The following is a 114,835-nucleotide window of genomic DNA, read 5'->3' as shown; positions in this document are numbered from 1 at the left end:
TCACCACCGGCTCCAGGCCACGCGACAGTTTGTGCTCGCCCTGCGCGCCGCCCTCGAAACGCTGCAGCCCCTGGGCGATGGCGTACGCGATGGGCGCGTAGTAGCAGGCCTCGAAGTGCAGGCAGCTCACCTGCTCCAGCGCGCCCCAGTAGCGGCCGTACAGGACTTCGTCGTCACGCAGCAGCAGGCTGGCGCCGATGTCGTTACCATCGCGGCTGGCGACGAGCATCACGCAGTGCCGCGGCATCTCGCGCCCCAGGCGCAGGAAGAACTCCCGGTTCAGGTAGGGCGTGGAGTGATGCAGCGCATAGGTGTGGGCATAGCAACGCTCGAAGAACAGCCAGTCCACCTCGCGGATCGCAGGCCCTTCCAGCACCCGCAAGCTCACGCCGGCATCGGCCACGCGGCGACGCTCCTGGCGGATCTTCTTGCGCTTGTCGTGCGACATGGCGGACAGGAAATCGTCGAAGTCCCGCCAGCCACGGTTGTGCCAGTGGAACTGCACGCTCTCCCGCCGCATGAAGCCGGCGGCCTCGCCCCAACGGCATTCGTCCTCGTCGGCAAACAGGATGTGCAGCGAGGACAGGCCGCTCTGCGCGGCCGCGTCCTGCACGGCGGCAAGCAGGGTCCGGCGCGCTGCGTCGTCCCGCCCCAGCAGGCGGGGGCCGGGGATGGGACTGAACGGCACCGCCGCCAGCCACTTGGGGTAGTAGTCCAGCCCGTTGCGGTGATAGGCATCCGCCCAGGCCCAGTCGAAGACGAACTCACCGTAGGAGTGGTGCTTCAGGTACAGCGGCATCGCGGCGAGCAACCGCGGGGCGTGGTCGCCCTCCTCCTCCCCCTCCTCCCACAGCGCCGCATGAGCCGGCACCCAGCCGGCCTCGCGGCTGACACAGCCGGTCGCCTCCAGCAGCGACAGGAAAGCATGGCGCAGGAAGGGCTGCCCCGGCGCCAGGGCGTCCCAGTCGGCAGCGGGAATCTCGTCGATGGCGGCGTGGAGGCTGAAGCGGGCAGCGGAAGGGGCGGCAGGCATGGCGGTAGACCGTAGCACGCAGCGTCCCCGCGCCTGACGACGTCGGCGCAGCCGCCAGCGGCTGTTCCAGCCATTCCGGCCGGGCCTTCAGGCGCGGTACAATGCGCGGTTTTCGTTTTCCGCCCGAGAAAGTCCCCCGTGGCTGCAACCATTCTCCAGAAGATTCCCGCCGGCGAACGCGTCGGCATCGCCTTTTCCGGCGGCCTCGATACCAGTGCCGCCGTGCACTGGATGCGCGGCAAGGGTGCCATCCCCTGCGCCTACACCGCCAACCTCGGCCAGCCGGACGAGAGCGACTACGAGGAAATCCCGCGCAAGGCCCTCGCCTACGGTGCCGAGATCGCCCGCCTGATCGACTGCCGCCCGCAGCTCGTGGCCGAGGGCATCGCTGCCATCCAGTGCGGCGCCTTCCACATCAAGAGCGGCGGCGCGACCTACTTCAACACCACCCCGCTGGGCCGTGCCGTGACCGGCACCGCGCTGGTGGTGGCGATGAAGGAAGACGGCGTCAACATCTGGGGCGACGGTTCGACCTACAAGGGCAACGACATTGAGCGCTTCTACCGCTACGGCCTGCTCGCCAACCCGGCGTTGAAGATCTACAAGCCCTGGCTGGACCAGCAGTTCATCGACGAGCTGGGCGGCCGCAAGGAGATGAGCGAATACCTCATCGCCAACGGCTTCGACTACAAGATGAGCGTGGAGAAGGCCTACTCGACCGACTCCAACATGCTGGGCGCCACGCACGAAGCGAAGGACCTGGAGTTCCTGAACGCCGGCATCAACATCGTGAACCCGATCATGGGCGTCGCCTTCTGGAAGGATGACGTCGTGGTGAAGGCCGAGACCGTCACCGTGCGCTTCGAGGAAGGCGTGCCGGTCGCCATCAATGGTCGCAGCTTCGCCAGCGCGGTGGACCTCTTCGCCGAGGCCAACATCATCGGCGGCCGTCACGGCCTGGGCATGTGCGACCAGATCGAGAACCGCATCATCGAAGCCAAGAGCCGCGGCATCTACGAAGCCCCGGGCATGGCCCTGCTGCACATCGCCTACGAGCGCCTGGTCACCGGCATCCACAACGAGGACACCATCGAGCAGTACCGCATGAACGGCATGAAGCTGGGCCGCCTGCTGTACCAGGGCCGCTGGTTCGACCCGCAATGCCTGATGCTGCGCGAGACCGCCCAGCGCTGGGTGGCGCGCGCCATCACCGGCGAAGTGACGCTGGAGCTGCGCCGCGGCAACGACTACTCGATCCTCAACACCGAGAGCCCGAACCTCACCTACGCGCCCGAGCGCCTGTCGATGGAAAAGGTGGAAGACGCCGCCTTCACCCCGGCCGACCGCATCGGCCAGCTGACGATGCGCAACCTGGACATCAGCGACACGCGCCAGAAGCTGGGCATCTACGCCGGTACCGGCCTGCTCGGCAGCGATTCGGGGGGCAGCATTCCCCTGCTGACCGGCGACGGCAAGTAAGCCTTCGGCACATCCGCACGAACAAAAAGCCCGCTTGATGGCGGGCTTTTTTTGTTTATGCGGATGTTGTGACGGCCTGCTATGACGGTCCACTGACCTCGCGTCGCGCCATGGGAATCTCCGCGTAGCCATATGGCCATTCGGTCAGTGAGCGGCCGCAACGGGGAGAAGTCACAAGGGCCTACCTATACTGGGGCTCCCCCGATCGCCCGAGGTCCTGTCCATGTTCCGTCGTGCCCTGTTGTGCCTTCTGCTCGCCCCCCTCCTTGCGAGCACCGCCCACGCTGACGTCCTCGCCCGCGTGAAAAAGAGCAAGAGCATCGCCATCGCATACCGCACGGACGCCGTGCCCTTCTCTTTCCTCGACGAGGGCAAGCAGCCCACGGGCTACAGCATCGACCTGTGTCGCAGCGTCGTCGGCCAGATCAGCGAACAGCTGCGCATCGATCGCATCGACATCAAGTGGGTGCCGGTGACGGTGCAGAACCGTTTCGATGTCATCGCCAAGGGCCAGGCCGACATCGAGTGCGGCGCGAGCTCGGTCACGCTGTCACGCATGAAGCAAGTCAGCTTCTCGAGCTTCACCTTTGCCGATGGCATCGAGGTGCTGGTCAAGAGCAGTTCGGGGGCGAAGCGGCTCACCGATCTGGGTGGCAAGAAGATCGGCGTGCTGGGTGGCACCACCAATGAGTCCATCCTGCGCGCGTCGCTCCGCGGTGGCGCGATCAATGCCGACACGGTGGTCGTGGCCTCGCGTGAAGAAGGCTTCGCCCGCTTCGAGAAAGGCGAACTCGATGCGTTCGTGGGCGACCAGCTTCTGCTGCTCGGCTTGCTGGCCAAGTCCCAGGATCCACGCGCGATCGCCATGCTGGACGAACCGCTCGCGATCGAACCCTATGCACTGGTCCTGCCGCGCAACGACGACGATTTCCGCCTGTCGGTGAACACCGCGCTGGCCCACATCTATCGCGATGGCACCATCTCCGGGATATTCGGCCGCTGGTTCGGCAAGCTTGGACAACCCAGTCCGATCGTGCGGATGAGCTATACGTTCGGAGCGCTCCCGGAATAAACGGGCGCCTGGTACTCCCACGATGTCAGGGTCCGCTCACGGGCCCTGGCAACCGGTACCGACTGCTGTGCCCGGCGCTGACAACACCGTGGCCTGCTCCGTACCCGGCCAGCCTCGGTGACTGCGCCTTGTCGATCATCGAACGGCGCAGGCAGGGCCTCGCCGTTCCCGCTCAACGATTCGAATCCCGTTCGTCCCGGTAGGGATTCGTGTACGTACGGCGCGGCTGCTCCGTTTCACGGGGGATGACAGCAATGCGCGGACGCTGCTCGCGCTCGATGGCCCTCAGCTGTGCCTTGTCCCGGGCCAGCCTGCGTTCGGCGTCGTAGCGTTCCTGCTGCCGCTTCAGTTCGGCTTCACGCGAGGCATCGCGGGTGTCGCGCTGGGTGGCGTAGCTGTCTTGCCGGGCATCGCGCTCACGCTGCGATTCGAGGCGACGCATGTCGGCATCCGCGCGGGCGAAAGCCCGCTCCGCTTCGTAGCGCTGTTGCTCGGCAAGTCGTTCCGCCTCGGCACGCGCCTGCTCTTCGCGCCGCATGGCGTCCCGCTCGGCAGCTTCTTCCTCGCGCTGCCGCGCGGCAGCTACCCGCTGCGCCTCTAGTTCAGCCCCCAGGCGTTCCTGTTCGCGCTGATGCGCCTCGTTCTGGACCGTCTTGAAATAGAAAATGGCCAGACCGATCACGCCCAGCACGAGGAGCCAACGCCCCGGCGCGAAGCCCATCGCTGACACCTCACCACGCGCAGGCGGAGACGCCTCGGCACGCTCCAGCCGCGTGTCGTACTGCGCTCTCAGCGTGGGATGGGCAAGTGTCGAGTAGGCATCCTGGATCTGCTGGAAATACGTGTCCGGGTCCATCCTGGGATGGCTGAGCGTGCCCGCTCGCTTGCGTTCGCCGAGCCGCTCGTAGGCAGCCTGGATCATTTCGGGAGTTGCGTGCCGGCTGATTCCGAGCAGGTCGTAGAGCGTGGTTCGGGCCATGGGAGGGTTCAGGTCTCTTCGGGTCTCTGGTACTGCGTACGCGCCGCAGCTTACCCGATCGGCATTCGACCACCGATGATGGATTGCTCAGGTTTTGGGCGGTTGGACGCTCGATGCCCGATAGTCCATCCCGGTGCGCCTCAGACGGAAACCCGTGTCGATGGAAACCGCGGCCGCAGTCGGACAGACAAGGAGCGACAGCATGACTCCCGGCTTCGGGGCAGGCCCATTCGATTTCATTGCAGGAACAGAAACGGCATGCCGCGCATGACGCGCAGCCTGTTTGCGGCTCATCCGCCAGGGAGTGGCGGGAGATGAAAAACGGCGCCGCAAAAAAAACGAGAGGAGGGAGCTTGCGCACCCTCCTCCACTAATCGGACTGGCTCAAGGCCAGTCCCTCCCCCATAGCCTTCTCGCACGAGATGCGATCAAGCACGGACGAAGCATCTCGCGTTGCCACTATCGTGGACAATATGGGCATACCCTGATGGTCCTGCGTAGCGCGTGGTGAGTGTGGATTCCATCACGGAAGAAGCGGGTCGTCAGGCGCTTTGCTTGAGCTGTTCAAGGATCGCCGGATTCTCAAGCGTCGAGACATCCTGCGTGATTTCCTCGCCTTTTGCCAAGGCGCGCAACAGGCGACGCATGATCTTGCCGGAGCGCGTCTTGGGCAGGTTGTCGCCGAAGCGGATGTCCTTGGGCTTGGCGATCGCACCGATCTCCTTCGCTACCCAGTCCTGCAACTGCTTGACGATCTTCTTCGCCTCGTCGCCGGTGGGACGCGCACGCTTGAGCACCACGAAGGCGACGATGGCCTCGCCGGTGAGGTCGTCCGGCCGACCGACCACGGCGGCCTCGGCCACCAGCTCGGTGCAGGACACCAGCGCGGATTCGATCTCCATGGTGCCCATGCGGTGGCCGGACACGTTCAGCACGTCGTCGATGCGGCCCATGATGGTGAAGTAGCCGGTCTTCGCATCGCGCACGGCACCGTCACCTGCAAGGTACAGGCTGCCGCCGAGATCGGTCGGGAAGTAGCTCTTGCGGAAGCGCTCCGGATCGCCCCAGATGGTGCGGATCATCGACGGCCAGGGTCGCTTGATGACCAGGAAGCCGCCCTTTCCCCACTCAACATCGTTGCCGGTCTCATCCACGACGGCCGCCTGGATGCCCGGGAAGGGCAGCGTGCAGGAACCCGGCACCAGCGGCGTGACGCCAGGCAGCGGCGTGATGACATGGCCACCGGTTTCTGTTTGCCAGAAGGTGTCCATGATCGGGCAACGGCCACCGCCCACCTGCTCGTGGTACCACATCCAGGCTTCGGGGTTGATCGGCTCTCCCACCGAGCCGAGCAGACGGAGGCTGGACAGGTCGTAGTTCTTCGGGGCTGCAGCCGGATTGATTTCAGAGGCCTTGATCAGCGAACGGATCGCCGTCGGGGCGGTGTAGAAGATGCTGACCTTGTGATCCTGGATGGTCTTCCAGAAGCGGCCTGCGTCCGGGTAGGTCGGCACGCCTTCGAAGACGATCTCGGTGGCGCCGCAGGCGAGCGGCCCGTAGGTGATGTAGCTGTGCCCCGTCACCCAGCCGATGTCCGCGGTGCACCAGAAGATGTCGTCGGGCTTGATGTCGAAGGTCCACTTGGTGGTCAGCATCGCGTGCAGCAGGTAGCCGCCGCTGGAGTGCTGCACGCCCTTGGGCTTACCGGTGGAGCCAGAGGTGTACAGCAGGAACAAGGGGTGTTCCGCCTCCACCCATTCCGGCTCGCAGGTATCGGCCTGGCCGGACACCAACTCATGCAGCCACACGTCACGACCGGCCTGCATGGTGCTCGGGTTGCCGGTGCGCTGGTACACCACCACGCTGTGGATGGCATCGCAGCCGCCCATGGCCAGCGCCTCGTCCACCACCGCCTTCAACGGAATGTTCTTGCCGCCGCGACATTGCTCGTCCGCGGTCAACACGGCCACGGCGCCGGCATCGACGATGCGCTCCTGCACGCTCTTGGCGGAGAAGCCACCGAACACCACCGAGTGGATGGCGCCGATGCGCGCGCAGGCCTGCATGGCCGCCACGCCTTCGACCGACATCGGCATGTAGATGATGACGCGGTCGCCCTTCTTGATGCCGCGCGATCTCAGGCCGTTGGCGAACCTGCACACCAGCGTGTGCAACTGGCGGTAGGTCGTGCGGGTGACCTTGCCGTCATCCGCCTCGAAGATCAATGCCACCTTGTCGCCCAGGCCCGCATCGATGTTGCGGTCCAGGCAGTTGTAGCTGACGTTCAGCGTGCCATCCTCGAACCACTTGTAGAACGGCGCCTCGGCTTCGTTCAGCACCTTGGTGAACGGCGTCTTCCAGCTCAGGTTCTCGCGGGCCAGCCGCGCCCAGTAGCCGGCGTAGTCCTGCTCGGCTTCCCGGCACAGCGCCTCGTAGGCAGGCATGCCGGAAACGGTGGCCTTGGCGACGACCGCAGCGGGCGGCGGAAAGACACGGGTTTCCTGCAGGACGGAATCAATCGTGGACATGCTGTTCTCCTCCTCGGGCCTGACCAGCGCTGGCGGCCTCTCTATTTCAAGTACGGCGTATTCAATGTGCGGGAGCTTACAACGCACTTACGCACACGGGATGAAGACCCCTACGCCAGCGCACGTCCGCGGTCTTCCTCAACCGGTAGAAATCCCTAGCCTCGCGGACGGGTGGCGCTGGTAGCATGGCCGTGTTCCGTCGCGGTTCACGCCATGCCGATCCAGCAGGACATCGTCGCCGAGATTCCCCGTCTGCGCCGCTTCGCACGCGCGCTGACCGGTGACGCCTACCGCGCCGACGACCTGGTGCAGGATACGCTGGAGCGCGCACTCAACAAGTGGATGCTGTGGCGCCCCGGCAACCTGCGCGCATGGTTGCTGACCATCATGCATCACGTCTTCATCAGCCAGACGCGCAGCCACAAGGCTGTCGAGTACTACCCCGAGGAGATGCTGCCCGAACTGCCGGCCCGCGCCGCGCAGGACGAAGGCCTGGCACTGCGTGACCTGGACCGCGCCCTGGCGCGCCTGTCGCTGGATCAACGCCAGGTCCTGCTGCTCGTCACGCTGGAAGAACTGAGCTACGAAGAAACCGCCCGCGTGCTGAACATTCCCGTCGGCACGGTGATGTCGCGCCTGTACCGTGCGCGCGAGCGCTTGCGGGCGCTGCTCGCCAGCCAGGATGGCAATGCGCACCTGAGGGTCGTGAAATGAGTGGCAAGCCGAACGCCACTCCTTCGGTCGGCGAGCGCGAGGCGCTGCTGTCCCGCTATGTCGACGACCGCCTGGACGTCGAGGAAAGAGCGAGCTTCGAGCGCTGGCTGCACGACAATCCGGAGGACCTGGAGCGGGTGCGCAACTGGCAGCACCACGACCGCCTACTGCGCCAGCGCTACGATGCGCTGGCCCACACGGCGGTGCCCGAACGCCTGCTCAAGGCCGCCAAGCGGGCCTCGCGGCGCTCGCCGGTGCGCTACGCCGTCGCGGCAGCCTGGCTGCTGGTCGGCGGCGTACTGGGCTACCTGTGCGCCCTGATGGTCGAGCACAACGCTCCCGACCTGCCGGAAATCACCTTCTGGCGCGAAGCCGCCTATGCACATGCGGTCTACGTACCGGAGGTGCGCCATCCGGTGGAGGTCGGCGCCGACCAGGAGGCGCATCTCGTCGCCTGGTTGTCGAAACGCCTCGGCACCAAGCTGCGCGCGCCACATCTCGCCGGCTTCGGCTACACCATGGTCGGGGGCCGCCTGCTGCCGGGCAGCGATGGCAGCCCCGTCGCCCAGTTCATGTACCAGGACGGGGCAGGCCATCGCCTCACCCTGTACGTACGTCGTGACATGGCCGGCACGCGCGAGACCGCCTTCCGCTTCGCACAGGAGGGCAAGATCAGCGTCTTCTACTGGCTGGACGGCCCCTTGAGTTTTGCGCTGTCCGGCGAACTCGACCGCGCCCTGTTGCTGGACATTGCACAGAAGACCTACCAGCAGCTCAACCCGTGAGCATCCGTCGCGGGCCGGCGGTGGCTGGCAGCTGACCGCCTGCAGTGCGACAATGCCGGCCACGCAACGACGCGGCCCGCCGCCCTGCCATGATCCGGTTCCGCCCCTCCCGGCCTGTCCTGTCCCTCCTGCTGCTTGCGCTGGCGCTGAGCTTCGGCCACGCCGGCCCGGCGAGCGCCGCGACGAAGGACGGCAAGACGAGCCCCCAGAAGAAGGCATCGAGCAACAAGGCGCAGGCCAAAAAGCCTGCTGCACGCAAGAGCAGCGCGGCCAAACCAGCCAAAGCGGCCAAGGCCGCGAAACCGGCAAGCCAGTGCCGCACCGTCAAGGTGAAGACCGCGCAGGGCACCCGCAATCGCAAGGTGTGCGGTTCGGCGCCGGCCGCAGCCGCGGCTGCGGCCGCGGCGCCACTGGCCAGCCCGATCACCGCCAATGCACTGGACAAGGGCCCCGACAGCCAGCCTGAATCCCGGGCGCGCAGCGCACCGGACCGCGCCTACGCAGTGGACGGAACATCTTTCTTCCATCAAGGTCGCAAGTTCCGCGTGCAAGGCCTGGAAAACCTGCCGGGGGACGTCGCGACACAGCGCCTGCAGATGGCACTCGACAGTGGCGCGATGACGCTTGAACCGGTGTCGGTGGACGACGCCGGCGTAACGACAGCGGTCGTCCGCGTTGGCGGGCAGAATCTCGCCGACAAGCTGCGCCCGCATTAGAACCAGACCCACACCCACAACACGGAGAAAACTCATGGAATGGCTGTCGGACCCCAACGCCTGGGTCGCGCTTCTGACGCTCACCGCGCTGGAAATCGTGCTGGGCATCGACAACATCATCTTCATCTCCATCCTGGTCGGCCGGCTGCCGGAGGCACAACGCAATTCGGCCCGTCGCCTGGGCCTGATGCTGGCCATGGGCTCGCGCATCGCGCTGCTGGCAACGCTGTCCTGGATCATGCAGCTCACCGCCCCGCTGTTCAGCGCCTTCGGCCAGGAGATCTCCGGCCGCGACATCATCCTGATCGGCGGCGGCCTGTTCCTGTTGTGGAAGAGCGTCCACGAGATCCACCACTCGCTGGAGATGCCGGGACCGGACGACCACAAGACCACCAAGGTCGCCAGCTACGCCAGTGTCCTGGCGCAGATCGCGGTGATCGACATCGTGTTCTCGCTGGATTCGGTCATCACCGCAGTCGGCCTGGCCGATCAGCTGAGCGTGATGGTGATTGCCATCGTCGTGTCGGTGGGCGTGATGATGGTGGCCGCGCGGCCGATCGGCGAATTCGTCGACGCCAATCCAACCATCAAGATGCTGGCCCTGTCCTTCCTGGTGCTGGTCGGCGTCACGCTGGTTGCCGAAGGCTTCGACACGCACGTGCCCAAGGGTTACATCTACTTCGCGATGGCGTTCTCGATCGTCGTGGAACTGATCAACATCCGCCTGCGCAAGCGTCACGAGGCAATCCGGCTCAACAAGGACGCGCCATGAAAAAGATACCGCTACTACTGGCGGCGGCGGGCGCAGGCCTCTTTGGGCAAGCGGTGCGTGCCGACGGTCTCACTCTTTACGCCTACGGTAGTTACCGTAGCGCCTCCAGCGTTGAAACCGCGAGCAGCGGCAGCAGCAGCATCACTGGCATCAAGCCGGCGCCCGGACTCGACCTGCTTCTCTCGATCCCGGAAGGTCAGGACACTCGCCTGGAGTTCATGTTGTCGGGGAGCGAGCACGAATTCGAACCCAGTGGACAGGGCAAGCTGCGCGCGCGTCATCTCCAGTTCGGTGGCGTCAAGTACGTCGAGTACGACCAGAGCAAAGGCAGCATGTATGTGGGCCTGATGGTCGGCGGCAGCCAAGTGGAAACGCCAGGGACGCGCGACTTCCAGCCCTCCGCGAGTCTGTACGGCGGTTACGAATGGCGTCCCACAGCAAACCTTGGCCTGCGGCTTGAAGCCCGCTTGCTGGGGGTGTTTTTCGACACGGACAGCTATATCGTCTGCGATGGTGGCTGTCGCGCCCGCATACGGAGCGGTGTCTGGTCGCAAGGCAGCCTGGGGCTGGGGGTGGGCTGGCGGTTCTGATTCCGCAGGCAGCAGGCTTACGATCCACCAACGGCGCATGAGCGCCGTTGTCATTTCCGGCGCGTCATGTGTGCAAGGCCTGCAAAGCACTCCAGCGCCACAGATTCGATGAACGAAAAAAAAGCGGGTGTCATGGACACCCGCTTGAGCGCTGAAACGCTGTCGCTCAGGACGGACGCGAACCCGTCGGGAACGGCCAGGCAGCAGTCGGATTCAGCGACGACTTCAGGCCCGGCGTAGCAGCGGTTGAAGGCTTGGCTTCCGGTGCGGGAGCAGGGGCAGCCGGTGCGGCCGGTGCAGCAGCAGGCGCGGGGGCCGGTGCAGCAGCGGGCTTGGCAGCTTCCTTCTTCTCGACGGGCTTGGCCTTCGGAGCAGCTTTCTTGGCCGGCGCCTTCTTGGCAACCGGCTTGGCCGCGGGAGCCGCAACCGCAGCAGGTGCTGCAGCAGCGGCAGGCTTCGCGGCCGGTTTCTTAGCTACCGACTTTTTTTTTGCCGGGGCCTTTTTCGCAGCGGGCTTCGCAGCCGCAGGCTTCTTCGCAGCGACCGGCTTCTTGGCAGGTGCAGCCTTCTTCGCAGCCGGCTTGGCGGCAGCCTTGGCCGGAGCCTTCTTGGCAGCCGGCTTGGCCTTCGGTGCAGCAGCCTTCTTGGCGACCGGCTTGGCAGCAGCCTTCTTCACTGCGGGCTTGGCGGCAACCTTCTTGGCGGCCGGCTTAGCAGCAACCTTCTTCGCTGCGGGCTTAGCAGCAACCTTCTTGGCGGCCGGCTTAGCAGCAACCTTCTTCGCTGCGGGCTTGGCAGCAACCTTCTTGGCGGCCGGCTTGGCGGCAACCTTCTTCACTGCGGGCTTGGCGACAGCCTTCTTGGCGGCCGGCTTGGCAGCAACCTTCTTCGCTGCGGGCTTGGCGGCAACCTTCTTGGCGGCCGGCTTGGCAGCGGCCTTGGCCGGAGCCTTCTTCACTGCAGGCTTGGCAGCTGCCTTCTTGGCGGCCGGCTTGGCGGCAACCTTCTTGGCAGCGGGCTTAGCAGCGGCTTTCTTCGCCGGAGCAGCTTTCTTCGCGGCCGGCTTAGCAGCGGCCTTCTTCACGGGTTTGGCAGCAGTTGCCATGGTTACACCTCCTTCAGTTAGCAGTACAGGTTGGTCAGCCTACAAAAAAGCACCGCCCCGCCTGTGACAGCACGGTTGGTGCAACACCGTGCTCATGCACGGCAGATACAGCCGCGACATGCGCGGCATTCTTGAATTCGACATGGAAAAACGCACCGCCCTGTCCTGCGGAGAAATCGCAGGACAGGCGCGGTGCGTCGGAGAAGCTGTGGTGATGGCTCGTCATCAATCCCAACTTAAGGCCCCACCCGTCTGATACTCGATCACACGGGTTTCGAAGAAGTTGCGTTCCTTCTTGAGGTCGAGCATTTCGCTCATCCACGGGAAGGGGTTCTCTGCGCCCGGGTAGATCGCATCGAGGCCGATCTGCTGGCAACGGCGGTTGGCGATGAAGCGCAGGTATTCCTTGAACATCGAAGCGTTGAGACCCAGCACGCCACGCGGCATGGTGTCCTCGGCGTAGCGGTACTCCAGTTCGACGCCCTGCTGGAACAGGCCACGGATCTCTTCACGGAATTCCGGGGTCCAGAGTTGAGGGTTCTCGAGCTTGATCGTGTTGATCAGGTCGATGCCGAAATTGCAGTGCATCGACTCGTCGCGCAGGATGTACTGGTACTGCTCGGCCGCGCCGGTCATCTTGTTCTGGCGACCCAGCGCCAGGATCTGCGCGAAGCCGACGTAGAAGAACAGGCCTTCCATGATGCAGGCGAAGACGATCAGCGAGCGCAGCAGTTGCTGGTCGGTCTCCAGCGTGCCGGTCTTGAAGTTCGGGTCGGTCAGGATGTCGATGAAGGGCACCAGGAACTCGTCCTTGGCGCGGATCACGTCGACCTCGTGGTAGGCGTTGAAGATCTCGCCTTCGTCCAGGCCCAGCGACTCGACGATGTACTGGTAGGCGTGGGTGTGGATCGCCTCTTCGAAGGCCTGGCGCAGCAGGAACTGGCGGCACTCCGGCGCCGTGATGTGGCGGTAGGTACCCAGCACGATGTTGTTGGCGGCCAGCGAATCGGCGGTGACGAAGAAGCCGAGGTTGCGCTTGACGATGCGGCGCTCGTCCTCGGTCAGGCCGTTCGGGTCCTTCCACAGCGCGATGTCGCGCGCCATGTTGATCTCCTGCGGCATCCAGTGGTTGGCACAGGTGGCGAGGTACTTCTCCCAGGCCCACTTGTACTTGAACGGCACCAGCTGGTTGACGTCGGTCGCGCCATTGATCACGCGCTTGTCAGCGACGTTGATGCGGCGGTCGTCAGGCTTGGATTCGGAAACTGCGGAAGCGGTGGAGGACAACGAAGCTTGGGAGGCAAAAGAGGAAGCGAGTCCCGTGTGCGATTGCGGCATCGCAGTATGCGAATTGACTGGTTCGACGCGGGGCTGTGTGTGAATCACCGGGCTCAGGTCATCTTCAAAGTTGAGCATTCTCTTATCCTTTAATCCAAGTTGTCGTCGCAATCAATATTTTTCTTGAGTCGTGTCGCACATGCCGCTGTGATGTTGTGTGCTTCGTGCAACAAACACGCACTTCATCGCATCACTGACCACTTCGCGTAGACACGCGCCAATCCTCATTCTCCGGGCATCGCTGTTGCGCTGCATCGACTCTCGCGACGCATCTTCATGCGTGTAAACCGCTCGTCGCCCCGGCGAAAAATTTCTTCTCGTGTCGACGCACGACGCGTCGTGTCGACACCACATCACTCACTCGCCGCGACCTCGACGACGAGCCTCGTCGACCGGCTCAGCGACGTCACCAACGTGACACCCTTCGCCTCCGGATCGCCCTCACCTGCCTCCGGCGCACAGCGCACGCCATCAGACCCTGCGTGGCGGAGAAGCGCATGAACACTCGCTCTCCACAAACCGGTGGCGCCTGGAGAGACGACTCCCTGCGCTTCACGACGGCAGATCCGCGAGCCAGGTGACGAACTTCGTCACCTGACTTTCATCGCATCGACCTGCTTCGCGTTCCAGCGTCACCTGCTCCGCATCGACCAGTGCGCTCACGCGCGACGACTGCACCAGAACCAGCCGGATGGGCGAACGCTACGCAGCTCGCCCGGCGGAGGGCCGTCGATACGCGACCCGGCTTGCCTTACTGGCAGGCCTCACATTCGGGATTGTCGATGGAGCAGAACTTCGCAGCCTCGGCCGCACCGTCGCCCATGCCACTTGCGGCGCCCGCTGCTGCGGCCGACACACCACCGCTGACGGGCACGGAGTTCAATTCGCCGCCACGACCCGTCGACTTCTCGGCGCTGGTAGCGCCCAGGGCACGCAGGTAGTAGGTGGTCTTGAGGCCACGCACCCACGCCAGCTTGTAGGTCTCGTCCAGCTTGCGACCCGAGGCCCCGGCCATGTAGATGTTCAGGCTCTGCGCCTGGTCGATCCACTTGGCGCGGCGCGACGCGCACTCCACCAGCCACTTCGGTTCGATCTCGAAGGCGGTGGCGTAGAGGCTGCGCAGCTCGGCCGGCACGCGGTCGATCTTGGCCAGCGAGCCATCGAAGTACTTCAGGTCGGCGACCATGACTTCGTCCCACAGGCCCAGCTTCTTCAGGTCGCGCACCAGGCTCTCGTTGGCGACGGTGAACTCGCCGGAGAGGTTGGACTTCACGAACAGGTTCTGGAAGGTCGGCTCGATGCAGGCATCCACGCCGATGATGTTGGAGATGGTTGCCGTCGGGGCGATGGCCACGCAGTTGGAGTTGCGCATGCCGACCTGGCCGATGCGACGGCGCAGGGCTTCCCAGTCCAGGGTCGAGGAAGTATCGACCTCCAGGTAACCGCCACGCTCTTCAGCCAGCATCTTCATGGAGTCCAGCGGGAGGATGCCGCGATCCCACAGGCTGCCCTTGAAGCTGCTGTAGCGGCCACGCTCTTCGGCCAGATCGGTCGAGGCCCAGTAGGCGTAGTAGCAGACGGCTTCCATCGAACGGTCGGCGAAGGCGACGGCATCGTCGGACGCGTAGGAGATGCGCTTGGCGTGCAGGCAGTCCTGGAAGCCCATGATGCCCAGACCGACCGGACGATGCTTCAGGTTGGAGTTACGGGCCTTGCCGACGGCGTAGTAGTTGATGTCCACCACGTTGTCGAGCATGCGCATGGCCACACGGATGGTCTTGCGCAGCTTGTCGTGGTCCAGCTCGCCGTCCTTGCCCAGGTGCGCCGGCAGGTTGACCGAGCCGAGGTTGCACACGGCGATCTCGGTGTCCGAGGTGTTCAGGGTGATCTCGGTGCAGAGGTTGGAGCTGTGCACCACGCCGACGTGCTGCTGCGGCGAGCGGATGTTGCACGGGTCCTTGAAGGTGATCCAGGGATGGCCGGTCTCGAACAGCATGGTCAGCATCTTGCGCCACAGCTGCTGGGCCGGCAGGCGGCGGAACAGCTTGATGTCGCCACGGTCGGCACGGCGCTCGTACTCGGAGTAGGCCTCCTCGAAGGCACGGCCGTACTTGTCGTGCAGGTCAGGCACGTCGGACGGCGAGAACAGGGTCCACTGGCCGCCTTCCATCACGCGCTTCATGAACAGGTCCGGAATCCAGTTGGCGGTGTTCATGTCGTGGGTACGACGGCGCTCGTCACCGGTGTTCTTGCGCAGGTCCAGGAACTCGTCCATGTCCAGGTGCCAGGTTTCCAGGTAGGCGCAGACCGCGCCCTTGCGCTTGCCGCCCTGATTCACCGCCACCGCCGTGTCGTTCACCACCTTCAGGAAAGGGATGACGCCCTGGCTCTTGCCGTTGGTGCCCTTGATGCGGGCACCCAGCGCGCGCACCGGGGTCCAGTCGTTGCCCAGGCCGCCGGCGAACTTCTGCAGCATGGCGTTCTCTTTGATCGCGCCGTAGATGTCGTCCAGGCTGTCGTCCACCGTGGTCAGGTAGCAGGACGACAGTTGCGAGTGCAGGGTGCCGGCGTTGAACAGGGTCGGCGTCGAGCTCATGAAATCGAACTTCGACAGCACGTTGTAGAACTCGATGGCACGGCCTTCGCGGTCCACTTCGTTCAGCGCCAGGCCCATGGCCACGCGCATGAAGAACACCTGCGGCAGTTCGATGCGGCGCTCTTCGATGTGCAGGAAGTAGCGGTCGTACAGCGTCTGCAGGCCCAGATAGCCGAACTGAAGGTCACGGCTGGAATCGATGGCGGCGGCGATGCGGGCCAGATCGTACTGGGCCAGCTTCGGGTCGAGCAGCTCGGCCTCGATACCCATCTTGATGTAACGCGGGAAGTACTCGGCGTAACGGGTGGCCATCTCGCCCTGCAGGGCTTCCTCGCCCAGCACTTCGAGGCGGATGACGTGCAGCTGCAGGCGGGCGGTCACGTAGTTGTAGGCCGGCTCGCGTTCGATCAGGGTGCGGGCGGACAGGATGAGGGCCTTGCGCAGTTCGTCGGCCGGCACGCCGTCGTACAGGTTGCGCAAGGCGCCTTCGATGATGGTGTCGGCGCTGACCTGGTCACCCAGGCCGTCGCAGGTGGACTGCACCAAAGCCTTGAGGGCACCCATGTCCAGCGCACGACGCACGCCGTTCTCGACGATATGCAATGCCGCTTGCGCCTGCGACGGCTCGGCGGCCTTGGCCGCAGCGCGCTCGGCCGAGCGCTTCTCGCGGTACAGCACGTAGGCACGGGCCACGTCGTGTTCGCTGGAACGCATCAGGGCCAGCTCGACCTGGTCCTGCACGTCTTCAATATGGAAGGTGCCGCCGTGCGGCTGGCGACGCAGCAGTGCACGCACGACGGAATCGGTCAGCTGGGCCACCACGTCGCGCACGCGGGCCGACACGGCACCATGCGAACCCTCGACCGCCAGGAAGGCCTTGGTCATCGCCACCGCGATCTTGTTCGGCTCGAACGGCACCACCGCGCCGTTGCGACGGATGATGTGGTAATCGGCGATGGCACCGGCGGGCGTGCCGGAAGACGCGGCCGGCGTGGTGCCGGGAATGAACGGGCTGACGGACGACTCGGTCGCAAGCTGCATGAAAACTCTCCTGAGGGGCAGACCGCTTTGGCGGGAGTGACTTGTTTCTGGCGGAACTACTATAGGTAGTAGTCCCGGCGGTGAATGGAACTAAGTCTAGTGGTATCCCGCCGACACTACAAGCCCGGAAATCTGTCCCGGACGGGCAACTGGAGTCAGGTCTTTCCCTAGGCGGCGCCCAATCCCTTGCAGCATGGGAGAGAGCACCGGATGCGACGGCGCGCAAGCGCCTGCAAGGGATTTTTCACTTGCAGGTTTCTTGTTGGCAGGAACGCAACAACCGCCAGCGAGGCCTCGCTGGCGCGGGGAATCTCAGCAGGAGGGCAGGCGGCCGAGCAGCGCGTAGAAACGGCCCCAGTCGAAATGCGGGCCCGGGTCGGTCTTGCGACCCGGCGCGATCTCGCTGTGGCCAGCGATTCCCTCGACGGGCAGATGCTCGCCGAGCAGGCCGACGAGGTTCGCCAGCACTTCGTACTGCACGGCTTCGAAAGGCTGGGTGTCGCTGCCCTCCAGCTCAATGCCGAGGGAGAAATCGTTGCACCGCTCGCGTCCGCGCCAGACGGACTGACCGGCGTGCCAGGCACGCGAACCGGTGGGCACGTACTGCACCAGCTCACCGTCGCGCCGGATGAGGAAGTGCGCCGACACGCGCAGGTGCTGGATGTCGGCGTAGTACGGGTGTTCGGCGGGATCGAGCGCGTTGGTGAAAAGCTGGTCGATGCCCGGCCCGCCGAACTGTTCCGGCGGCAGGCTGATGGCGTGCACGACGATCAGGCCGACCCGCTCTCCCGCCGGACGCTCGTCGCAGTTGGGCGACGGGACATGACGCGCGCCAGTCAGCCAGCCATCGGCGCCGAGTCGCCAGCCAGCCGCCATCATTCGCCCTTCATGTCCAGGCGCTCCATGCGGTAGCGCAGCGAACGGAAGGTCACGCCCAGCAGGCGGGCCGCGGCGGTGCGGTTGCCGTGGGTCTTGCCCAGCGCGTCGAGGATGGCCTGCTTCTCCACCCGGTCCAGGTACTGCTGCAACCCGCCACCCTCGCCGTTGAGATCCACGCCGGTCAACGCGACGTCGTCCTCGTGCGACGGGTCCAGCATCAGGTCGCCGGCATCGATCTCCGCGCCGACCGACAGTGCCATCGCGCGCTCGAGGATGTTCTCCAGCTCCCGCACGTTGCCGGGAAAGGCGTAGTTGGACAGCGCACGCAACGCGGCTTCGGTCAGACGTGGCGGCGTCGGGCCGCCGTCACCGGCCAGTCGCAGGAGGATGGCCTGGGCCAGCAGCGGAATGTCCTCCTGCCGCTCTCGCAGGCTGGGCATGCGCAGCTCGATGACGTTGAGGCGGTAGAACAGATCCTGCCGGAAGCGGCCCTGCTCCACCCGCTCGCGCAGGTTCTGGTGGGTGGCCGAGATGATGCGCACGTCCACCGGTTGCTCCTGCGTATCGCCGACACGCCGCACGCGACGCTCCTGGATCACCCGCAGCAACTTGACCTGCATGGCCAGCGGCAGGTCCGCCACTTCGTCGAGGAACAGGGTGCCGCCATGCGCGGCCTGGAAGAAGCCCTCGCGGTCGCTCTCGGCGCCGGTGAAGGCGCCCTTGCGGTAGCCGAAGAACTCGCTCTCCATCAGGTTCTCGGGAATCGCCCCGCAATTCACCGCCACGAAGGACTGCTGAGCACGCGGGCCCAGTTCGTGGATCATCCGCGCGGCGCGCTCCTTGCCGCTGCCGGACTCGCCGGATATGTATACAGGCGCCTGGCTGCGCGCGAGGCGGTCGATCAGCCCCTTCACCTGCACCATCGTCGGCGACTCGCCGATGAGCTTCTGCCCGGTACGCGGTTGCTCTTCCCGCACCTGCACGTCCAGCGCGGATTTCACCAGCGCGCGCAATTGCTCCAGGGTCACCGGCTTGGACAGGTAGTCGAAAGCACCCGCCTTCAGCACGGCCACGGCATTGTCCATGCTGCCGTGGGCGGTGATGACCGCCACCGGCGTATCCGCGCAATGCGTGGCGATGTGACGCACCACCTCCAGGCCCTCGCCGTCCGGCAGGCGCATGTCGGTCAGGCACAGGCGGTACTTGCGCTCGGCAAGCAGGGCTCGCGCCTCGCCCACGCTGCCGGCGGCGTCCACGCCCAAGCCCATGCGCATCAGCGACAGTTCGATCAGTTCGCGGATGTCCTGCTCGTCATCCACCACCAGCACGTCGGCCGTGCGTGCGCGCGCACGACGTTCGCCGCCTGTCGTCCCTTGTGTAGTCAATCCGCTCTCCTCGCGGTCAGCCGGAAAACCGCTCCCGGTGAAGCAGTCTCGCCCGGTTCGAGCAACGCCAGCCGCGCGCCATTGGCCTCGGCCAGTTCGCGCGCAATATACAACCCCAGACCGGTTCCCTTGGGGTCCGAGGTGAAGAACGGTTCGAAGACCTTGGCGCGGTCGGCCTCGGCAATGCCGGGACCGTCGTCGCTGACCGTCAGCGTGATTGCGTCGTCCTGCGCGCGCCCCACCACCCGCACGCTGCCGGGCTGGCCGCTGCCATAGCGACAGGCATTGCTGACCAGGTTGGTGAGGATCTGGTGCAGGTGCACCCGGTCGAAACGCAGCCGCAAGCTGGCTTCGCACTCCGCCGTCACCATCGCCACGATCTGCGGACTGGGCATCGCCAGCTCATCGAGGAAGGTGCCGACGAAGGCGGCGATGTCCAGCGCCTCCGCCGTCACGCGGTCGCGCCGGCCCAGGTCCATCACGTCACGCACCATGCGCTCGATGCGCGCGCCATTGTCGCGAACGATACGCACCAGGCGGCTCTGCATCTCGGCGCGTTTCTCCTCCAGCATCAGCTCGCTGGCATGCGTGATGGCAGCCAGCGGATTGCGGATCTCGTGCGCGATGTTGGCGGTCAACCGGCCCAGCGCCGCCAGCTTGATCTGCTGGGCCTGGGCCTGCAGGCGACCCAGGTCTTCCAGGTAGACGACCAGCGTCCCGCTGTCGTCCACCTGCACCTGGCGCAGGCGCAAGGTAGTGCCGCCATGTTCGGCGCGGAACACAGGATCGTCCACGTCATGCAGCAGGGCCCGCCGCATCAGCTCACGCGACGCCTCGCCGATGTGGCCACCGGGGCGCAGCGCCGGGCCGAGCTGCGCCACCGCCTGCGGGTTGGCCAGGCGCACCTGGCCGACGTGGTCCAGCACGATCACACCGTCCTGCATGTCCTCGATGATGCGGGCATTGATGCCCATCTGGCGCGCCAGATCCTGTCCACGCTGCTGCGCCAGCACCGCATTCTGCGCGGCACGCCGGCCCAGCATGCGTGACACCAGCGCCACCGCAAAGTAGCCCATGCCGATGAGGCCGATGCGCGAATACTCGCCGACCTCCGACATGCCGGCGCCCACGCGCAGGCTGTGCTCGATCAGCACCGCGATGGTGGCCAGCGCCGCGAACCCCAGCACCATGCGCCCCTGTGCCACCAGGCCGGCGGCAGCGAGGCTGGTCATCAGCAGATAGGGGATGCCGCTGCGGTAACCGCCGTCGGCATGGGTGAGCACCGTCAGCGCCACCACGTCCACGATCACCTGCACCGCCAGCCAGCGCCGCTGCGCGCGCTCCGAGCGTGGCAGGATCATCAGCGCCGCGATGGACGCCAGCCAGTAGGCGCCGATGGTGGCGGCAAACAGGGCCGGCAGCTCGCTGCCCAGCTTGAGCACGGCACCGAACACCGCCAGCAGGCTGGCAATGACGATGCGGTAGAAACAGTAATAGCGCAGCGAAGTGGCCCGCGCTTCGGCCTCGCCAGACAGCTCATCCACCGCGGTCGGCGGCAGGAGGGTGGTCATGAATGCGGCGGCCCCAGGCGCGCATGCTCGGCGCCGCAATAGAAATGGCCGCTCTCGCTGACGCCTTCGCTGCGCGGCACCAGCACGCCACAGCGGGAACAGGCCAACATCGATTCGCCGTCCGGCGCAGGCGCCTGCGCCTTGTCAGCACCGCCGCGCGACTTGGCCGTCAGCGCGCGACGCAGGAAGTAAATGCCGACCAGCAGCAGGATGAACAACAGCAGTTTTTGCATGGCACCAAGCAGGAAAGACAGTATTCCCCGGGCGAACCGGGAAACCCCACGAACCATGGCCGACAGCGTGCGCACGAACGTGGCACGCGCGCCGGGCCCGGTCGGGGCGGGAGGCAGACGTCGCATGCGCCTAGTCTACAGCGACTCGGCGCGCGGTTTGGCTGCGGGCTCCAGCAGAGAGGCCGGGTCGAACTCGCCGCTGCGATCGAAGGGCAGGCGTCCGTAGTCGCGCGTGATGACTTCGCCGCGCAGGCGGTAGCGCAGCTTGCCGCCCGCGTCCGCCAGGCGCGGCAACTGCCGCAGCAAGGCCACGATCTGCGCGGAACCGTCCACCGTCACCAGGGCGTCGCCCAGCTTCGGCACCACCACCGGCGTGGCTCCCACGCCCTGCGCAAAACGCTGGCCGTTCACTTCCATCTGGAAGCTGACGCCTTCCAGAGCCAGCTCGCGCTCGTTGGGGTTGGTCACGCGCAGCGCCAGCCGGAAGCGCTGCTCCAGCAGGCGGCTGTCCGCAAGCTGGATATCGGCCAGCGTCACCTCGGGCGACTTCAGGCCGAGCAGGCTGGCACAGCCCGCCAGTACGAGGCCGGTTGCAAGGACGACAAGGCAGCTACGGATACGCGATGACATGGGATATGGATGTGGATGCAGGTCGTGAGGCAGATCGCGATGCGGATCGAAGAGGACGGGCCGGAGCGTGCTGCGACTCCGCTTGGTGGCACGGGAGCGCTTGGCGATAATCGCGGCATGAACTACGCAGCGATCATCAAGGAAATCGGCCGGGGCGCCAAGGGTGCCAAGGATATGTCACGCGAACAGGCCCGGCAGGTCTTCGCCGCCATCCTCGCCGGCGAGGTGCCGGACATGGAGCTCGGCGCGATGTTGCTGTCGCTGCGCATCAAGGGGGAATCCGGCGACGAGCTGGCCGGCTTCAAGGCGGCGATGGACGCCGCCACCGCGCACGTCGACCTGTCTTCGGGCCCGCGCTGCGTGGTGCTGCCCACCTACAACGGCGGACGCAAGCAGGCCAACCTGATGCCGGTGGTGGCCCTGCTGCTGGCACGCGAAGGCGTACCGGTGCTGATCCAGGGACGTCACGATTTCGATTCGCGCGTCAGCCCCTTCGAACTGCTGGACGCGCTGGATATCCCTGGCGCAGCGAGCATCGGCGAGGCGGAAGCACAGCTCGCTTCGCGGCGCCTGGCGGTCCTGCCACTGCACCTGCTCAACCCGGGGCTGGATCGCCTGCTCGCGCTGCGCCCGCGCCTGGGCGTGCGCAACAGCGGGCACACGCTGGCCAAGATGCTGGACCCCTGCCCGCGGCGCAGCGTGCGCGTCATCGCGGTGACCCATCCGCCCTATCTCGTGACGATGGAGCAATACCTGCGCGACGAGGACGGCCACGCCCTGCTGATGCGCGGCACCGAGGGCGAAGCCTATGCCCACCCGCGTCGCCGTCCGCGCATGCTGGTGGTAGAACACGGTGTCACCCGGGTTGCCTGCGAGCAGGGCGAAAGCGATGCGGACGAGATGCCCGACGCCGACTGCAGCGTGCCGGCCAACACCGCCATCGTCCGCGCGATGCTGGCGGGCGAAGCACCGGTGCCGACGCCGATCCTCGAACAGGTCGCCCTGCTCCGGGCCCTGGCCAATGGCAGCTGAGCAGCCGGACACCTGAGCCGCCGGCAGTCCTCTCTATAATCGCCGCACGGTTACACGCCACACCAACGACGCGCCCGCCAGATGGCGCGACCGACAAAGGAGACATGATGAAGACCGCTCTCGGCACCCTGCTGTGCCTGCTCGCCCTGCTCGCCGCCCCCGCCCATGCGGCAGAGGGACTCGATTCACCGCGCAGCCTGGACTCGGTGAGCCAGGAACCGGGCAGCTTCGTGCTCGGGTTGAACGTCGGCGACAACTGGAAGGACCATGCCCGCACCTTTGCGCGCATCGACGCCAAGGTGCAGGGCTACCTGGACTTCGTGGCGCGGGGACCGATCAACAAGGTGAACCCGCAGAAGAAGCCGGTACGCGTCGACTTTGTGCTGGCGCACCAGCCCGACGCCAAGGCCAGGAAATTCCTGGAGGAGAAGCGCAAGCAACTCGCCGCCAAAAGCATCGGCTACAAGATGGTAGTGCCGCCCGACGCCAAGCCCTCCTACGCGGGCTGAGGTCCGCGAAAACTGGTAGCCATGAAAAACGGCCGCGATCATCGCGGCCGTTTTTCATGGGCGACAGTTCATCGGCGGCAAGCGCGCTCAGTCGGTCGAATGCCCCGCCTGCGCCTGGTAGGTCTGCACGCCGGCGTAGATCTCCTGGCGGGCGTGGTCCGGCCCCTCCCAACCCAGCACCTTGACCCACTTGCCGGGTTCGAGGTCCTTGTAGTGCTGGAAGAAGTGCTCGATCTGACGCAGTTGCAAGGGCGGCAGATCGGCATAGGTCTTCACGTGCTCATACAGCGGCGTCAGCTTGGAGACGGGCACCGCCAGCACCTTGCCATCCTCGCCGGCCTCGTCCTCCATCTTCAGCACGCCGATGGGGCGACAGCGGATCACCACGCCGGGAATCAGCGCGAAGGGCGCGATCACCAGCACATCGGTGGGGTCGCCGTCACCTGAAATCGAACCCGGCACGTAGCCGTAGTTGCAGGGGTAGGACATCGTGGTGCCCATGAAGCGGTCCACGAAGACCGCGCCCGTATCCTTGTCGATCTCGTACTTGATCGGGTCGGCGTGGGCCGGAATCTCGACGATGACATTGATGTCGTTGGGCACGTCGACGCCCGGTGAAACGCTGTTGAATCCCATGAAGGCTGTCTCTGAATTTTGTGGGTGCGCCCGATTATAGGGGTGGGCGCTGACAGTTTGCTGTCTTGCAGCATCGCGGCAAACACTGATTCCGTGCCTTCCCGCTAACATGCCGGCATGACCTGCCCGGACCGGACGGACCATTCCGTCGCAGCTTTCCCGCCACTGCGCTTCACCGCCCTGCGCCGTGCCCTGGCCGTGCAGCCCGACCTGTATGCGCGCAACCACGGCGCGCTGGACGGTGCCACCGGCCTGTCACCCTACCTCAGCCACGGCATCGTGAATGCCGCCGAACTGTTCCACGTCTGGCAACAGCACCTGGGCCTCACGCTGGCCGACAAACTGTGCCAGGACCTCGCCTGGCGCTGCTACCACCAGCACACCTGGCGCCACCTGGGCGACGGCATCTTCGAAGATGTCCGGCCGCGCACCTGGCTACCGCCCGGCCATCGCATCGCCTACGCCGCACACCTGCCGACCGATATCCGCATGGCCGCCACCGGGGTGCCAGCCATCGACGCCAGCGTGCGCCAGCTCTATGCCACCGGCCACCTGCCGAAGCAGCAGCGCCTGTGGCTGGCCAGCTACGTCGTGCATCTGCGCAAGGTGGCCTGGCGCAGCGGCGCGGACTGGATGCTCGCCCACCTGCTGGATGGCGATCCGGCCTCGAACCATCTCTCCTGGCAGTGGGTCGCCGGCTGCTTCAGCGACAAACCCTGGCTCTTCAACGCCGACAACGTCGCGCGGCTGGCGCCGCCCATGGCCAGCCCCGGCACCACCATCGACCGCAGCCACGAGGAACTGGAAGCCCTCGCCGCCAGCGCGGCCGCCGTCGAAGCCGAAGCCCTGCGTCCATTGCCGATGCGGGAACCGCGCTTGCTCGCCCATCCGCCCTGGAGTGCGCACCCGCCGCCCAGCGGCGGCTTGCGCGGCCGTGACGTGCAACTGCTGCATCCGTGGATGCTCGGTGCGCCGGACACCGGCGCCCTGCGCATCGGCCTGATCCACCTGCCCCATCACGCCGCCTTTCCGTGGAGCAGCCAGCGCTGGCATTTCGTGCACGCCCGCATGCAGCAGTGCTGTGACTACGTCTGGGTGGGAGACCTGCGCCACGCGCAAGCCTGGCTGGCCGAGGCGCACTCGGTCAGCAGCGTATGGACGCCACACGCGGCCTATCGCGAGGCGCTGGAACTCGCCGGCGTACGCCTGCAGGAAGCGCCCACCCCGTGGGCGGAGCCCAACGTGCCATGCGCGAGTTTCTCGTCTTACGTGAACGCCATCACCCGGCTGACACCGACGCTGATGCAGACCACCATGCGCGGCCAGGTGCGGCGCCTGCGGGATGCCACGCGGGGGCCAGGGGCCTGAAGCTCAGCCCACCACCCGCACGCACCAGCCCTCGCCCTCCACCACACTGCCCGCACGCAGCTTGCGGGTCTTGCGCAGTTCCGTCTCACCATCCACGCGCACCTCGCCCTCCGCCACCATCACCCGCGCCGCGCCACCCGACGGCGCAATCGCCAGCAGCTTCAGCAATTTGTCGAGCTCGATGTACTCGGTGGTGAGGGTGAAAGTCTGTTCGGTCATGGCAGCCCCCAAGGGTTGGAGAAGGGGACGAAGCTTAACGCCTATGCCGCCAGACGATTGAAGGGTGTGCCTGTGACGATGAGGCGCGGACAGGAATCGTGGCGAGCGGCCCGAGGCTGGGAGGAGAAGCACAGTCGGACTGGAGCACGACGTGCATCACAGCTTCAGGATCGGGCCGCGCCGTGGATTCTCGTGCGGCAGGAATGGTCAGCCGCCGTAGCGAGCGGGTCCCGGCCGGAACGAGGAACGGCGGCGTACGCGATGTACGTCGAGTACCGGAATTCCGGCATCGGCCCGCGCAGCAGGCGCCTGGCCATTCCTAATGCATGAGGTGGGGATTGGGGAAGTCCTGCGCGTACTTGCCGATCCACTCCATCGCGGCCGATTCGCTGTCCAGCACCCGGCCTTCGTTGCGCAGCACTTCGTTGCGGTAGTGCTCGATATGGCAGATCTGCTCCACCATGCGCGCGGCGAAGGCATCGTCGTGCGCCATGAACTGGATGCCGACGTCGTAGCAGCGGCCGCTGCGGATGCACCAGACGACGCGCCCGCAGGCCTCGAACGGCGGCTGGGTGATCGGGATGGTGATGCACACCACATCGCCCTCGGACAGGGGCTGATCGCTACGGCAGGCGAGGCCGCCGAGACTGATGTCCTTCAGGCGCTGGCCGGCTTCATCGGCCGGCGCACGGATCTCGCTGCCGACCTCGGCGTGAATCTCGATCGGCATGTCGGAAGGATGCCGGATGTATGTCCGGGATGACTTGACTACAGCTGCCATGGCGCCCTCTCTGGCTGCTACCAGGACTTCCATTATCGGACACTGCTGCGTCACAGCAAGTAAGCAATTGCCTACATGCCACCCCGTTCCACCCCCGTTCCCAGTCCCATGCCCATCCCATGCGCGGGCGCGCAAACCAGGGTCGCCGCTAGGGGCGGATCAGTTTTCCTGCAGCTCCAGCGGCTGTGCCACGCACAGGCGGAAGCGGCCGCGGCCGGTCTTCTCGATGGCGATGGCGTCGCAGCGCTCGCGCAGGCGCCGCGACAGCAGGATCAGCCGTGCCTCCAGGTTGTCGTCGATGTCCGGCAGGCGGATGGCGGGGTCCAGGCGCAGTTCGCGGTTGGAGAAGTCGGTCCGGCCGTGACGGGTGTAGTCGCTCGCCAGCTTCCAGAAGATGGCGCCCGCCACGCCCTTGATCAGGTAGTCGTCATCCACGAACACGCTGTCGTTCTCGGTGTAGCGCCGCAGCCGCAGCGGGCGGCGGTCGCCCGCCGCATGCAGGGGCGCCACCGGCTCGGCCGCTTCCTCGACGGCATCGGCCGCCTGCTGGAACGCCCGCAGACCGCCGCCGAGCTGATTGGCGAGCACGACCAGCGCGTCTTCCTCGGCGTGGCCATAGCGGCACATCTCGTGGCTGTCGACGTACAGCACGCCCAGCAACTCCCCGCCTGCAAGGATGGGTACGGCCATCTGGCTGGGCGGCATCGGCAGGCCCGGGAAGGGAATCTCGTCCTGCACGCTGGGCAGCCCGGCCTCCAGCGCCGACGCCCTCATCGCCATTCCGTAGGCGTACTCGTTGGTCATGTAGCCGATGCGGATCGGCGTGCGGTACTCCGCCGCGGTGCCGATCACCCCGCCGCCGAAGGGGATCTCGGAGCCCACGCCGGATTGCGGGTAGCCGCGGCTCGCCACGATGTAGAGGCGCTTGCCGGCATCCTCGCGCAACAACACCATGCCATGCGGCATGTCGAAGTCCTCGTGCAGCGCGGCGAGGGTTTCGTCCAGCAACTGCGCCAGGTCCCCCGCGCGTGCCATGCGGGCCGAGGCCGTGCGCAACGCGCCCAGGGCATTGCGGCGTGGCGGCGGTGGCGCCACGGTGTCGCCGGGCACGCTCTCGATCGCCAGCACCTTGTAGATGTCGGCGCCCTGCAGGCGGAAGACGCCGGCCATGCCGGTGTGCGAGGCGATGCCGGCAAGCTTCGCCTTCATGCGCTCGAAGACCTGGCCGGCAGTCTCGGTACGCAGGTACTCGATGCTCAGCCGGTAGCTGGCCGCGGAATCGCTGTCGGTGAGGTACGCCGTGGCGTACGGGTGCGCCAGGATGTTCTCGCGGGTCTTGTTGAAGAACTGGAAACTCAGCGCGACGTGCCCGGCATCCACGTACTCCACTTGCGACACGTAGCTGACGTTGGGCACGCCATCGCGCGACACGGTGGCGATGATGGGCGGGATGGAACCGTCCAGCACGCCGCGCAGGGCATCGACACTGGGCTTCAACGGATGGCCTCGCCCGCCTTGGCGCCGGGGGTCTGCGAGAAGGCCTGCAGCGGCGTGAAGCTGATGGCCACGCGATCATCCGGCCGCGGGTGGACCACCGCCCGGGTCAGCGCCTCACCGTAACCCATCGGCCCCACCTCGGCGACGAAGGCCTCGATATGCGCTTCCGCGCTGGCGTGGTCGAAGGGACGCAGCGGCTCCACCACGGCATCCGAGCCCTTGAGCTGCACCGTGCGATGCGTGCTCGGCTCGGTGATGGCCACGGCGATCTGGCCACAGGCAGTCACGTCGGCCAGCAAGGCCACCGATTGCCGCGCACTCAGCACGAGGGTGACGCTGCGCCGGTCCGGCGCCACGTGACATCCGCCCACGCGCGCCATCGATGCCTGCAGGCAATCGTCGCGCGACGCGGCGACGATGGAGACGCCGCGCTTCATGAAGGCGACGATCTCTTCTGACAACAGTGGCGGCAGGGGATCGGACATGGCGGCACCAGCGGCATGGATGCGCACATGTTAGCCATTTGGTGCAGCCGCGGGCAGCGGGCACGCCCGGAAGTCAGATATGCACGGCCATATACACCCATGCAACGCATACACACCCATGCAACGCATACGCGGACACACGGCGACGCGGCGCGCCGACCCCGGACGCCAGCCCTTGATACAGTGCAGGCTTCGTCCAGCCGCCACGGGTCCGCAACGACCCGCCAGTGACACCAGGACCGCCCATGCTTTCCCTCACGTTCCGCCGCGCCACCCTGATCGCAAGCCTGGCCCTCACCGGCTGCAGCCTCGGCCCCGGCTACTACTGGCAAGCCGCGCACGGTCAGATGAGCCTGCTGGCCAGCACGCGCGACATCGGGCAGATGCGCGCCGACGCCCCGCCTGCGCTGCTGGCCCGCCTGGACCTGGCCGGCGAGATCCGCAGCTTCGCCAGCCGCGAACTGGGGCTGCCCGACAACGGCAGCTATCGCCGCTACGCCGACCTGGGTCGGCCCTTCGTGGTGTGGAACGTCTTCGCCGCGCCGTCGCTGTCGATGCATTCGCAGGAGTGGTGCCTGCCGGTGGCCGGTTGCGTGAGCTACCTCGGCTTCTTCGGCGAGGCCGACGCCCAGGCCCGCGCCGCCGAACTGCGTGCCCAGGGCTTCGACGTCCACGTGGCCGGCATCCCGGCCTACTCCACCCTGGGCTGGTTCGACGACCCGCTGCTGTCGTCCTTCATCAACTGGCCGGAACAGGAACTGGCGCGCCTGATCTTCCACGAACTGGCGCATCAGGTCCTCTATGTGAAGGACGACACCGAGTTCAACGAGTCCTTCGCCGCCACGGTGGAAGAAGCCGGCGTGCGGCGCTGGCTGGCCCAGCCTGGAAAGGAAGCGCTGCGCGAACAGTTCGAACGCAGCCAGGTGGCGCGCGCCGACTTCTCGGCGCTGATCCTGAAAGCCCGTGAATCGCTCGGCCAGCTCTACGCCAGCGATTTGCCGGCAGCGGACAAGCAGGTCCGCAAGCGCGCCCTGTTCGACGCGCTGCGCAGCGACTACCAGCAACTCAAGGCCAGCCGCTGGAATGGCTTTTCAGGCTACGACCGCTGGTTCGCGCAGGATCTCAACAACGCCACGCTCAACTCGGTGGGGCTCTACAAGGCACTGGTGCCTGACTTCAGCGCCCTGCTGGCACGCCAGGGCGGCGACCTGCCCGCGTTCTATGCGGAGGTCGAGCGGCTCGGCAAGCTGCCGGAACAGGAACGGCGAGCGGCGCTGGCACGTGGCGGCGAGCCACCGGCCACGGCTGCCGCAGGCGGACCGGCCAGCGATCAGGGCACCAGCGCGCGCACGCGGAACACCGTGCGGTAGCGCGCGTCTTCACCGCCCAGCGTCAGCACCGGCAGCGCGCCGTGGTCGGTCGTGATCGGCAGCGGCGCCAGCCCGATCAGGTGATCGTTGCGCATCACCCGCCGCAGACTGCGCTCGAACAGCACCGCCGCCTTGTCCGCACGATCATCCGGCCGGCTTGCCGTTTCCCGGCAATGCCGCCAGTGGGCAGACATCTCGCGGCGCAGGCCGTCCAGCACGGCATCGTCGATGTCGCATTGCCAGTCCTGCTCCAGCAGGGCCACCAGCACGGTGCTGGTTCCATGCACGGCGTGATGCACCCACACATCGGTCACCCGGGTGTCACCGGTCGCGATCGCCCCCTCCCAGTCCGGGTGCCTCACCCGTATCACGTCGCAACCATCGCCGGGTCCGGCATGACCGACGAAGACCAGGAAGTACGGGCTGTCCCGCCCGAGCAGCCCCTCTTTCTCCTGCACGCAGGTAAAGCGGTCCAGGTAGAGAAAACCGTGGTGGAGGTCGGATTCAGCGGCCATGGGCGGCGATTGTAGCCGTCCGGACGCCTTGGGGCCTTGCAACACATTGAATAGTTGGCTATAGTCGCGGACTCTCTGAATCTGACACACGGAAACCGAACCATGGCCAATACGGCACAAGCCCGCAAGCGCGCTCGCCAGGCAAACAAGGCCCGCGCCCACAACGGCAGCCTGCGTTCCCGTCTGCGTACCGCGATCAAGGCTGTGCGCAAGGCTGTGGACGCTGGCGACAAGGCCGCTGCACAAGCAATCTTCAAGGAATCGCAAAGCATCATCGACAGCGTTGCGGACAAGAAGATCGTTCACAAGAACGCCGCCGCACGTCACAAGAGCCGTCTGTCCGCCGCCATCAAGGCGATGGGCGCTGCCGCTTAATAGCAGCAAGGCTCCAGCAGAAACGCAGCCCACGGGCTGCGTTTTTTGTTTTCCGGCCCCCTTCTCTGCGGCCAGCGCAATGCACGGGCTTACGATCCGGCCCTCAGTCCGCCATGCAGCGGGCCAGTGACGCCAGCATTCCCGCCGTCGCCCCCCAGATGAACTGCCCCGGCCAAGGCACTGCACGCACCTGGAACACCTGCCCCGCCCGCTCGAAGCGGTGGTGCTGGTAGCGCCCAAGATCCAGCAGGAAATCCAGCGGCACTTCGAATATCTCCGCGACCTCGAAGGGGTCCGGCTTCAGTTGCAAGGGCGGCGCGACGAGCCCCACCACCGGCACGACGTGGAATCCGGTGCCGGTCACGAAGTCCGGCAGACGCCCCAGCACCTCGACCTGCGCCGGCGCAATGCCCACCTCCTCATCCGTCTCGCGCAAGGCCGCAGCCACCGCATCCGCGTCCCCTGGCTCCACCCGGCCACCGGGGAAACTGATCTGCCCGGCATGGTTCCACAGATGGTCGGTACGCCGCGTCAGCAATACCGTCAGGCCTGCCTCATGAGTCACCACCGGGATCAGCACGCCCGCCGAAGTGTCCGCAGGGTCGACCTGTTGAACCATGGACGACACGCCACCCAACTGAGCGAAGCGCTCGCGCAGATCCTGCGCCTGTAACTTGCGGTCACTCATCACGCTGCCACATCGCGCATGAAGTCCGTGCGGAAAGCGTAGCGAGCAGCCCAAGGCCGAAACGAGGAGCAGAAGCGTACGGTTGTACGCTGAGCACCGGAGTTTCGGGATCGGGCTGCGCAGTAGCTTTACGCGCGGACTTCATCAGAAGCGTTTGCGGAGGGTCATCACCTGCCCCTCGCGCCGCATCTCCATCCGGTTCAGGAAGCTCATGCCCAGCAGCACGTGCGGCATGTCCACCTGCACCACTGCGCCTTCCACATCGGTAAGCGTCACACTGCCAATCGTGACGCGCGACAGCCGTACGCGGTACATCGGCACCACGCCGTTGGCCGTACTCGCCATGCCGCGCTCGCCTTTCAGGTAATCGATGCCGGCTGCGCGCGCGGTGCCCTGCCCCATCGCCACCGACGACGCGCCGGTATCGACCAGGAAGGTCACGCCGGAACCGTTGATGCTGCCGGGGGTGACGAAATGGCCACGCCCATCGCTCTGCAGATGGATCACCTGCCCGGTCCCGCCACCGCCGCCAACGCTCACCGCCCCGCCCATCGGCACCTTGCTGCGGCGACCGTCCTGCTCCAGCGTCACGACGTCGCCTTCCACCGCCACCACCTTCACGCCGTTCGCCGTCTGGCCCACCGCCACGATGCGGGGCGAGCCGCCATCCAGCACCAGCACGGCCTTGCCCGGAAACACGCCCACGACCGACACATCCACGGCCTGCGCGGCCAGCGGCAACGCGCTTAGAATGCTGCACAGCAAGAATCTTTTCACCCGCTCATCTCCATGTTGTCCGTCGCCATGAAACCCGTCGCAATCTTCCGTCATACGCGCACCGAAGGGCCGGGCTATTTTGCCAGCTTCCTCGACCGCCACTCGATCCCATGGACCTTGGTCCCCATCGACGAGGGCGCCGCCGTCCCCACCTCGCCGGACGCCTTCTCCGGCCTCTGCTTCATGGGCGGCCCGATGAGTGTCAACGACCCCTTGCCGTGGATTCCGCAGGTGTTGTCGCTGATCCGCCAGGCGGTCGACAAGGACATCCCGGTGATCGGTCACTGCCTCGGTGGCCAGCTGATGAGCAAGGCGCTCGGCAAGCTCGTCAGCCGCAATCCAACGAAGGAAATCGGCTGGCACGGAGTGCGCCCCACCGACACCGCCGAGGCCCGCGAATGGCTGGGCGAAACCGATGGCTTCGACGCCTTCCACTGGCACGGCGAAACCTTCGCCCTGCCCGATGGCGCCACGCGCATCCTCGGCAGCGACGCCTGCACCAATCAGGCCTTCGTGCTCGGTGACCGTCACCTCGGCATGCAGTGCCACGTCGAGATGACGGAGGAGATGATCCGCACCTGGAACACGCAGTGGGCCGAAGAAGTCAGCGACCCCGCCAACCCGCCGGCCAGTGTGCAGAAGAGCGAGGAGCAGCTCGCCCAGATGGCGACCAACCTGCCGGCCATGCGCGAGATGTCGGACCGCCTCTACACGAAGTGGATCACCGGCCTGAAAACCTGATGCACGCCCCCTGAACGACGCCCCCGGAGCACACCGTGTCAGTCCAATTCATCCAGGACGCCATTCTCAAGGGCGTCGAACTGCGCACCGACCTTCTCAAGTGGAAGCTCATCGCGGTCGGCGGCATCGGCAGCTTCGGCGTGGGCGGCGGGTCGAACACGCACGCGCCGTGGGTGCTCGTGCTCGTCCCGCTGATCTGCGCCTACGTCGACCTCATCTATCGCAATTCCTGCCTGCGTCGCAATGCGCTGCGCGCCTTCGCGATGAGCAAGCATGCCGATCCGACCTACGCGCCGCTGGCAGAAGTCCTGCGCTACGAACAGGGAGAGTTCGCCCAGCGCACCAAGCGGTTCTCCTTCGAATCCGGGGCGCTGGTCTGGTCGTCACTCCTGCTCAGCGTCGCGGTTGCGCTTTATCCGTTGATCACCGGCCTCAGTGACGCGCTTCGGACCGCGCTCGTCACCGCGGGAATCACGGGCTGCGTGCTGTCGATCGCGGTCGAACTCCTCTACGCGCGTTTCGACACGCTGAAGATCGGCTAGGGCTCTACGTCCGACGCCCGCTGCCGGTGCATCCACGGATATCCGTCGGTCCACACCGGTGCGCCCCGGCCTGGCAGCCCTTTGCAACGCCGCATCGGCAGGCCGGCCACGACTAGGTATCCGCCTTGCTTTGGTGGACGCACCATGTTCGCCCACCTGCACAATCTTTCGCACCATCACGCCTGGCGGCGGCAGCTGGAACTGCTGCTGGAATCCACCGGCGAAGGTATCTACGGCATCGACCTGCGCGGCCGCTGCATCTTCATCAACGGAGCGGGGGCGGAGATGCTCGGCTATACGCCGGATGAAGTGCTCGGCCGCAACATGCATTACCTGATCCATCACTCGCACTCGGACGAGAGCCTGATGCCGGTGCATGACTGCCGCATCTTCCGCGCATTCCAGCAGGGCCAGGGCGTGAAGGTGGACGACGAGGTGCTGTGGCGGCGCGATGGCAGTTCCTTCCCCGCGCACTACGCGTCCTATCCGATCCGCAACACCGATGCGGCCGACAGCCCGGTGCTCGGCGCAGTGGTCACCTTCTCGGACATCACCGAGCGCAAGCAGACCGAAGCCGCGCTGCGTGCGGCGCACGACCTGCTGGAACGCCGCGTCGCCGAGCGCACCGCGGAGCTATCGGAAGCCAACGAACGCCTGCGTCGTTCCCACCTCGCGCTGCAGCGCCTGTCCGCCCACCTCAACAGCGTGCGCGAGGAAGAGCGGCGCCACATCGCGCGCGACATCCACGACGAGCTGGGTGCATCGCTCACCGCACTGCAGCTGGACATGAACTGGCTGCGCCCGCGCCTCGCGAGCGACGCCGCGCTGCAGGCCAAGCTCGACAGCATGCTGGAGCTGGCCGGTACGGCGATGGGCTCGGTGCGTCGCATCCTCAACGACCTGCGCCCGGGCCTGCTCGACCACCTCGGCCTGTGGGCCGCGCTGGAAGCGCTGCTCGGCGACTTCCAGCGCCGCAGCGGGCTGGCCTGCAGCTACGACTGCGCGCCGGAACTCGAGCACAGCCGGCTGGGCCGCGACGCGGAGATCGCGCTCTACCGCATCGTGCAGGAGGTGCTGACCAACGTGTCGCGCCACGCCCAGGCCAGCTCGGTCAGCCTGGAGGCTGCGGCAGAGGGACGCGACCTGCGCCTGGCGGTGCGTGACGATGGCCGCGGCATGCGGATGCCGGCCCAGCCCGTCAGCTTCGGCCTGCTCGGCATGCAGGAGCGTGCCCGCGCACTCGGTGGTGAGCTCTCCATCGACAGCGCGCCCGGTGCCGGCACCACGGTACGGCTGCACCTGCGCGACGTGCTGGCGGGCTGAGCCGATATGAACCGCTGTTGTTACGACCGCGAAGCGCAGCCCCGGTTAGAGCCATGATCCGCATCCTCATCGTCGACGACCACATGATCATCCGGCGCGGCCTGCGCCAGATACTCGCCGAAGACGCGCGTATCGGCGCCGTGCACGAAGCTGCCGACGGCCCCTCCGCCCTGCGCCTGCTGCGTGGCGAGCCGGTCGACGTGGTGCTGCTCGACATCGCCCTGGGCGACCGCGACGGCCTCGACGTGCTGAAGAACCTGCGCGCCGAGTTCCCGCAGATCGGCGTCATCATGCTGTCGGTGTATCCGGAAACCCAGTTCGCGCTGCGTGCCATCCGCAGCGGCGCCAGCGCCTACCTCAACAAGGGCTGCGCGCCGGAGGAGCTGTTCGCCGCCATCGTGAAGGTGGCCGGTGGCGGCATGTACGTCACGCCGGCCATCGCCGAACTGATGGCCCAGGACCTGCGCAAACCGGTGGCGGCCGCACCGCACGAAGCGCTGTCCAACCGCGAGTACCAGGTGCTGCAGTTGCTGGCGCAGGGGCGCAGCGTCGGCGAGATCGCGCAACAGCTGTCGCTGTCGGCCAACACGATTTCGACCTACCGCGCGCGCATCTTCGAGAAGCTGGGCCTGCGCAACATGGTGGAACTTGCCGCCTACGCCGCGCGCAACCAGCTGGTGCCGTTGTGACCCCTTCCGCTGACCCGTCGCCACGGCACCGGAGCGTCGCCTGATCCGCCGTCGCCAGTGGCCGACAGGCGTCGCTGCAGGGCAACAATGCCTTGCCGGCCCGTAAGCCCGACGTCCCCTCGTCCTGTAGGACATCTCTGATTTTCCCGGCACGGCCGCTCGCGGCGAAACCCGCATGGAACAAGGCTGTCCATCCTGCGCAATCGCTACGGAAGGTCCTTATTTACCTGCCGGATGTAAATGATCCGTAAAGCACGTCATCCTGGACAGACCGTATTGCGTTGCATCAGCGAGGCCCCTTCAAGGGCTCTCCCCCAAACGATAAAAACATGGATGTAGAACGCATGATCGGACGCTGGCTGTTGCCGGGTCTGCTGCTTGGCCTGATGTCCTGGGCGCAGGCAAGCCAGAACGACGGCGCACTTTTCGACCAGATCGCCAACCGTGCACGCACGATGGCGACCAAGCCCTATCAGTCCCCGGCCGACAACGTACCGGCCGCCCTCAAGGCACTCACCTACGACCAGTACCGCGACATCCGCTTCAACCCGTCCGAGGCGCTGTGGCGCAAGGAAGGCCTGCCCTTCGAAGCGATGTTCTTCCACCGCGGCAAGTTCGCGCTGGACGCGGTGAAGATCCACGAGATCGTCGACGGCAAGCAACGCGAGGTGCCTTTCAACACCCGCCTGTTCAACTACGGCAAGAACAAGCTCAGCACCAGCGGCTGGGGCGACATCGGCTATGCCGGCCTGCGCGTGCACTACCCGCTGAACAACCAGCAGTACAAGGACGAGCTGGTCGTCTTCCTGGGCGCCAGCTACTTCCGCGCGCTGGGTGGCGGCCAGATCTACGGCCTGTCGGCGCGCGGCCTCGCCATCGACACGGTGGGCGGCAAGGGCGAAGAGTTTCCCCGCTTCACCGAATTCTGGCTGGAGCGTCCCGCCAGGGATGCCCGCAGCATCACCGTGCATGCCCTGCTGGATTCGCCCAGCGTCGCTGGCGCCTACCGCTTCGTGCTGAACCCTGGCGACACCACGGTGGTGGACGTGAAGGCGCGCATCTTCCTGCGCAAGCCGGTCGCCACTCTGGGCATCGCCCCGCTGACCAGCATGTTCCTCGCCGGCGAGAACCAGCCGCCGAAGGCCGGTTTCCGTCCGGAGATCCACGACTCCGACGGCCTCTCCATCCACACCGCCGAAGGCGAATGGATCTGGCGCCCGCTGTTCAACCCGCCGCACATCCTGACCACCTCTTTCCAGTTGAAGAACCCGCGTGGCTTCGGCCTGATGCAACGTGACCGCGCGTTCGCCAACTACGAAGACCTGGAAGCGCGCTATGAAAAGCGCCCGAGTGCCTGGATCGAACCGGTGGGCGACTGGGGCAGTGGTCGTGTCGAGCTGGTGCAGCTCGACACCCCGGACGAGACCAATGACAACGTCGTCGCCTACTGGGTCCCTGCCCAGCAGCCGGCACCCGGCACGCCGCTGGACATCGCCTATCGCCTGCACATGCAGGGCGATCGCGGCGCGGGCGACAGCCGTCCGGCCAGCGGGTGGACGGTGCAGAGCCGTCGCGGCGCGGGCTTCCAGCCGCTGGCCGAAGGCGAGGACAAGTTCGTCATCGACTTTGCCGGGCCGGCGCTGCAGGCACTGCCTGCCGACGCGGCGGTGGACGCGGTGATCGAAGCATCGGCCGGCGTGACCATCGCCGAGCAGACGGTCTTCCGCAATGACGTCACCGGCGGCTGGCGCCTGGCCTTCCGCTACACGAACACGAACAACACGAAAAAGACGCAGCCAGTCGAGCTGCGCGTCTTCCTCAAGCACTCTCAGGACACGGTGAGCGAAACATGGAACGCGATCATTCCCCCGCCGAGGTAGGCGCCGGTACCTACCTGTCGTCACCGCCGGTAACGACAGCCCTCTTTGCACCCGACGTGCCGCCGCTGCTGCGCGGCTCCATGCCTGCCAGCCCGTGGTTCGGCCTGCGCGAAGGCTGGCGCCGCCTGCTGCGGATGCCGCACCGACCGGTGCCGCACTGGCCGCAAGGGCCGGCACGCGCCTGGCAGGCGGCTGCGCAACGACGACGTTGGGCCCTGCTCGCGCTGATGATCGCAACCGTGTTGCCGTCCGCGTATGTGATGACGGAGGCGCTGGACTGGACCAACGTGCCGATCCTGGCGGCGCTGCAGATGGTGCTGTTCGTACCGCTGATGGCCTGGGTGTCGGCGGGCTTCTGGTCGGCCGCGATGGGCTTCGTCGTGCATCTGTTCGGCGACCGCCACGTGCTGTCCGCCCGCGGCATCGAGGACCAGGAACTGAACCCGGACACGCGCTGCGCGATCATCATGCCGATCTGCAAGGAGCATGTGCCGACGGTCATCGCCGGCCTGCGGGCCACCTGCGACTCGCTGGCCGCCACCGGCCACGCCGGGCAGTTCGACGTGTTCCTGCTGTCCGACACGCGGGACCCCGTGCTGCAGGCGGAGGAGCGCAGCGCCTGGCAACGCCTGCGCGAGGAACTCGCCGGCCAGGGCCCGCGCGTCTTCTACCGGGTACGTCAGCGTCCGGGCAAGCGCAAGGCCGGCAACGTCGCGGACTTCTGCCGCCGCTGGGGCCGCCGCTACGACTACATGGTCGTGCTGGATGCCGACAGCATCATGAGTGGCGACTGCCTGACCGGCATGGTCAAGCTGATGGACAACAACCCGCGCGCCGGCATCATCCAGACGGTGCCGCGCCCCTGCGGCCAGCCCACCCTGCACGCCCGCGCCCAGCAGTTTGCCGCGCGCGTCACCGGCAGCCTGTTCACCGCGGGCATGCAGTACTGGCAGCTCGGCGACTCCCACTACTGGGGCCACAACGCGATCATCCGCATCCAGCCCTTCATGGAGCACTGCGGCCTGGCGAAGCTGTCCGGCGAGGGCCGCCTGTCCGGCGACGTGATGTCGCACGACTTCGTGGAAGCCGCACTGATCCGTCGCGCCGGCTACGAAGTGTGGGTCGTGCCCGACCTGGCCGGCAGCTACGAACAGCTTCCGCACAACCTGCTGGCCGAACTGCAGCGTGACCAGCGCTGGTGCCACGGCAACCTGCTGAACACCCGCCTGATCGCCGAGCCCGGCCTGACCGGCGCGCACCGCGGCATGCTGATCACCGGCGCCATGGCCTATGCGTCCGCACCGCTGTGGCTGTGCTACCTGCTGGTCGGCACGCTGACCTGGGGCGTGCTCGGCCCGGGCGGCCTGCTGGACGACGGCATCGCAGCCGGCACCGCACCGATTCCGCTGCAGACGCTGTGGCTGTTCACCGGCGCCCTCCTGCTGCTGCCGCGCGCACTCGCCGTGCTGGCCATCGTCTTGCGTCGCGAGCAGTCACAGTTCGGCGGCACGCTGAAGCTCATCGGCAGCGCCTGCCTCGAAGCCCTGCTGTCCATCGTGCAGGCACCGATCCGCATGTTCGCGCACACCAGCTTCGTGTTCGCCAGCCTCACCGGCCTGAAGCTGGAATGGCAATCGCCACCGCGCGAGGCACAGGGCCTGCGCTGGCAGGAAGTGGCCGACGGTTTCGGCGGCCACAGCCTGCTGGCGGCGCAGTGGGGCCTCTTCGCGCTGCTGAGCCACCCGATGGCAGTGCTGTGCCTGGCGCCCGTGTATGGCCCGCTGATCCTCGCCATTCCCTTCACGCTGCTGACGGGCAACGTCGCGCTGGGGCAGCGCATCAACCGGCACGGGCTGCTGCTGACGCCGGAAGACACGCTGGCGCCACAGGTGCTGCGCGAGGCGCGGAACCACGCTGCCCGCCTGCCGCGGCCGACGCGTCGCGACGAGCGGGCCCTGGCCGCCGCCTGAGCTTCCCGCCCTCAGCGGGGGAGGCATGAAGCGCACAGGAAAGAAAAAGCCGGCCCACGGGCCGGCTTTTTCTTTGCATCGTCACAGTCGTCACCAGCGAGCATCGCATCGTTGAACACCGCATCCCCGCATGCGCGTGCCTGCGCGCACCGCAGCCAGCCTAGTCAGGGCTGCGGCGGATCGGCGCGCGAACTCAGGGCGCGACGCGGCACCGACAATTCGAACACCACTTCCGGCGCCTCGTAGCGGTAGCTCAGGCTGCCACCGTGCTCGACGGCGATCTGGTGCGCGATGTACAGCCCCAGGCCCAGGCCGCCGGCATTGCGCTGGTTGCCCAGCGAGGATTTCTTGAACGGGTCGAAGAGCTGTGGCAGCAACTCGTCGGGTATCGGTGGCGCCTGGTTGCGCACCGTCAGCAGGATGTGATCGTCGATCGCCGCCAGCTGGATGCGGATCGGCGTGCCCGGCTGGCCGTGGTGCCGGGCATTGCCCAGCAGGTTGGTGACGACCTGCGCGAGACGGTCCGGGTCACCCTCCATCTGCGCGTCGCCATGCAGTGACACCTCGTAGCGCGCGTCGAGCTGGACCTGCTCGCGCTCGTCCATGATCTGCCGCACCAGGCTCACCAGATCGAGCGGCTGGTAGTTCAGGCCGAGCCCGAGGCCGCCGCGCAACTTGCTCATGTCCAGCACCAGCCCCACCAGGCGCTGCATGCGGCCCGCGGTGCGCTGGATGCGCTCGCCGATGGCTGCCCCGCCCGCGGCCGGCACTTTTTCCAGCACCCGCGCCGCGAGGCTGATGGAATGCAGCGGGTCGCGCAGGTCGTGGCCCAGCACGGCCATCAGGTGTGCCCGTGCGCGCTCGGTGTCCGCATGGTGGACGAAGGCGGCGCGGCGCATCTCGTCGGCCCAGCCGGCAGCAATTTCGATGTCGCTGTCGGTCCAGGGAACGGAGGTGTCCTCCACCGTCTCGCGCCATTCGTCGAAGGAGCCGCGCGGGGTCAGGCGCGGGCCTTGCGGGCCGACGGTGAAGACCTTCTCCGGCTTGCCGCCCCAGCGCACCGTCTCGATCTGTTCCTTGCGCAGGAAGACCAGCCAGGCATGCGCAGCCGCATCGAAGCAGTGCGCCAGCAGGCCGCAATAGGCCGACAGCGAGGCCGGCCGTTCCACGCTCCAGTCGGCCAGTGCGTTCCACAGCGGACGCGATTGGGTGGGCATGTCCTTGAGCACGCGCGCCAAGTCCGCGACCGCTTCCGAACGGGCCAGGCCATGTTGGGCAAGCTTGCCGCCGGAGATCACCACCGCCGCGTCGGCGTCCAGCAGCCGCGCCAGCGTGGGCAGGTGGCAGGCCAGGGCTTCGGCCACGTCGTCGTTGTCGCTGATGGACTGCGCGCAATCGGTCTGCACCGCCAGCGCACCCCGCGTCCTTTCGGCGTGCTGGCGGGCCAGCAGCGAGGAGATGGTGGTCGCCACCACCTGCGCCATCACGTCCACCGCCATGCGGATGGCGTAGGGCACCAGGCGCCGCGACATGTGGTGGCAGGCGAACATGCCCCACAGCCGTCCGTCGATGACGACGGAAACGCTCATGGACGCGCCCACGCCCATGTTGCGCAGGTACTCGATGTGGATCGGGGAAACGCTGCGCAGCACGGCATGGCTGAGGTCCAGCGGCGCCGCGTCCGCCTGGCCGGTGAGTGCCAGTGGCGTCGCGCTGACGTCGGCGATCAGCCGCAGGGTGTTGAGCACGTACAGGCGGCGCGCCTGGGCGGGAATGTCGGAGGCCGGGTAGCGCCGGCCCAGCAGGCTCTCCAGCGCATCGGCCTTGCTCTCGGCCACGATGTCGCCGCTGTCGTCATGGCGGAAGCGGTAGGCCATGACGCGGTCGAAGCCGGTCAGGCTGCGGATCTCCTCGACGGCCCGCTCCAGCAGCTGCTGCAGCGAGCTGGTGCGCTTGAGGCGGTCCAGCGCACGGTGCGCCTGCAGCGCGAAGCGCGATACGTCCTCGTCACGCTCCCGCGGTTCGAACTCGACGATCACGCCGCTGGTGCTGATGTTGATGACGACATCCATCTTGCGCCCCGCCACGTCCAGCTCGTGCGACACGGCGTACTGCTCGCCCGTCCGGCTGTCGGGCAGGTGCTCGCGCACGAAGCCGCACACCTGCGACCACAGGGGGGAATGGCACTCGTCCAGCGAGGTGCCGAGCGTGACCGGACAATCCAGCAAGGTGGCGGCATTGCTGGTGTGCCATGCAACCAGGCCGTCGACGGAAAACGCGATCAGCGCGCCATGCGGCTGGATGGAGCCCGGAATGTGGATGGGCTCCCTGTCACAGTTGTCGAGCGTGACCGGCGCGGACGGAGACGTGGGCTGGCTCATGCGGTACGCACCTGTTCGAATCGCCGCAGCAGGCTTTCGAAAGCCGCCACGGCGCCCTCGCAGGCCTGGCGGATCTGCGCCGCGGTCCTGATCTGGTCATCGAGAAGCTGCAGGAAGGTGCTCCAGCGTTTCGCCGGCACGCTGCCATCGCCCTGCAGGAAACGGAAATCGAGGTCCGGGAAATCGTCCGCCGCGAAACGCTCACGGAAGGCGCGATACAACAGGGCGCCGCCGAGCCGCGACCCTTCCTGCACGTAGGCCCAGCCCCACAACCGGTCCGGCGCTGCGAGCGCGCCGTCGGCGTCCGTATCGACGCCCGCAACGGCGGCAGCGCCGTCGCGCTCACCAATCGTCGCTCCGGCACTTGCAGGCAGCGCGTGGCCCAGGTGCCTGGCCAGCTGGGCGATGTCGTGGTCTATCCAGGCCACGCGCGGCAGCTCCGGCACGATCTCATCGAGCAAGGCGGGTCGCGCGGCGGGCACGTCCTCGCGCAGCCACTGGCGGAAGGCCAGCACATGCAGGGCATAGTCTTCGAGACGCGGCTCATCGAGGGCGATCGGCGAGGCGGCCTCGACACGCTCGTGCAGGCTTGCCGTCGCCTGCCTCAGGGCGTCGAGCGGCGAAGCAGGCAGGCTGGCAGCCTGCGTTCCTTCGGGAAAATTGGACAAGGATGTGCTCACGGCTACGGCGGCGGCCGGTAGGCCCGGCCGTTGGTTCTATCGGGGTACAGGGGTTGTACCACAGCGCCGGGCCGCCTTGCAGCACAATCCGGCCCGGCCAGCCGCGCCCGCTCAGGCGTCGGGCACTTCCTCGCGGCCAGCGGTGCGCGAGTCATCGTGCAGCTGCATGAAGATCGCCGCCGCCACCATGCCCAGCACGCCCACGCTGACGAAGGTGTACTGGAACACCCGCAGCATGTCGCCCTCGCCCAGCCGATGCACGAAGCCCCCGAGCAGCGCGGCGGCCGACGCGACCCCCAGGCTCATCGACAGCTGCATCGTCACCGACAGCAGGCTGTTGCCGCTGCTGGCGCGCGCGTCGTCCAGGTCCAGCAGGGTCACGGTGTTCATCAGCGTGAACTGCAAGCCATTCACGTAACCCATCATCGCCAGCTGCACGATCAGCACCCACAAGGGTGGACGCAGGGCGACGCTGGCAAAGCTGGCGATCATCACCCCGACCAGCAGGGTATTCACGATCAACAGGCGGCGGTAACCGAAGCGCCGTACCAGCCCGCCGACGCCGAAGCGCGCCACCAGCGCGGCCAGTGCCATCGGGATCAGCATCGTCCCGGCGTGCATCGGCGAATAGCCCAGGCCGAGCTGCAGCATCAGCGGCAGCAGGAAGGGCACGCCGCCAGAGCCCAGGCGCGCGAAGAGGTTGCCGAGTATGCCCACCGAGAAGCTGTTGATCTCGAACAGCGCGGGCGGGAACAGCGGATGCAGGAAACGCATCGCATGCAGCCAGTAGCTCACCAGCAGGCCGATGCCGCTGACCAGCAACCACAGCGCCACCGACAGGGACCAGCCCAGTTCGCCCAGCCCCTGCAACGCCAGCGACACCAGCGTCACCCCCAGCGAGAACAGCAGGAAGCCACGCACGTCGAAGGGCCGCACGTCCGCCGACTTCAGCGGCGGCATGATGCGCAGGGTCAGCATGATGCCCAGCGCGCCGATCGGCACGTTGATGAGGAAGATCCAGTGCCAGGACACCTGCTCCGCCAGCCAGCCGCCGAGGAAAGGCCCCAGCAGCGGCCCCACCATCGCGGGCATGACGACGAAGCTCAGCGCCGCCAGCAACTGCTCGCGCGGCACGGTGCGCAGGATGGACAGGCGCCCCACCGGCATCAGCATCGCACCACCGACGCCCTGCACCACCCGGCTCGCGACCAGCTGCCCCAGGGTATGCGAGTAGGCGCACAGCACGGAACCGAGCGTGAACAGCACGATGGCCGCGAGGTAGACGCGCCGCACGCCGAAGCGGTCCGCCATCCAGCCCGAGGCCGGCATCAGCAACGCCACGGTGAGCATGTAGGCGATGATCACCGCCTCCATGCGCAGCGGGCTGGCATTCAGATCGCGCGCCATCGACGGCAAGGCCGTGTTGACGATGGTCGAGTCCAGCATCTGCATCAGCAGCCCGATGGCGACCAGCCACAGGAGGGGGCGGGATGAAGCGGGATGGGCACTCATGGTTCGGGGACGTCTCGCATGAAACCGGCATCGGGTGCCCGTGATGCCGTGAACATACGCCGCTACAGCCCGGCCGGCTATCCCACCAGATGCTTAGATCTTCAGCAGGCCGCGGAAGCCGCGCACCGCGTAGTAGGACTGCGCGCCGTTGTGATAGGTGAACACGGTGTCGTAGCGACGGTCGCAGAACAGCGCGCCACCCAGCTTGCGGATGGCGGGTGGCGTCTTCACCCAGCTCGATGTCTTCGTGTCGAACTCGCCGAGCTGCTGCAGCGCGCGGTACTCCTCCTCCGTCAGCATCTCGATGCCCATGGCGGAGGCCATGTCGACAGCGCTGTCCTCGGGCCGGTGTTCCTTCCTGGACTCCAGGCCGGCGCGGTCGTAGCAGACGCTGCGTCGCCCCTTGGGCGTCTCGGCAGCGCAATCGCAGAAGACGAACTCGCCCGTGCCCGCGTCACGCGCCACCACGTCCGGCTCGCCGCCGCTCTCCTCCATCGCGGCCAGTGCGCGCAGCCTGGCGGCGTCTGCCGTGTCGAGCCGTGCCTGCACGTCGGTCCATGCAATGTCCGGGTGGCGGCGCCTGTGTTTGTCGAAGCGGGCCTGCAGGAGCCTGCAGAGTGCTTCACGTTCCTTGTCGGTCATGTCTCACCTTTCATGGAAGATGGCCGGCCACTTCAGGCCTGCTGCCGGAATGCCAGGTAGTAGCCGTTGCAATCGCGGATGCCGAACTCCCGACTGCCGTACGGCATGTCCTGCAAGGGCCAGGCGAGGCTCACGCCGTCCTTCACCGTCGCGTAGTAGTCGTCCAGCGCCGGCACCGCAAGGTAGATCGTCCCGGTGAAGCCGGGGGCCGCACCCCACAGGTCGGCAGGCGTGAACACGAGCGCCCCGCCATGCAGGACGGCAGTGAGTGTTCCCTCCGCCGTATCACTCAAATCGAAGCCGAGCCTGGAACGGTAGAACGCGCGCGTCTGCTCGACATCGTGACAGCGCAGCAGGATGGTCAGCGACATGGTGTCCCTCTACAGGTGTTGTGCACGGAGCATGGCAACCGGCGCGACCACCGTAAACAACAACCGGGGCGCTGGCCCCGGTTGTCATCCGATGATGCGGCTCAGGAATTATTGCCCGAGTTCAGGACGCGGACCTGCACAACGCTTCACCAGTTCGCTGACCTGGTTGGTCGGGTGCAGCACGTACGCATAGTAGTTCTTCGGGTTGAAGACGCCGTAGCTCGTACCCGACTGCTCGCGCTGACCACTGGTGCTCTGGTAGCTGTTGCCAATCGCCACCAGCGATCCGGTGTCGTAGTAGTGCGGGTCCTTGGTGTTCACGAACACGCTGTTCTCCAGGACCATGTGGGTGCCACCGCGCGCGTAGTTGCCGTAGCCCGCGTTGTTCTCCATCAGGTTGTTGTACAGGTGCGCGCGCAGGATGTTGTCCGCCGACGGGTTGCGCTGGTGCGTGTTGTTCAGCCAGTTGTGGTGCATGGTGATCTCGGCCGTCACGTTCTCGGTCCAGCCGATGCCGAAGGCCTTGTTCTGGTTCTCCAGGATGTTCCAGGACACGGTCAGGTTGGTGGTGTCCTTGCGGCTGTCGATCATGCCGTCGGCGATGCGGCTGAAGCGGTTGTGGTCGATCCAGATGTTGCGCGAGGTGTCCGCCTGCACGCCATCGTTGTCAGCCGTCTTGCCGTCCCAATCACCCTCGATGAAGCTGTCGCGGATGTGCAGGTTGCGGATGATCACGTTGTTCACGTAGCTGACGTTGAAGCCGCCATTCACGATGTGACCGGTGGTGCCCACGCCGATGATCGTCTTGTTGGAGGCGACGCGCACTTCCTCGAACGGATCGAAGGTGATGGTGCCCTGAACGCGGCACACGCGCGGCTCGGTGGCACCCGCACAGGCCTTCAGCGCAGCCACGGTGGACACGGTGGTCGGCGCCGCACTGCCACCGCCGGTGGTGCCGCCGTTGAGCGTCGAGAAACCTTCCTGTGTCAGCGGGCAGGAGCCGGCACCGGACGAAGAGCCCGACGAAGAAGTGCTGGACGAAGAACTGGTGGAAGAACTCGACGAACTGGAGCTGGAAGAAGACGAGCTGCTCGACGATGAACTCGACGAACTGCTGGAGCTCGACGAGGAAGAGGAGGATGACGACGAGGACGACGAGCTGCTGGAAGAGCCGCCACCCGCGACGGAGCATTCATTCACGCCGCCCGCGATGCGACCGCCGAAGGCCGCCTCGTTGCAGGTGAAGCTGCCCGACAGCGTCTTGAAGATGAATTGATCCGCACGGCCGAAAGCGACGTTGGTATTCGCGGCAACGCTGCAGGCCGCGCCTTCCTTGCAGATGGTGGTCCAGCCCTTGGGCCGGTTGGCGGCGGTTGCGCTGGCGGCCGACACAATGGCCAGCACACCGAGCACGAGGTGCTTCAGTTTCATGTCTTGTCTCCTTGATTATGGAAATGCTGCTTCCGGCGACACCCCTTTGCCGGGGGCCCGCTTGCTTCAGCACGGCCGCAATCAAAGGATCGCAACCGGCGCGCCGCAGCTTCGTACGAGCCGCTGGCGCCGCCTAAGGATAGTGCCCCGCTTGGTGCTTCACCAACGGAAAAATGCGGCCGCGCAGATGCTGCGCGGCCGCATTCGTGTGAAGAGACTTCGAGCCTAGTGCGCGAGTGCGTCGTGCGCGTCGGCGGTGTTGGCAGGCTTCGCAGATTTGATGGATTCTGCAAGCGCTTCAGGCTGCGAGGTTTGCCGATTCACATCCGGCGCAATGCCCTGCGGTAATTGCGCCCTATGCGGCTGGTCGGGCCCGTGAAGTGGGCGAACTTGACGCCCTTGTTAGGCACCTGCGCGATGGTGAGTAAGGATAAACAACGCTAGCTCCGCGATAGAGCCCGACGAATGTGCAGGCGGATACTCTCCTAGTGACAGCGAAACATTATCAACAGTGCTTGCGCTGCTGTTGAGGCGCGGCAACAACGCTGCATGGTGCCAGCAGAAGAACTTCTTGAGGTCTCTGTCCGTGGCCACCCAGAACCTCGGCTTGTAGATACCCGTGCCGGCTGATTTCCAAGCCTTAAGCTGACCTTGTCGAATGCTAATTGAATTTCTATCCAGGACTTTCGCCTCTATCCCGGTGTATCCCGGTTGGCCGCAAAAGGCAAACCAAAGATCTGGAACGTTCGGATCAAGTAAGCGAGCGCCTTCAGTTCCGGCATGATGCTTCGCCGCTCCGCCGTCGACGCAAATAAACAGGTCACGCTCCATGTCTACGAATGGTGCCAAGTAGTGAAACAGCTGCGCAACGAATCGGTTCTCTTGCTTCATATGCCTAAATTTTGAAATGAGAGGCGGCGCAACGGCGTCGCCCTTGTGACGTCCTCTCGATGGAAGGGTTGGGCGTCATTCGCGCTAGCCCTTACTTGACCAGGCCAAACTGCAGATTCGCCCATTGACCGAGCACTGCGATCGCAATGCCGAGGAGAACTAACCCCATCGGTCGCTTGTACCACTGGTCTTTTTGTTGAAGGTCGATGTTGATCTGCAGAACATCCGGCTTTTGACCTACCGCTAGGCCTTGCTGGGCCAATAGCGCTTGCTCCCACCCTAGCTCCTCGACTCGGAGAATGGTCTTTCTGATGCGAGCAGAAAGATGGCTTGCGCTGTCCCACATCAGACGCCCAAGCGCAACGCAGCAAATGATGAATAGAAAGCCGTAGTTACCGGAGCTGTTGAGCTCTCGGGGATTGGCAATGGGCGCGACTTGCCAGCCCCAAGATAGGAACTGCGTTTTCTCGTACAGGACGTGGATGATTCTTAGAACTCCACGGGCAACGGGTGCGAATGCCGTGGCGTCTCCTTGAACCGCCCAAGCGATGGATTTGAGCCCTGAGATTAGAAGAACGGCACTGAAGGCAACAAGTACGACGGAGGAGATAGCGCGTAGGCGCCACACGCGACGCTGAGCTTCGTAAATTCTCATGTGTGTGAGGGGTGAGTGGCTATGACGCCCAACGTTTGAGGTAAGCCTCGTGCCGTAGGCACGTCGGCTTGAAATGGTTAGGCATCGCTTGCATCAGTCTTCGGCCCGGGTGTACTTTCCTGCTCTTCGGCAGCCACCTTCGCGGCGGTCTTCCTTTTCGACTTCTTTGCTTGCTGGAGGAAGACCATATCTCCCGAAGACACCCGCCTGCGAAGCAGCCAGAAGTTGTAGCGAATGCGCATCCAAAGTACCTTGCTTTGCCGAAAAGCGAGAAACCGAATGATCAGTTCTAGTTGGTACTGATGCGCAAGGTAGCCCAGTTCGTAGGTGCTAAGTGTTGCCAAGTAAAGCCCAGCGTCGGCCGTAAAGACATCGAGCTTCTTGGCCTTAACAAACTGGTACTTGTTCAGCACCTCCCGCAACTTGTAGGCCTCGATTGGATAGTACTCGCCCAATGAGTCGGCAGCAGCGTTGAGACGTTCTACAAACGCCGACTCCTGAGTGGTGTACTTCTCAAACGACCTCTGCCGAAGGCGTTCCCACTCCTTAACATCGGAGGATAGATTCTTGAACTTTTCCTGGGCGGTCTTTAGCTGAACCATTTCAAGGAACAAGAAGTACAAGACCGCAATTGCTTTGCCGACCGCTTTCTTCCTCTCGATGGCGCGTTTGCCATACGCACTGCCTTCTGCGAGAAACCAACCAATCGCGATACCAATCAGCGGCAAGAAATCTTTGAGGTCCATGGCGGGGATTGGCGATGCCTAACTTGTTTTAGGGAGCCGTCTTGCTGCCTAACATCGGCGCGTGCCCCCTAACATCGCGCCTTCCAGCACTGTGAAACGCTTGCTCTACAAGGATTCTCGTTTGATGAGGTATTTTTCAGTACCCACTAACAGAATCGACAAGAACCTTACTTCGAAAACAATGCCGCAACATGCCTTCTGCGTGTTGACGCGGCGCAACCCACAGAGGCGAAGCACGGCAATCCGGCACGCCCCCCTTTCCCCCTCTGCAGCCGCCGAGCAGCACAGCCGTGACGAGGGATCGCGCGGAGCGCGACGGCGAGCATGTCTGAGCACCGAAGGCCGAGCGCAGCGACAGACTGAGGGCGAGTTGCGGAGCCGCTCATCATGGCGCGCAGCGCAGGGAACCACGCGAAGCGTGGCGGCGGAAGCGGGGCGCGTTCTCTGCATACTCTCTGCCGCGCAGCAGAGAGTATGTCGCCCGCCGGGGCGAACTCCCGGCGCTGGGTAACGAGTGAGCACGGGCCTGCGGCGGGAGCCGGTAGAACGACAGGTCAAAGAAGCACGTCACCGGACTCCCCTCCTTCGACCGCTTCGATCCCTTCGACAAGCTCAGGGAACGAAGCTCGCGTAGCGCGCAGGAATGACGAAGCGGGGGTGCGAGGTGGCTCGCTGCAGCGCGACCGCTCACCCATGTTCAACGTTTGCGCGCCTTCACAGCCGTCACCGATGCCTTGCTCGAAGACGTACCAGCCTTGGCCGGCGCAGCCTTCTTCGTCGTCACCGCAGCCTTCGCTTTTCGCGTCGCCTTCGCCACGAGTGGCGCCTCCTCCTTCGCTGTGCGCGGCGCAACCGACTTCGCCGCCCGTGGTGCCACCGCCTTCGCCGGCTGCACGGCCCCCGCCTCCGCCCGCGACAACACCACGCGCCCACCACGCCCCACCGGTGCCTTCTCGATGAAGGCATTGCTGACCCAGCCCTCCAGGTCGGTGACGCCCTGCACTTCCACCTTGCTCCAGCGGTCCAGCGCTTCCAGCACCACCAGCTTGGTGCCCTTCTTCAGCGCGGGCGCCACCGTGACCGCCGAGGCGTCGGGGCCGGAGCGGATGTTCAAGCTACTGGCGGTGACCTGCCAGTACTCGGGCAAGTCGTCCTCGCGGCCTTTCACGCGAGCGCTGAAGGCGCCGAGCGGGAACGCAGGACCGGGGTCGGTCTTACGGCCGCGGGCGATGTCCTCGTGGCCCAGCACGTCTTCCAGGCCGTATTGCGCGGCGAGCAGCTCGGTGAGTTCCAGTGCGCGTTCGATCTGGATCTCGGTGTAGGTGTGCCAGGGCTGGGCGCCACCGCCGTGCTTGTGCTCGGCGACCAGCACTTCGCTTTCCGGATAGGCCTTGCCGAACCAGGAGACGTATTGGCCGCCGACGCGCTTCATGACGCCGGCGTTGTCGATCTCGATGCCGATGCTGTGCGAGTTCAGTCCAATGAGGCTGCCCCACTGGCTCTTGCCGGCATGCCAGGTGACGATGTTGAACGGTGCCAGCTGGATGATGCTGCCGTCGCGGCCGAGCACGATGTGCGCCGAGGCCTTGCTCGCCGGGTTGCACAGCGAACTGGCCGAACTCGCTGCCGAGCTGCCTGCCGTGTAGTGCATGACCAGGTAGCGCGGGCTCATGACGCCGCCGCGGTTGGGCGTGTCCTTGTGCGTGATGCTCGATCCGACGAGGCGGTGGTTCTCGATCTTCATGGTGCTCTCCGGTTGGAGGGGCGCTGCCCTTCTGCGCCACTCGGGTTCACTCCGTGTGGTTCATTGATCCAGGGTGCGATTCACTTCTTGGTGCTGCGCGACGCGGCCGGCTTCGCTGCAACGCCGCGCTTGCCGGGCCGGGCGGCCTTGCGGGCGGCGGGTCGTTCGGCGACCGGCGGGGGCAGCTTCTCCTCGCGCAAGGCGATGGCTACCGCGCCGAGCGCCTTGGCCGTCGCCGCGTCTCCCTTGCCGCCGCGCGCGCCGTAGAACACGCAGAGCTGCTCCACCTGCGCGATCACGGAGTCCGCCTCGCGGCCGCTGCGCGGCACGCTGGCCAGCGCCTCGGCATACATGCGGATGCACGCATCCACATGCCGCCCGATGGCACCGTCGATGAGCCACTGCGTCAGGGTGGCGTCCGCCACGGCCGCGGCGTCGAAGAAGGCCAGGGTCTGGGCGAACTTGCCGCGCGCCACGTCGAGGCAGCGCTGCGCGAGATCCCGCGCACTGGCCGGCATGCGGGTGGTGATGAGCGCCTCCAGGTTGAGCCAGTTGAGCACCGCGTAGGAGTCGCACTCGTCGCCGCAGTCGTCCAGCACGAGGCGATAGGCATCGCGGCTCAGCGACAGGCTGGCCAGCACGTCCTCCCAGGCGCGGCCCTGCTGGGCCAGCAATCCGGCGCGGCGCTTCAGGGCGCTGCCCAGCAGCAGCTGGCGCTCGCGGTTGATGTTGCCGGCGTCGCGTGACAGGGCCACCAGTGCCTGCAGGCGACCGACGGCGGCGTCCAGCATGTCGATCCGCAGCGCGTCCGACAGGTTCTCGTTCTTCTGCACGGCGATGCGTGCCTCGACGTTGCCGAGCAGCTCGAACAAGCCGACCGACACGTTGCCGCCCTCGTCCGCCGCGATCGCCCGCAGGCAGGCCTCGCGCGCGTCGCCGAAGGCATCCGGGCCGATGTCGTAGTAGTAGGAAGCAATCGCCTCCTGCACATCGGCGCGGTCCAGCCACGCGGGCGGCACGCCACGCAGGCGGTCGCTCACCGCGCGGCGTGCCTCGGCTGCGCCGGCCTGGCGGTGCGATGCGTCGATGCGCATGGCGGCGAACGCCGCCACCAGCTCGCTGGGGGACACCGGCACGGTCGGCGTATGGTCGCGGCTGGATTCGCCCGGCTCCAGCACGAAGCCGGGGTCACCGTAGGCCTGGTAGGCGCCCCAGGTGTTGCAGCCGGGCACCTCGTAGTAGGTGGCGCGGCGGGCCTGCGCCACCGCGTCGCCGAAGGGCATGCCTTCGCGCACGAAGCGGTCGAAGAAGGTGGTCGCGAACACGCGGGCGGCCTGGTCGTTCACCTTCCAGCCGGCGGCCACCACGCAACGCACGCCCATCTCGATCAGCTCGCGCGACACGCTGTAGGCCAGCTTGTTGGCTTCCAGCGGCGTGCTGTCCACCTCGCCGAGGTGGCAGCAGTTGAGGAACACCAGGTCGGGCACGATCTCCAGCTGGCCGATCTCGGCGGCGGACAGCAGCATGCCGTCGGACAGCACGACGCCGGTACGCTCGCTGCCGTCGGCCGCGATCTCGCGATACACGCCGTGCGCGGCGATCATCAGGATGCGGCTCGGGCGGCGGAACACGCGCGACAGCACGTCCAGCGCGGCGGTGCCGGAGGGCACGTATTCCACCTCGTAGCCGCGCGCCTCCAGGATGCGGCGGGCTTCGTCGCCCTCTTCCACCGCGCCCGGCAGGGCCGGCAGGTTGTCGTTCTCGGGCGTCAGCACCGTGCCCGAAGCGACACGCCCGAAGTGGCTGCGGTAGCCTTGGGTACTGGGGTCGACGACGATGCAGGCCGTCTTGTTGCCCACGCTCTGCACGTTGCGGCGGAAGCGCGAGGACACCAGCTGGCGCACCACCGCGGTCTTCAGCACCATCGGTTCGTCGTCGGCCTGCAGCATCTCCCACGGCAGGTTGGCGGTATAGCCGTCCACCATCAGCAGCAGGCGTTCCATCTCGCGCGCCACCGCCTTGTAGTCCACCGGCACCATCAACTGGAACAACAGGCGCGACAGGTCGGGGTTGGTCTGCTCGGTGCGGATGGCCTGCTTCACCAGCGCCTCGATGAGGCCGGGCTGGCGCTGCGGCTCCACCGATTCGGCACGCGCGCGGTCGGAGCTGAAGATGTAGCGCAGGCGGTTCGCCACCGCGCCGACGTTGCCGTCCTTGTCCGGCGGCGCGGCGTTGGTCACGGTAAGCCGCGGCCAGTAGCCGAAGTTCTCGCGCACCGCCAGGCGCGGACGGGCGCCCAGGCCGGTGTGCAGGTTGGCGCTGCACTCCAGGCGCGCGTCGAGGCGGCGCAACTCAGCCGCCATGCGTTGCGGCAGGTCGCGCACCACGTGCGCGGCGGAGATGGCCACGTCCTCGAACAGCTCGACGAATTCCAGGCGGCCGATCTGCATGCGCGCATCCGGCATCGCGGCCAGGAACTGGCGGTTGGCCGCACACACGCCGGTGACGATGGCGGTGATGGACTCCTCCAGGCTGATCGTGGTGCTGGAGTTGTGGCCGATCAGCAGGCTGGCCAGCGTCAGCAGCCGCGCCCGCGCACCCGCCTGCGGGGACATGCCGGCCTCGCGGTCGTGCGTGTGCAGGAGGAAGCGCAAGGCCCCGCCGCGCACGGTCTCGGTCAGCTTGGCGGTGTTCAGCGCACCGAACTCGCCCAGCCCCACCACCACCGCGCCGCGGCCGGTGCCGCGCAACGCATCCTCCGCGGTGCGTGCCTGCATGACGACGGCACAGGTGCCGATCTCGCTGGCGTACACGCCCAGGCGCTCGCGCTTGGACAGCGCGCCACCGGTGAGGCTGACATCGATGGCGGATTCGGCGCCCGCAATCGGGTCGCCGATGTAGTGGCCGCACATGATCGGCTGCTGGGCGAAGCGCAGATCCATCGCGCGCACGGCCACCTGCAGGGCTTCGTTCTCGCGCGCGGCCTTGCTGCGCCGACGCCGCGGCTTGCCGCCGATGAGCCCGCGTGCGATTTCCTCGGCCGACAGCGGCAGCACCGGTGGCGGCGCGTCATAGGCGGTCAGCGCGGCGCTGCCGCTGCGCGACACCGGCAGGCGGCCCAGGCGGGCGGTGTCCCCGCTGGACAGCAGTTCGACGATGGCGTCGAAGTGCTCGGCGGTGCTGGTCAGCGCGGCGTGGTCGGCCTCCATGTGCCAGCAGCGCTCGGGCGGCAGGTTGTCCAGCCGGCCGGACACCCAGCTCACCGAGCCATCCCCCTCGGGCGTGCCCAGCATCTTGATGCGCTCGCCCTCGATACGCACGCCGCAAGGCGTGTTCTCGGCCTGGCCGAACACGTAGCAGACCTTGTCCGGGAAGGGCACGTTGTTGTCCTTCAGCACGCCGTCCCACAGCTCGCGCGCGAGGCTGAGCGTGGCGTCCGGCGGCACGCCGGCCACGGCGTCGCCGAACCAGCGGTCGCGGCACAGCGCGCGCAGCGCCTCCCAGGTGGCGATGTTGAAGTAGTCGTCGCGCTGCTCGCCGGCGCGGTCGCGGAAGCCGGGGCGCGGCAGCAGTTGCAGCCCGCCGGGGAAGCCGGCCACGATGTCCAGCACACCCTGCAGGTCGTGGCTCATGTCGAGCCGCGCCAGGTTGCGGATGGTGCCGCTCTTGCCGAGCAGGGTTTCCACCATGAGGTGCGAGCCGTTGTTCGGCGTACCCAGCATCACGAAGCGGCTGTCGGGTCGCGCCATGGTGCCGGCCCACAGGTCGGGGTGGGCGGCGATCATGGCGCGCGTCACCAGCCCGCCCATGCTGTGCGCCAGGATGCGCACCGGCTGGCTGGGGTGCAGCGCCAGGGTGTCGGCCAGCACCCGCGCCAGCTCGCCGGCGAGCTCGGGAATCGGCCGCCGCCAGTCGTACGGGAAGCGCACCACGGTGTGGCCCAGCTCCAGGTGGTCGGCCAGGTCGCCGTAGAACATGTCGAACAGCGCCTCGGCGCGCACGCTGGACTCGCCCATGCGGATGCGCTTGAGGCCACCGCCGAACAGCTCCACCGGATCGAACCACACGCGGTCGCCATCACCCATCTGCCCTTCCGCCAGCAGCTCCAGGTGCGAACCCATGATGCCGGGCAGGAAGATGACCACCGGGCGGGAGTCCGGCGCCGGTGCGGCGCGTGTCGCCGCGCGCTCGCGCGCCAGTTCCGGCGTCGGCTCCATGCGCAGGCCCGGCGGCGCGAAGCTGGCCAGCCGGTCGGGCTGCTCCACGGTCAGCCAGTCGACCAGCGCACCGCGGGTGCGGCGGTTGGCGAAGTAGCTGAAGTGGGTGACGCCCTCGCCCTGGTCGAACAGGTAGGGCGGCGGCGTCCGCACCGCCAGGCCGGCGTACATCGACTCGGTGTCGACCACCAAGTCGTTGTCGGCGAGGTCGAAGAACATCCAGTCGGTGAACATCGCACCCAGGCGCTTCAGTACGCCACCTCCTTCGATATCACCGGCGATCACCGCCATCGCCAGCCCCGGCCGCCGCTGTGCCTGCGCCAGCAGCGTGGTGAGCGGCGAGTCGGTCAGCATCGCCTCGATACCGGGCACCAGGTGGGGCTCGATGCGCTTCTCGGCAATCTCCAGCACGATGCGCTTGAAGGCCGACAGCAGCAGGCTGCCGGTGGGTCCGGTGAACAGCCCCGCGGCCTTCACCGTGAGCGTCAGCAGGCCGGACAGGAAGACGTCCAGGTTGTCGGACAGCAGCGTGGTGCCGCGCGCCGGCGCGGCCACGCGGACGTAGCGCTCGATGATGAAGTTCTTGCTGTCCAGCAGCTTCACGAGACGGCGCAGCTTGGCCTGTTCGTCGGCGGCCACCTTCTCGCGCAGGCGCCGCTCCAGCCGTGACTCCTTGCGACCCGGCGGCACCTGGCGGCGATAGGCGCGGATCGCCTCCTCGTCGAGGCCGGCCAGGCACAGCAGGTCGCCCACCAGGCCGCCCCGCGAATGAGTGACCAGCGACAGGCGTGCGCCGGCGGGCAGGGTTTCGGCCAGCAGCAGCGCGTTGTCGATGGGGCTTTCGGAAAAGGTGCGGTGCTCGAAGCCGAACACGCGGTCGCCGTGCCGCTCGACGATGCGCTGCCAGTCGCTGTCGGCCATGCCGCCGGCACGCAGGTCCTTGTAGCTGCCCACGGTGCTCGACGCCGTGCCGTGGATCAGCACCAGCAGCGGCCCGGCCTGCGCCGCCGCCTGCAGGCGCGGATCTTCAGCAGCGCAACGGTCCGTCGCCGCCAGTTCGCCGCCGCGCCACAGGTACAGGCCGGGCTCGCCGCCGAGCTGCGATTCGATGGCCCACATCAGCGCCTTGGTGCCCAGCCAGGAGGCGCCGGCATAGGCCAGGTCCTCGGCCTTCTCGCCCAGCCATTCCTGCAGCCATTCCAGTGCTTTCTCGCGTGCCTTGTCGATCAGCGCATCCGGCGCCAGCGACAGCACCGACACCCGCGACCACACGAAGTCCACCGCGCCGCGCGAGGCCGGTTGCGGGTCGCGCAGCACCGCGAGGTCCACGCTGCCGTCCGCCGCCACGGCCTGCGGGTGAAGACGCGCCAGCTCCTCCTGCAGGCGGTCGGCGCGCATGAACACCGTGGTGCCGTCCGCCGCCTCCAACGCGACGATGCGCTCGCCGCTCACGCTCTGCTCGCGCGTCTGCACGTCGCCGCGCGAAGGGCTGCTCAGCTCGACGCTGGCCTCCACGCGCAACACGCCGTCGAGGAAGGGGTCCGCTGCCGCATCGCCGGCGCGGCTGGTGGACTGCAACAGGCGCGGCACGACGCTGCCGCCGTCCTGGTTGGGGCGAGCGGGTAGGCGCAGGGTCAATGTAGAGCTGGCGGGGGGCGTGGTCGGTGTGGGCATGATCGTCCTGGTGGGATCAGGGCTGCGGGCAGGTTGAAGATGTGATGAAAGGTGATGTAAGCGTGTCGGTCAGCGCGCGTGCGATGCGGCCAGATCCTGCGGCCGGATGCGGTGGACCTGCCATGTGCCGGGTGGCGCCTGCTCCACCAGCGCGCACAGGTGCGCGGTGCCACCGTCACCATCGCCGGACAGACCATCCCACAGGCAGATGAAATGCAGCCGCTCCGCGCCTTGGCGCAAGGCATGGCGGAGCAGCCACCGATTGCAGCGGGAGAATACTTCGCTGTCGTCGTCGCCATCACCGGCACCGCCCGACGGCACATCGTCACCCGTGACATCCTGCTCATCGACGGACGGCGTGGGCAATTGCCGTGGCGCCTCCAGCAGGCCAGCACGCACCGACTGGTAGCGCGCCTGCCAGCGCGGGCCGTCCTGCACCGGCAGCACGGATGCCGCGATGAATGCGGGCTCGGGCAGCGGTTGCATGAAACACAGCGGCACGCCTCGCGCCAGGCAGGCCTCGGCAAACAGCAGGTCGCCACCGGCCGCCCCCTGCGTCAGCGCCAGGTCTTCCGGCCCGGCGTCCAGCCAGGCCAGGACCTGCGCGATGCGGTCGGCGGCGGCATCGGCCAGCGCGGCGGGGAAACGCGGTTCGCTGCGCTGTGGCGCGTCGATCATGTGGCCGGCGAAGAGCAGGACCTGGCGTGGCGTGGGCATGGCAACGGAGCTTTGGCGGATGGTCGGCAGGCGGGTCCGGGCAGGAAGCGCGAAAGGGTGCATGAGACGACACACGACAGCACGCGAAGCGGACGCTCATGAAGGCCGCACGCAGGGCGATGCGCCTGTATAGCCCGCCCCCCGCGTACGGCACTAGCGCCTGCCCTTTTGGCGGGCCATCCGGCCAGGGACAGGCCGCCGGGACAGGACTGGAACCGTGCCGTCCAGCGCCGCAGGCGGACCCTTGCGGTTGGATCAAACTCCATCGCCCCCGGGCTTGCCGCTGGCGGAGGGCGGGAGGGACAATCCGCGACATCGGGCATGCGGCCACTGCGGCTGCCCCGCCCACCGGCTTCCGCCCCTTCCTGAAAGACGCCCTGCCATGAAGAAACTCACCCTCCTGGCCACCGCCGCGCTGAGCGCCGGCCTGCTCCTGTCCGCCTGCAGCAAGCAGGAGGAGACCTCAGCCCCGGCCCAGGCTGCGGCGCCCGCCAAGATCGTCGTCGGGCTGGACGACCACTTCCCGCCCATGGGCTTCCGCGACGACGCCAACACCCTGGTCGGCTTCGACATCGACATGGCGCGCGAGGCAGCCAAACGGCTGGAGATGGAGGTGGAGTTCAAGCCCATCGACTGGAGCGCCAAGGAGGCCGAGCTGAACAGCCGCCGCATCGACGTGCTGTGGAACGGCCTGACGATCACCGAGGAGCGCCGCGCCAACATCGGCTTCACCGCGCCCTACCTGGAGAACCACCAGATCGTCATCGTCGCCGCGGCGTCGCCGATCAAGAGCAAGGCCGACCTCGCCGGCAAGACCGTCGGCGTGCAGGAAGGCAGCAGCGCGGTGGACGCGGTGGAGAAGGACCCGGCGCGGAAGACGCTGGGCGCGCTGAAGAAATTCGGCGACAACGTCACCGCGCTGATGGACCTGGGCACCGGCCGCCTGGATGCCGTCGTCCTCGACGAAGTGGTGGGCCGCTACTACGCCGCGAAGAAGCCGGACGCCTACAAGGTGCTGGAAGAGCACTTCGGCACCGAGCAGTACGGCGTGGGCGTGCGCAAGGACGACACCGAGCTGCTGGGCAAGCTCGACAAGGCCCTGGCCGACATGAAGGCCGATGGCAGCGCTGCGAAGATCTCCACCCAGTGGTTCGGTTCGAACATCGTCAAATAAGCTGGCGGGCCTTGCACCGCGATCCGGCACCGGCCATCCTGCCGGGCCGGCGCTAGCTCCCGCCTGCCCGCAACACGGACGTCCGCACCGCCATGGATTACCTCCTGCGCATCCTCCCGCCGCTGCTCGACGGCACGATCGTCACCCTGCAGGTGTTCCTGATCACCATCGTGCTGGCCATTCCGCTGGGGCTGTCGCTCGCCCTGGCGCGCATCTCGCGCTGGCGGGCGCTCGGCGCGGCGGTCAATGGCTACATCTGGCTCATGCGCGGCACGCCGCTGATGCTGCAGATGCTGTTCATCTACTTCGCCCTGCCCTTCGTGCCGGTGGTGGGCATCCGCCTGCCGGACTTCCCCGCCGCCATCGTGGCCTTCGTGCTCAACTACGCGGCCTACTTCGCCGAGATCTTCCGCGCCGGCATCCAGTCGATCGACCGCGGCCAGTACGAAGGCGCCAAGGTGCTGGGCATGAGTTATCCGCAGACCATGCGCCGCATCGTGCTGCCGCAGATGATCCGCCGCATCCTGCCGCCGGTGTCCAACGAGACGATCACGCTGGTCAAGGACACCTCGCTGATCTACGTGCTGGCCATGGACGACCTGCTGCGCGCCGCGCGCGGCCTGGTGCAGCGGGACTTCACGACCTCCCCCTTCATCGTCGCGGCGGCCTTCTACCTGCTGATGACGCTGGTACTGACCTGGGGCTTCCAGTCCCTGGAGAAACGCTACGCGGTAAGCGATGAGTGACATGGCCGACACGCCCGACAACCAGACCGGCCGGCAATTGATGATCCGCGCCAGCGGCCTGCACAAGCGCTTCGGCGAGCACGAGGTACTGCGCGGCGTGTCGCTGGAGATGCGGCGCGGCGAGGTCATCGCGGTGATCGGCCCGTCCGGCTCGGGCAAGAGCACCTTCCTGCGCTGCCTGAACCACTTGGAGACCATCGATGCCGGACGCATCGAGATCGAGGGCGAGACACTGGCCGACACCGACGCGCAGGGCCGCTGCCGCTACGCGCCGGACGCCGGGCTGCGCCGCATCCTGCGGCGCATGGGCATGGTGTTCCAGCACTTCAACCTGTTCCCGCACATGACGGTGCTGCAGAACATCATCGAGGCACCGATGACGATCAAGGGCACGCCGCGCGCAGTCGCCGTGCAGCAGGCCGAAGCCCTGCTCGCCAAGGTGGGCCTGTCGGCCAAGCGCGATGCCTACCCGGCGCGTCTGTCCGGCGGCCAGAAGCAGCGCGTGGCCATCGCCCGCGCGCTGGCGATGGAGCCGGACATCATGCTCTTCGACGAGCCCACCTCGGCGCTCGACCCGGAGCTCACCGGCGAGGTGCTGCGCACCATGCGCGCGCTGGCCGACGAGCACATGACCATGCTGGTCGTGACGCACGAGATGGGCTTCGCCCGCGAAGTCGCCAACCGCGTGATCTTCATGGATCAGGGGCAGATCGTCGAGGAACGCCCCGCCGCCGAGTTCTTCGCCGACCCGCAGCACCCGCGCAGCCGCGCCTTCCTCGACAGCATGCTCTGACTGCCACTCGCAGCCGGGACGCAGCAACGCCCGGACTCCTGTTTTCCGTCCCGGCATCTACGTCTTTCAAGGGCACCGGGATCGTCGACGCGCCGGCACGATGAAAAAAAGCGGCGGACCATGGTCCGCCGCAATCGCACTGCGTGCCACCGCAAGGCATCAGGCCACATCACCCGCTATCACCCGCCATCGCGCACCATGTCGATCAATGCCCGCAGCGCTGCGTAGTAGGAGTGCGGGCCGAGGCCCTGCACAGTGCCCTTCACCGCCGGCGAGATGATGGAATGCGCCCGCCAGCTCTCACGCGCGGCGATGTTGGACATGTGCACCTCGATCACCGGAAAAGGCATGGCCTTGATGGCGTCGTGCAGCGGCACGCCATGCTGGGTCAGCCCGGCCGGGTTGAGCAGCGCGCCCTGCGCGTCGTCGATGTGCGTGTGCAGGAAGTCGATCAACGCACCCTCGTGGTTGGACTGGAGCGTCGCCAGCGTGACGCCTGCGCACTCCGCAATGTCCGCCAGCTTCGCGTCGATCTCCGCCAGCGTCGTGGTGCCGTAGATGTGCGGCTCGCGGCGGCCGAACAGGTTGAGGTTCGGCCCATGCAGTACCAGTAGTTTCATGCTGCCCCCTGCTTACTGCTTGCCGATGCGGGTCAGTTCGTCGCGGTACAGCTTGACGATGGCCGGGTCGTACTGGGCGGTGAAATGCTCGGTCGCCTGCTGGGCAATCTGGCGCATGCGCCCGAGCTCCGCCGGGCTCACGTCGTTGTACTGCATGCCGGCGGCCTTCAGGTCGGCCACGGCCTTGGCGGCGGCAGCGCGGCTGGCCTGGCGCTGGTAGGCGCGCGATTCCTCGGCGGCCTCCTGCATCCACTTCTGCTCGGCCGGCGTCAGCCCGTCCCAGAACTTCTTGCTCACCAGGATGATGTTGGCGGCGTAGACGTGGTTGGTGGCGCTGACGAACTTCTGCACCTCGAAGAACTTGTTGGAGAGAATCACCGCGAAGGGATTCTCCTGGCCGTCCACCGCCTTCGTCTCCAGCGCCGGGTACAGCTCGGCGAAGGGCATCGGCAGCGGGTTGGCCTTGAAGGCCTTGAAGGTGTCCATGAACACCGGGTTCGGGATGACGCGGATCTTCAGGCCGTCCAGGTCCTCCGCCTTCGTGATCGGCCGCTTGCTGTTGGTGACGTTGCGGAAGCCGAGGTCCCAGTAGCCCAGCGCCACCAGGCCCTTCTCCGGCAGCTTCGAGATGAGTGTCTGCCCGAGCGGGCCGTCGAGCAGTGCATCGGCCTGCGCGAACGAGGTGACCGAGAACGGGAAGTCGACGAGGCCGAACTCCTTGACGACACCTGCCAGCGACGTGGTGGCGGGCGCCGACATCTGCTGCACGCCGCCCTGCAGGGCCGACTGCTGCTGCAGTTCGTTGCCGAGCTGCGAGGCCGGGAATTCCTGCACCTTCATCTTGCCGCCGCTCTTGGTGGCGAGCACCTCGGCAAAGCGCTTCACGCCCAGGCTCACCGGGTGGTCGGTGTTGTTGAGGTGGCCGAAGCGGATGATCCGCTCCTGCTGCGCGAACGCCGGGACGCCGAGTGACGCGACGAAACCGGCGGCGAGACCGGCGGCAATCAAGGAACGAAGGATGGTCTTCACGAGCGGAGTCTCCTGTCTTCTGTGGTGGGCACGATCGCCGGGCGGGTCCGGCAAGCACAACTGGAAATATTTTCCATTTTTGAAATATCTTCCACATGGCCGGTATGATTCAATTTCCGGAAACCCCTACACCTCGCGAGAGTCACCATGAGCGGAGCCCTGGAGCGCGCCTTCACCGTGCTGGAATACCTGGCTGAGCGCCCGGACGGCAGTGCCATCTCCACGCTGGCCACCGACCTGCAGCTGCCGCTGAGCGCCAGCCATCGCCTGCTGGCGGAGCTGCAGCGCTGCGGCTACGTGCGGCAGGACCCGCACAGCGGGCTGTACGTGCTGACCGTCAAGCTGGTGGCGATGGGCCTGTCCTTCCTCAGCAAGTCCGGCATCGTGGACGTGGCCCAGCCCCTGCTCGACCAGTTGGCGGCCGCGTCGGGCGAACTGGTGCGCATGGCGGTGGTGGATGGCGACGCGCTGGTCTTCGTCGCCCGCGCGCAGGGGGCCCGCAGCGGCCTGCGCTACGACGCCGACATGGGCATGTCGGTGCCGCTCTCCTGCAGTGCCGCCGGCCATGCCTGGCTGTCCAGCTTCGGCGACGACGAGGCCATGACGCATCTGGCGAAAGCCGGCATCGCACGGCCGGAGGACTACGGCCCCAGGGCACCCACCACCATCAAGGCGGTGATGACCGTGGTGCGCGCGGCGCGCCAGCGCGGCTTCAGCATGATCAACGAGATGTTCGCTCCCGGCATGACCGCAATGGCCGCCCCCGTGCTGGACCGTGACGGCCGCGCCATCGGCGTCGTCACCATCGCCGGCCCGGCCGTGCGGCTGACCCCTGCGCGCATGGAGTCGCTGGGCGACGTGCTGCTCGACATCGCCGCGCAGGTCGCCAAGGCCAGCGCCGCGTCCAGCCTGTTCAAGAACCCCCGCCGCGAAGTGGCCTGAGCGCACGGGCCCCGGCCCGGGCACCCATCCTTCCCTTCGCGGGCGTCAACGCCCGCATCGCCCCCTGCCTTGTAGTGCCAGCACTACAAGGCAATCACGACAACCGCGATACCGGCGGTTGAACGCCGCGCGCACCATCGCCTCACCCCAACGAGGAGCGTGCGATGGATCGCAGCAGCACCCGGATTACCGGCTTCCGACTCGGCATCTACGTCTTCAAGGACGCCGAGATCATCGACTACGCCGCCCCCGCCGGCGTGCTGTCGGTGGCGCGCCGACTGGACCCGGAGATCGACGTCTTCCTCGTCGGCGAGACGCTGCGACCCACGCAGACCCAGGCTGGCATCACGGTGCTGCCGAACTACGGCTTCGGCGACACCCCGGCCCTGGACGCCTTCCTGATTCCCGGTGGCTTCGGCGCGCGGCAGGAGATGCACAACCGCAACCTGCACGACTACGTGCGCAGCCTGCCGGACCGGTGCCTGCTGGCCAGCGTCGGCGCGGGCTCGTGGGTGTATGCGCGCATGGGCCTGCTCGACGGCCTGCCCGCCACCAACCGCAAGGAACCGGACCGGCTGGAGTCCTCGCACATGGGCAAGACGCCGATCGACCGCCTGGGCGAAATGGCGCCGACCTGCCGCGTCAGCCGCGCCCGCGTGGTGGATGCCGGCCGCATCCTCACCGCCGGCGGCATCGCAGCCGGCATGGAGATGGGCTTCCACCTGCTGCGCCGCGCCGGCTACGACGACGCCTTCGTCATGGATGTGGCGCGGATCATGGAATACCACCGCGCCTACGAGTTCTACCGCCACGACATCGAGCTTTCCCAATAAAGGCCTTTGAGCTTTCCCGTATCACCCTGCCAGGAGAATCAGCATGTCCGCTTGGAAAGATCCCTTCAACGCCGACCACCGACTGGGCGCCTGCTCATGCGGCGAGCACCACTCGCAGGCGGAGCACGACGCTGCGACGGTTGCGCCTGCCGCGTCTGCCGACCTCGCCGCCGACGCCGACACGGAAGCGATGACGCGTCGCACGCTGGAGTCCGCGGTGATGCGCGCGATCTTCCCGGACGACAACCAGCGCCGCAAATTCCTGCGCGCGGTGGGCTCCGGCACCGCGCTGGCTGCAGTGTCCTCGCTGTTCCCCTTCGGTGCGCTGGAAGCGATGGCCCAGGAGAAAGGCCCGCTGGAGAAGAAGGACCTGAAGATCGGCTTCATCCCCATCACCTGCTCCAGCCCCATCGTCATGGCCGACCCGCTGGGCTTCTACAAAGCGCAGGGCCTCAACGTGCAGGTGGTGAAGACCGCAAGCTGGGCGCTGATCCGCGACAAGGTGATGAACAAGGAATACGACGCCTCGCACATGCTGGCGCCGATGCCGTTGGCCATCTCGCTAGGCGTGGGTTCCAACCCGCAGCCGATCAACGTCGCCACCATCCAGAACACCAACGGCCAGGCCATCACGCTGTCGGTGCGTCACAAGGACAAGCGCGACCCGAAGATGTGGAAGGGTTTCAAGTTCGCGGTGCCCTTCGACTACTCGATGCACAACTTCCTGCTGCGTTACTACGTGGCGGAGCACGGCCTGGACCCGGACAAGGACATCCAGATCCGCGTGGTGCCGCCGCCCGAGATGGTGGCCAACCTGCGCGCCGGCAACATCGACGGCTTCCTGGGGCCGGACCCGTTCAACCAGCGCGCGGTGTTCGAGGAAGTGGGCTTCATCCACATCCTGTCGAAGGAAATCTGGGACGGCCACCCCTGCTGCGCCTTCGGCGTGCCGGCGGAGTTCGTGAAGCAGAACCCCAACACCTTCGCCGCGCTGTACCGCTCGGTGCTCACCGCATCGAAGATGGCGCGCGACCCGAAGAACCGCCCGATCATGGCCGAGGTGCTGTCGCCCGCCGCCTACCTCAACCAGCCGAAGACGGTGCTGGAGCAGGTGCTCACCGGCCGCTTCGCCGACGGCCTGGGCCAGGTGCAGAACGTACCGGACCGCGCCGACTTCGACCCCGTGCCCTGGTACTCCATGTCGGTGTGGATCCTCACGCAGATGAAGCGCTGGGGCTACATCAAGGGCGACGTGCAATACAAGGACGTGGCCGAACGCGTCTTCCTGCTCACCGACGCCAAGAAGCGCATGGCCGAAGTGGGGCTCACGCCGCCGAAGGAGAACTACAAGAAGTTCAAGGTGCTGGGCAAGGAGTTCGACCCGATGAAGCCGGAGGCCTACGTCGAGAGTTTTGCGATCAAGCGCAGCTGACGCTCCGCAGTCGGCCCTTCGACCCCTTCGACAGGCTCAGGGACCAAGGCTCAGGGCACGGCCGTTGGCTGAGCCCGTCGAAGCCAACCCATCGAAGGGCGTAGGTTGGGTTGAGCGAATGCGAAGCCCAACACACAGCGGATGCCGAAGCCGTGCTGGGCTTCGCTGCGCTCAACCCAACCTACCGCCGGAATGTTCGCGAGCGCCGTAGCCCGGATGAAGGCACACAGGAACAACCACGAGTACCAGTGAAATGAAACCCGAATTCCTCAAGAGCACCCTGCTGTCGCTGGCGATCTTCTGCCTGTTCATCGGCATCTGGCAGCTCGCCACATTGCCGAAGGAATCCGCCGCGCCGCAGGCGCCCGCCGGCATGAGTGCCGAGTACGCCGAGCTGATGGGCCTCACCGCGCCGAAGCAGAGCGGTTTTCCGCCGCCCGCCGAAGTCGGCCGCGCCTTCGTCAAGTTCCTGTCCGATCCCTTCTACGATCGCGGCCCCAACGACAAGGGCATCGGCATCCAGCTCGGCCACTCGCTGGGCCGCGTCGGCCTCGGCTTCCTGCTCGCCGCGCTGGTCGCCGTGCCGCTGGGCTTCGCCATCGGCATGTCGCCGCTGATCTACCGCGCGCTGGACCCGTTCATCCAGGTGCTCAAGCCCATTTCGCCGCTGGCCTGGATGCCGCTCGCGCTCTACACCATCAAGGACAGCGGCATCTCCGGCATCTTCGTCATCTTCATCTGCTCGCTGTGGCCGATGCTGATCAACACCGCCTTCGGCGTGGCCGGTGTACGCCGCGAATGGCTCAACGTCGCCCGCACGCTGGAAGTCCGGCCACTGCGCAAGGCCCTCACCGTCATCCTGCCCGCTGCCGCGCCCACCATCCTCACCGGCATGCGCATCAGCATGGGCATCGCCTGGCTGGTCATCGTCGCCGCCGAGATGCTCGTCGGCGGCACCGGCATCGGCTACTTCGTGTGGAACGAGTGGAACAACCTGGCCCTGCCCAACGTGATCTTCGCCATCGTCGTCATCGGCGTGGTGGGCATGGTGCTGGACCGCTTCTTCGCGCAGATGCAGAAGTGGGTGACGTATGCGGAGTGAGCGGACACGACTTGGAATCGGGGCGCAAGACGCACACCGCAACGGACACCCGATACGCAACGCAGTACCCCCAACCTCCGTCATTCCCGCGGAAGCGGGAATCCAGTGTCGTCCCAGCCTCAGACCAAAGTCGCTGGATTCCCGCACGGCCCCTGAGCTTGTCGAAGGGCGCGGGAATGACGTGCAACAGGCGTCACCCGCCGCGCGCTTGCGCTGAAGAAACCAGTCCCGGAAGCAAACACACCATGACCACCCCCTACCTCCTCATCGAAGACCTCGCCAAGCGCTACCCCGGCAGCAGCGAGCCTGTGTTCGAGAACATCCGCTTCGGCATCGAGCGTGGCGAATTCGTCTGCATCATTGGCCACTCCGGCTGCGGCAAGACCACCATCCTCAACGTGCTGTCCGGGCTGGAGCAACCGAGCGACGGCCACGTCATCGTCGATGGCCGCGAGGTGAAAGGCCCCGGCCTGGACCGCGGCGTCGTGTTCCAGGGCCATGCCCTGATGCCCTGGCTCACCGTACTGCAGAACGTGGCCTTCGGCGTGCGCTCGCGCTGGCCGGACTGGAGCAACGAGAAGATCAACGAACAGGCGCGCAAGTACCTGGAGATGGTCGGCCTCGGCCACGCCATGGACAAGAAGCCCTCGGCGCTGTCCGGTGGCATGAAGCAGCGCGTCGGCATCGCCCGCGCCTTTGCCATCCAGCCCAAGATGCTGCTGCTCGACGAACCCTTCGGCGCGCTGGACGCACTGACCCGCGGCACCATCCAGGACGAGCTGCTGAAGATCGTGCAGGCCACGCAGCAGACGGTGTTCATGATCACCCACGACGTGGACGAAGCCATCCTGCTGGCCGACCGCATCCTGCTGATGAGCAACGGCCCGCGTGCACGCATCGCAGAGATCGTGGAAGTCACCATGCCGCGCAACCGCACCCGTGCCGGCCTGCACCACGACCCGCAGTACTACCGCATCCGCAACCACCTGGTGGACTTCCTCGTCAGCCGATCCGGTGGCGAGGAAGCGCGCAACGCCACCCACCCGGTCACCGTGCGACCCGGCCTGGACGCCGACACCGCCACGCCCCCGACGACCGACGCCCCTTTTGTGCGGGCCAGCACTGAGCTGGCCGCCTGAACCCACCGCCTGACAACCGACACCACCTCAAGGAGAAACACCATGAAGCGCCATGACGTCACCGAAATGATCGTCGAGAAGAAGATCGCCAAGAAGCTCAAGTGGAGCCAGATCGCCGAAGTCGTCGGCCAGTCCAAGGAATGGACCACCGCCGCGCTGATGGGCCAGATGACCCTCACCGAAGAGCAGGCCACCAAGGTCGGCAAGCTGTTCGACCTGCCGGAGCAAGCCGTCGCCCTACTGCAGGTCGTCCCCTACAAGGGCAGCCTGCCCACCAGCGTCCCCACCGACCCGCTGATCTACCGCTTCTACGAACTGGTCAGCGTGTACGGCACCACCTTCAAGGAACTCATCCACGAAGAGTTCGGCGACGGCATCATGAGCGCCATCGACTTCAAGATGGACCTGCAACGCGAGGCCAATCCGATGGGTGACCGCGTCAGCATCGTGATGAGCGGGAAGTTCCTGCCGTACAAGACGTATTGATCGTCCCCGCAGGCTCCGTCATCCCGCGAACGCGCAGTGTCGTCCGGGACGTTGCTGCGAGCTGTATTCCAGAGCCTCGTCGTTCCCGCGAAAGCGGGAACCCAGTGACGTTCAACGGCCGTAAACGACGCTGGATTCCCGCTTTCGCGGGAATGACGAGTTCACGGGCGAATCCACGCGGATACCTCCAAGCAGGACAGCGCTTCTCGCGCCGCGCAAGACAATCAAGGAACCACCATGTCCGACCAAGCCCGCCCGCCCCTGCCCCCCTTCACTGCCGAGACTGCCGCGCAGAAAGCGCGCATGGCCGAAGACGCCTGGAACTCGCGTGACCCGGTGCGCGTATCGCTCGCCTACACCGCCGACAGCCAGTGGCGTAACCGGGCAGAGTTCGTCACCGGCCGCGAGCAGATCGTCACCTTCCTGCAACGCAAGTGGGCGCGCGAGCTGGAGTACCGCCTCATCAAGGAGGTGTGGGCCTGGCAGGACAACCGCATCGCCGCCCGCTTCGCCTACGAATGGCGCGACGACTCCGGCCAGTGGTTCCGGTCCTACGGCAACGAGAACTGGGAGTTCGACGAGAACGGCCTCATGCGCCGCCGTCACGCAAGCATCAACGACCTGCCCATCGCGGAAGCCGACCGCAAGTTCCACTGGCCGCAGGGGCGGCGGCCGGATGAGCATCCGGGGTTGAGTGAGCTGGGGTTGTGATGTAAAGCGTCCGGCGCAATGCCCTTTGGTTATTGCGCCCTACGATCGCTCGACGCCGTGCCTATCTGCCATGCCTTCGTCGCAGACTCTGAACATGCTCAACGTCCGTAGCGCCGGTAATCGAAAGGCGCACGGCCTCCAGCCTGCCCACACAGAAGTGCATCCGGTTCAGAGACATAACCTCGCTGCTCTGCTCGCGGATATGGCGCAAGAAGCCGGGGATATCGAACACTCCGTTCGGTATCTCGGTCTTAAACTCGGCCTCGCCAGTAAAAACGACAGCCGACCGAATGCTCTCAGGAGGAAGGAAGTCGAGTAGGCCTTGAACCGCCCGGACGTGCCGGAAATTCTGGTGGATCGGGTTCTGAAACCGGAACTTCCACCTGAACAAGACCTGAGTCCACGTGGCGTGTCGGGCATTGGCAAATATCCAGCCCTTGTAGTCCTTGCACTCAATGACGAACACGCCAAACCTTGAAACGAGGATGTGATCCACTTGGGTTGTCCCGTCTTCCAGCCGCAGCGTGATGTGGTTCATCAAATGGAAGTCGGGAGGAGAAAAATTCCTTCGGATAGCACGTGCGAGGCGTGTCTCTCCGTCGTTCTGAATCAGGTGAACGCCGGATCGGCCACGACCGAGCGCGAATCCGATAGCGACACCGACAATGAGTACGAAAACGATATCGGCGTTCATTCGTGCAGTCTGGTTCAAGTAGGGCGCAATAACCGAAGGGCATTGCGCCGGATGTCGGGCAGCATACTCGCACGCCTCAATCACTCACGGCGCGAAGGCCATTACATCACTCACCCCGGGGCATCACCATCCTCCCCAGGGCACCCGACTGAAGGCACTCCGCACATGAACATACTGGGCATCTACACGCCACCCGCATGCCTGGCATACCATCTGGGGCATGGCTGCCCCGCAGCCAGTCACACCCCAACCATTCGAACATCCGGAGTGCTCCATGGCCCACCCCCTAGCCGGCAAGCCCGTTCCCGCTGACCTGTTGATGGACGTCCCCGCCCTGCTGGCGGCCTACAAGAATCTGCCTGACGTGGCCATCAGCACGCAGCGCGTGGCCTTCGGCACCAGCGGTCACCGCGGCAGCGCCTTCAACAAGAGCTTCAACGAAGCGCACATCCTCGCTATTACCCAGGCCGTCTGCGAGTACCGCGCGGCGCAGGGCACCACCGGCCCGTTGTTCATCGGCATGGACACGCATGCCCTGTCCGCGCCTGCGCAGCAGAGCGCGCTCGAAGTGCTCGCTGCCAATGGCGTCACCACGCGCATGCAGAGCGATGGCGGCTACTCGCCGACGCCGGTCATCTCCCACGCCATCCTCACGTACAACGCCAGCAAGCCCGCCGCGCTGGCAGATGGCCTGATCATCACGCCCTCGCACAACCCGCCGCAGGATGGCGGCATCAAGTACAACCCGCCCCACGGCGGCCCCGCTGACACCGACGCGACCGGCTGGATCGAGAACCGCGCCAATGACCTGCTCGCCACTGGCAACGCCGGCATCAAGCGCGTGAGCTACGCGGAAGCCCTCGCCTCGCCCCACGTGAGCCAGCACGACTTCGCGGCCGGCTACATCGCCGACCTCGACAAGGTCATCGACATGGAGGCCATCAGGAAGGCGGGCGTAAAGATCGGCGTGGACCCGCTGGGTGGCGCGGCCGTCGCGTACTGGGCACGCATCGCCGAGCACTACGGGCTGGACATCGACGTGGTGAACCCCAAGGTCGATCCCGCATTCGGCTTCATGACGCTGGACCACGACGGCAAGATCCGCATGGACTGCTCCAGCCCCTACGCGATGGCCAGCCTCGTCCAGCTCAAGGACCGCTTCGCCATCGCCTGGGGCAACGATGCCGACGTGGACCGCCACGGCATCGTCACGCCCAGCGTCGGCCTCATGAACCCCAACCACTACCTGGCCGTCGCCATCAGGTACCTGCTGGGCCACCGCCCCCAGTGGTCCACGGCTGCCGTCGGCAAGACGCTGGTGTCGAGCAACATGATCGACCGCGTGGTGAACGGCCTCGGCCGCAAGTTGCTCGAAGTGCCGGTCGGCTTCAAATGGTTCTCGCCCGGCCTGCTCGACGGCAGCCTGTGCTTCGGTGGCGAAGAGAGCGCGGGCGCCAGCTTCCTGCGCCGCGACGGCACGGTGTGGACCACCGACAAGGACGGCATCATCCTCGGCCTGCTCGCCGCCGAAATCACCGCCGTCACCGGCAAGGACCCCGGCCAGCACTACCTGGAACTCACCGCGCAGTACGGCACGCCGCACTACACCCGCATCGACGCCGCCGCCACGCCCGAGCAGAAGAAGGCCTTCAAGCAGCTCACACCCGAGAAGGTGCTCAACACCACGCTCGCAGGCGAAGCCATCACCGCCAGGCTCACCAAGGCCTCCGGCAACGGCGCAGGCATCGGCGGCCTCAAGGTCACGACGGAGAACGGCTGGTTCGCCGCACGGCCGTCCGGCACGGAAGACATCTACAAGATCTACGCCGAGAGCTTCGTGTCAGCAGAACACCTGCAGCAGATCGTGAAGGAAGCGCAGGAGATCGTGTCGGCGGCGTTGGGGGGATGAGGCAGGGGTAGCGGAAGCATCCGGCGCAATGCCCTTTGGTTATTGCGCCCAACCCGACCTGCGATCTCTCAGTCCTTGTCCACGCGCACACGCGTTCCGTGTTCGAACACCCAGTACTCTCCACGCTGGCCACCCCACATGATCGAAAATCGACCATGTGGCCGCCCATCCTGAAAGAAACCGCCCCAATCCGCCGAGCCATGAGCGCCATGGGCTTTGCCCGTGTAGGGCTTGCCATTTCGTCCGAGCGCGAGAATGGGAACAGACGACACGCCGTCATACTCAAAACTCGGACCTTTGAATATGTGGCGTCGGACAACGATAAACAGAGCAACGGCAGCCATCACGCCAACTACGATTCCCGCCCACAGCGGAGACACGATGGCGAGACCAACCAAAAGCATCACCACATAGCGAAGCATCCTCGCTCCTTTCTTGATGAGTTGGCTTAGATAGAACGCAGTAACTAAAGGGCATTGAGCCCGCGATGGCTGCCAGCATAGCCGGCAGCCATTCCCTTTCTTCTCGCCCTTCCCAACTGGGCACCCCTGCGTTATTTGACCTTCATCAGACGCTTCCCCACCTAAACAGAGTGGAATGGTAGCGACCACTACAGGTCACGCGTAGAGCCCTGACGACGGGGCCGTGCATCCATTCCTGCTGAGGGGAACACCATGTCGATCAAACCGGTCGGCCTGTGCGCATCGCTGCTGATGCTCGCGGGCTTCGTCACATCCGCGTCGGCCGATGAGCCGATCAGTCCGATCAAGGCGTCCGTCGTCACCAACCAGGGTGAGGTGGAGCTGGGCAAGAAGTTGTTCTTCGATCCGCGCCTGTCGAAGTCGGGCTTCATCTCCTGCAACTCCTGCCACAACCTGTCGATGGGTGGCACGGACAACATCAAGACATCCATTGGCGACCGCTGGCAGCAGGGGCCGATCAATGCGCCGACGGTGCTGAACTCCAGCCTGAACTTCGTGCAGTTCTGGGACGGTCGCGCGAAGAACCTGAAGGAACAAGCCGGCGGGCCGATTGCGAATCCGGGCGAGATGGCTTTCACGCATGAGCTGGCGGTGGATGTGCTGCGCTCGATTCCGCAGTACGTGAACGAATTCAAGCGCGTGTATGGCAGCAGCACGACGCTGGACATCAGCCAGGTGACGGATGCGATCGCGGCCTTCGAGGAGACGCTGGTGACACCGAACGCGCGCTTCGACAAATGGTTGAAGGGCGACAGGAAGGCGCTGAACCCGATGGAGCTGGCGGGCTACAACCTGTTCAAGAACAGTGGTTGCGTGGGTTGCCACAACGGGCCGGCGGTGGGCGGCAATTCCTTCCAGAAGATGGGGCTGGTCGAGCCGTACAAGAGCACGGCCAAGGCCGAGGGCCGCATCGCGGTGACCGGCAAGGATGCGGACCGCTTCAACTTCAAGGTGCCGACGCTGCGCAACGTGGAGCTGACCTACCCGTACTTCCACGACGGCGAGGCGGAGACGCTGGAGGAAGCGGTGGACGTGATGGGCCGGCTGCAACTGGGCCGCAAGTTCACGGCGACGGAGAACTCCGAGATCGTGGCCTTCCTGAAGACGCTGACCGGCGATCAGCCGCGTTTCATGATGCCGACCCTGCCGCCGTCGAACAACGCGACCCCGCGGCCGAAGCCGTTCTGAGCCGGGCTGTCTGAACGACAAAGCCGCGCAACTGCGCGGCTTTGTCGTTGTTGGCCTTGTCCCCCTCGGGACGTTGACCGACGAGCAAGTACAGGCCGTTGTCGCATCCGGCGCAATGCCCTTCGGTTATTGCGCCCTACCCGCGGGACAGCCCCGAGGGACACACAGGCGACGATCAACCCATCAACCAACCACTGCGGAACGACGCCCCTACGATCACGAAGGCGACGGATAACGCGGTCACTGTCCAGACGCGGCGGGCCATCGCCGGCAAGGTGCTTGCGGACAGCCGGGGGATGATGCGCAGGCGCGCGTCCAGGGCGGTCAGCGCGGTGGCGGCCAGCAGGATCAGCTTCAGGGTAACGAGGCGTGCGGGGCCAGGTGCAAGGCTGAACCACGCGGAGAGGTCCGGCAGCATGGCGTGCGCCATCCACAGGCCCGTGACCACCTGCACGAGCAAGGCGGCCATGCCCAGCGGCTCGTAGGCGGACTCGAATGCCAGCAACACTTGCGGATCGCGTTGGCGCAGCGCACGCGGCAGGACGCTGAACGCGAGCACCAGGTGGCCGCCGGTCCATACCGTTGCGGCAAGCAGGTGGACGAGGAGAACGAAGCTGTACATGTCGGTGGGCGATCAGTCGGTGCTCGTCGTGTCGGGGGCGTCGGGTCTCGCTACGACGGCACAGCCCGGCACCCGCCTTCCCTCACACGCCGCGCACCAGGATCACCGCGATGGCCACCGGTGCCACCATCGCCACGATGACGCGGCCGACCGCCAGCAGCACGCGGCGCGAACCTGCGCGCTGGCGCATCTGCGACGCCACCGTGCGCCAGCAGAACCAGCCGCCGAGGATGGCGGTGGCGATACCGCTGACCGGCAGCATGACGTTGGAGGTTGCGTAGTCCATCAGGTCGAAGGCGTTGCGGCCGAACAGCGTGGCGTCCTTCCACACGCCGAAACTCAGCGCGGCGGGAATGCCGACGAGGAACATGCCCAGGGTGAAGCCCAGCACCGCGCGACGGCGGCTCATGCCGAACTCGTCGATGGCGAAGCGTGCGCAGACTTCCAGCAGCGACACCGACGAGGTGAGCGCGGCCACCAGCAACAGCGCGAAGAACAGCGCGGCGAACAGGTCACCGGCAGGCATGTGGGCGAAGATCGACGGCATGCTGATGAAGGTGAGCCCCGGTCCGGACTGCGGGTCCAGGCCCATCGCGAAGGCCGGCGGAATGACGAGCAGGCCGCCCAGCAGGCAGGCCACCAGCGTGAGCGCCACCACCCAGCCGGCGGAGGCGGGCAAGTCGCTGCCGGCATCCAGGTAGGCGCCGTAGGTGACCATCGCGCCCATGCCCAGCGACAGCGAGAAGAACGCGAGGCCCAGCGCGGCGAGCACCGTGTCGAAACCGAGCTTCGAGAAATCCGGCACCAGCAGGAACTCCACGCCGGCCATCGCGCCGGGCAGGGTCACCCCGCGCACGATCAGCACCAGCATGAGGATGAACAGCATGGGCATGAGCCAGCGCGACATCTTCTCGATGCCCTGCTGCACGCCACCGAGGACGATGAACGCGGACAGGCCGAGGAAGCCGGCGTGCCAGGCGATGGCCTGCCAGGGGTTGGAAATCAGCGCGGAGAATCGGTCCGCCAGCAGGCCGGCGTCATTGCTCACCACCTGCCCCAGCAGCGACTTGAACAGGTAGGCCAGCGACCAGCCGCCAACCACGCAGTAGAAGCCCATGATGATGAAGGCGGTGATCATCGGCAGCCGCCCCAGCCAGCGCCAGCGCGGCCCGCCAAGCTTCAGGAAGGCACCGGCGACGCCGCTGCCGGAGGCGCGGCCCAGTGCCATCTCGACGCTCATCAGCGCGAGGCCCAGCGTCATGGCCAGCAGCAGGTAGACCATGAAGAAGGCGCTACCGCCGTTCTGCGCGGCCATGTACGGAAACTTCCAGATGCAGCCCAGGCCGATGGCCGAGCCGGCGGAAGACAGGATGAAGCCCAGGCGGGACGAAAAGGCGGGAGACGTCGTAGCCGATGCAGTGGCAGCCATGTGCAGCCTCGTTCTTCGGGCACTGCGGTCCGGTCGCTGCGTTGCGGGCCGGAGGATGTGCCGGTGGGTCAGGTCGTTATGAAGCCGCACTCGGGCGGTGCAGGCTGCCATCAAGTATGCGCGCCAGCGGGCGCGCCTGCTTGTGCCAGATCAAAGCGGCGGAGCAAGCAGTCGCGGCGAATGGCAGGCATCATTCATGCTGCATGACAGCCGGCAGCAGACGCGCTGGCCGCAGCACCGAACGGAACACCGACGCACCGCACGCCGAACCGCCGCACGCATCATGGACCAGCAGCAACTCAATTCCCTCTTCGACCAGCAGGCCGCGACCTACGACCAGCAGTGGGTGAAGCTCGCCGCCTTCCGCGACAGCCTGCACCTGTTGCTCGAATCCGTGTTCAGACCGCTGCCCGTCGACGCCAACCTGCTGTGCGTGGGTGTCGGCACCGGCGCGGAAATGGCCCGGCTGGCGGCGCTGTTTCCGGGCTGGCGGTTCACCGCGGTGGAGCCTTCGCGCGGCATGCTGGACGAATGCCGGCGCCGCATGGAAGCGCTGGGCCTCGCGGCGCGCTGCACCTTTCATGCAGGCTATGTCGACGAGCTGCCCGACGTGGCCAGCTTCGACGCGGCGACCTGCTTCCTGGTGTCGCAGTTCATCCTCGACGACGCCGCGCGTACCGGTTTCTTCCACGGCATCGCGCGACGCCTGCGGCCCGGCGCCATGCTGGCGAGCTCCGACCTCTCGGCCGACACGGCGTCGCCGTCCTACCCCGGTCTGCTGGACGTGTGGATGCGCACGATGGCGGCGGGCGACCTGCCGCCGGAGCGCGTGGTGCAGATGCGCGAGGCCTATGCGCGCGACGTCGGCATCCGGCCACCGGCGACGGTGGAAGCGATCATCATGGCCGCCGGTTTCGATACGCCGGTGCAGTTCTACCAGGCAGGCATGATCCGCGGCTGGTACGCACAACGCACCTCACACCAGCTCGCCTCGCCACAATGCACCCTGCAATACGCACCGGCATGAGCGCAAACCGGCTCCCGCTGTTCCGCCGCCTGTGGGCCCACGACAAGACCCTGGACGGCCTGAAGGTCGCCACCGCCCTGGCCGGCGTGGTGGCGGCCAGCCTGCTGCCTGGACGGCAGGAGTGGATGATCAGCCTGACCCTCGGCGTCATCGCCAGCGCGCTGGCGGAGACCGAGGACCGCGTCAGTGGCCGCCTGAAGGCGCTGCTCATGACGTTGCTGTGCTTCGCGGTGGTCACCTTCTCCGTGCAGTGGCTGTTCCCCTGGCCCTGGCTGTTCGTCGTCGGCCTGACGCTGTCCACCTTCGGCTTCGTGATGCTGGGTGCGGCCGGCGAACGCTACGCCACCATCTCGGTGGCATCCCTGGTGCTGGCGGTCTACACCATGCTGAGCGTGACGCAGCAGAACGAACTGCACGCCGTGTCCGCCCACGCCTCGGCCGCACACGCCGTGGCCGGAGCGACGGCACCGTCATGGCTGCAACCCGCCCTGCTGCTGGCCGGTGCCGCCTGGTACGGCCTCATCTCGCTGGTGGCGGCGGCGCTGTTCTCCACGCGCGCCGCGCGCCAGTCGCTGGCACGCGTGTTCGACGCGCTGTCCACCTACCTGGCGCTCAAGGCCACGCTGCTGGAACCGGTGAGCCATCGCGACGAGAACGCGCAGCGCCTGGCGCTGGCGGAGCAGAACGCGCGGCTGGTGCGCGAGCTCAACCGCGCGCGCGAGGTGCTGCTGCGCTGGGTGCAGCAGCGCCGCCCCAATCCGGTGGGCGCGCGTCATCTCAAGTGGTACTTCCTCGCGCAGGACGTCCATGAACGCGCCAGCTCGGCGCACTACCCCTACGCCGCGCTGGCGGAGGCCTTCGCGCGCAGCGACATCCTGTTCCGCGCGCAACGGCTGATGCTGCTGGAGTCACAGTCCTGCCGGCGGCTGGCCGACGCCATCCTCGCCGACACGATGTACGAGCACGGCGACGACGGGCTGCATGCGCTGGACGAACTGGCCGCCGCGCTGGCCCACCTGCAGACGCAACTGCAGGCCCAAGCGCAACCGGGCTGGGCCGATCTGCTGGAGTCGCTGGCCGACCTGTGCCGCAACGTCACCACCATCGAACGCCTGCTGTCCAACGCGGGCCGTCCGGACGCGCTGCCGCTGGAACAGGACAGCAGCCTGCGCGACCACGCGCCGGGCACGCTGAGCGAGAGCCTCAAGCGCATCCGCATCGAACTCACGCCGGCCTCGCCGCGCTTCCGCCACGGCCTGCGCCTGGCCCTCGCGCTGGCCACCGGCTACGGCCTGCTGCACTGGCTGGACCTGCCGCATGGCTACTGGGTGTTGCTCACCACCGTGTTCGTCTGCCAGCCCACCTACAGCGACACCTGGCGCAGGCTGGGCCAGCGGGTGATGGGCACCGCGCTGGGGCTGGTGGCGTCCTGGCTTTTCATCAGCGCCTTTCCGCATCCGCTGGCGCAACTGACCCTGGCCGTAGTAGCCGGCGTGGCCTTCTTCGCCCTGCGCAACGACCGCTACCTGCAGGCCACCATGTGCATCACCATCCTGGTCATGGTGTGCTTCAACCAGCTGGGCAGCGGCTATGCGCTGATCTGGCCGCGCCTGCTCGACACCGTGCTGGGCGCGCTGATCGCCGGGTTGGCGGTGGCCTTCGTGCTGCCCGACTGGCAGGGCCGCCGCCTGCCCATAGTCATGTCGCGCACGGTGGCCAGCTCGGCGCGATACCTCGCCGAGATCCTCGCCCAGTACCGCAGCAGCAAGCGCGACGACCTGCCCTACCGCATCGCGCGCCGCGACGCCCACAACGCGGACGCCGACCTGTCCGGCACGCTGGCATCGATGCAGGCGGAGCCGGAGCACCAGCGCCTGCCGCCCGAACTGTCCTTCCGCTTCCTGTGCCTCAGCCACACGCTGCTGGGCTACATCTCGGCGCTGGGCGCCCACCGCGAGCACGTGGAGAACTGGCATCACGCGGCGCTGATCGACGAGGCCGACAGCCACATCCAGCGCAGCCTGCAGCAGATTGCGGAGCGCCTGCGCCTGCAGCCCCCCGCGGGCGAGCTCGCCCGCGGGGGGCCCGCGGAAGCGGAAGACAAGCTGCTCGATCAGCGGCTGGCGGAGATTCCGACCGATGCCGGCGCCACCGAGCGACGCCTGCTGCGGCAGCTCGCCCTGATCGCCCGCCTGCTGCCCCAGTTGTCCGCGCAAGCCGACGAACTGGCCGCACACCACCGGCAACTGGACATGCCGGTGGTGGAGCCGGAGCCGATCAGGAGCTAGGGAAAGCGTAAGGCGCGGTTCAAAGGCCCGCGCGGTTCACAGGCCCACGCGGCTCGCAGACGTGCGGCTCAAGGCGCGCGCGCCTCGCAAGGCCAGCACTTCGTTGGCGAGCAGCGCCGCCAGCACCAGCCCGCCACCGACCAGCGCGCCGGACGAAGGCACCTCGCCCGCGCCCAGCCAGGCCCACAGCACGCCGAACACCACTTCCAGCAGGCCCAGCAGCGCGATTTCCGGCGCGGGCAGCACGCGGCTCGCCTTCACCACCAGCAGGCAGGGAATCGCCAGCTGCACCACCCCCAGCAGCGCCAGCAGGCCGAGGTCGTGCGTCGATGCCTGCAAGGGCCAGGCGAGCGGCAGCGTGACGGCGGCGGACAGCACCGCCCCAACCATCACCGCCGGCAGCATGTCGATGGCGGGCGCGGGTGACGGATCGGGCACCGAAGCGGGTGTGGCATCGTCCGGGTCGCCCTTCGCGTGCGTCACATACTGCAGCACGGTCCAGTTGCAGGCCGCCGCGATCGGCACCGCCAGCGCCACGAAGCTGCCCAGCAACGGCGCACCGGCGTCCACGTCGTGGCCGAACATCCAGGCGATGCCCAGGCTGCCGGTGACGATGGCCCCCCAGGTGCGCGGCGGCAGGCGATGGTGGAGGAAGAGTCGCGCCGACAAGGCGGTGAGCAGCGGGCCGAAGGCCATCACCACCAGCACGTTGGCCACGCTGGTGAGCGTCAGGCCGACCATGAAGGCGGTGTACATCACAGCCCAGCAGACGCTGGACACCCAGAACAGCCAGGGGGCGCGCAGCAACTGCCCCCACATCGCGGTGCCGCGCATCGCGGTGAGCGCGATGGCCAGCGCCAGCATGTTGAAGAAGCTGCGCCAGAAGGTGACTTCGAAACTGCGCGCCGCTTCGAGGTGGCGCGCCACCACGCCAGCGATGCTCCACAACAGGGTGACGGTGACCATCAGCAATACGGCGCGGCGGTGAGTCATGTACGGCAATTCGTCGGGATGGCGGGCAAGGCCCGCAGGATAGAACAGCGCCGCGGTTCATGGCTGTCCCAGGTCAGCCGATTCAATCTTGGAATGCCAGCAGCGCGGCTGATTGGTTGTCTGACTTCGCCGGCGCCCCCTACGCCGACCGGCGTGACCACGCGCCCACGCACCCCGCTGCCCGGACAGCGTTGGTCACATTGACTCCGCAACCCGGCCCGCCTGCACGGCAGATCACGGCGGCATGACAAATCGTTCACCCGCGCTGCGGACACTTGCCAGACCGGCACGGACCACCGGTTCTGCTGCTTTCGGCGATCTCCATCGGCCGACTCGCCAAGACCGCAGGAAGCCGCGTTTCAAACGCCAAAAGTGAGGCTTGATCGCGGCAGCACGCTTCCTAGGCTGAGAAAGCCGGCCTGACCCGGCTGGTTCGGCGCGGCAACGCCACACCGAAAATCAAACGAAACACCAGACGAAGCACCAACTTCGGAGGAGACACCGATATGAGCGCGAAGAAACTCTTCGTTGGCGGCCTGCTGGCCGCCATTTCCCTGGCGACCTACGCCGCAACCGACTACCCGTCCGGTTACACCAAGTGCGCCCAGAACAAGGGCGAGACCTGTTCGTTCAGCGGCACCCGGCAGGTCGCCCTCGGCAAGTCCGGCAGTTTTGTGTACGGCACTTTCACCAACAGCGTCGTGTGCCAGAGCAGCAACTTCCCGTCCAACAGCTTCCCCGGTTCGGCCTGGTGTTCCTATGCGGGCAGCACCTCGTCCAGCAGCTCCAGCTCGTCCTCGTCGTCGAGTTCCAGCACCTCCTCGTCGAGCACGTCGTCCAGCTCGTCGAGTTCATCGAGCAACGGCGGTGGCATCACCGGCGCCACCTGTTCCTCCACCGGCAACCAGTCCATCTCCTCCACCATCGTGGTGAGCGGCACCTATGACGGCGGTTGCAAGACCTACAACCCGTCCTCGTCGATGGGCGACGGCGGCCAGGGCGAAGACCAGGACCCGGCCTTCCGCGTCAACGGCGGCACGCTGAAGAACGCGATCCTCGGCAACAACGGGGTGGACGGTGTGCATTTCTACGGCGGTGGCCGTCTGGAGAACTTCCGCTGGACCAACGTGGGTGAAGACGCCTGGACGGTGAAGGAGTCCGGCACCGTGACGATCACCGGCGTGACCGGTGTCAACGGCGAAGACAAGTGGGGCCAGATCAATGCGGCCTCCACCGTGAATGTCTCGAACTGCATCGTCGACAACATGGCGAAGATGTTCCGTCAGAACGGCGGGACGACCTTCAAGGTCACCATCACGGTCGATCGCTGCCAGATCTCGAACATGGGCGAAGGCATCTTCCGCTCGGATTCGTCCAGCACCACCGGCCGCCTGACCAACAGCCGCCTGCGCAACTCCGGCGACCTTTGCATCGGCAAGATGAGCTGCACGCAGTCCGGCAACACCAACTACTGATTCAAAGTCACCACGAGCGCCCGGGCGGATTGCCAGTCCGTCCAGGCATTGGGATTGGGCCCCGCGATGCGGGGCCCTTTTTTCTTCTTCCGCCTGTCCGCTGCGCGAGCATGAACTCGCCAATTACTCGCCAATTCCGTTGTTTCTGGCAACGACTCTCCAAACACATGAACGCTGGGCCGGAATCGACAAAACCGGAGCTTGATCGCGGGCACGGGCCGCCTACAGTGAATCGCCGGGCCTTGCCACGGCACACCGGCGGCAGCGTCCGTCGGCCACAAAAATCTTGAGGAGACATCCCGAATGACTACGAAGAAACTCTTCGTCGGCGGCTTGCTGGCCGCCATTGCCTTCAGTACCCACGCCGCTACCGACTACCCCAGCGGCTACGTCAAGTGCGCCCAGAACACCGGCGCCGTCTGCGCGTTTGCAGGCACCCGGTCGGTGGCGCTCGGCAAATCCGGCAGCTTCGTGTACGGCAGCTTCAAGGGGGGCGTCGCGTGCACCGGCACGAACTGCCCGGCCAACAATTTCCCTGCTTCGGCGTGGTGCTCCTACGCAACGTTCGATCCACCGCCCAACAGCTCGTCCTCATCGAGCAGCTCTTCGTCCAGCAGCTCCTCATCCAGCAGTTCATCGTCCAGCAGTTCGACCAGCAGCTCCGGCAGCAGCGGTGGCATCACCGGGGCCACCTGCGTCTCCACCGGCAACGTGTCGGTCACCTCCACCATCGTCATCAACGGCAGCTTCGACGGCGCCTGCCGCACCTTCATTGCGACCACCGCCCTTGGCGACGGCACCCAACCGCCGGAAGACTGGCCCCCCGCCTTCCGCATCAATGGCGGTGGCACGCTGAAGAACGCCATCCTCGGCATCAACGGTGTGGGTGGCGTGGACTTCCATGGCAGTGGCCGGCTCGAGAACTTCCGCTGGACCGACGTCGGTGAGGGGGGCTGGACGGTGAAGCAGTCCGGCACCATCTTCATCACCGGCGTGTCGGGCTACGGCGGCCGCGGCAACAACTGGGGCCAGGTCGACGCGGCCTCGACCGTGAATGTCTCGAACTGCATCGTGGACGACATGGCGACGGTGATCCGTCAGAACGCGGGCACCACCTTCAAGGCAACCCTGAACGTGGATCGCTGCCAGATCTCCAACGTGTCCGCTGGCGTTTTCCGCTCCGACAGCACCAGCACCACCGGACGCCTCACCAACAGCCGCCTGCGCAATGCGGGTGCCCTGTGCGTCGGCCTCATGAAATGCTCGCAGTCCGGCAATACCAGTTTCTGACTGAGGTTACTGACTGAGGTCACCACGAGCGCCCGGGCGGATTGCCAGTCCGTCCGGGCGTCGGGATCGGGCTCCGCGATGCGGGGCCCTTTTTCTTCCGCCTGCCACGAAGCGGCCGTACGCGCCAGTCCCTCGCCGGACATACCCGGCCTGTCCGCAGGGAGGCTGCGCTGTGCTTGCCAGCGTCCTAGACTCAATGTGCCGCGCCGCACTCCCGGAGTCCGGTGCGCATCTTCGAGCAGCACTTCACTTCGGCAACGCCTGCCTCACCCCTCATCGCAGTCGGGAGTCCAAACATGTCCGCTATCCGTCTTGCCGCGCATCGTTCGCTGCACGCCCTCCTGCTCACCGCCCTGCTGCTGTCCGCCGGCCAGTCGTGGGCACAGAGCAAACCGCAGATCGTCATCCTCGCGACCGGCGGCACCATTGCCGGTGCCGGTGCCACCGCGGCCAACAGCGCCACCTACCAGGCCGCCAAGGTGCCGGTGGAAAAGCTGATCGCCGGCATTCCGGAACTGAAGGACGTCGCCGACGTGCGCGGCGACCAGGTGTTCCAGATCGCCTCCGAGAGCTTCACCAATGCCCACCTGCTGACCCTGGGCAAGCGGGTGTCCGCGCTCGCCAGGCAGGCCGACGTCACCGGCATCGTCATCACCCACGGCACCGACACGCTGGAGGAGACGGCGTTCTTCCTCACGCTGACGGTGAAGACCGACAAGCCCATCGTGGTGGTCGGCTCCATGCGGCCGGGCACCGCGATGTCCGCCGATGGCATGCTCAACCTGTACAACGCGGTGAACGTCGCCGCCAACCCCACGGCCAGGGGCAAGGGCGTGCTGGTGACGATGAACGACGAGATCCACAGCGGCCGCGATGTTTCCAAGACGATCAACATCAAGACCAACGCCTTCAACAGCCAGTGGGGCCCGCTGGGGATGATCGTCGAGGGCAAGGCCTACTGGTTCCGCGCGCCGGTGAAGCGCCACACCACGCAGTCGGAATTCGACATCGACAGCATCGACAAGCTGGCCGACGTCGACATCGCCTACGGCTATGGCAACGTACCGCCGCTGGCCTACGAGGCCTTCGCCTCTGACCGCGCGATCATCCACGCCGGCACCGGCAACGGTTCGGTGGCCGACCGCATCGTGCCGGTGCTGCAAGGGCTGCGCGCCAAGGGCCTGCACATCATCCGTTCCTCGCGGGTGGGCGACGGCTTCGTACTGCGCAACTCCGAGCAGCCGGACGACAAGTACGACTGGGTCGTCGCCCACGACCTGCGTCCGCAGAAGGCCCGCATCCTCGCCGCCGTGGCGCTGACGAAGACCAGCGACAGCAAGGAACTGCAGCGGATTTTCTGGGAGTACTGAGTCGGAGAGTACTGAGTAGCCTCCGGGCCGACAGCAGGCGGCCCGGCGCAATGATGACGCAGACAAGGTAGAGGCCGACCGACGCTTGCGCCTAGAATCGGGCTCCGTGTCGTTACACAGAACGCCCCTCATGGCTGCAGAAATCGAACTCAAACTGGCCGTCCCCGCTGGAAGCCTGAAAGCACTCCAGCGTCATCCCCTCGTCGCTGCCGCCGTCAAGGAAGGCCCGGCACAGACGCTGCGCAACACTTACTACGACACGCCGGAGCTGGATCTGCGCGCGGCGAAGATGGCCGTGCGCACCCGCCGGGCCGGCCGCCAGCTGCTGCAGACGGTCAAGTGCGCCAGCGCCTCGGTCGGCGGGCTGACGGTGCGCCCGGAGTGGGAGCAACCGTTCGAGAACGAGCGCTTCGATTTCTCCGCCGTGGACGACCCGGCCGCGAAGAAGCTGCTGACCAGGCATTACGACCGCATCCAGCCGGTGTTCGATACCGACTTCCGGCGCGAGACGCGCATCTTCACGCCGCGCGAGGGCGTGCGCATCGCCATCATGATCGACACCGGCAGCATCCGCGCCGCCGGCCGCGAGATGCCGCTGTCCGAAGTCGAGCTGGAGCTCTACGAAGGCGACCGCCTGGACCTGCTCGACCTCGCCCTCGAACTGTGCGACGCGCTGCCCCTCTACCCCGAGGACGAGAGCAAGGCCCAACGCGGCTACCGCCTGTTCACCGACAGCCCGGTGCCACTGGCGAAGAGCCGCCCGTTCCCGGTACGTGCCGACCAGCGCCCGCTGGACGCCTTCAGGGCATCGGTCTTCGATTGCATGGGCACCTGGCAGGCCAACGTCGCCGGCGTGCGCACCACCGACGACCCCGCCTTCGTGCACCAGCTGCGCGTCGCGCTGCGCCGCCTGCGCAGCCTGCTGCGGCTGTTCGCGCCCATCCTCCCGAAGGACTTCCGCAAGCACTGGCTGGACCTGATCGGCCAGCTGGCAGACGAAGTCGGCCTGGCGCGCGACCTGGATGTCATGCACACCACCGTGCTGCGTCCGGTGATGGATGCCGGCCTGGGGGCCAACAGCGGTGTCTTCAGCGCCCGCCTGATGGAAGAGCGCCAGGCCGCCCGCGAACACGGCCGCAGCCGCCTGCAGGAACCCAGGATCGCCCGCCGCCTGCTGGAACTGACCCGCGACCTCCTCGCCCTGCCGGACACGGCAGGCGACATGCAACTGGACGCCTTCGCCCTCGACGCGTTGCGCAAGGTCCGCAAGGACGTGCGCCGCGCGATGGAAGCGGCGGAAACCCTAGATGCCGAACCCCTGCATGCGCTGCGCATCCGCATCAAGCGCCTGCGCTACGCCCTGGAGTGCTTTGCGCCCCTGCTGCCGGCTGATCGGGTTGCACTGCAACTCAAGGAGATCAGCGACCTCCAGGAAGACCTGGGATTCCTCAACGACATGGCGGTGGCATCGCGGCGCTTGGCCGGCTGGGCGGGCGACGACCCGCTGCTGATCAGCGCACGCGCCTACATCCTGGGCTGGCACGCTCCCAAGGTGCATGACATCCGCAGCGGCATCCTGAAACGTTGCGCCCGCATGCTGGAAGCCAGGCCCGCCTGGCAACAGAAAAAGGGCAAGGCGCGCTGAACCCGGCCCCTCGTCCCGTCATCACTTCCGCTTCCGGTCCGATCCGACACTGATCGCTCCCGCTCTTTGCCCACTTCCCCACTCCCTGGAGGACACATGGATCTCTTGCTATGGCGTCACGCCGAAGCCGAGGAAGGCAGTCCCGACGACACCCGCCGCCTCACCGAACGCGGCCATCACCAAGCCGAGCTGATGGCACGCTGGCTGGCCGAGCACGCCCCCAAGGAATTGCGCATCGTGGTGAGCCCGGCCACCCGCACCCAGCAGACCATCGGCGCCTGGACGCCGCATTTCGAAACGACGGTCGCGGTGGGCACCTCGGCCACCGCCGATGACCTGCTGGCCGCCATCGGCTGGCCGGACGCCGGCGGCGCCGTGCTGGTGGTCGGCCACCAGCCCACGCTGGGCGAAGTGGCTGCGCGCCTGCTGCACGGGGATGAAACCGGCGGCCTCAGCGTGCGCAAGGGCGCCCTGTGGTGGCTGCGCTGGCGCGAGCGCAACGGCCTGGGTGAAACCGTGCTGCGCACCGCCATCGCCCCCGAGATGCTCTGAGCCCGCGCCGGGCGCTGCCCGGACGGGCCGTCGGGCGTGTCGGAGTCGTCCGACACGGGCATGGGGAGGCTGGCCGCATATAATCAGGGTCATCCCGTATCTCCCTTATCCCATCATCAGGAGCAGGAACCGCCATGGCAGTCGTCGCACCCGAAATCTTCAAGGCCTATGACATCCGCGGCATCGTCGACAAATCCCTGACGACCGAAGCCGTCCGCCTCATCGGCTGCGCACTGGGTACCGAAGCCGTTGCCCGCGGCCAGAAAACCATCGTCATCGGCCGCGACGGCCGCCTGTCCGGACCGACCTTCGCCAAGGCGCTGGCCGAAGGCATCACCAGCACTGGCATCGATGTCATCGACATCGGCACGGTGGCCACGCCGATCACCTACTTCGCGGCCTACCACCTGAACGCCAACAGCTGCGTGTCCATCACCGGCAGCCACAACCCGCCCGAGTACAACGGCCTCAAGATGGTGCTGGGGGGCCAGACCCTCTTTGGCGACATGATCCAGGGCCTGCGCTGGCGCATCGAGACCGAAGACTTCGCCAAGGGCAGCGGCAAGGTGACCCATACCGACGTGCGCGAAGCCTACGTGCAGCGCATCCTCGGCGACGTGAAGCTGGCCCGCCCGATGAAGATCGTGCTGGACAGCGGCAACGGCGTGGCCGGCAACACCGCGCCCAGCCTGTTCCGCCAGCTCGGCTGCGAACTGACTGAGTTGTTCAGCGAAGTCGACGGCAACTTCCCCAACCACCACCCGGACCCGTCCAAGCCGGAGAACCTGGAAGACGTGATCCACGCGCTGAAGAACGGCGACGCCGAACTCGGCCTGGCCTTCGACGGCGACGGCGACCGCCTGGGCGTGGTGACCAAGGACGGCGAGATCATCTACCCCGACCGCCAGCTCATGCTGTTCGCCGCCGATGTGCTGTCGCGCGTACCCGGCGGCCAGATCATCTACGACGTGAAGTGCACGCGTAACCTCGCTCCCTGGGTGCGCAAGCACGGCGGCGAGCCGATCATGTGGAACACTGGCCACGCGCTGGTGAAGGCCAAGCTCAAGGAAACCGGTGCCCCGCTGGCCGGCGAGATGAGCGGCCACATGTTCTTCAAGGAGCGCTGGTACGGCTTCGACGACGGCCTGTACACCGGCGTGCGCCTGCTGGAAATCCTGTCGAAGAGCGACGACCCCAGCGCCGTGCTGAAGGCCCTGCCGGACGCCGTGAGCACGCCGGAACTCAACATCCAGATGAGTGAGGGCGAACCGGTGAAGCTGGTGGAAAAGCTGAAGGCCGACGCTAAGTTCGAAGGCGAAGTCGAGCGCATCACCATCGACGGTCTGCGCGTCGAATTCGCCGACGGCTTCGGCCTCGCCCGCTCCTCCAACACCACGCCGGTGGTGGTACTGCGCTTCGAGGCCGATTCCGAAGCGGCCATCGCACGCATCCAGGGCGAATTCCGCAAGGCCCTGCAGGCCGCCTGGCCGGGCATCGAATTGCCGTTCTGAACCTCGCGTTGTTGACGAACTCGGTGATGAAGGAAGGCCAGCCTGCGGGTTGGCCTTTTTTGTGCCTACATCTGCTGCCAACGGTGCCGGACAATGCCAACATCCTCGTCCACCACGCTCCCATCGAGACGCCACCAACGATGACCGCATCCGTCGGCCTGAGCAGCATCCGCGCCTACCTCCCCATCGACGAACGCCTCGCCACCTCCGGCCAGCCGAAGGAGACGCAGATCGCAGCCATTGCGCAGGCGGGCTACACCACCCTGATCAATCTCGCCCTGCATGACGATCCGCGTTACTCACTGGCGGATGAAGCCAGCTGTGCCGCGGAAAACGGCTTGCGCTACGTGCATATCCCGGTGCAGTTCGCGAGGCCGGAGCAGGCAGACCTGGAAACCTTCTTCGCGGCGATGGAGGCTGCGCAGGATGAACGGGTGTGGGTGCATTGCGCAGCCAACATCCGCGTGTCGATCTTTCTCGGCCTGTATCGCGTCCTGCGCCTGGGCTGGGACATGGAGCCGGCCTTCGCGCCGATGCGCACGCTGGGCATCGTGCCCGACGCCGTCTGGCAGGCCTTCATCGACCAGACCATGGCACAGCGGCTGACGCGTCCCTGAGACTGGCGCTGGCGTGGGCAAGCGGGCACCATCGGAGCTGCGACACCTGTCGCGTAGTCGGCCACCAAGGGATGCCCGATGCATTTTCGTTTGCGCTTGTTGTTGTCCTTGCTGCCCCTGCTGCTGTGCGCCGCCTGCGCCAGCCTGCCGACCGAGGTGGAGCGACTGCCCAGTCATGCGATGACCCGGACCGATGACACCCGCCTTGGGCGCGGCATTGCGGGCCTGAGTGCCGGCAAGCCGGCCGACCACAGTGCCATCCACCCCCTGCCCGATCCGCTGGACGCCTTCGCGGCGCGCGTGCTGCTGGCGCGGGCGGCCGATCGTTCGCTGGACGTGCAGTACTACATCTGGCGGCAGGACCACACCGGCCTGCTGCTGTTCGAGGCGCTGTGGGAGGCGGCCGAACGCGGCGTACGCGTGCGCCTGCTGCTGGACGACAACAACACCGGCGGCCTCGACAACCTGCTGGCGACCCTGGACGCGCACCCCCTCATCGAGGTGCGGCTGTACAACCCGCTGGCCATGCGCAGCACGCGGATGCTCAACTACCTGGGCGAATTCGAGCGGCTGAACCGGCGCATGCACAACAAGTCCATGACCGCCGACAACCAGGCCACCATCGTCGGCGGCCGCAACATCGGGGACGAGTACTTCGACGCCGGCGACGGCGTGGGCTTCCAGGATCTCGACGTACTGGCGGCCGGGCCTGTCGTCCGCGCGGTGTCCTCCTCGTTCGACGCATACTGGAACAGTGCGTCGGCGTTTCCGGTCACCAGCGTGGTGTCCGCCAGTGTGGATCGCGCTGCCCTGCTCGCCCGTTTCACGGACATCCGCAACGACGACAAGGCGAAGGCCTACCAGCAGCGCGTGCGCGACAGCGGCCTGCTGCAGACCGTGCTGGATGGCCGGTTCATGGGACTGGAATGGGCACCCACGACACTGGTCGTCGACCCGCCCACGAAGACGCTGGGCGACACCGCCAGCGCCGGCCCGCTGCTGATGACGCAACTGCTCGACCTGCTGGGCCAGCCACGGGTTTCGTTCGACCTGGTGACGCCTTACTTCGTCCCGGGCCCGCAAGGCAGCGCCGCATTTTCCCGGCTCGCGCAGCAGGGCGTACGGGTGCGCATCCTCACCAACTCGCTGTCGAGCACGGACGTCAGCGCCGTGCATGCCGGCTACGCGAAGCGGCGCAAGGACCTCCTGCGCGCAGGCGTCACGCTGTACGAACTGAAGCGCGAAAAAAGCGAACGCGCCGCTCCATCGGAGAAGGACACCACAGCGGGCCAGCGCCAGCCCGGCAAACACTTCGGCAGTTCCTCCGCCAGCCTGCACGCGAAGACCTTCGCCCAGGACGGTCAGCGGGCCTTCGTCGGGTCCTTCAATTTCGATCCACGCTCAGCCCATCTCAACACCGAACTGGGCGTGGTGATCGACAGCCCGGCGCTGGCCAGCGCCATCGGCCGCTGGTTCGATACCCGCGTGTCGCACGAGGCGTATCACGTCTTGATCGACGATTCGGACCGGCTGCATTGGGTGGAGCAGACGGCGTCCGGTGCCACGCAGTACGACACCGAACCGGGCACCAATGCCCTGCGGCGTGGCTGGATCTACCTGCTGTCCATCCTGCCCATCGAATGGCTTCTCTGATCGCGCTTTTCATCGCACCGCACACCGGCCACGCCATCGCATCCTGCGGTGGCGACGCGCTGCATAGACCACTTCCGGGCCGACGGAAAATATATTTCCGGACGGCCGGATGGCGGGAGCCGGGCGATTGCATTGTCAGGCTAATTCTTACAGACTCCTGACACGATTCCGGCCAGACCGGGATCGCGGATCGGCCGCAAAAGCCGATACCAACCCACAATAATTTCGGAGACAAAGCATCATGAACAGCAAGCACCTGAAAAGCGTGCTGGCTGCGGCCGTGCTCAGCACGATCGCAAGCCACGCCACTGCAGCCGTCCCTGGCTTCGCCGGCAACGTGACCGGCGGTGGTAGCGCCACCCCGGTCATCGCCAGCAACCTGTCCGCCGTCCAGAACGCCATCAACAGCTACTCCGGTAGCGGCGGCCTGGTCATCCAGTACACCGGCAGCTTCGACCCTGCCCCCATCCTGGCCAACATCTGCGGCCAGTGGAGCAAGTCCAAGCAGGAAGTGACCATCCAGAACAAGAATGACATCACCATTCTTGGCGCCGATGGTTCGTCGGCCAACTTCGGTATCCGCATCAAGGGCTCGTCGAAGAACATCGCCGTGCGCAACATGACCATGGGCCTGCTGCCCGGTGGCGCGTCGGACGGCGACATCATCGGTATCGAAGACACCGCCAGCAATGTGTGGCTCGACCATAACGAGTTCTTCAGTCAGAACGTCAAGTGCCCGGGCACGCCGGGTGACGACACCACCTTCGACGGCGCGATCGACATCAAGAAGTCGGCCAACAACATCACCATCTCGTACAACATCATCCGCGATCACCAGAAGGTGTCGCTGGGCGGCTCCAGCGACAGCGACGTCGGCACCGTGCGCCACGTGACCTGGGCGCACAACATCGTCAAGAACGTGGAAGAGCGCGCGCCGATGAACCGCGGCGGCAACTACCACATGTACAACAACTACTACACCGGCGTGGTGGCCAGCGGCATGAACTCCCGCGTCAACGGGAACATGCTGATCGAAGGCAATTTCTTCGAGAACTCCAACAACCCGGTGGTGGCCCGCTACAGCAGCACGATCGGCTACTGGGACCTGCGCAACAACAATATCGCGAGCCCGGCTGACTTCGGCCAGTACGGCATCACCTGGACGGTCGACAGCGACACCAAGAAGAACGCCAGCGACTGGACGACGACCAAGCCTTTCCCGATCACCCTGCCCTACACGGCCACGGTCTATACCGCCGTGCAGGCCAAGTGCATCACACTGGCCGCCGCGGGGGCCGGCAAGGGCCTGAAGGAAGCGGCGGCGGTCGTGGGTAACTGCGGTGGCTCCTCGTCCAGCAGCTCGTCGAGCAGTTCCTCGTCGTCCTCGTCCAGCAGTTCGTCTTCCGGCACCGGCTCCAGCTCGTCGAGCAGCTCCTCGTCGTCTTCGTCGTCCTCCTCCAGCAGCTCCTCCTCGTCGAGCAGCAGCTCTTCGTCGAGCAGCTCGTCGGGGGGTTCGGGCAGCAACCTGGCCCTGGGCGCCACCGCCAGCGCGTCCAGCCAGTCGGGCAGCAGCCGCACCGCCACCCAGGTGAAGGACGGCAACGCCAGCACCCGCTGGGAAGCCAGCAACAGCAGCGCCGGCAGCTGGGTGCGCCTGAGCTTCAGCAGCAGCCAGTCCGTCAGCAGCGTGACGCTGAAGGAACATGCCGGCCGCATCCAGGGTTACCGCGTGGAAGTGCTGAGTGGCTCCACCTGGACCACGGTGGCCACCGGCACGACCATCGGCGCCGGCAAGAGCCACAGCTTCACGCCGACCAGCACCGGTTCGGTGCGCGTCGTGGTGACGGCAACCTCCGGCCAGCCTTCGCTGACCGAGTTCGAGGTTTACTGAGTAGCTGCGCGGTAGCAGAAAGGGGCGACGCATTCCTCCCGGATGCGTCGTCCAGCAGGCTCAGGGCGCGCCACTGGCGCGCCTTTTTCTTTGTGGCGGCTGAATCAGCCATTGATCACGACGATCCCTGACCTCGTCCACTATTCCGACAAGACGGCTGGGGCGCAGTATCGATCCCCTCTACACTCACGACAGGCATGCCCCCCATGCCCGCGCGGCTCCATGCGCTCGACGAGGTCCCCCACAAGGATCCCAGAAATGGACGTTCAATCTCCTGTTCAGGTGCTTCTCATCCTGGCGGCGGCCACCCTCGCAGGTTGGGTACGCATCCGACTGGGCCATGCCGCACCGCCATCCGGCCGTTTCGCCTCGCTTGACGGGCTGCGCGGCTACCTGGCGCTCTGTGTGTTCGCCCACCATGCATGCATATGGTATTTCTACCTGCATGGTGGAACGTGGCTTCACCCGACAGCCAACTTCTACTCGAACCTCGGCTCCACTGGCGTCGCATTGTTCTTCATGGTCACGGGTTTCCTGTTCTATACGAAGCTGCTGGACAGCGCCGGCAAGGAGCTGGACTGGGGCCGACTCTTCGTTTCGCGCGTGACGCGTATCGTGCCTCTGTATGCCTTCACCATGCTGGCACTGTTCGCGATCGTCTTCTGGCTCAGCAAAGGTCAGCTGCGCGAGCCTCTCACGGAACTGAGCCAGAACGTGCTGACCTGGGTGGCGTTCACCACCCGGGGCATGCCCAACATCAACGAGGTACCCGGCACCTTCCTCATCGTTGCGGGCGTCACCTGGTCCTTGCCGTACGAGTGGCTCTTCTATTTCGCGCTACCCCTTCTCGGCCTGGTCACGCACACGCGCGCATCACGCGCTTACCTCGCGTTCAGCGTGATAGCGACGGCAACGATGCTGCTGCTCATCCTGCGACCACCGCAGATCGTGACCTTTCTCGGCGGCATCCTCGCGGCGCATGCCGTACGCGACGAACGCTTCCGCAAACTGGCCGGTACGCATTGGGCATCATGCGTGGTGCTCGCATGCCTGACGGCCAATCTCTTCCTTTTCCCGAAATCGAACGGCCCCATCCAGCTTGCCCTGCTGACCACGGCGTTTGCGCTGATGGCGGGCGGCGCCAGCCTGTTCGGACTGCTGGTGACCCCGGCCGCGCGGGTGCTGGGTGAAGTGTCCTACAGCATCTACCTGCTGCACGGACTGGTGCTCTTCATTGCCTTCAAGTTCGTGCTCGATCGCTCGGTGCTCACGGCACTCAGCGCGCAGGGTTACTGGCTTGTCGTAGTTGCACTGACACCGTTGCTGGTGGCGGCATGCTGCGTGACGTTCGCGACCATAGAGCATCCGGCCATGCAATCCACCACCCAGGTGACCGGCTGGCTGAGGAGACTCCTGGGCGCGTGGCGCCTCCAGCTTCAGCGCTGAACCGGCGGCGCCGGCCGCCCTCATTGCTGACGTCACACAAGACCTCGGTTGATCACCGCGCACGGCCGGGCAAATGCGGGCAAGAATGGAGGGGTATGTCGCGTACCCCTTCAGCGTCTTCGCCCCCTCTCCCCGGCATCTACGTCCGCCTCGTCCTCACCGCCCTGTTCTGGGGCGGCACCTGGGTGGCGGCGCGCATCGTCGTACAGGAGGTGCCGCCGTTCGGCGCCGCCTTCTACCGCTTCCTGATCGCCACCCTGGCTACGGCATGGATCGTGCGTGGTCATGAAGGCCCGCTGCCCCGCCTGACACGGCGGGAATGGCTCATGGTCGGACTGATGGGGCTGACCGGCGTATTCGCCTACAACTACTTCTTCCTGCATGGCTTGCAGCACATCAGCGCCGGTCGTGGCGCGCTGGTCATCGCGCTGAACCCGGCCCTGGTCGCGCTGGTGGCCTGGTTGCTGTTCGGCGACCGCATGCATGCGCTGAAGGCCACCGGCATTGCGCTGGCGCTGGGCGGCTGCCTGCTGGTGGTGTCGGGCGGCCAGCCGCTGGCGCTGGTCAACGGCGAAGTCGGCATCGGTGAGCTGATGATCTTCGGCTGCGTGGTGTGCTGGACGCTATACACCTTCATCGGACGGCGCGCGACCGGCAGCCTGACGCCACTGGTGGCCAACCTGTATGCCTGCGCCATAGGCGGCGCGCTGCTGGGCGTCGCGGCGCTGGTGGAAGGCTCGCTCAGCCAGTGGCCGGACTACTCGCTACGCGCCTGGCTGGCCATCGGCTACCTCGGCTTTTTCGGCACGGCGCTGAGCTACAGCTGGTTCACCGCCGGCGTCCAGCACATCGGCGCGACGAAGGCCGCTGCCTTCACCAACCTCGTGCCGGTTTTCGGCGTCGCGCTGGGTGCGCTGATCCTGCACGAGCGGCTGGGGGCCGGGGTGCTGCTGGGGGGTGCGGTCACGGTGCTGGGCGTGGTGCTGACCAACCGTCCGCGCTGATCCGGCGCGGGGGTCCTGCCCCGGGGAGCGTGACCATTCTTCACACAAACCCCTATTCAGCCTGTCCATGTCAGGGTCGTGAACTGCCATCACCCCGAAGCCACGCCAGGCTGCGCCACGGCTTCGTCCTCCCCCGGCATCGCCCAATCCTGATGGACAGACCATGAAGCTCTCACATCGCCTTGCCCTGATCGTCGCCTGCGCTGCACTCGGCCTCGTCCTGCTCGCAACCTTCGCCCTCACCGCGTTGCGCACGAACATGCTCAACGACCGCCGCCAGGAGATCCACACCGTCCTCAACCTGGCCTCCAAACAGGTCGCCCACTACCAGGCGCTCGAAGCCAGCGGCAAGATGAGCCGCGACGAAGCCCAGGCCCGCGCCATCGAGGCGCTGACCACGCTGCGCGACGGAAGCAAGAGCTACGTGTGGGCCCGCACGGTCGCCGCCCTGGGCCTGGTGCACCCGAACCCGGATGTCGTCGGCAAGGTGGACTTCGGCGTCACCCTGCCCAACGGCAAGACCAACTGGCAGAACTACCTGGACCATCTGGCGACGACCGATTTCGCGTTCTTCAACGACACCGTGAAGCGCCCCGGCGGCGGCGACGAGCTGCTGCCGAAGATCAACGGCGTCACCAGGATCAAGGGCTGGGACTGGCTGGTGGGCTACGGCGTGTTCGTCGATGACATCAACGCGGCCTACTGGAAGATGGCGCGCAACTTCCTGTTCATCGGCGTCGCCGTGCTGGCCGTGGTGATCGGCCTGGCCTTCGTGATGTCGCGCCGCATCTACGCCCGCCTCGGTGGCGAGCCCGACTATGCGGCGGACGTTGCGCTGGCCATTGCCGGCGGTGACCTCAGCCGCCAGGTCGACGCCCCCGCCGGCAGCGACAGCCTGCTGTCGGCCATCGCACAGATGCAGGCCAGCCTGCGCCAGATGATCGAGAGCATCCAGGACGGTGCGCGCGAGCTGGGCACCTCCACCGCCAGCCTCACCGGCCAGATGGAGCAGATCAACCGTGCGTCGCAGCAGTCCTCCGACGCCACCTCGTCGACCGCCGCGGCCATCGAGGAACTGTCGGTCAGCATCGATCACATTTCCAGCAGCGCGCGCGAAACCGAACAGAACTCCTCGCGCTCCAGCGACCTCGCCGCACGTGGCGAGCAACTGGTGAGCGAAGCCTGCGCGACGATCGAGCAGGTGTCGGAGGATGTGGTGCAGGCGTCCTCCAGCATCGAAGACCTGCTGGAGCGCTCGCGCGAGATCGATGGCATCGCCAGCGTGATCCGCGAGATCGCCGACCAGACCAACCTGCTGGCCCTGAACGCTGCCATCGAGGCCGCCCGCGCCGGTGAGCAGGGACGCGGCTTCGCGGTGGTGGCCGACGAGGTCCGCAAGCTGGCCGAGCGCACCACCCAGGCAACGGCGCAGATCACCCACATGATCCAGCTGATCCAGCAGAACACCGGGTCGGTCGTGGACAGCATGAAGGCGGTGACCCCGCGCGTCGCACAGGGCGTCGAGAAAGCCACCGATGCGGCGGCTGCGCTGCGCGAGATCAGTGCCGGTGCCGCGGCCACGCTCGCCAAGGTGCGCGATGTGGCCTCCGCCACGTCGGAACAGAGCCAGGCCGGTTCGGCCGTGGCGCGCAACGTGGAACACATTGCGCAGATGGTGGATGCCTCGGCGGCCTCGGTGGAAGCCGCCAACGGCAACGTGCGCACCCTGGAAGCCCTGGCCTCCAGCCTGCTGGGCTCGGTGTCGCGCTTCCGCCTCTGATCGCCCCTCAGTTGCAGGAAAAAGGCCCGCATGCAGCGATGCATGCGGGCCTTTCCGTTCACCCACCCGGTTGCTGCCGATGCAGTAACCGGCCCCCGGCGACAAAACTCGTCAGATCGAACCCTTGCGGCGCGGCGGCGTGGCCGTGCCGGTGTTCTTGCGGTTGGCGGCCGACGGCTGCGGCGCGACGTACTTCGCCGCGCGGGCCTCTGCCTCGGCAGCGGCGGCCAGGGCTGCCTGCTCTTCCTGCTGGATGGCGAACAGGGCGCGATCCACCTGGGCGACGATTTCCTGCGCGGTGGCGCCATCCACCTGCAGCAGGTTCTTGCGCGCCACCACGCTGATACGGGTCAGCGTCGGCGACAGCGGCTGCAGCTCCATCGACACGTCCAGGTCGGCCACCCGGGCACGGGTCAGCTGGATGTTCTCCGTGACGTCCACGCTGTCGACCTGCAGATACATCTTGCGGGCGACCACCCGGGACGCGGCATCCACCCTGTCGAAACTCTCGGTGAACGTGCGGCTGGCCGTGCCCCCCATCTGGTGCGACAAGCCCGCCCCCGCACCGGCCCCTGCCAGGCTGACCGCCAGTGCGGCGCAACCGTTGAGGGCCAGCAGCACCCCGGCGCTGGCCGCCAGGCGAAGGCTGCAGGACAGGACTCGGGAGATTCGGGCGTTCGGTTTCATGACGGGGCTCCGGGGGCGACCGCAGCGGGGCGAACCCGCCGCGCGCGTGGCATGCCTTTCCCGGAAGCAGCCCACATGCCGAAAAGGGCTGTCGATGTCCGCGCCCTGACGGATGCCCGACAGTCCGTCACGAGTGGTCTGTCTGCTCCGCCCGACGGTGCGACCGGCGGATGGGCGTCCGGTGCCGGGGATGGCCGGCCCTGCCGCGTTGCGTCACTTGCGCACCACGGCCGGTCACACCGGCGGCAACGCGGTCAGCCACCGGACCAGTTATCCGCTTCGCCACATGGTCGCTCACTCACCCATAAAGTTCTCTCCTGCAGAACCGTAATCCCGGAAACGAAGATTCACAAAGCGTGCGGCTCCGCAGCATCAGGTCACGGCAACGACCTGTGGGCCCGGCAAGGCCTGGAACGCACGCAGAAATCTCGGCTCGACGCAGGTCGACACTCAATCCGGATGGGGGATTCAGCAATGCATGCAGGCAAACCGGTCGCGTTTCTGACGCGCGAATCGGCAGGAGGCAGCACGCAGGAAATGCTCTTCGAGGGGGTGCTCAGCGCCGCCGAAAAGCAGAATCAGCACCTTGTGGTCTTTCGCGGCGGGCAGCTGGGCAAGGACCCGGGCTCGGCCATCTACGACCTGGTGAACGAGCGCTATCACGGCGTCGTCACCTGGGCGTCGTCGGACGGCAGTCCGTACATCAACAACTACTACAAGCGTTACGGTTCGGTGCCGGTGGTGACGCTGACGCTGCAGATCCAGCCCTACCCGGTGGTGTCCACCGACAGCTACGCCGGGGTGCGGGCGGTGGTGGAGCACCTGATCCAGCACCACGGCAAGCGTCGCATCGCCTTCATCCGCGGTCCGGAGAGCCATGCCTCGGCCAAGGAGCGTTACCAGGCCTATCTCGATGCCCTGAAGGAGAACGGCATCGGCATCGACGACAACCTGATTTCGCCCTTCGGCACCTGGGACAAGAGCAAGGGCACCGAGATGGTCCAGCTCTTCCTCGACCAGCGGAAGCTGGTGCCGGGCCGCGACTTCGACGCCCTGGCCTGCGTCAGCGACAACATCGCGGTGGGCGCCATCGAGGAATTGCAGAAGCGCGGCATCCGCGTGCCGGACGACCTGGCCGTCACCGGTTGCAACGACACCTTCGAAGCACGGGCGCTCACCCCGCCGGTCACCACGGTGTCCCTGCCCGGCGACGATCAGATCGCCAAGGCCATCGAGGTGGTGAACGCCGCCGCCGCGGGCCGCGCGCCGGCACCGGTCACCAAGCTGCCGGCCAAGATCGTCATGGGCCAGTCCTGCGGCTGCCTGTCGCACAAGATGGAAGCCGCCGCCGCGGGTGGCAAGGGCGGGCTGCTGGGCTTCAGCGGCCTGTTCAGCCGCGACAGGACGGCACGCGCGATGGTCGACTCCATCGTCGGCAGCCTGAATGCCGCCCAATTGAAGGAAGAGATGCTGCTCGACTGCGCGGGCAAGCTGATCGACGCCTTCCACAAGGAATTCGGCTGGGGCAGCAACCACGGCGTGTTCATGGCCGCGTTGAGCGATGCCGTGAAGTGCTTCGCCGCTGACAAGCTGCCGGTGGAACTGCTGCAGAACTACGTGTCGGTGCTGCGGCGCCATGCACTGTCCGGCCTACGTCGTCGCGGCAAGCTCATCAAGGCCGAAGACCTGTGGGCACAGGGCCGCGTGATGATCAGCGAGGCCGCCGGCCGCCTGCGCGATGCGGCCAACCTGAAAGCGGTGGCCCGCGAGCGTGCGATCAGCGCGCTGGGCGCCAAGCTGGTCACGACCTACGAGACCGAGGCAATCCGCAAGATCCTGCAGGACGACCTGCCCAAGCTGGGCATCCCGGCGATGTTCCTCGCGCTGTACGAGAACGAACCGGGCTGGGACCGCAAGAGCGTGCCTTCGCAGCTGCGCGTGCTGACCTCCTTCGACACCAAGAACAGCATCCGCTTCGACACCGGCCGCGGCCTGATTCCGACGGCGGATTTCATTCCCGATCTGCTGGCCAGTGCCGGTGAGCGCCAGTCGCTGATGGCGCTGCCCCTGCACTTCAACGACATCCAGATCGGCCTGGTGGTGTTCGGCGTCGGCCCGCGCGACGGCAGCATCTACGAGGCAATCAAGGTGCAGCTGTCCAGCGCACTGTACGGCGCCCTGCTGCGGCAGACGCTGAAGGGCACGCTGACCACGATGGAGAGCAAGGTCACCGAGGTGTCCGGCAACTCCGAGCAGATCAACCACAGCGTGCAGGGCGGCTCGTCGGCGATGGAAGGCGTGGCCAACAGCATCCGCGACATCTCGCTGAGCATCCGCGAGGTGATGCAGGTCATCAACGACGCCGTGGCGCTTACCGAGACGGCCGGCCGCGACATCAACAACCTGAACAACCAGTCCAGCGAGATCAGCAAGATCCTCGGCTTCATCACCGAGATCGCCCAGCAGACCAACCTGCTGTCGCTCAACGCCGCCATCGAGGCTGCGCGCGCCGGCGAGGCAGGACGCGGCTTCGCCGTGGTGGCGCAGGAGGTGAAGACCCTCGCGGTCAACACCGTGACCTCGTCGGCCAACATCAGCACCATGATCGGCTCGGTGCAGGAGAACACGCGCCAGGTGTTTTCGTCGGTCACCGCCATCAGCGACATCATGCAGAAGGTGTCGGCGCTGTCGGCCAGCATCTCCAGCGCGGTGAGCGAGCAGGAGACTTCGACCAACGAGATCTCCGGCGTGCTGACCAAAGCCGCGCGTGGCACCAGCGAGATCGCCGAAGTGCTGGCGGAACTCGACGCCATCAGCAAGGCCGCGTCCGAGATCTGACGACGCGCCAGAAAGCGGAACGGCTCGCACACCTGCGTGTGCGAGCCGTTCCGCTTTCTGGACGACCGCTCCAGTCAGGCGTCTGACTTCTCTTCCCGACGCCGGCGTCGACGCAAGCCCGCCATGCCTGCCAGCGCCAGCAAGGCCAGGGTCAAAGGCGCAGGCTCGGACACTTCCACCATGTCCAGGCGCCAGGTGCCGCGGTTGTCGGCCACCCTGGAGATGGAATACGCGCCCTGGGCGTAGTCCCAGTAGTAGGTGTCTTCATACGCGCCACCGGCGTCAGCGTTGGTATAGACGCGTGCGCCATACACCGAGCGCACGTCGTAGGTCTCGATGCGTTCGACGTACATCCACCAGGCCGTCGGCAAGCCTGTGGCATCGACTTCGGGAAGGTAGAGTGCGCCGAGGAAGCTGATTTCCGGATAGCCGGGAATCGTCGAAGGCTGGTAGCTCAGGACGTCCACGCCATTGGACAAGGTGAGCTGCAACCCGGGGCGCGTGAGCTGATCCTCCAGGCTGCCGGTCAGGCGCACCGGCGACAGTATCTCGGCTGAAATGAAGTCGTCGGGACCAATGGGCGGGTTGTAGTAATCAGGCCCGGCGAGACCGAATGGATTACCCGTATAGGTGTAGCGATACATCGGTGCCGCCACGCCCGGGGCCGACACGAACGCGAGCAGCAATGCCACGGACAGAAGCGCTCCCCTCATCTCACGGGCAGGGAAAAGAGCGGTGCTGAAGACCCGGGCCAGCAGGGAGATGGACATGGAACTTCCTTTCTGGAGGGAGCAAGCGACCAAGCTGAATGCCGAAGGAACTGACAGCATCAGCCATGCATCCGTGACCTGACGACCTCGGAGCAGGACGGCTCGAACCTCTGCACGCGCCGCTGCTTGTTCATGGCGTACGTGTTACCGGGCGGCCCCTTCGCGCCTGCGCCAGAGGATGCCACCCAGGCCTGCGAATGCGACAGCCAGCAGAGCCAGCGGCGTGGGCTCGGGCACCTCGATCACGTCGAGCCGCCAGCTCACTGGCCAAAGCCAGGCGTCGCTCTCGCTGAACGCATATTCGTACGCGCCGCCGTAGAAAGTGGCCCACAGGTAGGCACTGTCCTGAACAATCCGCTCGCCCGTCACGCTCACGAGTGACTGACTGCTGACGACCACCCCTTCCTGCGAACGGATGTCGTGATGCGACGTGTAGCCTGCACTGAGGTACCAGTCAGTGGGCAGCCCCTGGTCATCGAAAGCCCTGAGCACCATGCTGACGCCGGACGACTCATAGGGATGCGGATCCTCATAGGGCCAGAACGGGTACGCGTCGTGATAGAGCTCCGGATGATCGAGTATCTCCTGTGGCAGCAACCGGTAGGTCGGGCCCGGGTGCTGACCGGGAAAGAACGTATGTGCCCCATCGCTCATCCAGAGCTGGACACCCGGAATCGTCGCGATGTCCGCCTCGCTCGCGGTGAGCCTTACGGGTGACAGGATCTGTGCACTGACGTAGTCCTCCGGCCCCCACGGCCCCGTGTGCAGATAGGGCGCCGCCATGCCGTAAGGCATGCCGTTGTAGGTATAGCGATACATCGGCGCTGCACTGGCGTTCGCTGCCATCACCGCCGCCAGCAGGGCCATGCCCAGCAGGACGGCTTTCGTGACGCGGGCCGGGAGGTTGGTGGTGTCGAGGAGCCATGCGAGCGGGGAGATGGACATGGGACTTCCTTTCCTGACGGGGTTGCGACGTGCCGCCCCAATCTATTCAAAAGTCATGTCCCTGCCTAGGCGCCGTCTGACCAGCGCGGCGCCACGATAAACGCAGTTCCCGGCGTATCTCGCAGTTCGGATCGGGCCGCGGCGCGAACCTCGCAGATAAGGCGATTCCGGTGGGATGCAAAGATTGCATGCATGCGTGTCGTCACCCACGCCGGGCATGATATCCAGCGACGAACGGCGACCCGCATCAATCACCGTAGCGCTTCTGGCAGCGCTCGCACCAGAAGCTGCGCCGCCTGGTCTTGCCCAGCTTGCCCATGGAGAACGGAATCGCGCAGCGCGGGCAGACTGTCTTCGTATGCGCCAGCCAGTTTTCCTTCAGCACGCCCGCCTTCTTCCAGGCCAGGAAATCGAAGCTGTACTGGCGCACCTCCTTCACCAGTTCACGTAGCCTGGTCGCAGGCAGTGCGCCGATGCGCGACAAGGGGTGCAGGCGGATGCGGAACAGCACCTCGTTCTTGATGATATTGCCGGCGCCTGCGAACACAGCTTGGTCCAGCACGGCATCGCAGGCCAAAGTGTCCGGCATGGCGCGCAGCTTCGCGAGCGCCTGCCTGGCATCCCAGGCGTCGGACATCACGTCACCGGCCCAGTCGTAGGTGCGCAACAACTCGCCTTCCACGTACTGCACCGAGCACGCATAGAAGTTCAGCTCACCCTTGCTGAAGCCAAGGCTCAGACGCGGAACGGCGTCCTTGCGTCCGTTGATGCGATAGCTGCCGAACAGCAGGAAGTGGATGCGTACGCTGAAGCCATCCAGCTCGATCAGGAAGTGCTTGCCCCAGCTACGCAGCGCCCGCACCCGCTCGCCCAGCAGACGCGACGTGTCGATCTTCGCGTCGCCCTCCGCACGCAGGATCGTCCGGCCCGCGAACTCGCGGGTCTGCTCGGTCAGGATGACAATGGAAGGACCTTCCGGCATGGCGCTCCCCTGAAAGCAGGGAGACACCGCGGCGGGCGTCGATGTTCCGCATCCTTTCCCCGGGCGCCCAAACCTGATCCAGATCGAAGAAGCGGCAGGGCCGTCGTGAAATAGTGGCCATGCGCCGGCCTTCGCCGACAGCGCCATCGCGCATCCTGCATTCCGCGAAAGGAGCATGGACATGCCTCACACCTTCACCGCCTGGCAGTGCGGCGGCTGTGGCCGGATCGAGAGCCAGCAGGCCTGCACAGGCGCCTGTCGCGACAGCAAGGTCCAGCTCATCCACCACGACGAGTACGTGGCGCTGGAGAAGCACCTTGCGCAAAGCCAGCATACCGTTGGCGCCCTGCTCGACCTGTTGAGCCAGCTGGCTCACGCCACCCCGCGCGAAGGTCAGTGGGAGACCTGCTTCCGGCAGGCGCAGGCACGTGCTCGCGACACACTCCGGCGTCATCGCAGCGTCTGACAAAGTATTACGACGGGAACTGATCTGCATCGAAGACCGCGCCGGGCCGCGGTGAGACAATGATCGGGCATTCCACTCAACGAGGAGGCCGGCGATGCCCGAGATCATGACCGCATGGCAATGTATTGGCTGTGGCCGACTGGATGGCCCGCAGACGTGCGTGGGCGTATGCAAGGACCGCAAGGTCACGCTGGTGTACGAAGAAGAGTATGCCGAACTGACTGCCGAGCTCGCACGGGCGCGCCAGGAGACCGAAGTCCTGCGCAACGTCTTGCGCCAGATCGTCAAGACCACGCCGCGCAATGCGGAGTGGGAGCGCAGCTACCGGGCCCTGCAGGCGCGGGCGCAACAGGCGCTGGGCAAGGACGCACTGGAAACCGTCAGCGAAGCTGCGGCCTGACCAGGAAGCTGCAACCCCGCAGCTGATCCTTGCGGCGTCGCACGCATCCCATGAGGCGCATCAGGCCGGGCGACATTACGCCCCCTTGGCCCCCTGCTCTCTGACCAGCACTCCTTTATCCGGTGCCCTGCCGGCCATGCTGCGCGAAAGCCGGCGGCGCCGGTCGGAACAGTATGGATGACAGCAGGTACGGGGCCGTCCGCCCCAGGACAGGACTCAGCCCGTGAAATGCCTGACCATGTACTGTCCGTCGCCATAGCTGCGCAGGTGCACAGCCTGTGACGGCGACAAGGCCTGGTGGCGGGCATAGCCCAGCCGTGCCCAGAACGGCAGCGAGCCCTGTACCGCGACCAGCGCGGAGCTGCGCAGGCCCATGGCCCAGGCACTGGCCCAGGCGTGCTGCACCAGCCACTGCGCGAGGCGCTGGCCCTTCATGCGGGGCGACACGGCGAGGTCGTGCAGGTACAGGCTGTCGACGCGGCGGCTGGACTCGAACTCACCGCCCAGCGGCGTCACCTTGCCCAGGGCGGAACGGTACGCAAACAGGTAGGCACACACGGTGGACTCGTCCCGCGTGCTCTCCTGCATGACCCAGGCGGTGTCGCTGCAGGTTTCGAGGCGTCGTTCCAGCACGTCGAGCGGCTCGTTGAGGGCAGACGGGTAGCAGCTGGCCTGCACGGCCATCACGGCAGGCAGGTCGGCGGATTTCATGCGGCGGATCTTCATGTCCGCAAGTGTACCGAGCCACCCCGTGGCCGGCTTTGCAGCAGATCAAGCCTGGCGGCACACCGATCCTTCGGAGACACGCCGCCCCCCCGGCGGCACGCCGCCCCCTTTCCGGCTACCATGCCGCCTGCTTTCACCTGACCGCCCCCCCTCCGCAATGCCCGCCGCTTCACCCGAATCCCCCGTACGCGCCGTCATCGCCGCCGTTCACCTGCCCAGCGTCACCGACCTGGAGTTCCACGCCTCCCTCATGGAGCTGCGCGAGCTCGCCAAGACGCTCGGCCTGCAGGTGGTGGAAACCTTTGTGCAGAAGCGCGGCAGTTTCGACACCACCGGCTACATGGGCGTCGGCAAGCGGACGGAAATCCGTGAATACATCGAGAGCCAGGCGCTCGGCGAGGACGAAGCGCCCGACCCGCAGGCAGGCCGTGGTGGCGACATCGAGGTGGTGCTGGTGGACCACGAGATCTCGCCCACCCAGTTGCGCAAGCTGGAAATCGAGACAAACACCGAGGTGATGGACCGCACCATGGTCATCCTCGAGATCTTCCACCGCAACGCGCGCACGCCCGCGGCAAAGGCGCAGGTGGAGATCGCGCGGCTGGGCTACATGGCGCCGCGCCTGCGCGAGGCCGCCAAGGCCGCCGGCCCGCAAGGCCGCCAGCGCAGCGGCGTGGGGGGCCGTGGTTCGGGTGAATCCGCCACCGAGCTGGACCGTCGCAAGATCCGCGATCGCATCGCCGAGTTGCAGGAAGAGATCGACGCGATGAACGCCACGCGCGAGACCCAGCGCTCGCGCCGTACGCAACGCCAGGGCCAGGGTCTGAACAGCGTCGCGCTGGTGGGCTACACCAACGCCGGCAAGTCCACGCTGATGCGTGCGCTGACCGGCAGCGAGGTACTGGTCGCCAACAAGCTGTTCGCCACCCTGGACACCACCGTGCGCGTGCTGCATCCGGAAAGCGTGCCGCGGGTGCTGGTCAGCGACACCGTGGGCTTCATCAAGAACCTGCCCCACGGTCTCGTCACCTCGTTCAAGTCCACGCTGGACGAGGCGCTGGACGCCGCCCTGCTGCTGCACGTCATCGACGCCAGCGACCCGGGCTTCGAGCGCCAGCGCGAAGTCACCGACAAGGTGCTGGAGGAAATCGACGCGCATGAAATCCCGCGCATCCGCGTATTCAACAAGATCGACCAGGTGGGCGACGCCGAGGCGCAGGCCGCGCGCGAGGCGGAGCTGAAGGCCCAGTACCCGGACTGCGTGGTGATGAGCGCACGCCGCCCCGAAGACGTGGCGCGCATGCACCAGGCCATCGTCGCCTTCTTCCAGCGCGATCTGGTGGAGGCCGAACTGTTCCTGCCCTGGTCAGCGCAGCAACTGCGCAAGGATATCTACGCCACCTGCCAGGTGCTGGCGGAGAGCGCGGACGAGAACGGCGCCACCTTCAAGGTGCGCGGCGAACCAGACGCCATCGACAAGCTGCGCGCGCTGGCCGACCCGGACACCACGCCGCCGAAGAACGACGAGCCCTGGTGAGCCGGCAGGTGCAACCGGCCCCGTCCGTGCAGGCTCAACACCCCTGCCACTGCGACCGCAGCAGGCGCTTGAAGCGCTTGCCGGCGTCGTCCCACACCCAGTAGTACGCGAACTGGTTGTTGTAGTGCGGCGAGAAGGCGATGTTCACGGCCGGCTCGCCGTCGAGCATGCCCACCTGCACGCGGAAGCCGCTGCCATCCAGCCGGTCGGCCAGCAACAGCGTCTGCGTCTTGCCGCGGAAGCTCACTTTCACCGTCACCGGCCCCTCCCAGGAGGTGTTCGCCGAGGACCACGTCTCGTCCTTCCCCATCTGCGCCACCGGCAGGTAGTCGATGGCGAAGCGCAGCCTGTCGGCACCCAGCGCGAGCTGACGGTCGAACAGCGGCTTAGGCAGCCCGCCCTGCTCCGCCTCCTCCACCGCCTTGCTCCAGCCCTCTTCGGAGATCGTGAAGGCCGCCTGACCGAATTTGCCGTCCGGGCGCGGCCTTGGCTGCGCCGTGTGGCTGGCCAGCTCCGCGTACTCCTCGATGCCGGATTCGAAGTAGGTGTGCGCAAGATCGGGGTCCAGCGTCGCGAAGCCGATGGCGTCAGCGATCTTCAACACGTACTCGACCTGGCCGGTGATGCGGGTGCGCTTCACCAGCAGGTCCAGCCCGCCTGCACCCGCACTTCCGCGCAGGCTCCCCAGCCACAGCAGTTCCTGACGTTCGAACACCATGCCGTGGGCGGGCGGCAGCAACACCACGCGCTCCCCCGTTGCGGTGCGGGCCACCAGCGACAGCGACCCGGACAGCATCGCGCCGTCCTTCCTGCGCACGGATTCCGTGGCCACCGTCCAGCGCTTGCCCGCCACTGTCACGTCGCCTGACCAGCGGTCGTGCAGCAACACGGGCTGCGTCAGCGCGGAGGGATGGACGCCGACCCGGACGACCGGCGCAGCTGCGTCGTAACCCTCGACGCGAAACGCGAACAAGGCCGTCTGCGGCATCGCCAACGCCGACGGCGTGCGCGGCACGATCCTCCTGGCTTCCGGCGAAGGACTGGCCGTGGTGTTGCGCTCTTCGACGATCCAGTCAGGCTTCCTCGACGTGGTGACCGCATCGAGCACGAGGTCCGTGCCGCGCATCGTCACCGCCAGCCAGGGTTTGCGCTCGCTCACGACCGGCGCACCACCGGTTGCCAGCGCGCCCAGGTCTTCACCCGGCAGGCTCATGGGGATGACGATCGATTGCGCCGACACGGCTGCGCTGCACAGCAGGGCCAGGCCAGACACCCACACGCTGCGCAGATTCATGCCGAATGCCTTCATGCCCGATGCCCCATGCCAGCCACCCCTCGTCGAGAACGTCGAATCGCGTGCTGCCAGGTCACGCCAGCGATCCGCACGCAGGAATACTAACGGCGAGTACGGCGATGGATGCAACACCACCGGGCGGACGAGATCCGGCGCACGCCGGGCTGCCTCAGGTCCGCAGCGAAGCGAGTCCCCGGCCGAAGGCCTGGACCTGCCGGTTGAAACGCGCGCGCAGGCAGATGTCGCGGCGGAACACCAGCAGGCACCACAACAACGCAACGAGGCCGATCGCGCTGGCCACGTAGCCGATGTCGCCCATGCCGAGGCGGACGCTCACCTGGCTGCCGAGCAAGGCGCCGCCACCGATGCCGATGTTGTAGATGCCGGAGAACAGCGACATCGCGAGGTCGGTGGCGTCCGGCGCCGCCTCCAGCACCTTGGCCTGCAGGCCGATGCCGATCACCATGATGGACATGCCCCACACCAGGCCGAGCGCCACCAGCGTGGGCTGTGTGCCGGCAGCCAGCACGAGGGCCAGCGTGCTCAGCGTCAGCACCATGACGGCCGGCGTGATCAGCAGGCTGGGCTGGCGACCGCCCCAGCGGCTGAACACCAGGCTGCCCAGCACCCCTGCCCCGCCGAGTACCAGCAGGAACATCGTGACCGTACCGCCGGACAGGCCGATGACGTCCTGCAGGAAGGGCTCGATGTAGCTGTAGGCGGTGAAGTGAGCGGTGACGATCACCGCCGTCAGCACGTACAGGCGCGTGAGCGCCGTACGCCGCAGCAGGCGCGGCAACATTTCCAGCGAACCGGCATGCTGGCTCGGCAGTTTCGGCAGCAGGCGCAGCAGCGCGAACAGCGTCAGCACCGCCAGCACCGCGATGGCGAGGAAGGTGATGCGCCAGCCCAGGTGTTGCCCGAGCACACGCCCCATCGGCACGCCCACCACCATCGCCAGCACCGAGCCGGTGGACAGCAGGCTGAGCGCCTGTGCGCGCTTGCCGGCCGGTGCGATGCGCACCGCCAGTGACACCGTGATGGACCAGAACACCGCGTGCGCCAACGCCACGCCGAGGCGCGAGATCATCAGCACGGTGAAGTTCCAGGCCACGCCGGACAGCAGGTGGCTCGCGATGAAGAGGATGAACGTGCCGGCCAGCAGCTTCTTGCGCTCGATGTCGCGGGTCAGCAGCATCACCGGCAGCGAGGCCAGCGTGACCACCCAGGCGTAGATGGTGATCATCAGGCCGGTGCGTGCGGTCTGCATGCCGAAGCTGGCCGCAATGTCGCTCAGCAGACCGACCGGGACGAATTCGGTGGTGTTGAAGATGAAGGCCGCCAGCGCCAGCACGATGACCCGCCACCAGGCGTTGCCGGTGTCCTGCGGGGTCGGGGGAAGCGTCGGGACGGGTGCGACGGGGTCTGCGGAAGAAGGTGCTGCGTGCATCGGTACAAATCGGGCGGGGGGTTCCGCCCGCGTCGGAGCGAAACGCCAGCCGCTCCGCCTGCTCACCTCCGCCACACGGCAACAGCCGGTGCTGCTCACGATGCCGCCGCAGGATCAGCTCGTACAGCCGGCGGCACCGCAGGTGAGGGGTGATTTTAAGTGCCGCGCTGCGGGCACACTTTCAAAGATTGTTATGCGGACATAAAACCTTTTCAGCGACGGCGCCGGGAACGCCCGACACCGACACCTGTCGTTGCTGGCGCGCCCTGCGAACGTCCGGCAAACGCGCCGCAGGAATCAGGGCGCCTCGAAACGCCAGCGCACCGTCAGCTTGCCCTTGAGCCCGGCGCGATCGGTCACCTCGCTGACCTGTTCGCCGGACTGCTTGCGCCAGTCCCCCTTCAGCTTCACCGTGAGGGTGTCGCCGGTAAAGCTCCAGGGCGACACCACCTGGCTGCGGCCGCTCTCCCTGGCCTGCTCCGGGTGGTCGGTCTGGATCGTCTGCTCCACCATCAGCGCATTGAGCGGCATGGGCAGGATCATCGTCAGCGTGCCGCCGTTGTGGCTCACCTCGGCAAGCGAGGCCGTGCCCTTTCCGGCGGGTGCCTGCGGCAAGGCGGCCTCGGCCACGCGTTGCTCCTCGCGCTTGCAGCGCTTGTTCGGCCTGTCGTGGCAGATCGGGTCCGCAGTCAGGATCGTCACGTTCTCCCTGATGCGGAAGCTGCCTTGCTGGCTCACGCCCTCGAAGAGCTGCACGCTGCCCTCGGGCAGCTTCGATATCTCCGCGATGTTGCGACCCGCCGCCTTCTCATCGGCACTCAGCCCGCCCTTGGCGTTGATGCTGGCGCCCAGCTTCATGCTCTCGCGCTCGACGCAGGCGTCGTCGTCGCCACAGCGCGCCATGATCTGCTCGGCCGCCTGCATCATCGGCTGCATCTGCTGCTGGGTCTTCGCCGCGAGTGCCTGCTTGCGCTGCGTGTCGGCCGCGATGGCCGGGTCCTTCGGCCCCAGTGCGGGATACGGCGAGGCAGCACGCGACTTCAGCGTCGTCACGATGCTGGCGTTGCGCTGGACATTCCACTCGACGGTGTCCAGCTGGCCGGCCTTGCGACCCCTGGACTCGAAGCTGTACTCGACGCTGATGCGTGCCGGGCTGTTGGCCGGCAGCGCCCCGCTGGCTTGCGCATGTGCCGACAACCCCAGGCACAGCGACGCAACAGCCGGGAGACACAGGCGCGACACGCGGAACGGGTGGGACGGGTGAGACGAAGCGGGTACTGCAGATTGCAGGGAATCCATACGGCCTCCTCGGACCAGGCAGGCGCCCGTCGGATCGCGCGCCGAAGCCGGAGACTGTATGCAGGCGCGCGCACCGCCAGAAGTGTCTTTAGTCATGGCCGGCACGTCACTGCGGAACGTACCGACGGCCTCCCCCCAAAAGCACCACAGCCTGCCACGCCGGACGCAGTACCCTGACCCAGCCCCCCGGCTCAGTATCCTGAATGCACCGTCGCGTCGACGATGCGGAAGAAGCCGTCTTCCTCGATGATCTTCAGCGTGCCGGTCATCTCGTGCACCGGCAGGCCATGCGGTGTGCGCACGCTGATCAGTTCGTACTCGGTCCAGCCGCGGATCGCTTCACGCGGCACGCTCTTCGGGATGTCCATCCGCACGTTGCCATCCGAATCCTTCACCGCCGAGCTGTCACCGTTGATCACCTGGATCACCTGCACGCGGTCGAAGTAGTCGAAGCGGCCGTACTCCTTTTCCAGGTTGGCGATGCGGGTCAGCAGGGTATCCAGCGTCTGGCCCTTCACGGCCCGCGCCGAGAACAGGCCGGCAATGCGCACGTGCTGGCCGGTGACGAGGTCGAAAGCGAACTGGTGCGTGAAGGCACGCAGGCGCTCCGCCAGCAGCGTGGCGCCTGCCTGCTCGCCCACGATGCGCAGGTCGTTGCGCCGCTTCAGGCCGACCCACACATAGCCCGGCACGACCTCCTGGATGTCCTGCTCGTCGATGCGGTCCGCCACCGTGCCGGCGATCACACCCTCCTTCGCCGCGATACCGAGGAAGCGCAGGGTGTAGCCGGCGGGTGCCTTGAACGGCGCGTCCTCGTTCCACGACGCCTCCGCGCCGTCCGGGCCGATCAGCGCGAACAGGTACTCGTTCCACAGGAAGTTCAGGCGTTCCATCACCGCGCCCTGGCTGACCTTGCCACCCTTGCCGGCGAAGATCGCCAGCACCTCGTCGAACGGCAGGGTCCTGCGCTCGATCAAGGCGTCGAGCAGTGGCCTGATTTCCTTCGGTCCGGTTGCCAAGTGGGCCTCCATGCCATGGGGGTGCAGCCGCGGGAGGCGGCCTGGGAGCGCCAGTTTAGCCAGAGCCCGATACGCCTCCCCGTGCCGTCCATCAGGGCCGGGCATCGGGCTGCGTGGCGGTCAGCCCGCATAGCCGCCGTCACATGTCCGTGGCATGCTGCCACCCCTGCCCCGCGCACGACGCGCCACGCAGCTCATCGAAGGGGATGCCATGACGGAACCGACGACCCACGCCTCCGCCACGCCGAAATATGGCAGTGCGCTTGCCGCGCTGACGGTGCTGTTCTTCATGTGGGGGCTGATCACCTCGCTGAACGACATCCTCATCCCGCACCTGAAGGCGGTGTTCACGCTGAGCTACTTCCAGGCCATGCTGGTGCAGTTCAGTTTCTTCATGGCCTACTTCGTGATGTCGCTGCCCGCCGGCTTCATCGTCGAGCGCGTGGGCTACAAGGCCGGCATCATCATCGGCCTGCTGATCGCCGCCGCGGGCTGCCTGCTGTTCTACCCGGCGGCCGGCCACAAGATCTACGCGCTGTTCCTCACCGCGCTGTTCGTGCTGGCCAGCGGCATCGCCTTCCTGCAGGTGGCAGCCAATCCCTTCGTCACCGCACTCGGCGCACCGGAAACGGCGTCCAGCCGCCTCAACCTGACGCAGGCCTTCAACTCGCTGGGCACCACCATCGGCCCGGTGTTCGGCGCGGCCTTCATCCTTGCCGTGGCGGTCAAGAGCGCGCCGGAACTGCAGGCCCTGTCCCCACAGGACCTCGCCACCTACAACCAGGCCCAGGTGGCGTCGGTGCAGACGCCCTACCTCGTGCTGGCCGCCGTGCTCGGCGCCATCGCACTGTTCATCGGTCTGTTCCGCCTGCCGCATGTCGAGCCCGGCAGCGATGACGCCAACCACGACGACCTGCCGGACCGCCACAGCATGTGGCGCTACCCCCACCTCGTGCTCGGCGCGCTGGGCATCTTCGCCTACGTGGGCGCGGAGGTCTCCATCGGCAGCCTGCTGGTCAGCGTGATGGAGCAACCCACCATCGCCGGCCTGAGCGCGGAAACCGCCGGCCGCTACCTGTCGATCTACTGGGGACTGGCGATGATCGGCCGCTTCATCGGCAGCGCGCTGATGCGCAGCATCCGTCCGGCCCGCCTGCTCACCTTCAACGCCTTCGCCAACATCGCGCTGCTGGCTTTCGCCATCGTCGTGCAGGGCAAGGCCGCCATGTGGGCGCTGCTGTCCATCGGCCTGTTCAACTCCATCATGTTCCCGACCATCTTCTCGCTGGCGCTGGCCCGCCTGGGCAAGTACACCAGCGAGGGCTCCGGCCTGCTGTGCATGGCCATCGTGGGCGGTGCGCTGGTGCCGCTGCTGCAGGGCTGGGGCGCGGACACCATCGGGCTGATGCTGTCCTTCGTGGTGCCGGTGGCGTGCTACCTGTACATCGCGTACTACGCCGTGGCGGGGTATCAACCGCGCTGAGCGACCCTAGCGGCGGACGGGCAGACGCGCGGCCCGGCGTGCAAACGCGCCCAGCCACTCAGCACGCCAGCGATTGATCGTCCTGGCGCCGTGATGCGGCCCCTCCGCCAGCGCCGGGTCGGGGTCATCGACCCACCAGTGCGGCAAATCGGCCGCTGTCTCATCGACACGGGACGGAGCGGGAAGGCAGGAAGTGAAGCCGCCGGTCAATCCGTCGAGCGCGGACGCGTCGCTGACGATCACATAGTTCCAGGCCTTGACCTCCTTCGGCACGAAGCGGAAGTGCCAGGCGCCATCGGCCGCCGCAAACCCCGGGAACAGTTGTCCATCCACACTCAGGCTGGCAGCGGTGGCCATGACTACGCTTTCCGCGGGCCGCAGGCAGATTTCGAGCATGCCAAACACCTCGACGACATCCTCCTGGGTCGTCAGGCGGCGAAACACATGATGGGGACGCGGCCAGGCGCGCACGAAAGTGCCGCCGCCCTTGCTGTCCACCGTCGGATCCTCCGGTTGCGGGCCAAGCAGGTAGGCCACCGACGGCGTGTCCCCCATCTTGAATTCGGCGTCTCCGTAACGGCAGAAGAATTCCCCCATCGCACCACGGCCTTTGAGGCGGTGCTGGATGAAGGTACGCCCATCGCATTCGCCGGACTGGTCACCGCCGACGAACCAGCCACGATAGCTTGCGTTGTTCTCGATGATGAACAGCGCACGATGATGATCGGCAATGTACTGGTACGCGGAGGTTGCCCACTTCTTGTTGGGACCGCCGATGTAGTACACCCGCAGCTTCGGCAGGATGTCCGGCGCATCGTGCAACGCTTGCGCCAGATCGTCGATACCACCCCAGATCAGCACCCACAGCGGGCGCGGATCATCACGGCGCGCGCAACGTACGATCCATTCGGAGCCCTCTGTGGCTGCATCGAACCCCGAGGGCGGGGCCGAATCCAGCCGGCCCTGCTTGCTGAGGGCACGCAGGCTGTCCGGCGACGGATAGTCCGACGAATGACCGCGCAGGCTGGCGTAGTCCTGCGCGTAGCAATCGATCACTTTCAGGATCTCCTGCTTCCGGTTGCGCATCTCGCCCCAGGGCGAGGAGATCAGCCCCTCGATGTCCAGCACGTCGGCAAACAGCAACAGATGCACGAGTGACTGGTAGTCGTCGAAATCCGTCCCGCCGATGTCGGTGCTGACGATCACGCGGGGGCGCTCCCCGCAAGGATGTGCAAGCTGTCGCGTATCCATGTCACAGCGTAACGCGGTCCTGGCCGGGTGTGTCGTTCCTGTCACCTGTCATTCATCCACATCAGCAAGCGGCTGGTGCCGGGAACCTCTGGTCACCCTCGGCCGCCACCGTACGCGTCAGCCCTCTGCACGCGGTGCGGGCAGGCGCAGCAGCAGGCGCACCGGCTCCAGCAGCGCGATGCCCAGCAACACGCCAGTCACACGCTGGAAGCCGACCTCCATGTGCGCGCCGGCATAGCTGTCCGGCACCAGCACGACCAGCACCGCCAGCACGAACTGCGTGCCGATGTAGTCGATGCCGTGGCGGCCATTCTCGATGTGACGGCCAGCCATCACCGCCACCACGACGAACAGGGTCAGCGCCAGCGGTGACGGTCCCGCCACCAGCAGCGCCGCGGTGGCGAACAGCACACCCGCCACGCAACCGACGAAACGATGCACCAGCTTCACCCGCGTGCGGTTGTCCCCCACGGTGTGCAGCGGAATGGCCATGACCACGGCAATCGTGATGCTGGCCTGCGCCAGCGCCTGCAGCCCGAACAGCCACCACACCAGCGGGATCAGCGCCATGGCGACGGCCCCCTGCACGGCGTGCATGAAGGCGACCGGATGCCACAGCGTCAGCTTCTTGGCCCACCACTCGTATTCCATGCTGAAGCCACGCTGGCCCAGCACATGGCGTCGCACCGTCAGCGTGGACAGGGCGCTGACGATGACGCAGGCGGCCGTGCCGGCTGCCACCTCCACGAAGCGGGTCCATGCAAACACCTCGATCGGCTCGGCCGGATGCTGCAAGCCATCGACGATCACCATCGCGAAGGTGAGCCCCATGAACAGCCAGGCGTAGCCACGCGGGCTCACCATCATCAGGTAGAAGGTAACGAAAACGACGACCAGCAGCGCAAGGCTGCTGGCCCACCACGTGCCCGGCAGCACGCCCGACAGGTACCAGGCCAGCGCGGCGCCCGCCGCGGTGCCGATCACCCGCAGGGCGCCGCGCTTGAAGCTGTTCCACACGTGCGCGCGCATCACCATGTACGCGCTGAACGCCGCCCAGCCGACATGCCGCACGTCCAGCGCATGCGCGAACGCCACCGCCAGCAGCACCGACAGCACGCATTCCAGTTCGTCGACCAGACGATGGCCGCGGACAGGCCAGGACTTCAGGTCGTGCACCACGCGATGGAAGGTACTCCGGAGATCGGACAACAGCGGACGGTGGCTCATGCGCGAACAAGCAGGAAGACGGAGTTACGCATACCGCGGCGGCAGCCACACAAGTGACGGAAGCCGTCGGCATGCTGCCGGCAAGCGTAGCACCAGCCACCCAGGTGTGTTCCGTAACAGGCCGATCACCCACCCCGGCGCAATCACGCACCGACCGGCGCATCCAATCTCCGGACACGGGGTTGCCTTGTGACAGGGAGTCCCGCGAAGCTGCCCGCAGGGTTATCGACCTCCGGGCAGATCACCGGCTGGAAGTGGCCACGCCACTTAACCTGCCGCCTCCGCAGGATTGCAATGCGCCGGGGAAAACCCTTCCGGCCGCTGCGCGCGTCACTGCTTCTGACAGCCCGACCCCATCCGATGACACACACCTTTCCACACGACTGCGCGACGCGGCACGGTATCGCGCAGCGCCTTGCCAGCGCGACGAGCCCTTCCACATGACACAAGCCCACGCCTACCACGTCGTGGTGCATGCGCTCGAAGCGCGCGCGGGCTGGAAGCCGGTCAGCCGCTTCGCCTCGATGGTGACCCACGTCATCAATGGCCACCTTCCCTACGAGCGCTACCACGCCGCCGGCATTGCGCGACGTCGCGACGGCATGACCGAAGGCATGGTCGGCCGCACCGTCAGCGAGTGGCTGGACGAGGACGCCAACCCCGGCCGGCAGATCCTGTCCGGCCTCACCAGCGCGGGCAATGCCGTCGCCGCCTTCAACGCCTACCTGCAGGCGGCGCCGCTGGGCGTGCGCACCACGCTGTCATTCGCCCGGAAACGGGCCGACGCGCCCGGCCTGTCCATGCAGCGCAGCCTGGGCGCCGTCACGAGCGATCCTGCGCTGTGCCGGATCGCCGTGCTCACCGCGTTCGAACATGCGCTGGACAAGGTGCGGCTGAATGCGGCGCGCCCCGCCCGCCCGCCGATCCGCCACCTGTCGCACGTCGCACTGGACATGGGCGTCGCCAGCCTCGCGTCGGCCGAACTCGCAACGGTGTTCGAGCAGGAAGGCAGCATCACGATTTCCGCCGCAGCGCGTCACCTCGGCTGTCATCAGCGCACGCTGGAACGCCGGCTGCGCGAAGAAGGACTCACCGCGGAGACAGTCCGGCAGGCCGCGCGCCTGCTCGACGCCACGGCGCGCCTGCGCTCCGCCGCGTCGCTCACCACGGTGGCGGCCGAGGCCGGCTATGCCGATCTCGCGCACATGTCGCGCGCATTCCGCCTGTCCTGCGGCCAGCCACCCAGCCTGCTGCGCGCAGCCGCACGCGGACTGCTGGTGCCCGAAGCCATCGACGCCTGAACACGGGCCCGGCCACGCCGAGCCGGGCGATTGCGACCCGCACGATCCATCACGGCGCCACCACGACAGCACCCCCGTCTGCCGCCGGTCAGCGTGTCGCATGGATTCAAGCCCGGCCAGTGCGGCGCTGCTAAGGTCCGCCGCGCGCCGGCACAAGACGGCTGTCCCTGACGGACACGCACCAGCGCGCAATGCCGGGAGCAGCCGCAACAGGCAACGTGCGGCCTGCTCCGTCCACGCCTGGCGTGGTGACGACCCCTGCCACCCAGGCCTACCCCACCGGAATACACAGATGAAGAAACCACTACTGGCAGCACTGCTCCTGGCGTCGATGCACGCCCAGGCGCAGACCAACATCTCCACCATCCCCACGCTGAAGCTGTTCGAGAACGCCTACAGCGGCGGCGTCTCCACGCAGTTCTACGGCGAGATGCACATTCCCGAACCGATGGCGTACCACGTGTCCGGCGGAAACGGCGGGAAGTCCTTCGACTTCTCGCTGGGCTGGGGTCACGACACGCTGGCCGAAGCGCAGCAGGAAGCGCGCTACCTGCAGTCCACGATCGACCAGCTGGCTCCGGTAGGTGAGCGACGCGCCTCCACCGCCCAGGTATCGGAAGGCTACTGTGCAATCCTCACCGACGCCCTTTACTTCGGCGGTCGCTGGAACGTCCTCGGCCCGGGCACCCATCATCTGCCGACCTACACCTACGCCCGACCTTTCGCGTCCTCGGCCACCGGGTCGTTCAACGACGCCGCGCGTTCGGTGGCGATCTACAAGAT

100 protein-coding genes (2 of these 100 running past the window's edge) are annotated in these 114,835 nt (G+C 66.5%); 51 read left to right on the top strand and 49 right to left on the bottom strand.

Annotated elements, in window-relative coordinates; genetic code table 11:
* Positions 1–1,033, bottom strand: the 5' portion of a protein-coding gene (locus VVD47_RS19910; RefSeq protein WP_327605274.1) for a GNAT family N-acetyltransferase. It extends 131 nt beyond the left edge of the window; only the first 1,033 of its 1,164 coding nucleotides appear in the window; it begins with the start codon at positions 1,031–1,033; its stop codon lies off the left edge, out of view.
* 138 nt (positions 1,034–1,171) lie between these two features.
* On the opposite strand from VVD47_RS19910, the gene argG reads away from it, so the two are divergent.
* Together argG and VVD47_RS19900 are read left to right on the top strand one after the other, a co-directional pair.
* The gene (gene argG / locus VVD47_RS19905; RefSeq protein ID WP_327605273.1) at positions 1,172–2,512 is read left to right on the top strand and encodes an argininosuccinate synthase; all 1,341 of its coding nucleotides are present in this window, start codon (positions 1,172–1,174) and stop codon (positions 2,510–2,512) included.
* A 223-nt stretch (positions 2,513–2,735) separates the two neighbouring features.
* Positions 2,736–3,584, top strand: coding sequence for an amino acid ABC transporter substrate-binding protein (locus tag VVD47_RS19900; protein ID WP_327605272.1), 849 nt, complete (start codon positions 2,736–2,738; stop codon positions 3,582–3,584).
* Positions 3,585–3,756: 172 nt separating this feature from the next.
* On the opposite strand, the gene VVD47_RS19895 is transcribed toward VVD47_RS19900, so the two are convergent.
* Both VVD47_RS19895 and acs read right to left on the bottom strand, forming a co-directional pair.
* Entirely contained in the window at positions 3,757–4,563 is an 807-nt protein-coding gene (locus VVD47_RS19895) for a DnaJ domain-containing protein (RefSeq protein WP_327605271.1), read from the bottom strand.
* 542 nt (positions 4,564–5,105) lie between these two features.
* Complete coding sequence (acs, locus tag VVD47_RS19890) at positions 5,106–7,091, bottom strand: acetate--CoA ligase (protein ID WP_327605270.1); 1,986 nt, start codon at positions 7,089–7,091, stop codon at positions 5,106–5,108.
* Positions 7,092–7,304: 213 nt separating this feature from the next.
* On the opposite strand from acs, the gene VVD47_RS19885 reads away from it, so the two are divergent.
* From VVD47_RS19885 to VVD47_RS19865, 5 genes are all read left to right on the top strand, one after another.
* A complete protein-coding gene (locus VVD47_RS19885) occupies positions 7,305–7,805 on the top strand; it encodes a sigma-70 family RNA polymerase sigma factor (RefSeq protein ID WP_327605269.1) in 501 nt (166 codons plus the stop codon).
* Positions 7,802–8,590 (top strand): anti-sigma factor family protein, encoded by a 789-nt coding sequence (locus tag VVD47_RS19880; protein WP_327605268.1) that lies wholly within the window; start codon positions 7,802–7,804, stop codon positions 8,588–8,590. The genes VVD47_RS19885 and VVD47_RS19880 overlap by 4 nt, the downstream gene beginning before the upstream one ends.
* Positions 8,591–8,679: 89 nt before the next feature.
* Complete coding sequence (locus VVD47_RS19875) at positions 8,680–9,306, top strand: hypothetical protein (protein ID WP_327605267.1); 627 nt, start codon at positions 8,680–8,682, stop codon at positions 9,304–9,306.
* A gap of 34 nt (positions 9,307–9,340) precedes the next feature.
* Entirely contained in the window at positions 9,341–10,078 is a 738-nt protein-coding gene (locus VVD47_RS19870) for a TerC family protein (RefSeq protein ID WP_327605266.1), read from the top strand.
* Positions 10,075–10,668: a hypothetical protein gene (locus VVD47_RS19865; protein WP_327605265.1), complete on the top strand. Its 594-nt coding sequence runs from the start codon at positions 10,075–10,077 to the stop codon at positions 10,666–10,668. Before VVD47_RS19870 ends, VVD47_RS19865 begins: the two co-directional genes overlap by 4 nt.
* A 166-nt stretch (positions 10,669–10,834) precedes the next feature.
* Here VVD47_RS19865 and VVD47_RS19860 read toward each other — a convergent pair whose 3' ends face one another.
* The 8 genes from VVD47_RS19860 to VVD47_RS19825 all read right to left on the bottom strand — a co-directional run bounded on the left by VVD47_RS19860 (position 10,835) and on the right by VVD47_RS19825 (position 21,446).
* Positions 10,835–11,773 carry a hypothetical protein gene (locus VVD47_RS19860; protein WP_327605264.1) on the bottom strand — a complete coding sequence of 313 codons (939 nt, stop codon included), beginning with the start codon at positions 11,771–11,773 and terminating at the stop codon, positions 10,835–10,837.
* A gap of 225 nt (positions 11,774–11,998) precedes the next feature.
* Positions 11,999–13,111, bottom strand: coding sequence for a ribonucleotide-diphosphate reductase subunit beta (locus VVD47_RS19855; protein ID WP_443081002.1), 1,113 nt, complete (start codon positions 13,109–13,111; stop codon positions 11,999–12,001).
* A 751-nt stretch (positions 13,112–13,862) separates the two neighbouring features.
* Positions 13,863–16,748, bottom strand: a complete 2,886-nt coding sequence (locus VVD47_RS19850) for a ribonucleoside-diphosphate reductase subunit alpha (protein WP_327605263.1) — start codon at positions 16,746–16,748, stop codon at positions 13,863–13,865.
* A 312-nt stretch (positions 16,749–17,060) separates the two neighbouring features.
* On the bottom strand, positions 17,061–17,624 hold the full coding sequence (gene ampD, locus VVD47_RS19845; protein ID WP_443081008.1) for a 1,6-anhydro-N-acetylmuramyl-L-alanine amidase AmpD: 564 nt from the start codon (positions 17,622–17,624) through the stop codon (positions 17,061–17,063).
* Positions 17,624–19,012, bottom strand: a complete 1,389-nt coding sequence (locus VVD47_RS19840) for a sigma-54-dependent transcriptional regulator (RefSeq protein WP_327605261.1) — start codon at positions 19,010–19,012, stop codon at positions 17,624–17,626. The genes ampD and VVD47_RS19840 overlap by 1 nt, the downstream gene beginning before the upstream one ends.
* Positions 19,009–20,583, bottom strand: coding sequence for a sensor histidine kinase (locus tag VVD47_RS19835; protein ID WP_327605260.1), 1,575 nt, complete (start codon positions 20,581–20,583; stop codon positions 19,009–19,011). The genes VVD47_RS19840 and VVD47_RS19835 overlap by 4 nt, the downstream gene beginning before the upstream one ends.
* Entirely contained in the window at positions 20,580–20,891 is a 312-nt protein-coding gene (locus VVD47_RS19830) for a PP0621 family protein (protein WP_327605259.1), read from the bottom strand. Before VVD47_RS19830 ends, VVD47_RS19835 begins: the two co-directional genes overlap by 4 nt.
* Positions 20,892–20,951: 60 nt before the next feature.
* On the bottom strand, positions 20,952–21,446 hold the full coding sequence (locus VVD47_RS19825; RefSeq protein WP_327605258.1) for an LEA type 2 family protein: 495 nt from the start codon (positions 21,444–21,446) through the stop codon (positions 20,952–20,954).
* Between the two features lie 117 nt (positions 21,447–21,563).
* On the opposite strand from VVD47_RS19825, the gene ybiB reads away from it, so the two are divergent.
* The gene (gene ybiB, locus VVD47_RS19820) at positions 21,564–22,478 is read left to right on the top strand and encodes a DNA-binding protein YbiB (protein ID WP_327605257.1); all 915 of its coding nucleotides are present in this window, start codon (positions 21,564–21,566) and stop codon (positions 22,476–22,478) included.
* 104 nt (positions 22,479–22,582) lie between these two features.
* Positions 22,583–22,987, top strand: a complete 405-nt coding sequence (locus VVD47_RS19815; protein ID WP_327605256.1) for a DUF6572 domain-containing protein — start codon at positions 22,583–22,585, stop codon at positions 22,985–22,987.
* 87 nt (positions 22,988–23,074) lie between these two features.
* On the opposite strand, the gene ppa is transcribed toward VVD47_RS19815, so the two are convergent.
* Positions 23,075–23,623: an inorganic diphosphatase gene (gene ppa / locus VVD47_RS19810; protein WP_327605255.1), complete on the bottom strand. Its 549-nt coding sequence runs from the start codon at positions 23,621–23,623 to the stop codon at positions 23,075–23,077.
* Positions 23,624–23,740: 117 nt separating this feature from the next.
* Here ppa and VVD47_RS19805 point away from each other — a divergent pair, with 117 nt between their 5' ends.
* Entirely contained in the window at positions 23,741–24,991 is a 1,251-nt protein-coding gene (locus tag VVD47_RS19805) for an FAD-binding domain-containing protein (RefSeq protein ID WP_327605254.1), read from the top strand.
* A 3-nt stretch (positions 24,992–24,994) separates the two neighbouring features.
* Here the strand turns inward: VVD47_RS19805 and VVD47_RS19800 are convergent, their stop codons facing one another.
* From VVD47_RS19800 to VVD47_RS19785, 4 genes are all read right to left on the bottom strand, one after another.
* Positions 24,995–25,210: an RNA-binding S4 domain-containing protein gene (locus VVD47_RS19800; protein WP_327605253.1), complete on the bottom strand. Its 216-nt coding sequence runs from the start codon at positions 25,208–25,210 to the stop codon at positions 24,995–24,997.
* A gap of 319 nt (positions 25,211–25,529) precedes the next feature.
* Positions 25,530–25,991: a PilZ domain-containing protein gene (locus tag VVD47_RS19795; protein ID WP_327605252.1), complete on the bottom strand. Its 462-nt coding sequence runs from the start codon at positions 25,989–25,991 to the stop codon at positions 25,530–25,532.
* Positions 25,992–26,150: 159 nt separating this feature from the next.
* Positions 26,151–27,488 carry a GAF domain-containing protein gene (locus VVD47_RS19790; RefSeq protein WP_327605251.1) on the bottom strand — a complete coding sequence of 446 codons (1,338 nt, stop codon included), beginning with the start codon at positions 27,486–27,488 and terminating at the stop codon, positions 26,151–26,153.
* Positions 27,485–27,973 carry a hypothetical protein gene (locus VVD47_RS19785; protein WP_327605250.1) on the bottom strand — a complete coding sequence of 163 codons (489 nt, stop codon included), beginning with the start codon at positions 27,971–27,973 and terminating at the stop codon, positions 27,485–27,487. Before VVD47_RS19785 ends, VVD47_RS19790 begins: the two co-directional genes overlap by 4 nt.
* 245 nt (positions 27,974–28,218) lie before the next feature.
* Here VVD47_RS19785 and VVD47_RS19780 point away from each other — a divergent pair, with 245 nt between their 5' ends.
* On the top strand, positions 28,219–29,343 hold the full coding sequence (locus VVD47_RS19780) for an aminopeptidase (RefSeq protein ID WP_327605249.1): 1,125 nt from the start codon (positions 28,219–28,221) through the stop codon (positions 29,341–29,343).
* On the opposite strand, the gene VVD47_RS19775 is transcribed toward VVD47_RS19780, so the two are convergent.
* Positions 29,304–29,858: a hypothetical protein gene (locus VVD47_RS19775; RefSeq protein WP_327605248.1), complete on the bottom strand. Its 555-nt coding sequence runs from the start codon at positions 29,856–29,858 to the stop codon at positions 29,304–29,306. The genes VVD47_RS19780 and VVD47_RS19775 overlap by 40 nt on opposite strands.
* A 102-nt stretch (positions 29,859–29,960) precedes the next feature.
* Here VVD47_RS19775 and rpsT point away from each other — a divergent pair, with 102 nt between their 5' ends.
* On the top strand, positions 29,961–30,233 hold the full coding sequence (gene rpsT / locus VVD47_RS19770) for a 30S ribosomal protein S20 (RefSeq protein ID WP_327605247.1): 273 nt from the start codon (positions 29,961–29,963) through the stop codon (positions 30,231–30,233).
* A gap of 103 nt (positions 30,234–30,336) precedes the next feature.
* On the opposite strand, the gene VVD47_RS19765 is transcribed toward rpsT, so the two are convergent.
* Complete coding sequence (locus VVD47_RS19765) at positions 30,337–30,921, bottom strand: CoA pyrophosphatase (protein WP_327605246.1); 585 nt, start codon at positions 30,919–30,921, stop codon at positions 30,337–30,339.
* A gap of 144 nt (positions 30,922–31,065) precedes the next feature.
* A complete protein-coding gene (locus VVD47_RS19760) occupies positions 31,066–31,698 on the bottom strand; it encodes a retropepsin-like aspartic protease family protein (RefSeq protein WP_327605245.1) in 633 nt (210 codons plus the stop codon).
* Between the two features lie 27 nt (positions 31,699–31,725).
* Here VVD47_RS19760 and VVD47_RS19755 point away from each other — a divergent pair, with 27 nt between their 5' ends.
* From VVD47_RS19755 to mdoH, 6 genes are all read left to right on the top strand, one after another.
* Positions 31,726–32,439 carry a type 1 glutamine amidotransferase gene (locus VVD47_RS19755; protein WP_327605244.1) on the top strand — a complete coding sequence of 238 codons (714 nt, stop codon included), beginning with the start codon at positions 31,726–31,728 and terminating at the stop codon, positions 32,437–32,439.
* 35 nt (positions 32,440–32,474) lie between these two features.
* On the top strand, positions 32,475–32,981 hold the full coding sequence (locus VVD47_RS19750; protein ID WP_327605243.1) for a hypothetical protein: 507 nt from the start codon (positions 32,475–32,477) through the stop codon (positions 32,979–32,981).
* Between the two features lie 144 nt (positions 32,982–33,125).
* Complete coding sequence (locus VVD47_RS19745) at positions 33,126–34,304, top strand: PAS domain-containing sensor histidine kinase (RefSeq protein ID WP_327605242.1); 1,179 nt, start codon at positions 33,126–33,128, stop codon at positions 34,302–34,304.
* A gap of 53 nt (positions 34,305–34,357) precedes the next feature.
* The gene (locus VVD47_RS19740; protein ID WP_327605241.1) at positions 34,358–34,993 is read left to right on the top strand and encodes a response regulator transcription factor; all 636 of its coding nucleotides are present in this window, start codon (positions 34,358–34,360) and stop codon (positions 34,991–34,993) included.
* 329 nt (positions 34,994–35,322) lie between these two features.
* On the top strand, positions 35,323–36,873 hold the full coding sequence (locus VVD47_RS19735; protein ID WP_327605240.1) for a glucan biosynthesis protein: 1,551 nt from the start codon (positions 35,323–35,325) through the stop codon (positions 36,871–36,873).
* A complete protein-coding gene (gene mdoH / locus VVD47_RS19730; protein WP_327605239.1) occupies positions 36,843–38,843 on the top strand; it encodes a glucans biosynthesis glucosyltransferase MdoH in 2,001 nt (666 codons plus the stop codon). Before VVD47_RS19735 ends, mdoH begins: the two co-directional genes overlap by 31 nt.
* A 164-nt stretch (positions 38,844–39,007) precedes the next feature.
* Here the strand turns inward: mdoH and VVD47_RS19725 are convergent, their stop codons facing one another.
* The 12 genes from VVD47_RS19725 to VVD47_RS19670 form a co-directional block, all read right to left on the bottom strand.
* Positions 39,008–41,224 carry an ATP-binding protein gene (locus VVD47_RS19725; RefSeq protein ID WP_327605238.1) on the bottom strand — a complete coding sequence of 739 codons (2,217 nt, stop codon included), beginning with the start codon at positions 41,222–41,224 and terminating at the stop codon, positions 39,008–39,010.
* Positions 41,221–41,892 carry a biliverdin-producing heme oxygenase gene (locus VVD47_RS19720; RefSeq protein WP_327605237.1) on the bottom strand — a complete coding sequence of 224 codons (672 nt, stop codon included), beginning with the start codon at positions 41,890–41,892 and terminating at the stop codon, positions 41,221–41,223. The genes VVD47_RS19725 and VVD47_RS19720 overlap by 4 nt, the downstream gene beginning before the upstream one ends.
* A gap of 123 nt (positions 41,893–42,015) precedes the next feature.
* On the bottom strand, positions 42,016–43,461 hold the full coding sequence (gene mdtD, locus VVD47_RS19715) for a multidrug transporter subunit MdtD (protein WP_327605447.1): 1,446 nt from the start codon (positions 43,459–43,461) through the stop codon (positions 42,016–42,018).
* Positions 43,462–43,509: 48 nt separating this feature from the next.
* Entirely contained in the window at positions 43,510–44,058 is a 549-nt protein-coding gene (locus VVD47_RS19710) for a DUF4256 domain-containing protein (RefSeq protein ID WP_327605236.1), read from the bottom strand.
* A 32-nt stretch (positions 44,059–44,090) separates the two neighbouring features.
* Entirely contained in the window at positions 44,091–44,429 is a 339-nt protein-coding gene (locus VVD47_RS19705) for a VOC family protein (protein WP_327605235.1), read from the bottom strand.
* Between the two features lie 108 nt (positions 44,430–44,537).
* Positions 44,538–45,860, bottom strand: coding sequence for a pectate lyase family protein (locus VVD47_RS19700; RefSeq protein ID WP_327605234.1), 1,323 nt, complete (start codon positions 45,858–45,860; stop codon positions 44,538–44,540).
* Positions 45,861–46,262: 402 nt separating this feature from the next.
* Positions 46,263–46,751, bottom strand: coding sequence for a hypothetical protein (locus VVD47_RS19695; RefSeq protein ID WP_327605233.1), 489 nt, complete (start codon positions 46,749–46,751; stop codon positions 46,263–46,265).
* A 91-nt stretch (positions 46,752–46,842) separates the two neighbouring features.
* Complete coding sequence (locus tag VVD47_RS19690) at positions 46,843–47,406, bottom strand: YniB family protein (protein WP_327605232.1); 564 nt, start codon at positions 47,404–47,406, stop codon at positions 46,843–46,845.
* Positions 47,407–47,483: 77 nt separating this feature from the next.
* Positions 47,484–48,152: a hypothetical protein gene (locus VVD47_RS19685; RefSeq protein WP_327605231.1), complete on the bottom strand. Its 669-nt coding sequence runs from the start codon at positions 48,150–48,152 to the stop codon at positions 47,484–47,486.
* A gap of 697 nt (positions 48,153–48,849) precedes the next feature.
* Positions 48,850–49,896, bottom strand: coding sequence for an N-acetylmuramoyl-L-alanine amidase (locus VVD47_RS19680; protein WP_327605230.1), 1,047 nt, complete (start codon positions 49,894–49,896; stop codon positions 48,850–48,852).
* An 80-nt stretch (positions 49,897–49,976) separates the two neighbouring features.
* Positions 49,977–55,787 carry a DUF7379 domain-containing protein gene (locus VVD47_RS19675; RefSeq protein ID WP_327605229.1) on the bottom strand — a complete coding sequence of 1,937 codons (5,811 nt, stop codon included), beginning with the start codon at positions 55,785–55,787 and terminating at the stop codon, positions 49,977–49,979.
* A 69-nt stretch (positions 55,788–55,856) separates the two neighbouring features.
* Positions 55,857–56,504, bottom strand: coding sequence for a hypothetical protein (locus VVD47_RS19670; RefSeq protein WP_327605228.1), 648 nt, complete (start codon positions 56,502–56,504; stop codon positions 55,857–55,859).
* Between the two features lie 382 nt (positions 56,505–56,886).
* On the opposite strand from VVD47_RS19670, the gene VVD47_RS19665 reads away from it, so the two are divergent.
* From VVD47_RS19665 to VVD47_RS19655, 3 genes are all read left to right on the top strand, one after another.
* A complete protein-coding gene (locus VVD47_RS19665; RefSeq protein WP_327605227.1) occupies positions 56,887–57,678 on the top strand; it encodes an amino acid ABC transporter substrate-binding protein in 792 nt (263 codons plus the stop codon).
* Between the two features lie 92 nt (positions 57,679–57,770).
* On the top strand, positions 57,771–58,424 hold the full coding sequence (locus VVD47_RS19660) for an amino acid ABC transporter permease (RefSeq protein WP_327605226.1): 654 nt from the start codon (positions 57,771–57,773) through the stop codon (positions 58,422–58,424).
* A 40-nt stretch (positions 58,425–58,464) separates the two neighbouring features.
* A complete protein-coding gene (locus tag VVD47_RS19655) occupies positions 58,465–59,217 on the top strand; it encodes an amino acid ABC transporter ATP-binding protein (RefSeq protein WP_327605446.1) in 753 nt (250 codons plus the stop codon).
* Between the two features lie 179 nt (positions 59,218–59,396).
* Here the strand turns inward: VVD47_RS19655 and VVD47_RS19650 are convergent, their stop codons facing one another.
* Both VVD47_RS19650 and VVD47_RS19645 read right to left on the bottom strand, forming a co-directional pair.
* On the bottom strand, positions 59,397–59,837 hold the full coding sequence (locus VVD47_RS19650; protein WP_327605225.1) for a type II 3-dehydroquinate dehydratase: 441 nt from the start codon (positions 59,835–59,837) through the stop codon (positions 59,397–59,399).
* 12 nt (positions 59,838–59,849) lie between these two features.
* Positions 59,850–60,866: a TRAP transporter substrate-binding protein gene (locus VVD47_RS19645; RefSeq protein ID WP_327605224.1), complete on the bottom strand. Its 1,017-nt coding sequence runs from the start codon at positions 60,864–60,866 to the stop codon at positions 59,850–59,852.
* Between the two features lie 147 nt (positions 60,867–61,013).
* Between VVD47_RS19645 and VVD47_RS19640 the strand changes: the two genes are divergently transcribed.
* From VVD47_RS19640 to VVD47_RS19610, 7 genes are all read left to right on the top strand, one after another.
* On the top strand, positions 61,014–61,808 hold the full coding sequence (locus VVD47_RS19640) for an IclR family transcriptional regulator (protein ID WP_327605223.1): 795 nt from the start codon (positions 61,014–61,016) through the stop codon (positions 61,806–61,808).
* A 164-nt stretch (positions 61,809–61,972) separates the two neighbouring features.
* Entirely contained in the window at positions 61,973–62,641 is a 669-nt protein-coding gene (locus tag VVD47_RS19635) for a DJ-1/PfpI family protein (protein WP_327605222.1), read from the top strand.
* Between the two features lie 43 nt (positions 62,642–62,684).
* Positions 62,685–64,073: a CmpA/NrtA family ABC transporter substrate-binding protein gene (locus tag VVD47_RS19630; RefSeq protein WP_327605221.1), complete on the top strand. Its 1,389-nt coding sequence runs from the start codon at positions 62,685–62,687 to the stop codon at positions 64,071–64,073.
* 253 nt (positions 64,074–64,326) lie between these two features.
* Positions 64,327–65,175: a nitrate ABC transporter permease gene (gene ntrB, locus VVD47_RS19625; protein ID WP_327605220.1), complete on the top strand. Its 849-nt coding sequence runs from the start codon at positions 64,327–64,329 to the stop codon at positions 65,173–65,175.
* 245 nt (positions 65,176–65,420) lie between these two features.
* Positions 65,421–66,314, top strand: a complete 894-nt coding sequence (locus VVD47_RS19620) for an ABC transporter ATP-binding protein (RefSeq protein ID WP_327605219.1) — start codon at positions 65,421–65,423, stop codon at positions 66,312–66,314.
* A 42-nt stretch (positions 66,315–66,356) separates the two neighbouring features.
* Positions 66,357–66,800 carry a cyanase gene (gene cynS, locus VVD47_RS19615; protein ID WP_327605218.1) on the top strand — a complete coding sequence of 148 codons (444 nt, stop codon included), beginning with the start codon at positions 66,357–66,359 and terminating at the stop codon, positions 66,798–66,800.
* Positions 66,801–67,037: 237 nt separating this feature from the next.
* Positions 67,038–67,511 carry a nuclear transport factor 2 family protein gene (locus VVD47_RS19610; RefSeq protein WP_327605217.1) on the top strand — a complete coding sequence of 158 codons (474 nt, stop codon included), beginning with the start codon at positions 67,038–67,040 and terminating at the stop codon, positions 67,509–67,511.
* Between the two features lie 61 nt (positions 67,512–67,572).
* Here the strand turns inward: VVD47_RS19610 and VVD47_RS19605 are convergent, their stop codons facing one another.
* On the bottom strand, positions 67,573–68,205 hold the full coding sequence (locus tag VVD47_RS19605; RefSeq protein WP_327605216.1) for a nuclease-related domain-containing protein: 633 nt from the start codon (positions 68,203–68,205) through the stop codon (positions 67,573–67,575).
* Between the two features lie 274 nt (positions 68,206–68,479).
* Here VVD47_RS19605 and pgm point away from each other — a divergent pair, with 274 nt between their 5' ends.
* Positions 68,480–70,114, top strand: a complete 1,635-nt coding sequence (gene pgm / locus VVD47_RS19600; protein ID WP_327605215.1) for a phosphoglucomutase (alpha-D-glucose-1,6-bisphosphate-dependent) — start codon at positions 68,480–68,482, stop codon at positions 70,112–70,114.
* Between the two features lie 68 nt (positions 70,115–70,182).
* Here the strand turns inward: pgm and VVD47_RS19595 are convergent, their stop codons facing one another.
* Complete coding sequence (locus VVD47_RS19595) at positions 70,183–70,536, bottom strand: hypothetical protein (protein WP_327605214.1); 354 nt, start codon at positions 70,534–70,536, stop codon at positions 70,183–70,185.
* A 291-nt stretch (positions 70,537–70,827) separates the two neighbouring features.
* On the opposite strand from VVD47_RS19595, the gene VVD47_RS19590 reads away from it, so the two are divergent.
* The gene (locus tag VVD47_RS19590; protein WP_443081007.1) at positions 70,828–71,784 is read left to right on the top strand and encodes a cytochrome-c peroxidase; all 957 of its coding nucleotides are present in this window, start codon (positions 70,828–70,830) and stop codon (positions 71,782–71,784) included.
* A gap of 175 nt (positions 71,785–71,959) precedes the next feature.
* Here the strand turns inward: VVD47_RS19590 and VVD47_RS19585 are convergent, their stop codons facing one another.
* Positions 71,960–72,406, bottom strand: coding sequence for a DUF2269 family protein (locus VVD47_RS19585; RefSeq protein ID WP_327605212.1), 447 nt, complete (start codon positions 72,404–72,406; stop codon positions 71,960–71,962).
* An 82-nt stretch (positions 72,407–72,488) separates the two neighbouring features.
* Positions 72,489–73,835: a sodium-dependent transporter gene (locus tag VVD47_RS19580; RefSeq protein ID WP_327605211.1), complete on the bottom strand. Its 1,347-nt coding sequence runs from the start codon at positions 73,833–73,835 to the stop codon at positions 72,489–72,491.
* Between the two features lie 283 nt (positions 73,836–74,118).
* On the opposite strand from VVD47_RS19580, the gene VVD47_RS19575 reads away from it, so the two are divergent.
* Both VVD47_RS19575 and yccS read left to right on the top strand, forming a co-directional pair.
* Positions 74,119–74,862 carry a class I SAM-dependent methyltransferase gene (locus VVD47_RS19575; protein ID WP_327605210.1) on the top strand — a complete coding sequence of 248 codons (744 nt, stop codon included), beginning with the start codon at positions 74,119–74,121 and terminating at the stop codon, positions 74,860–74,862.
* Positions 74,859–77,150, top strand: a complete 2,292-nt coding sequence (gene yccS / locus VVD47_RS19570; protein WP_327605209.1) for a YccS family putative transporter — start codon at positions 74,859–74,861, stop codon at positions 77,148–77,150. Before VVD47_RS19575 ends, yccS begins: the two co-directional genes overlap by 4 nt.
* Before the next feature lie 36 nt (positions 77,151–77,186).
* Here the strand turns inward: yccS and VVD47_RS19565 are convergent, their stop codons facing one another.
* On the bottom strand, positions 77,187–78,143 hold the full coding sequence (locus VVD47_RS19565; RefSeq protein ID WP_327605208.1) for a DMT family transporter: 957 nt from the start codon (positions 78,141–78,143) through the stop codon (positions 77,187–77,189).
* Positions 78,144–78,649: 506 nt separating this feature from the next.
* On the opposite strand from VVD47_RS19565, the gene VVD47_RS19560 reads away from it, so the two are divergent.
* From VVD47_RS19560 to VVD47_RS19505, 12 genes are all read left to right on the top strand, one after another.
* The gene (locus tag VVD47_RS19560; RefSeq protein WP_327605207.1) at positions 78,650–79,618 is read left to right on the top strand and encodes a pectate lyase; all 969 of its coding nucleotides are present in this window, start codon (positions 78,650–78,652) and stop codon (positions 79,616–79,618) included.
* Between the two features lie 303 nt (positions 79,619–79,921).
* On the top strand, positions 79,922–80,908 hold the full coding sequence (locus VVD47_RS19555) for a pectate lyase (RefSeq protein ID WP_327605206.1): 987 nt from the start codon (positions 79,922–79,924) through the stop codon (positions 80,906–80,908).
* Between the two features lie 296 nt (positions 80,909–81,204).
* A complete protein-coding gene (locus VVD47_RS19550) occupies positions 81,205–82,278 on the top strand; it encodes a type II asparaginase (protein WP_327605205.1) in 1,074 nt (357 codons plus the stop codon).
* A 130-nt stretch (positions 82,279–82,408) separates the two neighbouring features.
* Complete coding sequence (locus VVD47_RS19545) at positions 82,409–83,923, top strand: CYTH and CHAD domain-containing protein (protein WP_327605204.1); 1,515 nt, start codon at positions 82,409–82,411, stop codon at positions 83,921–83,923.
* A 96-nt stretch (positions 83,924–84,019) separates the two neighbouring features.
* Positions 84,020–84,475 carry a SixA phosphatase family protein gene (locus tag VVD47_RS19540; protein ID WP_327605203.1) on the top strand — a complete coding sequence of 152 codons (456 nt, stop codon included), beginning with the start codon at positions 84,020–84,022 and terminating at the stop codon, positions 84,473–84,475.
* 134 nt (positions 84,476–84,609) lie between these two features.
* Complete coding sequence (locus VVD47_RS19535; protein WP_327605202.1) at positions 84,610–85,986, top strand: phosphomannomutase/phosphoglucomutase; 1,377 nt, start codon at positions 84,610–84,612, stop codon at positions 85,984–85,986.
* A 140-nt stretch (positions 85,987–86,126) separates the two neighbouring features.
* Positions 86,127–86,603, top strand: a complete 477-nt coding sequence (locus VVD47_RS19530) for a protein tyrosine phosphatase family protein (RefSeq protein WP_327605201.1) — start codon at positions 86,127–86,129, stop codon at positions 86,601–86,603.
* 78 nt (positions 86,604–86,681) lie between these two features.
* Positions 86,682–88,256, top strand: coding sequence for a phospholipase D family protein (locus tag VVD47_RS19525; protein WP_327605200.1), 1,575 nt, complete (start codon positions 86,682–86,684; stop codon positions 88,254–88,256).
* Positions 88,257–88,497: 241 nt separating this feature from the next.
* A complete protein-coding gene (locus tag VVD47_RS19520) occupies positions 88,498–90,147 on the top strand; it encodes a pectate lyase family protein (protein ID WP_327605199.1) in 1,650 nt (549 codons plus the stop codon).
* Between the two features lie 258 nt (positions 90,148–90,405).
* Complete coding sequence (locus tag VVD47_RS19515; RefSeq protein WP_327605198.1) at positions 90,406–91,593, top strand: acyltransferase family protein; 1,188 nt, start codon at positions 90,406–90,408, stop codon at positions 91,591–91,593.
* Positions 91,594–91,688: 95 nt separating this feature from the next.
* Positions 91,689–92,597 (top strand): DMT family transporter, encoded by a 909-nt coding sequence (locus VVD47_RS19510; protein ID WP_327605197.1) that lies wholly within the window; start codon positions 91,689–91,691, stop codon positions 92,595–92,597.
* 163 nt (positions 92,598–92,760) lie between these two features.
* Positions 92,761–94,377 (top strand): methyl-accepting chemotaxis protein, encoded by a 1,617-nt coding sequence (locus tag VVD47_RS19505; RefSeq protein ID WP_327605196.1) that lies wholly within the window; start codon positions 92,761–92,763, stop codon positions 94,375–94,377.
* A 111-nt stretch (positions 94,378–94,488) separates the two neighbouring features.
* Here VVD47_RS19505 and VVD47_RS19500 read toward each other — a convergent pair whose 3' ends face one another.
* Positions 94,489–95,064 carry a DUF3568 family protein gene (locus tag VVD47_RS19500; protein WP_327605195.1) on the bottom strand — a complete coding sequence of 192 codons (576 nt, stop codon included), beginning with the start codon at positions 95,062–95,064 and terminating at the stop codon, positions 94,489–94,491.
* Positions 95,065–95,538: 474 nt separating this feature from the next.
* Here VVD47_RS19500 and VVD47_RS19495 point away from each other — a divergent pair, with 474 nt between their 5' ends.
* A complete protein-coding gene (locus VVD47_RS19495; RefSeq protein ID WP_327605194.1) occupies positions 95,539–97,902 on the top strand; it encodes a methyl-accepting chemotaxis protein in 2,364 nt (787 codons plus the stop codon).
* Between the two features lie 74 nt (positions 97,903–97,976).
* Here the strand turns inward: VVD47_RS19495 and VVD47_RS19490 are convergent, their stop codons facing one another.
* The 3 genes from VVD47_RS19490 to VVD47_RS19480 form a co-directional block, all read right to left on the bottom strand.
* Positions 97,977–98,672 carry a hypothetical protein gene (locus VVD47_RS19490; protein WP_327605193.1) on the bottom strand — a complete coding sequence of 232 codons (696 nt, stop codon included), beginning with the start codon at positions 98,670–98,672 and terminating at the stop codon, positions 97,977–97,979.
* A gap of 144 nt (positions 98,673–98,816) precedes the next feature.
* The gene (locus VVD47_RS19485) at positions 98,817–99,617 is read right to left on the bottom strand and encodes a PEP-CTERM sorting domain-containing protein (protein ID WP_327605192.1); all 801 of its coding nucleotides are present in this window, start codon (positions 99,615–99,617) and stop codon (positions 98,817–98,819) included.
* 247 nt (positions 99,618–99,864) lie between these two features.
* Positions 99,865–100,599: a DNA-formamidopyrimidine glycosylase family protein gene (locus tag VVD47_RS19480; protein ID WP_327605191.1), complete on the bottom strand. Its 735-nt coding sequence runs from the start codon at positions 100,597–100,599 to the stop codon at positions 99,865–99,867.
* A gap of 181 nt (positions 100,600–100,780) precedes the next feature.
* On the opposite strand from VVD47_RS19480, the gene VVD47_RS19475 reads away from it, so the two are divergent.
* Positions 100,781–101,065 carry a hypothetical protein gene (locus tag VVD47_RS19475; protein ID WP_327605190.1) on the top strand — a complete coding sequence of 95 codons (285 nt, stop codon included), beginning with the start codon at positions 100,781–100,783 and terminating at the stop codon, positions 101,063–101,065.
* A gap of 160 nt (positions 101,066–101,225) precedes the next feature.
* Positions 101,226–101,465, top strand: coding sequence for a hypothetical protein (locus VVD47_RS19470; RefSeq protein WP_327605189.1), 240 nt, complete (start codon positions 101,226–101,228; stop codon positions 101,463–101,465).
* A gap of 216 nt (positions 101,466–101,681) precedes the next feature.
* Here VVD47_RS19470 and VVD47_RS19465 read toward each other — a convergent pair whose 3' ends face one another.
* On the bottom strand, positions 101,682–102,176 hold the full coding sequence (locus VVD47_RS19465) for a GNAT family N-acetyltransferase (protein WP_327605188.1): 495 nt from the start codon (positions 102,174–102,176) through the stop codon (positions 101,682–101,684).
* Between the two features lie 172 nt (positions 102,177–102,348).
* Between VVD47_RS19465 and hflX the strand changes: the two genes are divergently transcribed.
* Complete coding sequence (gene hflX, locus VVD47_RS19460; RefSeq protein ID WP_327605187.1) at positions 102,349–103,728, top strand: GTPase HflX; 1,380 nt, start codon at positions 102,349–102,351, stop codon at positions 103,726–103,728.
* A gap of 34 nt (positions 103,729–103,762) precedes the next feature.
* Here the strand turns inward: hflX and VVD47_RS19455 are convergent, their stop codons facing one another.
* The 4 genes from VVD47_RS19455 to VVD47_RS19440 form a co-directional block, all read right to left on the bottom strand.
* Positions 103,763–105,022: a hypothetical protein gene (locus tag VVD47_RS19455; RefSeq protein WP_327605186.1), complete on the bottom strand. Its 1,260-nt coding sequence runs from the start codon at positions 105,020–105,022 to the stop codon at positions 103,763–103,765.
* Between the two features lie 169 nt (positions 105,023–105,191).
* Positions 105,192–106,472, bottom strand: a complete 1,281-nt coding sequence (locus tag VVD47_RS19450; RefSeq protein ID WP_327605185.1) for a sugar transporter — start codon at positions 106,470–106,472, stop codon at positions 105,192–105,194.
* A gap of 297 nt (positions 106,473–106,769) precedes the next feature.
* On the bottom strand, positions 106,770–107,771 hold the full coding sequence (locus tag VVD47_RS19445) for a hypothetical protein (protein WP_327605184.1): 1,002 nt from the start codon (positions 107,769–107,771) through the stop codon (positions 106,770–106,772).
* 191 nt (positions 107,772–107,962) lie between these two features.
* Complete coding sequence (locus tag VVD47_RS19440) at positions 107,963–108,790, bottom strand: hypothetical protein (RefSeq protein WP_327605183.1); 828 nt, start codon at positions 108,788–108,790, stop codon at positions 107,963–107,965.
* 154 nt (positions 108,791–108,944) lie between these two features.
* On the opposite strand from VVD47_RS19440, the gene fucP reads away from it, so the two are divergent.
* Positions 108,945–110,273, top strand: a complete 1,329-nt coding sequence (fucP, locus tag VVD47_RS19435) for an L-fucose:H+ symporter permease (protein WP_327605182.1) — start codon at positions 108,945–108,947, stop codon at positions 110,271–110,273.
* 6 nt (positions 110,274–110,279) lie between these two features.
* Here fucP and VVD47_RS19430 read toward each other — a convergent pair whose 3' ends face one another.
* The gene (locus tag VVD47_RS19430) at positions 110,280–111,479 is read right to left on the bottom strand and encodes a nucleoside hydrolase-like domain-containing protein (protein WP_327605181.1); all 1,200 of its coding nucleotides are present in this window, start codon (positions 111,477–111,479) and stop codon (positions 110,280–110,282) included.
* Positions 111,480–111,641: 162 nt separating this feature from the next.
* Positions 111,642–112,751 carry an FUSC family protein gene (locus VVD47_RS19425; RefSeq protein WP_327605180.1) on the bottom strand — a complete coding sequence of 370 codons (1,110 nt, stop codon included), beginning with the start codon at positions 112,749–112,751 and terminating at the stop codon, positions 111,642–111,644.
* A gap of 440 nt (positions 112,752–113,191) precedes the next feature.
* On the opposite strand from VVD47_RS19425, the gene VVD47_RS19420 reads away from it, so the two are divergent.
* Together VVD47_RS19420 and VVD47_RS19415 are read left to right on the top strand one after the other, a co-directional pair.
* Positions 113,192–114,052, top strand: coding sequence for a helix-turn-helix transcriptional regulator (locus tag VVD47_RS19420; RefSeq protein ID WP_327605179.1), 861 nt, complete (start codon positions 113,192–113,194; stop codon positions 114,050–114,052).
* A gap of 292 nt (positions 114,053–114,344) precedes the next feature.
* Positions 114,345–114,835, top strand: the 5' end (the start) of a protein-coding gene (locus tag VVD47_RS19415) for an RICIN domain-containing protein (protein ID WP_327605178.1). 904 nt of this gene lie beyond the right edge of the window; only the first 491 of its 1,395 coding nucleotides appear in the window; its start codon is at positions 114,345–114,347; the stop codon falls past the right edge of the window.

Source organism: Uliginosibacterium sp. H1 (assembly GCF_036017065.1).
Lineage (GTDB): Bacteria > Pseudomonadota > Gammaproteobacteria > Burkholderiales > Rhodocyclaceae > Uliginosibacterium.
The sequence above is the reverse complement of the archived record's forward strand: the minus strand, read 5'-3'. Positions and strand labels throughout refer to the sequence as shown.

What these genes read in the sequence shown, in the direction of transcription:
- VVD47_RS19900 (WP_327605272.1), top strand. Translation starts at nt 2,736, where the DNA reads ATGTTCCGTCGTGCCCTGTTGTGCCTTCTGCTCGCCCCCCTCCTTGCG.
- VVD47_RS19895 (WP_327605271.1), bottom strand. Translation starts at nt 4,563, where the DNA reads ATGGCCCGAACCACGCTCTACGACCTGCTCGGAATCAGCCGGCACGCA.
- acs (WP_327605270.1), bottom strand. Translation starts at nt 7,091, where the DNA reads ATGTCCACGATTGATTCCGTCCTGCAGGAAACCCGTGTCTTTCCGCCG.
- VVD47_RS19885 (WP_327605269.1), top strand. Translation starts at nt 7,305, where the DNA reads ATGCCGATCCAGCAGGACATCGTCGCCGAGATTCCCCGTCTGCGCCGC.
- VVD47_RS19880 (WP_327605268.1), top strand. Translation starts at nt 7,802, where the DNA reads ATGAGTGGCAAGCCGAACGCCACTCCTTCGGTCGGCGAGCGCGAGGCG.
- VVD47_RS19875 (WP_327605267.1), top strand. Translation starts at nt 8,680, where the DNA reads ATGATCCGGTTCCGCCCCTCCCGGCCTGTCCTGTCCCTCCTGCTGCTT.
- VVD47_RS19870 (WP_327605266.1), top strand. Translation starts at nt 9,341, where the DNA reads ATGGAATGGCTGTCGGACCCCAACGCCTGGGTCGCGCTTCTGACGCTC.
- VVD47_RS19865 (WP_327605265.1), top strand. Translation starts at nt 10,075, where the DNA reads ATGAAAAAGATACCGCTACTACTGGCGGCGGCGGGCGCAGGCCTCTTT.
- VVD47_RS19860 (WP_327605264.1), bottom strand. Translation starts at nt 11,773, where the DNA reads ATGGCAACTGCTGCCAAACCCGTGAAGAAGGCCGCTGCTAAGCCGGCC.
- VVD47_RS19855 (WP_443081002.1), bottom strand. Translation starts at nt 13,111, where the DNA reads ATGCCGCAATCGCACACGGGACTCGCTTCCTCTTTTGCCTCCCAAGCT.
- VVD47_RS19850 (WP_327605263.1), bottom strand. Translation starts at nt 16,748, where the DNA reads ATGCAGCTTGCGACCGAGTCGTCCGTCAGCCCGTTCATTCCCGGCACC.
- ampD (WP_443081008.1), bottom strand. Translation starts at nt 17,624, where the DNA reads ATGGCGGCTGGCTGGCGACTCGGCGCCGATGGCTGGCTGACTGGCGCG.
- VVD47_RS19835 (WP_327605260.1), bottom strand. Translation starts at nt 20,583, where the DNA reads ATGACCACCCTCCTGCCGCCGACCGCGGTGGATGAGCTGTCTGGCGAG.
- VVD47_RS19825 (WP_327605258.1), bottom strand. Translation starts at nt 21,446, where the DNA reads ATGTCATCGCGTATCCGTAGCTGCCTTGTCGTCCTTGCAACCGGCCTC.
- ybiB (WP_327605257.1), top strand. Translation starts at nt 21,564, where the DNA reads ATGAACTACGCAGCGATCATCAAGGAAATCGGCCGGGGCGCCAAGGGT.
- VVD47_RS19815 (WP_327605256.1), top strand. Translation starts at nt 22,583, where the DNA reads ATGATGAAGACCGCTCTCGGCACCCTGCTGTGCCTGCTCGCCCTGCTC.
- ppa (WP_327605255.1), bottom strand. Translation starts at nt 23,623, where the DNA reads ATGGGATTCAACAGCGTTTCACCGGGCGTCGACGTGCCCAACGACATC.
- VVD47_RS19805 (WP_327605254.1), top strand. Translation starts at nt 23,741, where the DNA reads ATGACCTGCCCGGACCGGACGGACCATTCCGTCGCAGCTTTCCCGCCA.
- VVD47_RS19800 (WP_327605253.1), bottom strand. Translation starts at nt 25,210, where the DNA reads ATGACCGAACAGACTTTCACCCTCACCACCGAGTACATCGAGCTCGAC.
- VVD47_RS19795 (WP_327605252.1), bottom strand. Translation starts at nt 25,991, where the DNA reads ATGGCAGCTGTAGTCAAGTCATCCCGGACATACATCCGGCATCCTTCC.
- VVD47_RS19785 (WP_327605250.1), bottom strand. Translation starts at nt 27,973, where the DNA reads ATGTCCGATCCCCTGCCGCCACTGTTGTCAGAAGAGATCGTCGCCTTC.
- VVD47_RS19780 (WP_327605249.1), top strand. Translation starts at nt 28,219, where the DNA reads ATGCTTTCCCTCACGTTCCGCCGCGCCACCCTGATCGCAAGCCTGGCC.
- VVD47_RS19775 (WP_327605248.1), bottom strand. Translation starts at nt 29,858, where the DNA reads ATGGCCGCTGAATCCGACCTCCACCACGGTTTTCTCTACCTGGACCGC.
- rpsT (WP_327605247.1), top strand. Translation starts at nt 29,961, where the DNA reads ATGGCCAATACGGCACAAGCCCGCAAGCGCGCTCGCCAGGCAAACAAG.
- VVD47_RS19765 (WP_327605246.1), bottom strand. Translation starts at nt 30,921, where the DNA reads ATGAGTGACCGCAAGTTACAGGCGCAGGATCTGCGCGAGCGCTTCGCT.
- VVD47_RS19755 (WP_327605244.1), top strand. Translation starts at nt 31,726, where the DNA reads ATGAAACCCGTCGCAATCTTCCGTCATACGCGCACCGAAGGGCCGGGC.
- VVD47_RS19745 (WP_327605242.1), top strand. Translation starts at nt 33,126, where the DNA reads ATGTTCGCCCACCTGCACAATCTTTCGCACCATCACGCCTGGCGGCGG.
- VVD47_RS19740 (WP_327605241.1), top strand. Translation starts at nt 34,358, where the DNA reads ATGATCCGCATCCTCATCGTCGACGACCACATGATCATCCGGCGCGGC.
- VVD47_RS19735 (WP_327605240.1), top strand. Translation starts at nt 35,323, where the DNA reads ATGGATGTAGAACGCATGATCGGACGCTGGCTGTTGCCGGGTCTGCTG.
- mdoH (WP_327605239.1), top strand. Translation starts at nt 36,843, where the DNA reads ATGGAACGCGATCATTCCCCCGCCGAGGTAGGCGCCGGTACCTACCTG.
- VVD47_RS19725 (WP_327605238.1), bottom strand. Translation starts at nt 41,224, where the DNA reads ATGAGCCAGCCCACGTCTCCGTCCGCGCCGGTCACGCTCGACAACTGT.
- VVD47_RS19710 (WP_327605236.1), bottom strand. Translation starts at nt 44,058, where the DNA reads ATGACCGACAAGGAACGTGAAGCACTCTGCAGGCTCCTGCAGGCCCGC.
- VVD47_RS19705 (WP_327605235.1), bottom strand. Translation starts at nt 44,429, where the DNA reads ATGTCGCTGACCATCCTGCTGCGCTGTCACGATGTCGAGCAGACGCGC.
- VVD47_RS19700 (WP_327605234.1), bottom strand. Translation starts at nt 45,860, where the DNA reads ATGAAACTGAAGCACCTCGTGCTCGGTGTGCTGGCCATTGTGTCGGCC.
- VVD47_RS19695 (WP_327605233.1), bottom strand. Translation starts at nt 46,751, where the DNA reads ATGAAGCAAGAGAACCGATTCGTTGCGCAGCTGTTTCACTACTTGGCA.
- VVD47_RS19690 (WP_327605232.1), bottom strand. Translation starts at nt 47,406, where the DNA reads ATGAGAATTTACGAAGCTCAGCGTCGCGTGTGGCGCCTACGCGCTATC.
- VVD47_RS19685 (WP_327605231.1), bottom strand. Translation starts at nt 48,152, where the DNA reads ATGGACCTCAAAGATTTCTTGCCGCTGATTGGTATCGCGATTGGTTGG.
- VVD47_RS19680 (WP_327605230.1), bottom strand. Translation starts at nt 49,896, where the DNA reads ATGAAGATCGAGAACCACCGCCTCGTCGGATCGAGCATCACGCACAAG.
- VVD47_RS19675 (WP_327605229.1), bottom strand. Translation starts at nt 55,787, where the DNA reads ATGCCCACACCGACCACGCCCCCCGCCAGCTCTACATTGACCCTGCGC.
- VVD47_RS19670 (WP_327605228.1), bottom strand. Translation starts at nt 56,504, where the DNA reads ATGCCCACGCCACGCCAGGTCCTGCTCTTCGCCGGCCACATGATCGAC.
- VVD47_RS19665 (WP_327605227.1), top strand. Translation starts at nt 56,887, where the DNA reads ATGAAGAAACTCACCCTCCTGGCCACCGCCGCGCTGAGCGCCGGCCTG.
- VVD47_RS19660 (WP_327605226.1), top strand. Translation starts at nt 57,771, where the DNA reads ATGGATTACCTCCTGCGCATCCTCCCGCCGCTGCTCGACGGCACGATC.
- VVD47_RS19655 (WP_327605446.1), top strand. Translation starts at nt 58,465, where the DNA reads ATGATCCGCGCCAGCGGCCTGCACAAGCGCTTCGGCGAGCACGAGGTA.
- VVD47_RS19650 (WP_327605225.1), bottom strand. Translation starts at nt 59,837, where the DNA reads ATGAAACTACTGGTACTGCATGGGCCGAACCTCAACCTGTTCGGCCGC.
- VVD47_RS19640 (WP_327605223.1), top strand. Translation starts at nt 61,014, where the DNA reads ATGAGCGGAGCCCTGGAGCGCGCCTTCACCGTGCTGGAATACCTGGCT.
- VVD47_RS19635 (WP_327605222.1), top strand. Translation starts at nt 61,973, where the DNA reads ATGGATCGCAGCAGCACCCGGATTACCGGCTTCCGACTCGGCATCTAC.
- VVD47_RS19630 (WP_327605221.1), top strand. Translation starts at nt 62,685, where the DNA reads ATGTCCGCTTGGAAAGATCCCTTCAACGCCGACCACCGACTGGGCGCC.
- ntrB (WP_327605220.1), top strand. Translation starts at nt 64,327, where the DNA reads ATGAAACCCGAATTCCTCAAGAGCACCCTGCTGTCGCTGGCGATCTTC.
- VVD47_RS19620 (WP_327605219.1), top strand. Translation starts at nt 65,421, where the DNA reads ATGACCACCCCCTACCTCCTCATCGAAGACCTCGCCAAGCGCTACCCC.
- cynS (WP_327605218.1), top strand. Translation starts at nt 66,357, where the DNA reads ATGAAGCGCCATGACGTCACCGAAATGATCGTCGAGAAGAAGATCGCC.
- VVD47_RS19610 (WP_327605217.1), top strand. Translation starts at nt 67,038, where the DNA reads ATGTCCGACCAAGCCCGCCCGCCCCTGCCCCCCTTCACTGCCGAGACT.
- VVD47_RS19605 (WP_327605216.1), bottom strand. Translation starts at nt 68,205, where the DNA reads ATGAACGCCGATATCGTTTTCGTACTCATTGTCGGTGTCGCTATCGGA.
- pgm (WP_327605215.1), top strand. Translation starts at nt 68,480, where the DNA reads ATGGCCCACCCCCTAGCCGGCAAGCCCGTTCCCGCTGACCTGTTGATG.
- VVD47_RS19595 (WP_327605214.1), bottom strand. Translation starts at nt 70,536, where the DNA reads ATGCTTCGCTATGTGGTGATGCTTTTGGTTGGTCTCGCCATCGTGTCT.
- VVD47_RS19590 (WP_443081007.1), top strand. Translation starts at nt 70,828, where the DNA reads ATGCTCGCGGGCTTCGTCACATCCGCGTCGGCCGATGAGCCGATCAGT.
- VVD47_RS19585 (WP_327605212.1), bottom strand. Translation starts at nt 72,406, where the DNA reads ATGTACAGCTTCGTTCTCCTCGTCCACCTGCTTGCCGCAACGGTATGG.
- VVD47_RS19580 (WP_327605211.1), bottom strand. Translation starts at nt 73,835, where the DNA reads ATGGCTGCCACTGCATCGGCTACGACGTCTCCCGCCTTTTCGTCCCGC.
- VVD47_RS19575 (WP_327605210.1), top strand. Translation starts at nt 74,119, where the DNA reads ATGGACCAGCAGCAACTCAATTCCCTCTTCGACCAGCAGGCCGCGACC.
- yccS (WP_327605209.1), top strand. Translation starts at nt 74,859, where the DNA reads ATGAGCGCAAACCGGCTCCCGCTGTTCCGCCGCCTGTGGGCCCACGAC.
- VVD47_RS19565 (WP_327605208.1), bottom strand. Translation starts at nt 78,143, where the DNA reads ATGACTCACCGCCGCGCCGTATTGCTGATGGTCACCGTCACCCTGTTG.
- VVD47_RS19560 (WP_327605207.1), top strand. Translation starts at nt 78,650, where the DNA reads ATGAGCGCGAAGAAACTCTTCGTTGGCGGCCTGCTGGCCGCCATTTCC.
- VVD47_RS19555 (WP_327605206.1), top strand. Translation starts at nt 79,922, where the DNA reads ATGACTACGAAGAAACTCTTCGTCGGCGGCTTGCTGGCCGCCATTGCC.
- VVD47_RS19550 (WP_327605205.1), top strand. Translation starts at nt 81,205, where the DNA reads ATGTCCGCTATCCGTCTTGCCGCGCATCGTTCGCTGCACGCCCTCCTG.
- VVD47_RS19545 (WP_327605204.1), top strand. Translation starts at nt 82,409, where the DNA reads ATGGCTGCAGAAATCGAACTCAAACTGGCCGTCCCCGCTGGAAGCCTG.
- VVD47_RS19540 (WP_327605203.1), top strand. Translation starts at nt 84,020, where the DNA reads ATGGATCTCTTGCTATGGCGTCACGCCGAAGCCGAGGAAGGCAGTCCC.
- VVD47_RS19535 (WP_327605202.1), top strand. Translation starts at nt 84,610, where the DNA reads ATGGCAGTCGTCGCACCCGAAATCTTCAAGGCCTATGACATCCGCGGC.
- VVD47_RS19530 (WP_327605201.1), top strand. Translation starts at nt 86,127, where the DNA reads ATGACCGCATCCGTCGGCCTGAGCAGCATCCGCGCCTACCTCCCCATC.
- VVD47_RS19525 (WP_327605200.1), top strand. Translation starts at nt 86,682, where the DNA reads ATGCATTTTCGTTTGCGCTTGTTGTTGTCCTTGCTGCCCCTGCTGCTG.
- VVD47_RS19520 (WP_327605199.1), top strand. Translation starts at nt 88,498, where the DNA reads ATGAACAGCAAGCACCTGAAAAGCGTGCTGGCTGCGGCCGTGCTCAGC.
- VVD47_RS19515 (WP_327605198.1), top strand. Translation starts at nt 90,406, where the DNA reads ATGGACGTTCAATCTCCTGTTCAGGTGCTTCTCATCCTGGCGGCGGCC.
- VVD47_RS19510 (WP_327605197.1), top strand. Translation starts at nt 91,689, where the DNA reads ATGTCGCGTACCCCTTCAGCGTCTTCGCCCCCTCTCCCCGGCATCTAC.
- VVD47_RS19505 (WP_327605196.1), top strand. Translation starts at nt 92,761, where the DNA reads ATGAAGCTCTCACATCGCCTTGCCCTGATCGTCGCCTGCGCTGCACTC.
- VVD47_RS19500 (WP_327605195.1), bottom strand. Translation starts at nt 95,064, where the DNA reads ATGAAACCGAACGCCCGAATCTCCCGAGTCCTGTCCTGCAGCCTTCGC.
- VVD47_RS19495 (WP_327605194.1), top strand. Translation starts at nt 95,539, where the DNA reads ATGCATGCAGGCAAACCGGTCGCGTTTCTGACGCGCGAATCGGCAGGA.
- VVD47_RS19490 (WP_327605193.1), bottom strand. Translation starts at nt 98,672, where the DNA reads ATGTCCATCTCCCTGCTGGCCCGGGTCTTCAGCACCGCTCTTTTCCCT.
- VVD47_RS19485 (WP_327605192.1), bottom strand. Translation starts at nt 99,617, where the DNA reads ATGTCCATCTCCCCGCTCGCATGGCTCCTCGACACCACCAACCTCCCG.
- VVD47_RS19480 (WP_327605191.1), bottom strand. Translation starts at nt 100,599, where the DNA reads ATGCCGGAAGGTCCTTCCATTGTCATCCTGACCGAGCAGACCCGCGAG.
- VVD47_RS19475 (WP_327605190.1), top strand. Translation starts at nt 100,781, where the DNA reads ATGCCTCACACCTTCACCGCCTGGCAGTGCGGCGGCTGTGGCCGGATC.
- VVD47_RS19465 (WP_327605188.1), bottom strand. Translation starts at nt 102,176, where the DNA reads ATGAAATCCGCCGACCTGCCTGCCGTGATGGCCGTGCAGGCCAGCTGC.
- hflX (WP_327605187.1), top strand. Translation starts at nt 102,349, where the DNA reads ATGCCCGCCGCTTCACCCGAATCCCCCGTACGCGCCGTCATCGCCGCC.
- VVD47_RS19455 (WP_327605186.1), bottom strand. Translation starts at nt 105,022, where the DNA reads ATGAATCTGCGCAGCGTGTGGGTGTCTGGCCTGGCCCTGCTGTGCAGC.
- VVD47_RS19450 (WP_327605185.1), bottom strand. Translation starts at nt 106,472, where the DNA reads ATGCACGCAGCACCTTCTTCCGCAGACCCCGTCGCACCCGTCCCGACG.
- VVD47_RS19445 (WP_327605184.1), bottom strand. Translation starts at nt 107,771, where the DNA reads ATGGATTCCCTGCAATCTGCAGTACCCGCTTCGTCTCACCCGTCCCAC.
- fucP (WP_327605182.1), top strand. Translation starts at nt 108,945, where the DNA reads ATGCTGCCACCCCTGCCCCGCGCACGACGCGCCACGCAGCTCATCGAA.
- VVD47_RS19425 (WP_327605180.1), bottom strand. Translation starts at nt 112,751, where the DNA reads ATGAGCCACCGTCCGCTGTTGTCCGATCTCCGGAGTACCTTCCATCGC.
- VVD47_RS19420 (WP_327605179.1), top strand. Translation starts at nt 113,192, where the DNA reads ATGACACAAGCCCACGCCTACCACGTCGTGGTGCATGCGCTCGAAGCG.